The sequence below is a fragment of the Pseudogracilibacillus sp. SO10305 genome, from assembly GCF_037072005.1.
GTDB lineage: Bacteria > Bacillota > Bacilli > Bacillales > Amphibacillaceae > Pseudogracilibacillus > Pseudogracilibacillus intestinigallinarum.
This window is the reverse complement of record NZ_JAXHDE010000010.1, coordinates 1-115343: the sequence shown is the minus strand read 5'-3', so window position 1 is coordinate 115343 and position 115343 is coordinate 1. Positions and strand designations below refer to the sequence as shown.

Sequence of the window (115343 nt, the reverse complement as noted above, 5' to 3'; positions counted from 1 at the left end):
AATATGGAAAGCATTTATCTGTTGATAAGTAGAAATGTAAAGAAAAGGACGATATAATAGAAGCATTATGAATTTTAATGGGAATATGGTGGTTAGACAAAATGTCCAGAAAACAATCACATTATATACAACTTGATTTAATCGTTATGTTGCTAATACTAGTAACAGTTAGTGTGTTAGCTATTTATAATGCACAACAATTAGGGCAATATCCCGATAAAAACTTCGCCTTACAGCAAACCGTTTATTATGGTATGGGGTTAGGTGTATTAATTGTTATGCAATTTTTTGATTTAGAACAATATCGGAAAGTTAGTTTATATGTTTATATATTAGGTGTGTTATCGGTATTTTTACTAGCGATTGCACCGAGTTCTATGGCTTATCCAGTAAACAACGCAAAAAGTTGGTTCAACGGTTCGATGTTTCCATTGACGATACAGCCATCTGAATTTGCCAAAATTGGGCTCATTATGTATTTATCTGCAATTATTGTAAAACATAAGGAGAAAAACGAAGTTGCCACACTAAAAAGCGACTTATGGTTAATTGCTAAATTAATCATTATAACATTGATTCCAGTCATTTTTATTATTGAACAGCCGGATTTAGGAACATCTGTCGTATTTTTCTTTATTACGGGGATGCTCATTATTTTATCTGGGATCGATTGGAAAATTCTCGTCACTTTAATTGTGGGAGGAATTGCAGCACTTGTTTTAGCAGTCTTTTTAATTGTTAATTTGCCAGATATAGCAACAAATGTATTAGGGATTAAACCATACCAAATTGAACGAGTGATGACATGGTTTGAGCCTGGGGAACAATTAGATGATGATCGATTTCAAATTGACCGTTCTTTATTAACAATTGGTTCTGGTCAACTATCTGGAAAAGGAATGAATAGTGCAGAGGTAGCTTTACCAGAGGCACATACGGATTTTATTTTCTCCATTATAGGAGAGAGCTTTGGATTCATCGGTAGTGCGGCAGTCGTATTCGTCTTTTTCTTACTAATTTATCGGTTCGTCACCTTGGGGATGCAAAGTTATGATGAAGACCCGTATGGATCTTTTTTATGTTTTGGGTTTATGGCATTAGTATTAATCCATACATTCCAAAATATCGGGATGACAATTGGAATTATGCCGATAACGGGGATTCCGCTTTTATTCGTCAGTTACGGTGGTAGTACGACCTTATCAACGATGATTGGATTTGCGCTTATATATAAAGTAGCGACCGAACATTCAAGACAACAAAGTTTCTTATTTTAATAGAAAAAACTGTTGCGAAGTGGTGCATAACATATGACCACGGTGCAACAGTTTTTTGTCTTTAAAACTAATCTTGCAAACTTGCCCATTGTTCCATTTTTTCATCTAATTGTACTTTCATTTGTTCACATTCTTCTGCTAGTTCAAGTAATCTTTCATGATCATCTAATACTTCTGGTAATGTCATTTCCAATTCCTTTTCTTCTAATGACTGTTCTAATACTTCTATTTCTTCCTCTAACTTTTCAAGTTTACGCGCCATCTTACGTTGCTCACTTTGTAATCGTTTTTGTTCTTGAAATGATAGATTTTGTTTCGGTGCAACTTTTTCTAATACTTCCACTGTATTTTTTTGTTCTAACTTCGCAATTTCTTCTTGCTCTAATTTTTTCTCTAAATAGTAATCATAATCACCGAGGTATGTCGTTACACCGTCTTTTTCTAAATGTAAAACTTTATCGGCAATTTTGTTCATGAAATATCTGTCATGTGAAACGAATAAAATGGTTCCAGCAAAATGTTCCAATGCTGTTTCAAGGACTTCTTTACTCGCTAAATCTAAATGGTTCGTCGGTTCATCTAGTATTAAAAAGTTCGCCTTTTGCATCATTAATTTCGCTAATGCAACACGGGCTTTTTCGCCCCCGCTTAAGGTGTGGATATGTTTGAGGACATCTTCCCCAGAAAAAAGAAAAGTACCGAGTACTGTGCGGATTTCTTGTTCTGTTTTATTCGGAAAATCATCCCATAATTCGTTTAATACCGTCTTCGTTTCCGTTAGTTTCTCTTGTTCCTGTGCATAATAACCAACTTGAACATTGGAACCGAGCTGAATTTCTTCTACTTTGTTCTCCACAATCATTTTTAGAAGAGTCGTTTTACCAACACCGTTATCCCCAATTAATGCCACTCTTTCCCCACGATGAATATGGAATGTAACATTTTCAAAAACAGGTTCTGCTTCATTCTCATACGTATATTGCACATCACGCATGTAAAGAACATCATTTCCACTCGTTTTATTCACTTCGAATGAAAAAGAGGCGGTCGATTCATTGCCTAAGGGACGTTCTAGACGAACCATTTTTTCTAGCTGTGTTCGTCTACTTTGGGCACGTTTTGTCGTTGAAGCACGAGCAATATTTCGCTGAATAAAGTCTTCTGCTTCCTTGATTTCTTGTTGTTGTTTTTCATATAATTTTACATCACGTTCATAGTTTGCAGCTTTCATTGTTAAAAACTGTGAATAATTTCCGTGGTATTTAAATGCTTGTTGATAAGTCACTTCATAGACGGTCGAGACAATTTTATCTAAAAAGTATCTATCGTGTGAAACAATGACGATAGCGCCATCGTAATTCAGTAAATAGTTCTCCAACCAAGTTAATGTACGAATGTCTAAATGGTTTGTCGGCTCGTCCAATATTAAAAGTTCTGGTTTTTTTAATAAAAGTTTTCCAAGGGCGAGTCTTGTTTTTTGCCCACCACTTAATTCATTAATTGTTAAAGAGAATTGTTCTTCAGGGAAGCCTAATCCGATGAGAACACCTCTTATATCACTTTTAAAACGATATCCTCCATCTGATTCAAACGCTTCCTGGCGTCGACTATATTCATTGATCATTTTTTCATCATAATCACCACGCGAACTGACGGATTCAATTTTTTCTGCAAGGGCGATTAATTCATTTTCTTCATCTATTAAATGTTGAAAAACTGTTAATAATTCTTCCCATAATGTACGTTCCGAGTGTAGGTCATTATGTTGTGCTAAATAACCGATTTCGACATCACGGTGAATAAAAAGTTCCCCTTCATCATACGGTAATTCGCCAGTCATAATTTTTAATAATGTCGATTTACCAGCACCATTTCTTCCGACAATGGCGATTTTATCCTCACTTTTAACTTCTAAATATATATTGTTTAATATGATATTATCTCCGAGAAAAGATTTTACGATATTTCTTAATTGCATAATAATCATCATTGTTCACCTCATCTTCTATGATTGTACAGTATTCTAGGTTAGAAAGGCAACGACTGGGATAGAAAATAAGGAGTCATATCAGACAGATACGATTTTTTTTGATACACTAAAAAGAAACGACTGATAGAAAGAGGGAAGCGGGATGTCTCAATTCACTCATTTTAATGAACAAGGCCGAGCAAAGATGGTTGATATTACGAATAAGGAAGTGACACACCGAACAGCAATTGCAAAAACGAGTGTACTTTTACATAAAGAAATTTATGAAAAAATTGCAAATAATGATATGAAAAAAGGCGATGTTTTAGCAGTAGCACAAGTAGCAGGGGTAATGGCTGCAAAAAATACGTCAAATTGGATTCCGATGTGCCATCCATTACAATTAAGTGGTGTGGATATTACATTTGAATGGGAAGAAAAAGAGGAATTCCAATATGAATTACATGTTGAAGTATTAGTGAAAACAAAAGGTTCAACAGGAGTTGAAATGGAGGCGTTAACTGCTGCATCTGCAACAGTGTTAACGATTTATGATATGTGTAAAGCTGTGGATAAAGGCATTATTATAGGACAAACATATTTACTGAAAAAAACAGGTGGTAAATCAGGTGATTTTAAACGATAATTGGTCATTACCGTGAAGGAGAAGGAGATTTGGATGGAGAAGAAAATACCTCAAGCGACAGCAAAACGATTGCCATTATATTATCGCTTTATTTTAAACTTACATAATCAAGGGAAAACACGTGTATCTTCTAAGGAATTGAGTGATGCAGTGAAGGTAGATTCAGCAACAATCCGTAGAGATTTTTCATATTTTGGTGCACTGGGGAAAAAAGGATATGGCTATAATGTGGAGTATTTATTGCAGTTTTTCAAAGATACACTTGAACAAGATTCGATTACAGAAGTTGCGTTAATCGGTGTCGGTAATTTAGGTACTGCATTATTAAATTATAATTTCTCACAAAGCAATAATACGAAAATTGTTATGGCATTTGACCGCTCGAAAAAAACTGCTAAAACGGAGAACGGTAATATTCCAATTTATCCGATTGAACAGTTAGAGGAGAAGTTAAATGGAGTAGAAGTAGCAATTTTGACCGTTCCAGCTGCTGCCGCGCAAGATATCGCGAATCGCTTGATTGACTGCGGTATAAAAGGGATTGTGAATTTTACCCCTGCAAGATTGACGATTCCAGATGATGTACGTATTCACCATATTGATTTGTCTGTGGAATTACAATCTTTTATTTACTTCTTAAAAAATTATCCGATGAACGAATAAAAAACAGCACGAAAGTTGTGCTGTTTTTTTGTTATGCTTGGACTTCGTTTATGGGGAAAATTAATTCACCTTTGATTTGCCCAAGTTAATTTGAAATTTATTCGCCTTTACGATTTGCAATACTCGTTTTGATATAACGGAAACCTACGCCAAAGTCGAGTGCGGCCACAACTAATAATAAAATGGTTGTGATATTCCAAATGGAGTCTGTGATGCTTACAACCGCCATGTACGTAAATAGTGCTCCGAGTACGAGATAAAAAATGCCCATTTTCATGAATGATTACCCTCCAAAAAAGATGAATGATGCTTGTTCTTGTAGTTCTTTCAATAATTCTGGATCAATTGATAATTGTGTTACTACGACAATCGTGTTCATTAACATGTGCACGAGGATTGGCACGATTATCCGTTTCGTTTTAACGTATAAGAACGCGAACACAACACCCATTGCAAAATAAATTAATGTATGAACTAGATCCATATGTAGCACCGCGAAAATAAGTGATGATAAAATGACGGCAACTAAAAAGTTCCATCTTTTATAAAATGTGCCGAATAAAATCTTTCGGAAAACTAGTTCTTCTAATATCGGTCCGACGATAGCAGGTACTAGAATGAATAGTGGACTTTGACGAGCGAAGTCAACGATCATTTCCGTGTTTTCTGATCCTACTTTAATACCGAGTAAATCCGTTTCAATTGTCGCTGCAATAATTTGCGATGCATACGCCATAATTAACCCTAAAAATGTCCAACCAATAATTGTCCCAACTGATATAGGGAATTCCCTTTTTTCTTTTGCTAAAAACTCCCACATTAATAAGAGGACGATTATTAACGCACCAATAAACCCAATCACATTCGCATATACAATGGAACTCGCTCCATCAATTCCTAGACCAAAATGCAAAAGAAGCGGTGCAAATGCGGTAAACACAAACATAAGGAAATATGTTAATAAAACAAACCAATATTTTTTCGGAAACAAAAGACAAAACTCCTTTTTCTTTCTACTATATGTTCATAAAATCATCATATCATAAAAATAGGAAAAAACAGATGTAATAAGTAGTTAAAAAAGTGACGAAATGAAAAATAGGTTGGATGGAGCGTGGGTAGGAGAGAGGTGGTAAAAAATAGATGCAATGATTGCAGAAAGAGATTCAATAAATGAAAATTGGATGCAATGAACGCGAAAACAGATGCAACGAATGAAAATTGGATGCAATGATCGTGAAAACAGATGCAACAAATTAAATTCAGATGCAATGATCGCGGAAACAGATGCAATAAACGAGAATCGGATGCGATGATTGCGAAAACAGATTCAATAAATGAAAATCGGATGCAATGAACGCGAAAACAGATTCAATAAATGAAATTCAGATGCAATGATCGTGAAAACAGATGCAATAAACGAAAATTGGATGCGATGATCGTGAAAACAGATGCAACGAATGAAAATAGGATGCGATGAATGCAAAAACAGATGCAATAAATTAAAATTGGATGCAATGAATGCGAAAACAGATTCAATAAATGAAAATGGGATGCAATGATCGTGAAAACAGATGCAATAAACGAAAATTGGATGCAATGATCGCGAAAACAGATTCAATAAACGAAATTAAGAAGCGATGAAATAGAAATTAGGATGCGATACAACGGAGTGCAGAACGTTTAATCCACTACAACTTAGCCATATAAGGTTTAAATGGAAAAATTAATTACGGTGGCCAGTTTTATATTGAAATTGTATTAAGAATTAGAAAATAGTGATTAAATACTTGCAATTTTTTCTATAATTATTTAATATAAGAATTGGAATTAGCACTCATCGAGTGTGAGTGCTAATAAAATAAAAATTGCTATCGGGTTAAGGAGGTTTTTTTACATGATTAAGCCATTAGGGGATCGTGTAGTTATTGAATTAGTAGAGCAGGAGGCAACAACTGCAAGTGGTATCGTATTACCAGATTCAGCTAAAGAAAAACCACAAGAAGGTAAAGTTGTAGCAGTAGGTTCAGGAGCTATTGTAAATGGTGAAAGAGTTGCTCTTGAAGTGAAAGAGAATGATCAAATTATCTTTTCAAAATTCGCGGGTACAGAAGTATCGTATGAAGGAAAAGAATATTTAATTTTACGTGAAAGCGACATTTTAGCAGTTATTGGCTAAAACATACACATATATTCGGTTGTAAATATTTTAAGGAGGTACTTATTAGTTATGGCTAAAGAAATTAAATTTAATGAAGATGCTCGTAAAGCATTATTAAATGGTGTAGATAAATTAGCAAATGCGGTAAAAGTAACATTAGGACCTAAAGGACGTAATGTTGTATTAGATAAAAAGTTCGGTGCTCCGTTAATTACAAATGACGGTGTTACAATTGCAAAAGAAATTGAATTAGAAGATGCATATGAAAACATGGGTGCACAGTTAGTATCCGAAGTAGCTTCTAAAACAAATGATGTAGCAGGGGATGGAACAACAACTGCGACAGTATTAGCACAAGCAATGATCCGTGAAGGGTTAAAAAACGTAACTGCTGGAGCGAACCCAGTTGGAATCCGCCGTGGTATTGAAAAAGCAGTGAAAGAAGCGGTAACAGGATTAAAAGATATTACAAAAGTTGTAGAAGATAAAGAATCAATCGCTCAAGTTGCAGCAATTTCTTCTGGAGATGAAGAAGTAGGTAAGTTAATTGCAGAAGCGATGGAGCGCGTTGGAAACGACGGTGTAATTACAATTGAAGAATCAAAAGGATTTGAAACAGAATTAGATGTTGTAGAAGGAATGCAATTTGACCGTGGATACTCTTCCCCTTATATGGTTACTGACCAAGATAAGATGGAAGCAGTATTAGAAAATCCATACATCTTAATTACTGATAAAAAGATTACAAATATTCAAGACGTTGTTCCAGTATTAGAACAAGTTGTTCAAGAAGGTAAGCCAATCTTAATTATTGCTGAAGATATTGAAGGGGAAGCATTAGCTACATTAGTGTTAAACAAATTACGTGGTACGTTTAATGCTGTTGCAGTAAAAGCTCCTGGATTTGGTGACCGTCGTAAAGCGATGTTAGAAGATATTGCGATTTTAACAGGTGGTCAAGTAATTACAGAAGATTTAGGATTAGACTTAAAAACAACAGATATTACAATGTTAGGTACAGCTGATAAAGTAGTTGTATCGAAAGAGAACACGACAATCGTTGAAGGTGCTGGAGATACGAATGCAATTGAAGCTCGTGTTGGACAAATTCGTTCAGAAGCGGAAGCATCAACATCTGATTTTGATAAAGAAAAATTACAAGAGCGCTTAGCTAAATTAGCTGGTGGAGTTGCAGTTATCAAGGTTGGTGCGGCAACTGAAACAGAATTAAAAGAGCGTAAATTACGTATGGAAGATGCATTAAACTCTACACGTGCAGCTGTAGAAGAAGGTATCGTTTCTGGTGGGGGAACTGCACTAGTAAACGTATACGAAAAAGTAGCTAGCTTAGAATTAGAAGGTGACGAAGCGACAGGAGCGAAAATCGTTCTTCGTGCGTTAGAGGAGCCTGTACGTCAAATCGCTGAAAACGCTGGTTTAGAAGGTTCTATCATTGTTGAACGTCTAAAAGGAGAAGATGTTGGCGTTGGATTCAACGCTGCTGATGGCGAGTGGGTAAATATGGTTGAAGCTGGAATCGTTGACCCAACGAAAGTAACTCGTTCAGCATTACAACATGCAGCATCTGTTGCAGCTATGTTCTTAACAACAGAAGCAGTAGTAGCAGACATCCCAGAAGAAGGCGGAGCAGGAATGCCTGATATGGGTGGTATGGGCATGGGCGGCGGAATGCCGGGCATGATGTAATAAAGGTTAATAAAGTATTGATATGACGGGGTTTGCGACGTGCAAACCTCGTTTTTCTATGGAAACCAATCATTCTATTCGCCAAATTCGCTTTCCCTCCGATTGCAAGATAAAGTGTCATAGGATAGGTTCATTGTAGAGTTTGCAAAAAAGTATACAAAATATCCGTGAAACATTATAAAGGAATGTACTTAATGACAAAAGTGATCGCTGTAGCTAAGTTGCCGCGGTATAATGTGATAATCATAAAAAGGAACGGGGTTTGCATATTTGCAAATCCCGTTCCTTTTTAACATGATACATAAATCCATATAACTATAAATTCGGTGGCAGAAATTACATAGAAACATCAGCAGTATCTTACAATTTGTTTTCTTTGCTATATTTTTGTTATGGGATTGTTAAAAAGTATATAGTAAAGCTTACTAATCATTCATTACGATACTCCGAATGTAATGTCCTAATTGTTCGTCATTGTAGCCTTTTTGAACTGCCTGCAAAATAAGTTTGCGTAGCGTTTGTTCCTCTGTATCTTGTTTTGTTTTTTGTTGTTCCGTTTGTTGGTGGTTCTTTTTGAGATATTCGATTGTTTGTCGAGCTGTTTTAATTTCCTTTTGAGCCAAATGCTTAGAGAGCGACTGAATATATGACCAGGAAATTTGCTTATTTACATAAAGCATATAATATAAGATGGCATTTACAACAGGATCTGGCACGGCTTGTTGTCTAATTTTTTCAATAATATTAAGATCACTTTTAGTTGCATTCATATCTGTTATTTCATGAATGAGTTGTTCAGGGGTAATCGACTCAAGATGCTGAATAAGTTCGTTTAGTTTTGCTTTTTCTGTCATTTTTTGTGATACCTTCTTTCTGTGATTATTTTGAAATATAAATGTTTTACCTCTTTTTCATCTGTAAAATCAACCGTCTTTGATTATTGCTAGCTTATAATAATCTACAAGTTAATACCCTTTTTGAAGGAAGAATAATCCGAATAAGAAATAAGTTAGTTTTAAATAAGGTTGTTACATTTAATATAGTAATCATACGTACTGTTTTTATTTGTAATTATTTATTCGCAAAATTCTCCTGTCCAATCGCCAAATAAACTGCCGAGTTCGATGAATTATCTTACGGATTCGCCAAAAAAGTGGCATAATTTCGCGCTTTCAACAAATATAATTCTACTTTTTGCGAGAATTTGTTTTGAGGAGTCTTTTTAACGTCACTCTACAAATTAATTACATAATATGTAAATTTAATATTGCATAAATAAATAGCTAATGACATGATTGTAATGAAGAGCATTTCTACCTTTAAAAGGAGGAGAATTATGCAGAATTTATATTGGGTACGAAGATGGTAGAATTATATTTATTCTTTATGACTGTTTTTGTCTCTCTACTTTTAATTTTATTTATCTTGATAGCGCTTATTCGTCATATTAAATTTAAGTCTCCGTTCTTTTTATCGCAAGATCAAAAATTTATTCCCTACGATTATTATAAAGTGAATGGAGAAAGATCTATTGTATTAACAATTATATTTGGCTCTTTTGGGATTCTGTATGCTGATATAAGTTTTGGCTTTTTATTTTTCTTCATTAATTCAATCATGTATTTTTTTGTGTTCGCTAATACTATTTTTGAATCAAATACTCCCTTATTAATAGTAGCATTAATTCCTTTTACGAGAGTGTTGAATATTATAGCCATTATTTTATTTGCTAAAATTCGCTTGAAAACAGCAGAAAATAAATTTAATGCATATGTTGAAAATGATTTATATCAAAAATTGATTCTAGTTCACTTTGAATATGAGAAAAAAATTATCTGAAAACGAACGTCTTCACATGCAACAAGAGCGTTATGAAAAAGCTAAAGCACCATTGTACGAAAATAGAATAAAAAAGTCACATAAATATAGAGAAAATCACGGTAAAAGAGTTGTGTATTCTTTAAATTTCTTTTATTTATAATTTTCTATTCTCGTTGTAGTGTTTTTCGCATTTTTAATATGTTACTTCCAGCAGGTTGACAAGGTAAAAACTTTTGCGTTTATTTCAATGGTTTTACAAATGCATTTAATATGAGGAAAGATTATCTCCTTTTCTAAATCAACTGCATAATTTAAAAAGCATTTTGTTCTAGGTGAACAATACATTGTTTATAATAAACATAAAAGGACAATATTTAATCAGAAAAGTGGATGTAAGGTTGATTATTGATTTTAACAAGCTATGTAGAATGATCATTCATTAGATTCATTTCACTCTAAAATTCCCTAAGTTATAGTTTTTAAAGACACAATTTTAGGAGGATCATCTTGAGAAAATATTTTTTCATTTGTAGTATTGTATGCATTTCATTTCTTCTTACAGCTTGTGTACAGAAAGAAAAGAAGACGGCAGATATGAAAAACTATCTAGAGCAGGCAGGGGACATGATGGAAGAAGAATTAGAAGAATCAGGACTCGAAGATTATGAATCAATCGCTAGGGCGAAAGCGAAAGAAAACGATATAGCTGGAATGTTAGATTTTTTAGGGGAACTTAACCATGTACATAAAGAAGTGAAAAAGGGCTTAGAAAAAATTGACAAAAAGTATCGGGCAACAAGGAAAGTTCATCATCTCCAAATAGAATTATTTGATGAAAATATAGATTTTTATGAATGGCAACTAGATGTATTAAAAAATGAAGAACCAGAGCGAGAACTTAAACAAATAATGTTATACACAAAACCGCTAGATATACCTAAATATGATGAAAGCAGTGAATATTGGAATAGGCTTCAAGAGGTAGAAGAAAAAGGAGAAGAACTTCTAGATAAGATTGATTATTATTGGGATGTATATACGATGGAAGAATATTGGGATGATGTTTGAAGGTAGTCTATTTTCTTTTATAACAATGATTTCACATGAATGTTGTAAGAATAAGAAAATGACTTTTCTGTTCGAAAAGGAGAGAGCAATAGATAATTGTTAGTTTGTTTTCGTTCCACAATTTTATCCGACTACCTTTACCTTATATTCATGAAAATTGAATATATATAATTAAGATTTAGAAATGGTAAGTAATGAAACAAGTAAAAAAGATGTTAGCAATATTGCTAACATCTTCATGATCCATAAATTTAATAGAAGGCATGAGAAAATACAGTTCCGGGTCCAGCTCCACCACCATTTCCTGGCAACGCACCAGCAGTTGGTACTACTAAACTATCATCACTGACTTGACCACTAATGCTTGGAGCGTTATTAACGGGCACGCTTGCAGCACTTGCAGATTTTTCGCTACCCATACTAAAGACAAATGTAAATGTTAAAGTGGCGATTAATCCAATGAAAATTTTCTTCAAAAATTACCCTCCTAAAAATGTTTGGTTAATATCTTAACATAGTAAACTTAAAAGTCAACGAATTTTCAGAAAGTTGGATAAATATTTGTGGATGAAAATGAAATAGTAATTATCTTAAACAACATAATGGAGAGGAAAATCTTAATGTTAGAAAGGTATCCTTATTATTACAGTACTTGGTTTGTTCTGTTGATGTTGGTGTTGGTTTTTCCAGTAGGACTTGTTCTTATGTGGAAAGGTAATAAGTTTGGAAAAGTAAGCCGAACTATTATAACTGTTGCTGGATTATCCTTACTTCAGCCAGCGGTAATGAAGAAAGCTAAACAATTACTTTTAGTAAGTAAGGTAATGGATTAGTCAAAAAAGATTGTATAGCAAGACGAATACCATTCTAGATACCAATAAATTATAAAATTTCGACTAATTAAGCTTATAATGTGAATGGGTATGACTTTCATAATAAGAATATGGGAACATAATAAAATAGATTTTAATGTAAATGATGTTGATGAACAGATTCCATCAACATCATTTTTTCATTCATTCAGATGACCATATGTATAAAGTAAGCGAAATATCTCTATGCCAAAGCATTATATCTAGTGCCTTGTATAATTTTTAAGGTACATATTTTATTTCTCGACATGAATTTTCCTCTTATAATATATTTTCGAGTATAGTATGTTTATTTATATAACTGACAAAAATTAGGAGGACGGCTTATGGGAAAATAACTAAATTAGCTACGATATTTATATTTGCAATAGTGCTAACTGCCTGTGGAAACACCACAGATAATATAAAGCCAATAAGAACAATTCAAACAAAAACGGAAGAAAATATAAATGAAGATTTACTGAATGGAAATAATAATGATGGATTAACTGAAACAGAAAATAATACAACTGAAGTAGATGAAGAACAAGACAACTTTGCCCACAAAAATGAAGGAAATAGTGAACAAGGTGATTATGATATCAACTTATCAGGAGAAATAAAGGAAGCAGATGGGGAGTTCGTTTTTGAAGGGAAGAGTAATTTACTCCCTAACCCGACATTGATTGGAGTAGTTATTGTTGATGATGGAGAAACTGTTTTCTCTGAAACAACGACAAAGATAGAAGAGGATGTAACAAGCAATTACCTTTTACAAGATGGAATGAAATATTTCAGGATCAGGTACTGACAGCCGCATTAACAGATCAATTAACATATAAGTCACATGTTTTAAATATGAATGGTCCATTATTAAGAACGCGTGAAATAGAAGAATGGTTAAAAAACGAATCTACTGAGGAATAAATATTTATTTGAAGGTGGTTCAAAATTCAATTACGAAGTTGGTTCACTTGCGAAATACATCTTGTGTTTGAGAGAAAAAAATTACACCTGTATAGAATATTTAGAATATACAATTAATTTTGGGGGCAATATACTTAATTTATAGTTAAAATAAATTTATCAGGAGGGGTAATAATGCAAAGAAATGGAAAAGTTAGACTACCAGAGGGAAAAAAGGTTGCGGTAAATATTGGATGTGATTTTGATGCTCAATCAATTTGGGATGGTTCATTTAATTTAACATCCCCAGCTTACATGGCAAGAGGTGAGTTTGGAGCAGAAGTAGGAGCTCCACGACTTTTAAAGTTGTTTGAAAAGTATGGTATTAAAACTACATGGTGTATTCCAGGGCACACTGTTGATACATTTACAGATATATGTAAGGAAGTTGTTGAAGCTGGTCATGAAGTAGCGCATCATGGTTACGTTCATGAGAATCCAACTAAAGCTAGTTATGAAGAGGAAGAAAAGGTTATAAAGATGGGTCTTGAATCGCTTGCCAAAATCGGAGTGAAGCCAAGAGGGTATCGTTCACCATATTGGGATTTTAGTCCAAACACACTTGAAATTCTGGAAAAATACGGATTTGAATATGATAGTAGTTTGATGGGAAATGACCTTCATCCATACTACCCTCGTACTGTAGAGGTACATTCAGATAAGGCAAATGTGTTTACAAAGGAATCCAGTATTTTGGAAATACCAGTTTCTTGGTATTTGGATGATTTTCCACAAATGGAATATATAACGGGTGGTCAAGAAGGACAACGACCAGTTGAGGATATTTATAATCGATGGGTCTCTATTTTTGATTATGCATGTAATAATGAAGAAGGGGCTTGTTATGCACTTACAGTACATCCACAGACAATTGGTCGCGCTCATACGATTCAAATGTTAGAAAAATTAATTCAATATATGAGTGATAACGGTGCATGGTTTGCGACCTTAGGAGAAATTTACGACAATTATTATGAAGATTAATACGCAAATTATGAAAGCGATTTCCCACGTTATTATAAAGACATACTTGTATGATTTTGAGGAGGAGGCCCGAAATGGATTTTTACAGACATTCAAAAGAACAAATAGGTAAAGTAGATAATATTTATAATGGCGATATGTTTCCCGATATTGCGATTAATACATTTCGTAATATAGAACGTCATTTTCCGACGCGTACAATTCCAGCATCAGCAACGCCAAGCCCTTTGGAAAAATCTGCTTTATCTTTACAAGCTTTTAAATCTAAAATTAAAGATGAAACTACCCAACTTACGGAACAATATTACGATCTGTATGACTATCTAACTTTAAATTCTATCACTGGTATCGTTGTGCTGAAAGATGGAAAATTAGTTTATGAAAATTACCAGCATGGTAATGGAGCAGATACTCGTTGGATGTCAATGTCAGTGGCAAAGTCGATTACTTCTACGTTAGTGGGACTTGCAATAAAAGATGGCTATATTGATAGTATAGATGATTTGACCATTAAATATGTACCAGCTCTTAAAGGTAGTGCCTATGAAAACACAACTGTACGTCACATTTTAGGAATGAATTCAGGTGTTAAATGGGATGAAACTTATACAAATCCTGAATCAGACCGTCGTGATTTTTTAAAGGCTCAAGTTTCACAAGAGCCTGGATCGTTAATTAATGTGATGGCCAATCTTCCAAGTGTAGGTAAACCAGGTCATGTTCATAATTATTCAACGGGCGAAACTACAATTGCTAGTGAAATAGTTATAGGAGCTACTAAAAAAAGTTTGTCAAAATATTTATATGAAAAGATATGGAATCCCTGTGGGATGGAAGGTAAAGCAGAGTGGTGGCTTGACTCTCCAAATGGCAATGAAATCGGAGGAAGTGGTTTTTCGGCTACCTTAAGGGATTATGCAAGATTTGGCCATTTTTTCCTTGAAGAAGGTAAATTAGAAGGAAAGCCAACACTACCTGATAAATGGGTGGAATTATCTAGTCAACCTACAACTTTGGAAAATGGAGAATCTGTAAATTATGGATTAATGTGGTGGCCAGCATGGACGGAAAAATCAAAACGACATAAAGCATTTCAAGCTTATGGTATTCATGGGCAAGTAATTCATATAGACCCGAAGGAGAAAGTGGTTATTGCCATTTCATCAGCACGCCCAAAACCATTAGGCACACAACCTATTGACGATATGTTATTTTTAGAAGATTTAATCGATAATATTAAATAAGTGTGTCATAGATAGTGTAAACACATAATTTGTAGGATTAAAAATCTATGAATAATAATATGCAAATATATCACTACTAAATTATTCAGTGGGGTAGCACATTCTTATTTGCCTTATATAAGTCTGTTGGTGCCCCACTAATATTAAATTAAATTCTAGGGAACGATTATTATTTACCACAATAATGCTGAGATTAAGGAGGACACCTATATGAAAAGATTGGAAGGGCAAGTGGCATTTGTTACAGGGGCAGCCAGAGGACAAGGGAGGCAATTTGCTCTAGCTCTTGCGAAGGAAGGAGCTGATGTGGTTGTACTAGACTTAGACACTCCGATAAATACTGTAGATTATGAGTTACCAAGGGCTAATACTTTAAAGGATGTTGCAAAGGAAATAGAACAGTTAGGTCAACGTTCTTTAGCGATTGTAGGTGATGTAACAAAGGAAGAAGACATGTCGCGTGCTGTTGAGGTTATTATTGATAAGTTTGGGAAAATAGATATCTTAGTTCCGAATGCTGGGATCGTATCCTATGGAAAAGTATGGGAGCTTGATGGAAAGACATTTGATAAAATGATTGATGTAAACTTGAAAGGTACATGGTTGACTTGCAAATTTGTAGCACCTCATATGATAGAAAGACGGAGTGGTAAAATTGTGTGTATATCATCTATTTATAGTGTTCATGCAGCTCCATTAGTTAGTCACTATACTGCTTCAAAGCATGGAGTTTTAGGTCTAGTACGATCCATGGCGATGGAGTTGGGGGAGTATAATATAAATGTAAATACAATAGGACCAACAGCTATAGACACACCAATGATGAACAATCAGGCTACTTTTGATCGTATGGCTGGTGGTAAAGAAGGCGGAACAAGGGAGCATGCTAATAAGGAGTTTGAAAAACGTCAGCTTTTACCTAATGCTGGTTATCTTCCAGATGATGCTTGCGTCGGAGCCCTACTATTCTTAGCTTCTGACGATTCGAAATTTGTTACAGGTAGTTATATACCAGTCGATGCTGGTTTCCTTACATTTTAAAATAGGAATTTTACCAAAATGAGCTAGTGATAGTAAGTTACTAAAAATTATCTATCACTATTCTATAAATATTGTAAAAGATAAGTTTATTATAACGCACATATTTTAAATATAATAAAGTCAGCAAAATAGTAACAATAATATGTGAGGAGGGGATTTAATGAATCCAAAGGTCATTAAAATAGGAGATCCAGAACCGGCTCTGACTTTTATATTTACAATGCTGACAATGTGTATATGGGGAGTATATGCAGGTATATTTACAGGACCTACTAGTCTTGCCCTCGGACTTGTGCAAATATCGACATTTATTCCTTATTTGATTTGTTCAATATTATTTTATTTACGTGGAGAAACTATGATGGGGACGATATGTCTAATCTTTGCAACTTTATTTGGTGGCATAGGTGGCGTTTTAAGTGTTGCAGAGGGTCTTTCTTATATACTGGGATTTGAGATGAGTACCCAATTAGGCTCCATACCATTCCTTTGGGGGGCGATTTCATTAATTCCACTTTTAATATCGGTTCGAAAAACAGCCTCAGCATTAGCATTTTTGTGCTTTACTTGTGTAGTGTTTTTTTTGACACTTATAACACTAGTCTCATTTGGACTTATCCCAGAATCAGCGAATTTACTGATTAAATGGACATGTTTATTTGTTGCTACTAGTGGGATATACACATTTGTGAATTCCTTATTACGAGCTAGTGGTTGTAAGTGTATGCCTGAGGGAAAGCCATTGTTTAAATAAAAGTGGAAATATACTCAATAACTGCTGTAGAAAGTGATAGAGATGTTTTATTTATGATTATTTATTATATGTTTAGCAATGGAGGTATGAAATGTGAGTAGATTATCAGGGAAAGTAGTCGTAATAACAGGTGCGGCTAATGGTATGGGAGAAACACATGCTAGATTATTTGTTCAAGAAGGGGCAAAAGTGGTATTAACTGATATAGATGTGGAAAAGGGAGAGAAATTAGCAAAGGAACTTGGTGAAAATGCACTGTTTATTAAACATGATGTCACTGATAAAGACGATTGGCAAGTTGTTGTTGAAAAAACAGAGGTTGCGTTTGGGTCTATTACAGGTCTTGTAAATAACGCTGGGATAGTTGGACCGAATGATATTCCTTTAGAAAAATTAAAAGATGAAGATTTCGAGAATGTTATATCTGTTAATTTGTACAGTGTTTTTAAAGGTATGCAGGCTGTGGTAAAATCTATGAAAAAGGCTAAGGAAGGATCCATTGTAAATGTTTCTTCAACATCTGGTTTAGTTGGATCCGTGAATGTTACTGCTTATGTTACGACAAAATTTGCGGTAACTGGGATAACTAAAGTTGCTGCACTTGAGTTTGCTGATTATAACATTAGAGTAAACTCTGTACATCCAGGTGGAGTAAAGACAAATATAGAAGTGTTTGATGCAGTTAAAAAGGCAACTCCTATGGGAAGAATTGCAGATCCGGAGGAAGTTTCATATATAATTCTTTATTTAATTTCAAATGAATCAACGTTTTCTACCGGAGCAGAATTTGTTATAGATGGAGGATTTACAGCTCAATAAAGATTTAATCCGATGTGTAAGAAAGGATTGGAATAAGGGAAATGAAATGATAGTTTTTAAGATTATATATAACCTAAAAAGTGGGTTCGCTTTGATAAAGTAATCAATCAAAACGAACTCACTTTTTATATAGGGTATATGTTTTAAAGTTGTTTTTTGTTATAATTTAAATGCGAATAATAAAGGGGATGGTTCATTTGTTTATCAGTATAAAGTATAAATATATGATTCTTTATTTTACTATGACAATCATCCCTATCATAATAATTATTATATTGATTTTTCAATTAGGAAACATGAGATCATATGAAAATTTCATTGACTCAAATACGCATTTACTGCAGTTAATTAGCAACGTAAATTCTAGTTCAAATTTAAATGATACTTCCGAACAGGGAACGTTATATGAAGATATTTTGAGTGATTTTGAAATAGGGAATCAAGTAATTTATATTGTGGATAGCAAAGGTGAGTTATTATACTCCTCAGGAGAAAAGAAAACAGATCTAACCAAATTGTTAAGCAAAATTAAAGAAGATATTCCTGACACGAAAAATAAAGGTGGATTTCAGCAAAATGTTAGTAATGAAGATATGATTATATCTTACTACTACGATGAAAAGCTAGATTGTTATTATATATTAAATACATTAACCAACCATATACAAGAGAAAACACTTTTTATTAGGGAACTAACGATTATCATTATTATGGTAGGGTTTATAAGTGTGTTTTCAATTGTTTTGATATCATTTTACTTAACGAGGCCAATTAGAAGACTTTCAAAAGAAATAAAACATAAGAGCGTATCACTTTCAGAAGGAATAATTGTTAAAGATGAAATATGGGACATATCTATTCAATTAAATGAAGTTTATCAGACATTAAAAGAACAAATTGATAAAAGTTATAATCTTGAAATTAAAACAAACAAGGCTCAGTTTTTAAATTTACAGTCACAAATTAATCCACATTTTCTTTATAATACACTAGGAACGATTAACTCCATTGCAATAATTGAAAAAGTGCCATTAATTGCTGAATTAACACGTTCTTTGTCAGATATGTTCCGTTACAATACAGAACAGAATAACGAGTATGTCCTCTTAAAAGATGAATTAGAACAAATAAAAAGATACTTGCATGTTCAACTTATTAGGTTTGACGGCATGATAAGAAAAGAGATTAAAATTGATTGTGAATTATTAAAGTATAAAACGATTAAATTTATGCTTCAACCAATCGTTGAAAATTGCTTTACACATGCCTTCGAAAATCAAGAAGAACAAGGATTGATACGAATAATAGGGTATAGCAGTAATAATTCAATCATTATTAATGTAGAAGATAATGGATTAATCATGGAACAAGAAGAATTGAATGAAATGAATGAATTGTTCAAGGAAGTCTATCCATCCCAAGAAGCAGTGCAAAATAAAGGGATTGGACTTTTAAATGTTAATACTCGAATTAAACTAGCTTTCGGCAAAGAATATGGATTGTCTTTTCATTCGCGACAACCCAAGGGTTTGTGTGTGAAAATCACTTTACCTTTTAAAAACTAGGATGGAGGGGAATAAATGTTACGAATGATGATTGTTGAAGATGAACGCTGGATGCGAAAGGGTTTAGAAAAAATGCTAGACTGGGGAGATTTAAATATTAAACATGTTGCTAGTGCTAGCAATGGGCAAGAGGCGTTAGAATTGTTACACTCGTGTAAACCGGACATTATAATTACGGATGTTAAAATGCCCCGAATTGATGGATTTGGAATGTTAGATAAAATATCGGAGATTACAGACAGAACACCGAAAATTATCATTGTATCTGGATATAATGACTTTGATTATGCTAAAAAGGCTATACAGCATGGAGTTGCGGATTATATATTGAAACCAGTCGATCCAGAAGAATTAAAAAAAACTATTACTAAAATAATTGATATGATTAGGCTAGAAAAAAAGCAGACTTTAAATTTTACAAACTTAGAGTTAAAGAACGTGATTTATGAAATGCTAGCATTTTCAGCAAATAGTTCAAATATTGACTTTATCCCTAGTAGCTTCAATTACTGTATTGTTTTTTCATCAAATCCCTTTAGTATTGAACTTGTCAATCTTATAAAGGGGAAGTTTTATTATTCTTCCGTATCTATTGGAGGGCATCAGTTAACTATTATTGGTTCTAAATATGGTAATGCCTTTAGCACGGAGCTTCAATTTTATTTGGATGAAATTGAAAGTGAGCAAATTATTGGTTTTAGTCGTATTAAAAATAATATTAACGATAGTTTTTTTTCAGCTTATAGAGAAGCTGTACAAGTATTTCGAACATCGTATAACCAAGGAAATGAAGATAACAAATCTTTTGAATTGAATATTTCTATTTCTATAGAGGAAGAAACAAAGATACTAAAAGCGCTCCAAGGAGAAGATAGTAAAACTGTTAAAGATACTATAGATAATGTCCTGAAAAAATATAGTGCCCCAGGTCAAGCGTGGATTATTCAGTTTCAAATGTATCTTTTTTTATCCCGATATTTAACAACAGAGCAATTACAGTCACATAATCACGTCTTATTATTTCACAAATTCAAGTCTATAAATGAACCGGGAGATAAGTTGAATACAGATCATCCTGAATTTGAATCTATGATAGATGACGTGATTAAAAACTTTAATCCATTAAAAACAAACCATATTGTGAGTGTAAATGAATTTATTGACACACACTATCATGATTCCTCATTATCTTTAGAGCAGGTAGCGGAACATTTGAATTTATCACCAGCATATCTAAGTTTCATTATAAAAAAGGAAACAAAATCAAATTATACATCACACGTCACAAGAAGGCGAATTGAATCCGCTAAAAAACATCTTTTGAGTTCATCTATTCCAATTTATAAAATTAGTATGAAAGTTGGTTACAACGATGTGAAATATTTCCTGAAGGTATTTAAAAAAGAAACGGGTTTTACACCAAATCATTATCGAGAATTGTACAAACAGAAAACGGAGTGAAATTATGAATGAGCCACAAAAATTGCGAAGTTATCATTTGTTTTTAACTTTTATTACCTTTTTAGGTTGGATGATATCGGCAATGGATGCATCATTATTTTTCTTTATAGGCCCCCATTTGATGGAGCAATTTGACTTTGATTTGAAGATATTTGGTTTTATTGTCGGTGGAGGTTTTCTGTTAGCAGTTATTTTTAGTATATTTGTTGGCCCATTAATGGATTTTTGGGGACGGAAATTAGTTTTTCAATGGATTCTTGTGCTTGTAACAATGGGAACGTTTTTAAGTGGCTTAGCTTGGAGCTTTTCATCATTGGTGATTTTTAGATTAATTGCAACTGGTGGTGCATTTGCGGAGTATGCTGTGGGAGCTACTATTTTAATGGAGTCTGTTCCCAAAAAACATCGTGGTTGGTTGATGGGAATAATGGCGGCTGGTTGGCCAGCGGGTACTGCACTTGCAGGTGTAATTACAATATATTCAATTCCATCTTTGGGTTGGAGGAGCGCCTTTTTTATTGCTACAATTCCAGCGTTTATTGTTATAGTGATTAGGTTATTTGTAGAAGAGCCAGAACAGTTTATGAAGGAGCGTAAACTCCGAATTAATTCTACCAATTATCACATGAAGGCAACTTTAAACGAATTAATAAATAGTTATATAGATAAATTTAAATTTGCATATAATATGTTACTAACGGGGAAGAATTTATATAATAGTATACTTGTTTGGATTTATATCAATTCTGCTGTTTTTGCATATAGTATACTAATATGGTTTGCACCATATTGGATGAGTGATGCATTTGGTCTTAATTTGACCCAAACAACTTATGTAACGGTTTTGGGGAGTCTGATTAGTGTTTTGGGATATATTTGTTGCGGTTGGCTTGGTGGACAATTAGGAATTCGTAGAGCAAGTCTTATCTTCATTTCAATAGGTAGTTTGTTAATTATATGGCTAAACTATGCATCTAGTGATTTTTCCTCATTCCTAAAGGGATTTCTATTATGGAATTTTTTTGGAGCTGGTATTTGGGGGATAATACCAAGAATGTTTACGGAAAGGTTCCCTACTAGGGTACGTGGGACGGCTGCATCTGTAAATTCGGCATCTTGTTGGCTAGGTTGGGCAATTGTTAGCTCATCATCACCGTTTGTACTTGAAAATTTTGGTTATGGTATCGTTATTTACGCCTCAGTTATAGTATTTTCTCCATTAGCTCTTATTACAACTTGGATCATGACAAAGGATTAGAATTTATGAAGGATTAAACTTTTTATTCTACTTATTAGAACAACATGTTAAAACAACGAAAAGCAATCTATGAAGCGACACTGGCGACGACTGAGGAGATTATTACTGGTTGTAGATTGTTTGGATAGGTATAGAAAGCCCTCTTTGAAGGAGGCTTTTTTACTATCATCTATTATTTAAATAGTCGGCGAATTCCTTTACTAGAGATACGTCTAGTAAAACGCCGTCCAATCCGTTGCAGGAATTTTCCCCTCTTAATATCATTGATATTGTTTGAGATGCGTAATAATTTGTAAATGGTAGATTTCTTCATAATATCATTTCTCCTTTACAAAAAATGTTAACAATCAGGATCAGGCATTATATCGCATTTGTTACTTATATCATAAACGTTTACGAGTATCCGAGCAAATAAAAAAATGGCGTCATATTAGCCCTTTTAACGTATAATTAACAGAATAATGTGTAAAATTATCAAGTGTACGATACAATCATCTGACAAATACATTCATCGTCGACAATTTTATCCACATCGACATCCAAAAAGATTGAACCAGTATACAATCCGGAAACAGGTGAAAAAGAAGGTGCAAAACTACTCCGTGATGGCCGAAAGGATAAAAGTGTTCAAGCAGGTGGTTATTTTGTCGGGCCAACTATTTTTGATGGTGTCACAAGCGAAATGAAAATTTGGCAAGATGAAATCTTTGCACCAGTATTATCTATCGCATGTGTGAAAAACTTAGACAAAGCCATCGCACTTTCCAACGCATCATCTTTCGCTAATGGTGTTTGTATTTTTACAAATAATGGGGGGAAGTGTACGTAAAGCTTTTCTTGGTACAACTGATTTATCCGTTAGCATGGGTTATCCAAATCAACTGGAAAACAGTGAAGTTCAGAGTGTGATAAAATCATTTTATGAACAAGCTAAAGAGGTGCAGGTGAAAATAGGAACTGTATCTAGTGATCTATCTTCAACTAGAAAGGCTTATGAAACTGGAGCTGATTATGTTGTCTTAGTAGGCTCTTCATTTATTATGAGAGAGTTTACAAAATTTGTGAATGATGTCAAGTAGATTAAGATTAGCTTATTATGAGAACTGAATCTATTGGAGTACTGTTTTTTAAAATATTCTCAAAAAGTTAACTGACATTTTAAGTTGTTTACAAATTTGAAATGAAAATATTTCAGATTTTTAATTGGATCATAATTTTAATTCTTTAAACTATTAATTGATTACTAAATCAGGGTAGATGTTTAAGAAAAGAGCATGATGTTAATGCATCGGGCTGCTTGGACTGGAGGGTGGCCAAATATAGTAACTAAAACTCGATAGGTTGCTGTAAATTTATGAGAAAATGAAAAAAATAATTGTGAAGTGCGCATATTTTCTTTTTTAGAAGTGTACTCGATGCCGTTTTTAAATGTTTGGAAGAACACACATTTGAACCGATAACGGGTGAAGTATAACCTGCTTATAGGCAAATAATTATTGAAAACTTTATAGAGGTACTAGTAGGTTCTGTCTTAGTAAGTTAAATTACTTTAGGTGGGATTGGATTAAATATTCAGGATGCAAACATTGTTGTCCTTTGTGAATCACAATGGAAGCGGTCTACAGAAGTGTAGGCAATTAGTTGGCATATCGAATGGAACAGGCAAGAAATGTTTTTGTGTATCGACTTTATGCGGATAGTGTCGAAATAACGATGGATGAACTGTTTCATAGGGAACAGCAATCTTTGATCAGTATGCGAAGGAATCTTATGTTGGCAACGAATCTTTAAATAGAATAGTATCGAAGGCGACAGAGGAAAAATTGACACAACAAATATTGAAAATAGAGGTAGAACAATTAAAGGAAAAGAGATGATTACATAATAACTAATTTATATAAATTAATTATAATTGAAGTAATTAACGGGAATATATATTATCTCTAAAAAGATTGTGATAAATATGTGTGAAAATAACTAAAAAGAAAGTTCAAAAGGAGAAGATAATATGAGTTATTGCCCAATCGACCATACGTTAGACGATGTACAAAGAAAGTTAGAAGAACAAAAGGCATTTTTACGTGATGATTTATACAAAAAGAGTGTTATTTTTTTACAACAGAAACAAAGTCAATTGGTATTGAATGAGTTATTTCATTTACTGAAGAAATACGATCTTGTAACTGAAACAGAAAGAAAAGTACGTCATCAAGGTTTTGAACAGCTTTTAAAATAGGGGAAATAGAAAAGATCCTTTACAATAATCGAAGGAGAGCAAGTCTCTTTTATGGATAACCGACTTACTAATCCTAAATATGTTATCATATTTTCATACATAAAATATTAGGATAGTTTGTTGTTTGGTGTACTTTTTGTATTAGCTATTATTATACTACTTATAAGGGTAATAGCGTGGATGCATGGACTGGGATATGTCGTTGCAGTTAATATTGATATGGTTGTTTGTCATAACTTATGTTCACAACGAATGTTTCATCCAGATTGCTAGTGGAAAAGTTATTTATTTTTGGGATGTTCTGTTATTTTTTTAGTTTTGTGTTTACGGCATTATTCTTTTCGTAAGAACGAGCGTGTTTACAAGGATTGCATGAATTTTTCATTACATTAGTTAAAAAATCATATTCAAAAAAACTGATAAGTCTGATGTCGAAAAATAGTAAAATTTAATTTTACTAATTAAATCAGACTGTACATTCTTAAACAATCAAAAGTGTACATAATTATCTTGACATTTAAACATCAAGTTTAAAATACCGAGAATAATGTACTCTAGTGTAAAAACCCTCTTTGATTTAAGTATCAAAGAGGGTTTTTGCGTTCCTCTTTATATGACGTCTTACAGTATTACAGAGGCAACTCCATCATTAAAAATGTAAGAAAATATAATTCACTTTAAGCTTTTGATAAATTTTAGCGTATATTTTTTGAAAAGTGTAAAAACTTTTACATATTTATAAAATCTATTGTTTTATAATGAATTATCACAAGAAAGGAAAGCATAGACGAAGAAATGTATGCGCTTTATTTATAAGGAGGGTTTAGATTGGAAAAAAACATTAAAGATAAAACAACAAGATTTGAAAAATTTTTAAATTTTGTGGAAAGGAATGGAAATAGGCTTCCAGATCCAGTTACATTGTTTGTTGCTTTTTCCATTATTATCTTACTCGTTTCAGCAATCGCATCTATGCTTGGTGTAAAAGCTGTTAATCCTGCTGATAATGAAACAGTAGAGGCTGTGAATTTATTGACGTCAGATGGTTTGGTGAAAATTTTAACAGAGTTTGTAGATGTTTTCATTACATTCCCGCCGTTGGGACTTGTCTTAGTAGTAATGTTTGGAATAGGTATTGCAGAATCTACAGGTTTAACAGAGTCGATAATGAAAGTGACAATTATGAAATCTCCAAAAAAGTTAGTCGTTCCGATGATTGTGTTTGTAGGTATTATGGGAAATGTTGCTGGAGATGCGGCATTTATTGTAATTCCCCCTTTAGCAGCGATGGTATTTTATTCACTTAATCGACATCCGTTAGCTGGACTAGCTTTAGGTTATGCTTCTGTTGCAGGTGGATTTACAGCGAATTTATTAATTAATACGACGGATGTTGTTTTGGTAGGATTTACTCAATCGGCTGCGGAGCTTATTGATCCTTCCTATGTTGCGAATCCAGCAATGAATTATTATTTTATTACAGCATCAACAGTGATGTTAATCCCGCTAGCTGTCTGGATAAATAATAAATTAGTAGAGCCACATTTAGGAAATTATAATAATAAAATTGAAGACATCGATTTAACATCAGAAATTACAGCAAAGGAAAAGAAAGCACTTATATGTTCAATGGTTTCAGTTATATTATTTATCATTTTATTACTAATTTCATTATTACCAGAAGGAGCACCATTAAGGAATCCGGAAACGGGTGCAATGATTGATGGCTCTCCGTTTATGGCTTCCATAGTTCCCTTAACGATGTTATTATTTTTTATTCCCTCCGTTATTTATGGTTTATTAGCAGGAAAATTTAAATCAGACAAAGATATCGTACAACATTTGAATAAAGCAATTTCTGGTATGGGAACGTTTATCGTTTTTGCACTCGTTGCTTCACAGATGATTGCATTTTTCAATTGGAGTAATTTAGGATTAATCATTTCGATTAAATGTGCAAATTTTATTGAAGGAATTGGATTGAAAGGATTGCCTTTAATTTTATTATTTATTTTAATTTCTTCACTAATTAACATTTTGATCTCTAGTAATGCAGCTAAGTGGGCTATTTTAAGTCCGATTTTTGTACCAATGTTTATGTTGATGAATATTGACCCTGCTTTAACACAAGTAGCATATCGTATCGGGGACTCTATAACAAACCCTATAACACCTATGATGGCGTACTTTATTATGGTACTAACCTTTGCAAGAAAATATGAATCTAACATTGGTATTGGTAGGTTTATGTCGTTATTAATTCCTTATTCTATCGTATTTGCAATAGGGTGGATTATCTTTATTATTATTTGGTATGTAATAGGTATTCCAATCGGACCAGGATATGGAATCAATTTAAATTAGAAAGGGATATTATATGATAACTAAAATTAATAATGTATCAATTTATGATGGTCGTGGGCAAGTATTATTAAATTCTTCTATTATTTTTAATGAACAGATGATATTAGCGGTTGGAGAGGAAACAATTGATGAGGAAATAGATGTAGTAATAGATGGTAAGGGATTAAGTTGCCTCCCGGGAATGATAGATATGCATGTACATTTAAATATGGATGCAACACCAGACCCAGCTGCCTTAATTAACAAAGACAATGAGGCAATGGCGGCATATCGTTCATTAAATAATGCGCAAAAGCATTTACGTGCTGGGATTACAACTGTACGTAATTGTGGATCTAAATATAATGTCGATATTACATTACGAGAAGCAATACTTGAAGGAATGTTTATTGGTCCACGCATATTTGCGGCTGGGCAGCCGATTGTAATGACTGGTGGACATTGTCATTACTTTGCAATTGAAGCTGATGGCGAAAATGAAGTAAGAAAAGCAGCAAGAACACAAATAAAAAATGGAGCCGATGTTTTAAAGTTAATGGCAACAGGTGGTGGGCTAACTCCAGGTGTAAAACCTGGTGCAAGTCAATTATCAGAAAGTGAAATGCACGCAGCTTGTACTGAAGCATGTCATGCCGGAAAGACAACTGCTGCGCATGCTCAAGGAAATGAAGGTATTAAAAATGCAATTCGAGCAGGTGTTACAACAATAGAGCATGGAGTGTATTTAGATGATGAAGCAATTCGGTTAATGTTAGAGCATGGCACATATTTAGTTGCTACGCTTGCGGCTCCATATAATGTGATAAGGCATGGAGTGGAGGCTGGGATTCCGGCATATGCCGTAGACAAGAATAAAGAGGCTTCTGTTCCACATCAAGAAAGTTTTCAATTAGCTTATACATCTGGTGTAAAAATTGCAACAGGTACAGACGCAGGTACACCGTTTAATTTTCATGGAGATTTTGTAACTGAGTTAGAAATTATGGAAAAGTTAGGAATGTCTGTGCAAGAAATTATTCAGGCCGCTACATTTACTGCTGCTGAAGCCCTAGGATTTGAAGATATGATTGGAAGTCTTGAAGTTGGTAAGTTATCTGACATTGTATTAGTAAAAGGGGAAATATCAGAAAATATTTCAAATTTACGAAATGTGCATTCTGTATTTATGAACGGAAAAAGCATAGATCTTTAAAAGATACACAGTGACAGATAATTTGTGGACAATATTTATAAAATATATATTAATAATTTGTAAAATATAATACAGAAATTATTACAGTGGGTTTATACAATAAATGTAATACAAATAAAGAAAGGTGATACACAATGAATGAAATTACAAATATAAGAAATGAGTTTCCAATATTAGAACATAAAATACAGTTATCAAGTTGTTCACAAAGTGCTTTACACAAAAATGTAAAAAGTAGTATTAATCAATATATAAATTCGTGGGAAAATGATGGAATGGATTGGGAATTGTGGATGGAGGTTTGTGAAGATGCGAGAAAGAAGTTTGCACAATTAATCAATGCTAAGCCTTCTGAAATAGCAATTGTCTCGTCTGTTTCGCATGCAATTTCCTCTGTTGCTGTTAGCTTACAGGTGGAAGGTGAGAAGAATGAGTTTCTTGTTGCGGAAAATGATTTTCCGTGTATTGGACATGTGGCGCTTTCACAAAATGATAAGAATGTAAAATTCGTGGATTATGCTAGAAAGAACAGCTTACAGGAAAACATTAGTGAAAATACATTGTTAGTTTCTGTACCACATGTATCCTTTTATAATGGTGCGATCAATAATATAGCGGATACTGTTAGATTAGCAAAAGAAAACAATAGTTTAGTTTTTGTAGATGCTTATCAATCTGCTGGTCAACTTGATATTGATGTAAAAGAAATGGATGTTGATTTTCTTGCAGCTGGTATGCAAAAGTACTTATTGGGAATCCCAGGTATTGCATTTTTATATGTAAAAGAAGAAGTAGCGGAAAAAATGACACCGAAAATTACAGGATGGTTTGGTCAAGAGAATCCATTTTCATTTGATGGAAAAAATGTTACATATGCAAACGGCGCAATTCGATTCGACTCGGGGACATTTCCAATGATTAACGGCTTTGCTGCTAGTAGTGCTTTGGAAATTTTATTGAAGATTGGTGTGAAAAATATTGAAAAATATTTACAAGAGCTATCATCATTCACACTTGAATATAGTCAACAGCAAAATTTACACATTGCTAGTCCATTAGATCCGAAGAAAAAAGGTTCTAATACAGCGATTTATGTACCTAATGCAAATGAATTAGAGGCAGCATTAAAGAAAGAGAATATTTTATTATCTGCACGAAATGATGTTATTAGGATTGCACCTCATTTTTATAATACAAAAGAAGAGATTATACGAGCAATCGATACAATCGTTCGTTTCACGTAAAACAAGGTGTAACCTATGTTTATTGGGACAATTGTTAATTGTTTAACGATATTGTTTGGTGGAATTATAGGGCTGTTTTTTTCTAAAGTACCAGAAAATTTTAAAAATAGTATTATGATTTCTATTTCATTGGTTGTTATATATATTGGGTTAGATATGGTCTCTGAAGTAGAGTCTATCGTGTTATTAATGATTAGTTTGGTAAGTGGAACTGTTATTGGCGAATTATTAAAGATTGATGATCATTTAAATAAATGTATTGAATGGATAATAAGAAAAATTAATATAGCTAGTCATGATACGAAAGTAAATATAGCATTTATAAATGCTACTTTGTTCTTTGTTGTTGGAGCAATGTCCATTATTGGTGCATTAGATAGTGGTATTCGTGGTAACCATGATGTGTTAATGATAAAAGGGATGATGGATGGCATCATTGCACTCATCTTTGCAACAACGATGGGGATAGGAGTTATATTTTCCATCATTCCTCTATTTCTATTTCAAGGTGCACTAATTTTATTAGCAACACAAATTGATCAATATGTACCAATAGAATTATTAAATGACATTATTGTATCAATTACATCAGTTGGAGGAATTATGATACTAGGTATTGGTTTAAATTTATTGAACGTAACGAATATCAAAATTTCTAACTTATTACCGTCTATTATCACGGGGATACTAATTACATATATCGCTTGGTATATATAATTAAGTTAATTTTTGAGTTCATAATTTGTTTGAAATCGTAAATATATTTTGTAAGGGGGATTTTTATGGAAAATGCTGAAGGAAAAACATTTAAGTTTCCAAATGTTATTATTATATTACTATGTATGATGTTATTAGCAATGGTTGCAACGTGGGTGATTCCCTCAGGGGAGTATGAAAGAGTAGAAAATTCTAACGGACAAATGTTAGTTGTTCCAGATTCATATAGTAAAACAGAGTCAAGTCCTGTCGGTTTATTTACAGTATTTAAAGCAATACCAGAAGGATTAACAGAAGCGGGTATGATTGCTTGGACGATTTTAATAATTGGTGGAACATGGCAAGTACTTAATACAACTGGCTCAATCTCTATGGGAATTGAAAAAATGCTCCATAAATTAGGGAAGAGAGAGTTTATCATCATTCCGATTATGATGTTAATTTTTGCAACGATTGCTTCATTTATTGGTGCATTAGAACTTGCAATTGTATATGTACCAATTATGATTTCATTATGTATTGCACTACGACTAGACTTATTAACAGCTGTAGCAATTTGTTTAGTTTCCGTTGGTGGGGCATTTGCGGCATCTTTAACTAATCCATTTACTGTAGGTTTAGGCCAACAAATTGCCGGATTGCCATTATACTCTGGTATTTTATATCGGTTAGTTGTATTAGTTACTTTTACTGTCGTCGGGATTTTATTTGTATTAAGATATGTGAGTAAAATTAAAAAGAATCCGAAAAATAGCCTTGTGTATAAAGAGAATATAAAATTTATTGAGAGTTATGAAGAAGAAAAACATACGCCTAAAAAATATCATGGATACATTGGCTTTTTATTGATTATTGCATTTGGGATCATTATATATGGTGTATTAAAATTAGGTTGGTTCATGTTTGAAATAGGAGCGATATTTTTTGTTGTAGCTTTTGTAAGCGGTTTAATAGCAAAAATGTCTTTAGATGATATAACAGATAATTTTATTAAAGGAGCTAATTCCGTTTTACTAGCAGCACTCGTCGTTGGGTTAGCAAGAGGGATTTTAATAATTATAGAAAACGGCATGATTATTGATACGATTATATTCGGTTTAGTAAATATAATTGAAGGACTACCAGATGGTATTAGTGCTGTAGGATATTTATTAGCTCAATCTATCTTTAATTTCTTAGTTCCTTCTGGGAGTGGACAAGTATTAATTACAATGCCGATATTATCATCCGTTTCTGAAATTGTAGGAATTACCCAACAAACAACAGTGCTTGCAACGCAACTTGGAGATGGTATTACAAATATTTTATACCCAGTTTCTGGAGCTCTAATGGCGAGCTTAGCAATTGCGAAAGTACCATATATGACTTGGCTACGTTTCATTATGCCATTAATTGTTACATGGACTGTACTAGGCTCAATATTTTTAGTTATTGCCCAGTTCATTCAATGGGGACCATTTTAGATTTGAATATAATTATGTATGTTAGGGGAGTTTCAACGTATGAATACAGTAAAAGTTTTTAAAAATGCCACTATTATTAATGGAATAAACTCAGATGTTGTTAAAGAGGGAATGGTCGTTGTTGACAATGATCGAATAACGTATGTAGGTGAATATAATGCGGAATATTTGAAGCTACACGAAAATGAACAGCTCGAAGTAATAGATGTCCAACATAAGATAATCATGCCTGGTATGATTGATGCACATGTTCATTTGACGTTAGAAGGTGAGGCGCAATATTTAGAAAAATTAATTGTTGAGGATGCAAAGTTTACGATTTTAAAAGGATTGAAAAAGGCAGAAAAAATGTTACGTGCGGGTTTTACAACGGTTCGATGTGTTGGGGAGAAAGGACAAATTGATGTACATTTAAGAAATGCTATTAATGCAGGTATTGTGAATGGTCCAAATATATTGGCAAGTGGTAAAGCGATTACGACTACTGGTGGACATGGTGATATGCTTCCAGATGGTATTAGATTTGATGGAATATCAACTATTGCTGATGGGATGAGTAATGTACAATTAGCAGTTCGTGAACAATTAAAATTGAATGTTGATAATATTAAATTAATGGCGACTGGAGGAGGTATGTCCCCAGGAGATGCGAAAATATCGCAATTAACAGTGGAAGAAATGGCAATCGCGGTAAAAGAAGCGGAAAAATTCGATATTGTAACGGCAGCACATGCAATTGGGCGTGAGGGAATAAATAATGCATTACAAGCGGGGGTACGGACAATCGAACACGGGACATATATTGATCAGGATGGGATCCATTTTATGAAAAATCATGATGTGTTTTTAGTACCAACATTAGCCGCGTTTAAAACGATAAAATATGGTGAAGCAGCTGGCGTACCCAAACATCATTTAGAAAAAGTACAAAGTTTTGAAAGAGCACATATTGATAATTTGAAGCGTGCTTTAGATGCGGGGGTAAAAGTAATAACTGGAACGGATGCGGGTACACCATTTAATTACCACGGAGAAAATGCGTATGAATTGGAAGCCTTAACTAATGTAGGTATGACTCCAATGGATACAATTATTGCTGCGACAAGTCGAGCTGCTGAAGCATTAAAATTAGAAGATCGTGGTGTACTTAAGGAAGGATATATTGCAGATTTAATTATTGTAGATGGGAATCCATTACATGATATTATGTTGTTACAAAAAAAGGTTGAAAAAGTATACAAAAATGGGCAGGAGGTTACTTTTGTAGAGTAAAAAAAGAAGCAAGTGTCGTTTGTACACTTGCTTTTGTTATATGTATTTATATCATACTTTTTAAATTATTGATGTTATTTATAAAATAGTATCCATCTGTTTTTTCAATGAGATTGGAATTGATTAAGTGTTTAATCATATTTGCAACAGTAACACGAGTAGAACCAATTAAAAATGCAATTTCTTGATGGGTAAATTTTATATTAATTTTCACTTTAGTTTCAGTTATAGGTTCGCCATATGTTTCTGCTAAATTGACAAACACTCTAATGACTTTGCTTTGTGAATCATCATACGATGTTTGAAGCAATCTGTTTGCTACTAAATTTAATTTCATCGTTAACATTTCTAATCTTTGTTCTGATAATTTTTTATTTGTTTCAAGTAGTGTTTCAAATTTCCTTTTCGGTATTTTACATAAAATAGTATCAGAAACAGTTTGTGTATATGTAATATACTCGTTATTTTCTTGATTATATTCACCTAACAGACCGTTCTTTCCTATAATGATTAAAGATTTTTCTTTACCTTCTTCATTAATTAGAAATAATTGTACACGGCCTTTCATAATGATATATACAAAATTTATTTGATCATGGGCATTATAGAGAATGTTTCCTTTTTTTATATGAATTTTATTACCTATATCAAAGAGTTCAGACCAATCAAACTTTAAATTTTCAAGCCAAGGTGAATAATTTAATCTATCTAGCATTTTATTCCCACCTTAATAGTTATTTTTTTCAGAAATATAAGTATAATTATAACGGAAATTTTTATATAATGCTTCAATAGGCTGGAGATATTCAGATATTATTTTCTAACATTGTTATAAAATTAAATCCAAACCCTTTCCTTGAAAATAAAGGTATATCATAGATATATAAGTGAGAAAAGGATTGTTCTTCAATACGGAAACCTCAGTATTCTCATTTTCATCAAAAACATATTCCAATAAAATAGTTGCCCCGATCACTTGTGCAATATAATAATAGTGACGCTTCGCTTTATGCATATGCTCCAAATCGGGCACATAAATTTGCCCGGCTATATCTTTTATCTTTTCCAATGCTAAATCAATTGTAAATGGCACATCTAAATGAGTGGGCACTGCATCTTCGTACAACCTACCAATATAAAGAATAACCAAAGTTGTTTCATCATTTTGCCGCAATTTCATCGTATGCTTTATTCTACAGTAAACACCTAAGCTTATATAATCAATCTGTTTCCAAAAATCCTCTCCCTAATACAATGTTTTGATTCAAAATATTGTAAAAATCCATGTAACAATGAGGTCACTTTCATATGTCTTCTTAAAAGAATAATAAAACCTACTTGGAATCTAGTTGACAAAATTTGGAAGTGAATTTAAAGTCGATATAATGGTTAGAGATGAAGAGGCTATAAGTGAGATTGTGCAGCAAATTAAAATTGGAACGGAAAGTGACCAAATGAAAAGCGAATAAAAACAGGTCATAGAACTCGATGCGATTTCCATAATTAGAAAAATAGAACAATTGATAGCACGGGAGAAAGGATGGAAGAAAATGAGGAAAATTACATCGTTATTACTCTTAATTACAGTATCTGTATTACTTGTTTCCTGTGGTGATAAAGAAAAGGAAGCAGAAGATATCATAGCATATTACAATGAGGAATGGATTCATATCAATAATTTTAAAAAGGATCAGTTTGATAAAATGAATCCTGAATTTAGAAAGCTAGAAGGAAAAGGAGACAAAAAGGAAGCTAGTGCATACGTTAAAAATGAAATTATTCCGATTATAGAGGAAGTTATTACAATGCTTGAAAATGTGGAGGTTGACAATAAACAGGCAAAGAAAATGAATAAATTACAATTGAAAGCAGAGAAGTTCGCATTAAAAACATTTGATAATATTAGAAAATACTATGAAGGAGATTATTCAGAACGGAATCTCAGATTTGATAATAAAAAATTAGACTCATTGTACTCCGATGTTATTGACTATCAAAATAAAGTATTCGAAAAGTATAATCTTACAAAGAGTGATAGAAAGATTGGGAATTTTACTATCATAGAAGAGAGTAAAGAGTGATTTTCGCAATTATGTATATGGTTATCTAGAAATGAACCAACATCATATTTAAATACCGAATCACTTCAGCTTCAGCAAAAAATAACTTTAACATGTTTGGTTAAGATGAGAGCTGGAGTGATCAGATTACGATTAAACCAATTTTTCTCCATGTGTTTCTGCAATACGCTCATCTTTTAGTTACAAGGAATAAAGCATATTTTTCTAGTTCGAGTGGTTCGGCTGGCTTATCTAATTCGCTACTAGTAATCACAATGACTACTTCTTGTTCTATCGTTCATTTATAAAAATAATCCCACCAATTGAATTGAAAAAACGGTATTCCATTCCTTCGTCTGATTCCCATAATCGATAGACAAAGTTCTCTTCATAAAAGAAGCTCTTAATTGATAGAGCGAAACCCATCCCAACAAAGCGCGGATATATCGTAACACCACCATTTACTACGTTATCTATCCTTCTATTAAAATCTATTTATCGTTCTTCGCATAATTTTTTGTACCTAAACAGATGAATTTAATAATTGTAAAAATAACGTAAAAAAATAAATCGAAGGGCCTTATTGTGAAAATGTTAGCAAATAGATAGGAATAATCATTTTTGAGAAAATGTTGATATTCATAGGGATTCCAGACTATTCCAACTCTGAAATGAATTGACATTCAATTCAGATATTACTAGGATGTAATGTATTAGGGGACTATAACATATGTAATATGTTTATAGTTTAAATAACTTTAAGGGAGATGAATAGTATGGCAGGACAAATTAGAATGAGTCCAGACGAACTTCATGGAAAGGCACAACGTTATGGTGAAGAAGCTGAACAAATTAGCGATGTATTGAGTAAGCTTCAGGGTCTTCAAGATGAATTACGAGGCGAATGGGAAGGACGTGCGTTTGAGCGTTTTGATGAACAGTTTCAACAATTACGTCCAAAGGTAAATGATTTTGAACAGCTACTTCGTGATATACAAGTTCAACTACAGAAGACTGCACAAGCAGTTCAAGAGCAAGATGAAGCATTATCTCAAAACTTTGGCTTAAGTTAATCCACTTCCTATTATCTAATAGCTCATACTAATGTATGTTAAAACTGCTTATACAGTCTCCACCTATTACATAATGAATAACTATGAAAGTTAAAGAAAAATTCAGGAGTATGATACATATGAAAAAATCCTATTTAAAATTATTCACATTTTTAGCACTTATTTTGATATTAACGGTGGGATTAACTTATTTATCATTCAATCAATTATCAAAGTCAAAAAATTTGGCAAGTAAAACAAAGATGGATGTAGCTTTAGTAAACGAAGACAAGGGGACTTCATTTAACCAGACGGAGTTAGATTTTGGAAATGCCTTTGTTAAGAGTTTAGATAAAGATGAAGAACAGAATTGGCATGTAGTTAATCGTGGAATTGCTGAAAATGGGTTAGAACGGGGTACGTACGATATGATGATCGTTATTCCAAATGACTTTTCAGAAAAAGCATTATCGATTAATGAAGAAAAGCCTGAAAAAGTAGTATTAGATTACAAAATAAATGCATCTGATAATGATAATATCCGTGCGAAGGCAGAGGATACTGCTAGCTCTATTTTGAATGATATGAACCGTAGAATTATCGATGTGTATTTTGCAAGTATTATTGGGAATTTACAAAATGCACAAGATCATATAATAGATATTACGACACTAAAAACTGTCGGAGAAACAATGGTAGAAACAGATGAGGAAATTGCTAATTCAACACATGCACAACCAATTCGACCATAAGGAGTGAGATTAATGGGAAATAAGAAAGTAGATATGGTAGAAATACATGCTTTTTCAGATGACCTCCAACAAATCTCCTTGGATATGCACTCGCAGTTGGAGAAAGTGATTAAAAGCATCGATACAATCCAGGGGATGTCTTCCTTTTCAGGTAAGGCAGCCAAAGATGCGAAACGCTATTTCCATGCGTTACATGTAACCGTCCTTACCGCATTTCAAGGATTATTTGAGGACCTAGAAGCGAACGTCAAACAGCATATTAAAACATTCGAATCCGAAGTAGATGACAGCGAGACCGCCATCATTACAAGCCACTATGTACAAGAAGTAAGGGAAGATATCGAAAAAACTTTTGAAAAGCTGACAAGTGAAGATGAAACGATTCATGATATTATTTCAGAAGTATCCGACCTTACTTCCGCAACATCCCCAGACTTCTCAGATGTGAATGAGTGGAAAAAGAAGGCCGTTAAAGAGACGAAAGAGCTAGAAGCTGACATACATAGTTTCACAAGTACTGGAAATGAGACAGATGTCCAAGCCATTATGCAGCAAATTGAAACGGTGATGAATAAAGCAAAAGGTAGTACAGGGAAGGCGAGCTTTGAAGGGTTTGAGGGTGTTTCGAGTATAGAGGCGCTAAGAAAACTTACTGATTATAATGAGGAGAAAGAGAATGAAAGAAATAAGGAAATAGAAGAAGCAAGAGATATAAGGGATAGTGCACTTCAAGTACAAAATAAACCATCATCAAGAGAGATTATCAAAATGGCTTTTGAAGATTATCGCAAAGGTGAAATAGGATATGAGCAATATGTAGCAATTATAGGTCAGGTTGAACAAACGAATAGTAATATGAATAAGGGAAGATTAGAAGAGCAAACAATTGCGAAATTTTGGGACTATCAAGATAAGCATGACATGCTAGATGATTATGTAGCAGATAAAGCAGGAAATATGTCGATGTTAGAGATTGATAAAATGCATGAAAAGAAGTTGGAACAATTAAATGTTGATGATCAAGATAGGACCATATTAAATCAGATTCTTCAAGAATATAAAAGCGGAAATATTGACCAGAAGAAATATTTCTCTCTGATGGGGAAATATTCAGAGGACAACGGTTTCTCTGAAGAAACATCTGCAGATTTACAAGCTTTAGGTTTAACGGTACTATCGACCAACAACATGGGAATAGCTGAAGGAATAAGCTATTATGCTAAAGAAAGTAAAGCTGTATTCGTAATATTTTAATAGTACAGGGGGATGGAAAATAGTGAAAATAGATCCCGAAACGAGATATGAGGATTTGGCTTTATATGTTAAAGATCATTTGGAATTTATTTATGTTGGTGATGTTAAATGGAGTGTGGCTGTACTAGTTTTGATAATATATGATGCCCCTTTACTTTTAGGATTTTCAATGTTGTTAAAGATAGAACTTTTATGGATCGTTTTACCATTTGTCCTTATTATTCATTTGTGGTGGATAAGACTGATGATAAAAAATCCATATTCGACTCAATTAGAGGTGATATTATTTATGGGTGTTTGGGGAGCGCTTGGAGGAATATCATTATTCATAACCTTTGTGTGGGTGATATTTCATGTGCTTCAAATTACCTCCACGGTATTTTATATTATTATAGCCATAGTGACAATTGTATTGGTCTATATTTTAGTGAAATATCAATTACATAAATATTCCGGTGATCCGATAAAAGAAAGAAAAGAAAGTAATCAGTATAAGTATATGGGATTGGTAACCGCCTCTCCGGGGATAGGATACTTATTTTATGTATTAATAGAAAAAAATACGATGTTAGAAGATATTATTTCAATGGTTAGTATATATTTCTTTGCTATTATTTGTAGCTACACTGCAGCAAAGTTTTTACACCGATATTTTTTTATGAAAGCCAATATGAAATATGTCATCTATCAACCGCATGGAAATAAGAAAAAGGAAAAACTTATCAAACAAGGAGTGGAAATAAAATAATGACAAACATTCCATCTTGAAGTTGAGAAATATCGCTGAATACTTGAATTATACGAGGAACAAATTAGAGTGTAGAAATAAAATAATATATGTAAATTAAGTATTGCCCAAACAAACGGATAATGTCATGATTGTAATACAAGATATTTCTACCTTAAAGGAGGAAAATAATGCGGAATTTAGATTGGATCAGAAGATGTTAGAGTTATTTTTATTGTTTATGGCCGTTTTTATTACTCCGTTTTTAATTCTTTTTGTCGTTCTTGCTCTAATTCGTTATTTTAAATTTAAGCCTCCACTTTTTTCATCACATGATCAAACGTTTATTCCTTACGATTATTATAAAAGGAATGGGAAAAGATCTATTATATTAACAATCATATTTGGTTCGTATGGGATGCTATATGCCCATATAGGTTTTGGATTTTTGTTCTTTTTTATCAACTCATTTATGTACTTTATTGTGTTTATTAATACAATATTTGAATCAAATGCTTCACCAGTAATAGTGTTAATACCTATTACGAGAGTGATGAATATTATTTCTATCATTTTATTTGTTAAAATTCGATTGAAAATGGTAGAAAAACAGTTTCACACGTATATTGAGAATGACTTATATCGAAAACTGAATCTTGCTCACTTTGAGGAGGAGAAAAGGTTGTCTGAGAGCGAACGTCAACGGATTCAACAAGAGCGTTATGAGAAGGTTAAAGCACGGTTGTACGAACAATGGACTAAAAAGGAATCTTAAAAATACCCCCAGAAGTTAAAGCGAGGTACTATCTTCCAGGGGCAGGGTTATCACAGTAAAGTGCTTGCATTTTTAATAAAATTTCCTAATTCCACTCTCTTGATAAGAGGCTATATAAATAACAATCATGGAAATGATTATACAAGTACTCGGCATCTCTCATCGTACCTTCTAATGTAAAGCCAAGGCGTTCTGGAATCCGTTTACTTTTTTCATTTTTCACACCACACATTATTTCAATTCGATTTAATTTGTATTCATTAAAAGCAATGCCAATGAATGCTTTAACAGCTTCAGTTACAATTCCTTTCCCTTGATATCCTTCTGATAGCCAATAACCGATACTCGTTTTCTTATTGGTCCAATCGATACCATGAAATCCAATCATACCTATTAATTTATTGTTATGTAAAATACCAGCTTGAATACCATCGTGCATAGTAAATTGTTTTAACCACATTTCTATGATTGGTTCATAATCAGTGTAATGCTTCATACTATCAACCCATGGTAGCCATTTTCTTAAATAATCTCTTTCATGGTCTACAACGTTAAACAATTCTTTAGCGTCATTTTTCTCAAGTGATTTTAAGTCTATTTGATCATTTATTTTTAGATGAAACAATTTTATTAACCTCCTAAATGTGTAATTTTTTATATAGAGAGCACCAGTTTATCTCACTATTTTATTAACTTAAATAGAACTGTTAAACCTTATATTCCCAGTTAGTTCACCTAATAAAGAGGGTAGTATATTGATATGCTGTTAGGCTTGCGGTGATATGATGCAGTATATTTTGGAAAATTTAATTCAGCAATGAATCGATTAAAGAGGAAAATAATCCTTCAGAAGAAATCACTTCCAGCGTTTGACATAGTAATTTCGCTGTTATTTTTTATAAAAATACCCCCACATTTACTAGAATAAATGAGAGGATATTGATTTTAATTTGTGGTAAGTCCAACTGATAAGACTAAAAACAAGATGATGAGGATCATACCGACATTTAAAGTAACACCGATTAGAATGGTTTCAATTCGTTTCGTTATAATTGCAAAAATGATCCCTAATAAAGATGCAATACTAAATATAGTGATACTAAATGTCGTACTAAACTCTCCACTTTTTACAATGAAGTAAAAAATAATGCTAAATAAAACAGTGAGCAATGATAGTGCTCCAAATATATAGTTACGCTTCAATGTTTATCCTCCTTTTGGATAATGAAGATGATTCATAAAATAGTTTATATTTAAAATTTTATCACATTCAACCGTGGAGTGAAATGTTTATCTCGTTAGTTACATATGGTTGCTAATATTAATTTACTTAATGAAATGATTACATTAGCATTTCTTGGAAATGAAATTTATTAAGATTCTAAAATATACGATGAACAATCGTCTGCAAATGCCGTCATATCAATGTGCAACCCCATGTTGCGCATAGGTGCAACGAGAACTATCTTTACTTCACAACTATACTCCGAACATAATAAGAAGGGAAGGGAGGACATGAAAGTGAACTTTGGTGAACGGTTAAAAAAAGAAAGAGAGAAGCGAGGATGGTCCCAAACTTTTCTTGCGGAAAAAATCCATGTAAGCCGTCAATCCGTTTCCAAATGGGAAACAGGAAAAAATTATCCAAGTATCGAAGTTATTATCGATTTAAGTGATTTATTCGAAATTACGATTGACGAATTATTAAGGAGTGATGAAGCATTGACTGAAAAAGTGATTCAAGATAGTAAGCAGTTGGCATATCCAAAGTGGAAGGACTTTTTTGATGCAGTATTTTTATTAGGGTTATTACTCTTGATTATCAAATTTGTTGTATATGGCATAAACCGTTTTTTCGGTACATCTTATTTAGTGATAGAATCAACATTTTTTGAAATGATTGTAGCGTTTGCTCCAGTAGTATTAATGATTATTGGTGGCGTTATATCTGGCATTTTAAAAGATAAATATATTGAGGAATAAAAGGAAATAATGAAATTTCGTTGTGTGGTCTTTGCTTTTACTTTTACAAGGCAAAGACCTTTCTTACTTTTTATTGTAAAAATAGATGAAGCTATAATATGTCATAAATTTTTGTTATGAATAATCGAATATTGATAAAACAATCCGTATAGCTTAGAATGAAAGTACTCTTAAAATGACTAGAGAATGATAATGAGGTAGATAGCATTGAGAACGAAACAGTTATGGGACAAATATTCAAAGATATGTATCGACATTCATCATACAGTGAAAAAAGCTGGAGAAATCATGTTATCCAACGATGTGCAGTATGTACCGGTCTTAAACGAGGGAGAACCTGTTGGGTATATAACGATGCGTACAATATTAGAAGCGTTGATGAATGAAACAGCGAATGAACAAAAGGTTAGCGAGTGCATGCAAACAGACTTTCTTGCTTTATTCACTACGGCAAACATAGATGAAATGATTGAATTATTAACAGAGTTTATCATCGTAATCCATTCGGATGGAACATATGCTGGAATGATGACACAGAAGGAAATTCAACCATTAGTACTTCAACAGCAAGAAACTACTCGACAAACAGGACATATTACATCTATTTTAGATGTTATTTTAGAAACAGCATACGAAGGTATCGCTGTGGTAGATGAACATGGAATTCTCATAGAATTAAATGAATCTTATGCCCAATTTATCGGTGTTCATCGAGAAGAAGCCATTGGGAAGCACGTAACAGAAGTGATTGATAATACGAAGCTTCATAAAACAGTAAAAAATGCTATTCCAGAACGAAATGTCCTTCAACATATTCAAGGCCAGGATATGATTGTTCATCGTATTCCAATTTGGCAAGGCGATAAAGTGATTGGTGCAATTGGAATGCTTATATTTGAGGGAGTTTCGGAAGTTTATCATATATATCGCAAGTTACAAACAGAGAAAGAAAATATGTTAGAACAAGTTCGAAAAACACCTACTATATCTGAGGAAGAACATATTACGATGGACCAAATCGTCGGAACAAGTGAAGAAGCCGTACATATAAAAAAACAAATACGAAAAGCAGCGCAAACGAAAACGGTAGTATTGCTGACTGGTGAAAAAGGAACAGGGAAAGAAATGTTTGCTCGCACAATCCATCAATTAAGTCCAAATAACGAAACACCATTTTATCGAATAAATTGTAAAACAGAAACAGCGTCCTCTATTGAAAAACGTTTATTTGGTTCAGCAGATGAGGATGGTTTATTCATGATGGAAGCAGGAACTGTTTACCTCGAATATTTTGAATACTTATCGAAAAGTTTACAAGCTACATTGTTTCGTACCCTAAAGAGGAAAATATACAAACATCCAGTTACGAATGAAACAGTAACCTTACGTATTCGCATTGTTGCCTCAGCCATGAAAACATCGACATGGTCGGATAAAAAGTTAGACTTTCCGGTGATACATATTCCAATTTCTCCATTAAGGACACGAAAGAAAGATATGACATTTTTACTTTCACATTATTTACAGGAATACTGCTATATTTATCAAAAGCGACAAAAAACATACAGCTCGGAAGCTGTGCATGTATTATTGCACTATGATTGGCCAGGCAATGTGGAAGAACTAATTCAAGTAGTCGAAAACCTTGTAACAACTGTGCAAACGAATGAAATAGATACGCATCATTTGCCGCAATATATACAAGTGGAAAAGCCTGAAAAACAGCCGACATGGTTGGAGGAAATAAAATACCGTAAAAAGGAAGAAGAGCGAAAGATGATTCTAGCAGCAATAGAAGAAGCTGGTGGCAATAAAACAAAGGCAGCAAATATACTAGGTATGCATCGAACCACTTTATACAAAAAAATAAAAGAACTAGAAATAGAAGGTGTGTAATATTTTAAAAGTCGGATTGCGGACGGAGACAATTCGACTTTTTTATATGAGTGAAAAGAGATTCGTTGAAATTTTCTAAAAACAGAATTGACAACATGTAGTTATATTGCTACACTTTATCTACATTAGTTATACAGAAGTGAGATAAAATGAATGCGTTACCATATTGAGGGATTATAATATTCGTGAGGAGAGGTGAAAGATGAACACGTATGCATCGTTAAAAACACCACAACAAATTTATTATGGCCGTGGTTCTTTTGAAAAAATGGGTGACCTAGTAAATGTTACAGGTACAAAAGTGTTGCTAATAAGCGACAAAACAATGGAACAACTTGGCTATGTAGAGGAGAGTATACAACAATTAGAGGAAAAAGATCTTACCTATGCAATTTATTTGGGTGTAGATTCTGAGCCGAACGACAATTATGTAAGAGAGGCTTTGGCTGTATATGAAGAAAGTGATTGTGATGTCATTGTATCGATTGGCGGAGGTAGTTGTATAGATACAGCAAAGGCAGTAGCAGTATTGGCGACAAATGGTGGGGACATTTCAGATTATCGGAATAATTATAAAATCGCAATACATAAACCAACCGCTCATATTGCGATTCCGACAACTGCTGGGACAGGTTCAGAAGCAACAGATGTCACCGTCATTACGAATGTAGTAAATAAAGAAAAAATGATGATTAAACAGCTCGGATTTTTGCCAAATGTAGCAATTGTTGATCCATTATTAACATTATCAGCACCTAAAAAGGTAACTGCGGCTACAGGGATAGATGCACTTAGTCATGCCATTGAAGCATATATTTCCAAATTAGCGCATCCAATGACAGATATGCTCGCATTATCGGCAATAAAACGTATCGCGAATAATTTGTTAACCGTGTACGAACATGGGAATCACATAAAAGCACGTGAACAACTTTCTCTCGGCTCTTTACAAGCTGGAATGGCTTTTGGAAATGCGTCCGTTTGTTTAGTACATGGTTTATCCCGTCCGATTGGCGCCTTATTTGATGTACCACATGGATTTTCTAATGCAATGTTGCTTCCGGCAGTATTAGAGTTTAGTAAAGATGCTTGTATTGAACGTTTAGCAGATGTCGGAAGAATTTTTACGAATAAAACCCTGTCCGATGAGGAAGCAGCTGATTTTGCGGTATCGTCCATTAAACAATTATGTGCCAAACTACATATTCCGAATTTAAAAGAATGGGGTATCGATGAAGAAACTTTTGAAAGGAACGTTCCAAAGATGGCAGAGGATGCATTAAGATCTGGAAGTCCAGCGAATAATCCTCGTGTTCCAACTATAGATGAAATAAAAGAGCTCTATATAACCTGTTTTCATTATAAATTTGAATAAGGGAGACAAACATAATAGTGGAGGTAATAGTATGGAAAAAGCATTAACAGTGAAGAATTTTATAGGAGGAAAATGGGTGACATCTACATCTGAAAAATTAGAACCCGTTTATAATCCAGCGACAGGTGAAGTGATTGCGGAAGTGCCGATTTCCACGAAAGAGGAATTAAATGAAGCGGTAGCTATCGCAAATGAAGCATTTAAAACATGGCGAAAAGTGCCTGTTCCACAACGAGCGCGTATTTTATTTAAGTACCAACAGTTACTCGTTGAACATTGGGATGAGTTGGCAAAACTTATTACAAAAGAGAATGGGAAAAATTTTAAAGAAGCATATGGCGAAGTCCAACGTGGAATTGAGAATGTGGAATTTGCTGCTGGTGCGCCAAGTTTAATGATGGGCGATTCATTGAGTACAATTTCGTCTGATATTGATTCAAGTAGTTATCGTTATCCAATTGGTGTCATCGGTGGGATTACTCCTTTTAATTTCCCGATGATGGTACCGGCGTGGATGTTTCCAATCGCGATAGCAACTGGAAATACATTCGTTTTAAAACCATCCGAAAGAACACCAATATTAGCGAATCGTTTAGCTGAGCTATTACAAGAAGCTGGATTACCAGACGGTGTATTCAATATTGTGCATGGGGCACATGATGTTGTAAATGGTATTTTAGATAATGATGATATTGCAGCGGTATCCTTCGTTGGTTCCCAACCAGTTGCAGAGTATGTATATAAACGAGGAACAGAAAATTTAAAACGTGTTCAAGCATTAGCAGGAGCAAAAAACCACTCTATTGTTTTAAAAGATGCGGACTTAGATAATGCGACAACACAAATTATGAATGCTGCATTTGGTTCTGCTGGTGAGCGTTGTATGGCGTGTTCGGTCGTTGCGGTAGAGGAATCAGTTGCTGATGCATTTATCAAACAACTCATTGAAAAGGCAAATGATATTAAAATGGGAAACGGACTTGATGAAGGGATCTTCTTAGGCCCTGTCATTCGTGAGTCACATAAACAGCGTACATTACAATATATTGAAACGGGTGAACAAGAAGGTGCAACGCTTGTTCGTGATGGTCGTAATGATAAAAGTGCTCAAGAAGGTGGCTATTATGTTGGACCGACAATTTTTGATGGCGTAACAAGTGAGATGGAAATTTGGCAAGATGAAATTTTTGCTCCAGTTTTATCAATTGCTCGTGTAAAAAATTTAGAAGAAGCAATTAAATTATCTAATAGATCATCCTTTGCTAATGGTTCCTGTATATTCACGACGAATGGTGGAAGCGTTCGGAAATTTCGTGAAGAAATTGATGCTGGAATGTTAGGAGTTAATATAGGTGTTCCTGCACCGATGGCATTTTTCCCATTCTCAGGATGGAAAAATTCATTCTACGGTGATTTACATGCAAACGGAAAAGATGGTGTGAATTTTTATACACGTCAAAAAGTCGTAACTGGAAGATGGACAGAGTAGTTTTTGTAAACATGGAAATTCTAGTTAAATAAAATAAAAAGGAGATGGAAATAATGTATGACTTTTTTATGCCAAATGTAAATTTCTTTGGTCGCGGGTCCGTTAATGTTGTTGGGGAACGCTGTGAAATTTTAGGAGCGAAAAGAGCGCTTATTGTTACAGATACATTCTTAAAAGGATTAGAAGGTGGGCCGGTAGATAAAGTAGTACAATCTTTAGAAGAAAAAGGTATTACGTATGCATTTTACGATGGAGTTGAACCGAATCCGAAAGATACAAATGTACGTGATGGGTTAAAAGTATTTGAAGCGGAAAAATGCGACCTTATTTTAACGGTTGGTGGAGGCAGTGCACATGATTGTGGAAAGGGAATTGGGATTGCTGCGTCACATGAAGGAGATCTGTATGAAAATTATGCAGGAATAGAAAAACTAAGTAATCCACTTCCACCAATTGTATCGGTTAATACGACAGCAGGAACAGGTAGTGAAGTGACGAGACATTGTGTGATTACAAATACGGAAAAGAAAATAAAATTTGTCATTGTAAGTTGGAGAAATACTCCTTTAGTATCTATTAACGATCCAGAACTAATGACTGGGAAACCTGCCGGCCTAACAGCTGCCACAGGTTTAGATGCATTAACACATGCTGTAGAGTCATATTTGTCATTGGGTGCTAATCCGGTAACAGATTCTATGGCTATTCAAGCAATTAAACTAATTTCTACAAACTTACGCCAAGCAGTGGCGAATGGAAGTAATATAGAAGCACGTGAAAACATGGCACATGCATCATTACTTGCGGGGATGGCATTCAACAATGCGGGACTAGGATATGTTCATGCGATGGCACATCAGCTAGGTGGATTATATGATATTCCACACGGTGTAGCAAATGCTGTTTTACTTCCACATGTTGAACGATATAATTTAATTTCAAACCCACAAAAATTTGCTGATATTGCAACGTTTATGGGCGAAAATATTGAAGGATTATCTGTAAGAAATGCAGCGGAAAAAGCGATTAAAGCTATTGAAACATTATCAAAAGATGTCAATATTCCGAGTAATTTACGTGCATTAAATGTGAAAGAAGAAGATTTTGAATTAATGGCAAAACTTGCACTTGAAGATGGCAATGCGATTAGCAACCCTATCCAAGGAACTGAGCAAGATATTATTGATATTTTTCAAGCGGCATACTAAACATAAAGAGAACTGCCTCATTTTAAGAAATAAAATGGGGCGGTTTTTTATGTGAATCTAGATTAATGAGGCTAGGACATAACTAATCTAAAATAATATAGTTATGTTTAGGTGCTACACTTCCAATTTTTTTGGGGGGGTCTCTTAGTGATAAATTGATAGAAAGCTGAAATTAGATTGACTTGTAAAAAGATAATTTGGTTGAATTTTGCATGTTTTTACGTTAAAATGGTTATAGATAAGAAGAGAGGAAGGATTGCAATCCTCCCTCTTGCAGCCTCAGCCGTACAGGCGATGGTTGTCACAAATGTTTATTTATGAAAACCACCCTTTTGCTTGCTACGGCGCCGGGTGGTTTTCTCTTTGTCAAAAAAGTTTTCTGGAATAGATGTGCACTAACTGCACGTACAATTCCTTTAATAACTTCTTTTATCAAATCGAATATATCCATGGTTGTTCACCTCCATTCCTTGAAAAACAAGAAAAGGATTCTAAGTGACAACCGCCACCCGTATAACTTATAGCTACATATTTATTTTATCATAATTGAATAGAATAACCAATGAAAGAGGAACGTGTGATCTGTTGTTGGTTATTTAATATTTTTTTAATCGCTTAAACCCTGTCATTCCACTATTTTATTTTCATCACCATCAGCAATCCCCATTTGGGGTGTTTTTATATGCCTAAATTTTGCAATGATTTGAAATATCTACTGAACTTTTTTGCTGTTTAGAGGTGTTTTGTACCAATCTACGTATGGATTCACTATCATCTCCATAAAAACATAACACATATCGGAAAGAAATGAACTTTAACATATTTTCATTCGAATAAACTTCTTACATATTGACCTAACTGTTCGTTATTATATCCTTTTTCAATTGCTTGTATAATGTTCGCTCTCAATGTTGACTCATCGATGTGAGTTTTAGGGTTATTTTGTCGTTTCATTTGTTCGTGTTGTTTTTGGAAATATTTGATCGCTTCTCTCGCTGTATCTATTTCCTGACGTACGAAATAGTTCGTTAATTTATGAATATAGGGCCAGGAAATATTTCTATTTATTAATAACATATAATGCAAAATTGCATTTACAACTGGATCAGTTACACCTTGTTCCTGAATGCCTGTAATAATATCGAGGTCACTTTTCGTTGGTTTGTTCTGTGTTAATTCCCCGATTAATTCCTCCGGCGTAATCGCTTCTATATATTCGATGAATTGATCCATTTTCTGCTCCTCTATCATAGCAAATACCATCCTTTACTTGTATCATTTTTTAACAACATAATGCTATTCTTTCTTTGAATATTTAATGCCTTTTAAAGTTACTTCGTATGATATCGTAATATGAAACACTTAATTTTTGTCTATGTTTTAGGTTTTTTCAGTTTAATTTGTTTAATCACTTCCATCGTATCATTATAGGATAGTCTTGAAAACAAATTATTGTTTGAATAAAACCTTTCTTATTTCTATATAGAGGTAAACGATCAATAATTATTAAAAATAGGGGAGGAGCGATTGAAGGTAAAGAGGCGGTAGTTCAATAGAAAAAGCATGCTATCTAAGGGGCATGATGTCTTATAATCAGTACCTGACTTTCCAGTTCTAAATATGTTATCATATTTTTATACATAAAATGTAAGGTAGGTTAACACACATGTTTTTTGCAATATTGTTTTCGATAGTTATCATATTGCTTCTCCTTCGATTAGTTACCTGGATGATTGGTTTAGGTTATGTAATGGCAGTCGTTGTTGATGTACTAGTGATAGGTGGATGTTCAATTTATTATGCCCATAATGAATGGTTTGTCCATATTGCCAGTGGAAAAGCCGTATATTTTTGGGATGTTTTATTGTTCGTTCTTATAGGTTTTGTTTATGGAGTAATCGTTGTGCTAGGGACGAGCATGTTTCCGCGGATAGCTGGATTGTTCCATTATATAATAGCTTGGATTACGACGGGATTTCTGTATGTTTTTATTAATTACGCAGTTTTTGGTGTTGTTTTTGGTCTATTGTTAGATAATGAACAAATGAATACAGTTGTGCATATTGTCATTATTTCGGTTCTTGCCTTATTTATTTATAATTCGAGAATGCGTATTTTTAAGCAAAATTTAACGTGACGTCCTTTACGGGGCGTCACGTTTTGTATGAAAAAATGGTTGCAATATATATTCTATGGCATCTTATTCAATACATTTTTCACTGCTTCTTCAATCTCCTTATACCCCGTGCAACGACACATATTGGACTCTAACCACTCTTTCATATCGCTATCAGATGCATTTGGTAGTTGATTGACTAGTGCATGACAATTCATAATAAATCCAGGAGAACAATAACCACATTGAAAGGCAAAATTTTCAACAAATTGTTCTTGAATAGGTGCTTGTTGAAGCCCTTCAATCGTTGTAATCTTTTTTTGATGCCCTTCAATCGCAAGCATAAGGCAAGATTTCATGACCTCCCCATCGATTTCAATTGTACAGGCACCGCAATCCCCGTTTAAACAGCCTGGTTTTGCACCAGTTAAACCAAGTTTTTCTCTTAGAACATAGAGCATCGTGTCAGCATTACGTGCATGAAAGGTTCGTTCCCGGCCATTAATTTGATATGTAATTACTTGTTCTTCCATTTAGCTCATCCCTTTTTTAAAGTGTCGATGACATCTGTTAAGACATTTTTTAAAACAAATTTACGATACGTATCTGATCCATGAATATCATGTAATATTTCTTTATGGAATGCTTGTAGGGCACGTTCTATTCGTTTAGTTTGTTCCGTATTAGGTTTGTTCAGCTGTGCATCCACTTTTTCACAGTGAAATGGATAGGCATATAAACCACTATAAGCTGTGTGGATGTGTGTCTCTTTCAAAATGGCAGCAATGGTAAGTAAAGGATAGCCAACACCCCATTGACGGCGCTTTTTCACTGTGAAGAAAGGGAGGGTAAGGTCTTTTGTCGCTACTTTTATTTGGACAAGAAATTCTTCTTCCCTTAATTGCAATGTTTGATCGAACAACTCATGGAATGGTCGTTCTTTTAAACCGTGTTTTGTTGCTATAACCGCATATGATTCCGTAAGTAAAAATGGAAGAACGGCTTCTCGGTAAATGATGTTCGCACAAATATTACCACCTAATGTAATTTTGTTTCGTGATGTTCGGTCTGCTATTTCAGATACGACTTTTTCTAATAGGGGAAATTTTTTCATCTCTTTTATACTAGTCAATGTTAATGCAGCACCTAATGTAAGCCATGTATCATCTTGTTCTAAACTATGACATGCTGAAATATTATTAATGTCAATGACAGCATCGGTAACTATTTTGTTCATTCTTCCTAACGTAATAACTTCTGTTCCTCCGGCAAAGTAAATAGGTGACTTGTTTTCTTGTAATAAAGATTGGAAAAGGTTTGTCGCTTCTTTAGTTGTGGTCGGTTGATAATATTGAAAATTGTATGGAATCATAAAAATTTGTCACCTACTTTTTTGCGCCAAATCATTTCAGGTGTGAGTGGCAATTGATTTAATTCGACTCCTGCTGCTGTTGATAATGCATTGCCTAATGCGGCAGGCATACCGATTAATGCATGCTCTCCGACACCTCGTGCACCATACGGGCTGTCAAGATGTGCTGTTTCAATGAATTTTGCGATATATTCTGGATGGTCACCATATCGTAATGGGCCATATGTTCTTAACTTTGGTATGTTCATCGTTCCATCTTCTTGGAATTCATATGCTTCGGCACTTGCGTGGCTTAACCCCATACTCATAGAACCCATTACTTGCCCGAGTGCTGCTTTATAGTTTAGTACTTTACCAATATCGATGATAGAAAAAGCTTTTAAAACTTTGTAAGTAAAGTCACGTCGATCGAACTCTATTTCGACACCTTGGGCACCGACAGTCCATTCTGGTCCTGTTTTTCCTTTTCCTGTCTTAGGGTCTAAATGTGATAAGTGACGAATCGTGTAATTTCCTTTACCAATTACTTGTCCACCGATTGAGTGTCCGTTTGAATATTGATAACCGTAACAGACATCTTTTATATAGACGTACGTAGTTGGATCATCACGCACATATACTTTTTCATATCCAACTTCTAAGTCTTCGGGGGAACAGGTGAGGACGCGTGAAGCAATATCACGTAATTGTTCAACTGCATCATCAGCCGCTTTTAATAAAGCACGACCAGCGAGTAGTGTACCTCTACTGGCAACTGTTTTGTAATGTTCGGGAATTGTTTTTGTATCGACACCCATTTGTACGTGGATGTTATTTATATCCATTTTCAATCTCTCGGCTAGTAATTGAGCGAGGATCGTTTTTGTACCCATTCCGATTTCTACAATACCAGATAAAATATTGACGCTTCCATCTGCATTAAAAAGTAAAACAACACCGGAGCTGGCACCAGAGATAGTGGATGTTTTCCAGGAACAGCACATTCCTTTTACACGGATTTTCCTTTCATCAATAGGGATGATGACTCCTTCTTTCCAGTTCATCATGTCTTGTAATTGGTCGATACATTTCGGTAAATTTCCGACAGAACTTTCGTTTAATAATGTTTGTGTAGGGGATGTATTGCCTTTAACGATCGCATTCTTTTTTCGAAATTGTAATGGGTCCATTTCGAGCTTTTTTGCTAATGTTTCCATGGCTCGTTCAAACATAAATAAAATTTCCGAATGGCTAAAGCCACGATATGCAGTAATATATGGATGGTTCGTATAAACACAAATCGCGTCACATCGAATATGGTCTATTTTGTAAGGCCCCGTACATGTTGCTGCGACAGCTTTTGTTAGCAATGTCCCTTTATCAGCATATGCGCCAGTATCGATGAAGTATGTAATTTCAGCGGCAGTTAGTTTGCCATCTGTCGTTGCGCCGAGTTTTACTTTTGCATCTATTCCCATGCGAACGGGTGCTGTGAGCATGTCTTCTTCTCGTGTGTAGGTAAGTTTTACACATTTTCCGTTTACTGCTTTGGATGCGATATAGGCGATTAACTCCAACTGGGTAGTAACTTTTCCACCGAAGGCACCTCCGACAAGTGGAGTCGTCGCAATCACTTTTCCTTCTTCTATTTCGAATGTTTCGCTGAATTCTGATTTGATACCGTAAGGAGCTTGTGTTGTAGATGTAATCATTACTGTGCCATCTGGTTTTATTTCTACAATGGCACTTCTTGTTTCGATTGCAGTATGGTCTGAAGGTGGAATGATGTAATTTTCTTCTATTGTAATATGCGATTGTAGCCACGCTTTTTGAATATCACCTTTACGTACTTTGACACGATTTGCGATATTTGTATTTGCCTCAGGAAATACTTTGTCTGTTTTTTGATAGGTTGCTAAGTTTTCATGTATTAAAGTTGCTTCTTGTTTCATCGCTTCTTCTGACGTGTTAATTACTGGTAGTGGTTCATAAGTTACTTCGATTAATGCAGCCGCTTGTTTGGCAATATATGGATGTTCTGCAACGACAGCTGCGATTGGTTCTCCAAAATAGCGTACTTTTTTATAAGCTAAAATCGGTCTGTCTTTTATATCTGTTCCTGTTAATGGCAATGAGTCTCCGACGATGATGGCATGTACTCCGGTCACTTTTTCAGCTTTTGATGTATCAATTTTCTTTATTTTGGCGTGTGCATGTGTACTAACTTTTAATTTTACGTGTAACATTTGAGCATCTGACTTATCATCTGTATATTTAGCGGATCCGGTTACCTTTTCTTCGGCTTCTTTTCGAGGAATGCTTTTTCCAATCATCCAGTCCATGAATGTTTTCACCTCAACATATAGATTGTCTATATGTTAAAATACACTCTTTTTAAAAAAGTATACGTGTTAATTGGAAAATAGGCAGAAAAAAAAGGATACAGTGGGGTCCTGCATCCTTTCATCATAAGTTAGTTTATGTCCTATCCCAGAACCGTTTTTTAGCAATTGCTACGAGAAATTCTTGTGAAAAATTCGGATTATCTTTTGCGAAAATGACACCATTTAAATTGTTTTGTTTATGAATTTTCAGAAGGGATGTTGCATCAGTTGCGATACCGATTGGTTTAAAATGCTGGTACATGACATCCGTATAATACATCATATCTTGATATGATTGTTTTTCGTTGGCAAAGTCGCCGCCGACGAGATAAAGTGAGTCGAGTAGATATGGGCTTGATGTTAAAAAGGTTTTATCTACCTTTAACGGTGTTCCTTGGTTACCAACAACCGTCCCGAGCGTTTGGCTAATAATATCAACAAATACACCTTGTTTCATTAATTGATTGATCTCCTCTAATACTTCCTCTTCCGCAAAATTATTTCCAATGAGAACTCCAACCCTTTGGGTGTAGGCATAATTTGGTGAATTTGCAATGCTTAAAGATGGATAACGTGTAGAGACGGATACATTATTACCAGGTGGCCGCTCCACACCGACATTGTCCGCGATCGTATAAGCGAGTTCTTTGTCGACATTTACAAGAATGTTCACCGCTTGCTGTCTGACACTTTCACGTATACAACTACCTATTTGAAAACTTAATGCTTCTATTAAATGATGTTTTTCAACGGGCGACATACTGTTCCAAAAAATTCTCGGCTGGGAATAATAATCCATGAAGGATTTACTTCGGGCTCTAATTTTTCTTCCTTCTACTTTTTCTGGATAATGAACATATCCACCTTCTTCTGGGGTGGAAGTGAATGGAGTGTTATTGGCAATAGCGTTTTTATGGTACCAAACTTCGTCTACATCGATTCGATATCGATTGGCACCTCTACGTTGGTTGTTATGAAATGGACAAAGCGATTGGTTAATAGGTAATTCTTGAAAATTTGGACCAAGTCGGTGGTAGTGAGCTGGTAGGTAAGCGGCTAATCTCCCTTGTAAAACTGAATCATTAGAAAAATCAATTCCCGGTACAACGTTTCCAGGGCTAAATGCTACTTGTTCGGATTCAGCAAAATAATTGTCTACATTTTTGTTCAATGTAAGTTTTCCGACAAGTTCTACAGGTATCAATTCTTCAGGCCAAAATTTCGTTGGATCTAGAATATCGAAATCGTATTTAAATTCATCTTCTTGTGGAATTAATTGTACCCCTAATTCGTATTCTGGATAGGCTTCTCTGTCAATCGCTTCTCTCAAATCTCTTCTATGGAAGTCGGGGTCAATGCCACCGATTTTTTGTGCTTCATCCATAAGGAGTGCATGGTCTCCGAGGACAGGTTTCCATACGAAGCGGACAAAGGTTGCCACTTCTTCAGCATTTACGAACAAATATGTGTTGATGGACCAAGCGGACATCATCCGATAACTTCTTATAATTCCGTAATCAGACATAATCCAAAGTACTTGGTGTAGACCTTCTGGATTGTTAGCAACATAGTCCCAAAATGTGTCATGTGCTCCTGAAGCAGTTGGCATATCATCACGAATATTATTAAAATAAGCGTGCATTGCATCAGGGAATTTCATTGCATCTTGGTTAATTAATACAGGATTATTAATTGTTGTTAAATCATAGTTTCCTTCTTCTGTGTAAAATTTTGCTCCCCAACATCGCATATCTCTTGCCGTATCCTTTGAACCACTTCGTCCTTGTACTGTTGAAAAACGGTTGAATACGGGAGTGATTTTTCCAGGTTCTGAAAGGAAGCCCGCTTTTGTCACATGTTTCATCGATTGGTAGCATTCAAATATTCCGTGTGCACCATAGCCTCTTGGATGTACCACTCGTTGAGGTATCTCTTCTTTTACAAAATGAGTCATTTTCTCCAAGTATTGATGGTCTTCTCGTAATGAGGGGCCACGGGGTCCTACTTTTAACTGTTCTTCATCATTTGATATTTTTCTACCGACATTCGTAGTCATTGGTTTATTTTTATTGCTAATCCGATATTTATCTAATTGTTGTTGTTTTTTATTTTGCGGGCTCCTGTTCGGCTTGTTTTTATCACTCACAAAAAATACCTCCTATATGTTCAATTATGCTTCATCATTGATATATATGGAGAGATGCCTATTATTAGAACTTGTCTATGATATTTTGTTGTGGATTAGTTAGTGAAGACGCTTTTTGGGTGGATGCAGGTTACCTTGTGAATATCCGTTTTAATTCCGCAAGTATACGAAGAAATTGTGTTTAACTTGCGAATATAATGGTTAATTCCGCAAGTATACGAGGAAATCACGTTTAACTTGCGGATATAATGGTTAATTCCGCAAGTGTACATGGAAATCGTGTTTAACTTGCGGATATAATGGTTAATTCCGCAAGTGTACATGGAAATCGTGTTTAACTTGCGGATATAATGGTTAATTCCGCAAGTGTACGAGGAAATTGTGTTTAATTTGCGAATATAATGGTTAATTTCGCAAGTGTACGAGGAATTCACGTTTAACTTGCGGATATATTGCATAATTCCGCAAGTGTACATGGAAATCGTGTTTAACTTGCGGATATAATGGTTAATTCCGCAAGTATACGAGGAAATCGTGTTTAACTTGCGGATATATTGCATAATTCCGCAAGTATACAGGAAAACTGCTTACAACTTGCGAAAATAACGCATAACCCCCAAAAAATCACCTCCACAAAAAGGGGAAATTTGGTGAACATCAAGGGTAGATGAATGACGGGGATGAAAAATAATATTACAATGAAAAGGAAGCGTGATAGTCATTTCGTAATAATGAGTATCACGCTTTCTTCTAATGATGAAACGTATATGTGAAAATGAACTTGCATAATTTTGTATTAGCTGTAAACATATATACAAAAAGGAAAATAGCATACATGTTTACTATATCCATATTTGGAAAAGAGAGAGGGGACAGAATGAATAGTAAAATACGTTCCTTGGTCGAATTCATTGTAAATAAAAAAACACGATGGGCGACCATTTTTGTTTGGATTTTGCTTATCGGTATTTTTTCTTTTATTTGGCCACAAGTGAATGAGGAGGAAACGACAGATAATCAGTTGTTACCTGAGGATGCGATGTCCGTCGTTGCAAACGAAATAGACAATGAAGAGTTTTCCGACGGTGCGGGAGTACCTTTGTTATTAGTTTGGCATAGGGAAGATAGTTTAACGGAGGAGGATTTCAAAGAAATACAAGCGTTTTACAAAACGTTAGAGGAATCACCAGTAGATGAACAAAATTTTATTCCGCCGTTTCATGAAGCACCAGTGGAAGCATTAAAAGGTAGTACATCAGAGGATGAAAAAGCACTTATTACGCCTGTCTTTTTTAAGGAAACAGCTTCTACAGATCAACTTCAAACAGCATTGGATGCTCTAGAAGAAAAGATGAAGAGCCAATTTGGTGATGAATTATTTGGGGAGTTAGACGGAAGTGAATTACATGTACGTTTTTCAGGTCCGGTCGGTATTCAAACAGATGCAGTATCGTTATTTAGTAATGCAGATATAACATTATTAATTTCTACAGTCATTTTAGTTTTTGCTTTATTAATTGTATTATATCGTTCACCAATATTAGCGATCGTTCCATTAGTTGCGGTCGGTATTGCTTACGGTGTAATTAGCCCATTGTTAGGTTTCTTTGCACAAAAGGAATGGATTGAAGTAGATGGGCAAGCAATTTCGATTATGACCGTATTATTATTCGGTGCAGGTACAGATTATTGTTTATTTTTAATTTCTCGTTATAGAGATGAATTACGAAAAGAAGCGGATAAGTATGTTGCATTAAGAAGGGCATTAACTGGTACAGGTGGAGCTATTATGATGAGCTCGATGACGACAGTTGTTGGTCTACTGTCGCTTGCTTTAGCATATTATGCTTCTTATGACCGCTTCGCTGTGCCGTTTAGTTTAGCAATTTTTATTATGGGTATTGCTGCTTTAACATTATTACCAGCAATTTTAGCTTTATTAGGGAGATTTGCTTTTATTCCGTTCATCCCTCGCCCTGAGGAAATGATTCAAGAATTGGAACAGAAAAAAGGGAAGAAAATTCGCCGTCCTAAACCAAGTCATCGATTTGGTAAAAAGTTAGGCAATCTCGTTACATCTAAACCGTGGACGATTATCCTTTTATCTTTATTAATTTTAGGGAGTTTAGCGGCATTTGTACCAAAAATGCAATTTACGTATGGATTATTAAACTCTTTTCCAGAGGATATGCCATCACGTGAAGGTTTTACATTAATTGCTGATCATTATCCACCAGGTGAAATTGCTCCAGTCAATATAATAGTGGATACAGAAGGGGAGGATGTTTCCTTACAAGAAAAGTTAGAAGCACATCCTCTAGTAGAAAAGGTGGAAGATGCTGTAGAGGGAACAAACAAAGATTCGTTGAAAAAATGGCAAGTAACACTTTCCATTGACCCTTATGCGACGGAAGCGGTAAATAGTATACCTGAGTTACAGGAGATTGCATTTAATGCATTAGAAGAAGCGAATGTAACGAATGTGGAGGAGAATGTATGGATTGGTGGAGAAACAGCTACTTTATATGATACGGAAGAAATCACAAGTCGAGACCAAGCTGTTATTATTCCTGTTTTACTTCTCGTTATCGCTATATTATTAGTCGTTTATTTGAAATCAATTGTTGCGAAGGTTTATTTATTAGCGACTGTATTGCTGTCCTATTTATCTGCTTTAGGTTTAGGGTGGATTGTATTACACTACTTATTCGGTGTGTCGGAAATTCAAGGGCTAATTCCATTGTATGCATTCGTATTCCTAGTCGTTTTAGGAGAAGATTATAACATATTCCTCGTCTCTAGTATTTGGAGAAAACGTAAAGAAATGCCACTTAAAAAAGCTATTGCAGAAAGTGTCGGAGAAACAGGTAGTGTCATTAGTTCGGCAGGGTTAATTTTAGCAGGAACGTTTTCCGTATTAGCTATATTACCTTTACAAGTATTAGTTCATTTTGGAACGATTACGGCTATAGGAATTTTATTGGATACGTTTATTGTGAGACCTTTATTAGTCCCGGCTATTACGACGGTTCTTGGTCGTTTTGCATTTTGGCCGGGTAAAATGTGGAAAATGCATGAGGACGAATAAGAGGATGTAACTTTTTTGTCAATGATTTTTAGATGAATCCTATCATTGTTCATATTCAGTAATAAAAATAAGAAATAGAAAACACTTTATGATGTTGGCACATAAATATTCGTGCTATCATAAAGTGTTTTTTTTATGGATTATTTATAAAATTTATCTATTTGCGTTCCCTTGTGTCAACCTATAATATAAATGGTTGACACAAAAGGTTTGTTTCCTCTATGATTACGTATATAGAAAGGAGGAGGTAGAAGATAAACAGAAGTGCAAGCGAGCAATTTCTATGTAATTTTCACAAAAAAGGATGTACATGACGTTGGAAAAAAATTAATGATGGAGGGATTATAATGTCAACACATGATGAATTAATACAAAAGAGTAAAGAATACCTTTGGTTACCTTTTACACAAATGAAAGATTATGAGCAAGATCCATTAGTTATTGAAAGTGGAGAAGGCGTTATGTTGAAAGATACAGAAGGAAATGCATACTATGATGGGTTCTCTTCAGTTTGGTTAAATGTGCATGGACATAGAAAAAAAGAACTCGATGATGCGATACGTACGCAATTAGAAAAAATTTCCCATTCGACATTGCTTGGAATGACGAATCGACCAGCGACAGAGTTAGCAGAACGATTAATTAATATAACACCAGAAGGACTTACACGTGTTTTTTATTCCGATAGTGGTGCTACATCAGTCGAAATTGCATTGAAGATGGCATATCAATATTGGAAAAATAAAAATATAGAAGGAAAAGATAAGTTTATTACGATGAAAAATGGGTATCACGGTGATACGATTGGTGCTGTTAGTGTCGGTGCAGTAGATACGTTTCATCGAATTTATGAAAAACTAATGTTTGAAAGTTTTCATGTTCCTTTTCCATATGTATATCGTCACCCAAGTGGAGATCCGGACATTTGTAAGGAAGAGTGTTTAAAAGAATTAAAAAAGACATTAGAAAATCATCATCATGAGATTGCTGCTTTAACAATCGAGGCAATGATGCAAGGAGCAGCTGGGATGATTTTAATGCCGGATGGATTTTTAACGGAAGTTCGTAAATTATGTACGGAATATAATGTATTACTCATAGTTGATGAAGTTGCTACAGGATTTGGCCGAACGGGAGAAATGTTTGCTTGTGATCATGAAGGTGTTGTACCAGACATTATGACGGTCGGTAAAGGATTAACAGGAGGATACTTGCCTATTGCCGCAACAATTTCAACAGAGGAAATATATGAAGCATTTTACGATGATTACATTCATATGAAAACGTTATTTCACGGTCATTCATATACCGGAAATCAACTAGGATGCGCTGTTGCGTTAGCAAACTTAGACTTATTTGAACGGGAAAATATAGTGGCACAAGTGCAACAGAAGTCCAGTTTTATTGAAGCGGAATTAACTTCACTACATGAATTGGATTATGTTGGAGATATTAGACAGCTCGGATTCATGGTCGGTATTGAGTTAGTACAAGAAAAAGAAACAAAAAAACCTTTCCCATGGGAAGAACGTGTAGGATATGCGGTGTCATTGGAAATGCGTCGTCTTGGGATGTTAACTAGACCTTTAGGAGATAATATTGTATTTATGCCGCCCCTTTCTAGTTCAGAGGAAGAAATTCGGGAAATGATTCGCATTATAAAAGAAGCGATTCAAAATGTAACAACGAAACGAGAAACTACAGTCGGTTCGACGAAATAAGAAGAACGAGGAGCGGTTGGATGGAACAGAATGGGTTATTTATTACAGGAACAGATACAGATGTCGGAAAGACTTTTGTCGGTGGCGGTATGGCAGCTCTATTGAAAAAGTATGGAAAAGATGTTGGCGTATTTAAACCAATGTTGAGTGGGGAAAGTCGAGAAAATCCTACAAGTGATACGTCTATCTTGAAAACGATGTCTGGAGATCGTAATACGTTTGAACAAATTACTCCTTTTCAATTTGCAGAGCCGTTAGCACCATATGTTGCAGCGAAAAGGGCAGGACAACATATATCTTTGACTCAGATTATGCAAGCATGGAAAAACATAAAAGAAACGCATGAGTATTTTATTGTAGAGGGTGCAGGGGGACTTGGGGTTCCTTTGGGGAAGGACTATGTAGTTGCAGATGTTGCGAAAGAGATAGGTTTTCCAATATTAATTGTTGCAAGAACGGGACTTGGTACAGTAAATCATATTTGGTTAACGGTAAAAGTGGCCCAAAGTATGGGATTGGATATTGCAGGCATTATCTTGAACGGGGCGGAAGAAGAACAGGGGATAGCAGAACAAACGAATCCTGCATTAATTGAAGAGATGACAAATATTCCTGTGTTAGCTGTATTACCGAAATTTACAACATCTAATCCTACTTATATTGTAGAAAAGATGGATGAACTAATCCCTTTTAATCTTTTCGCAAAATAATAGTGAAACCAAGTTGAACTTTTATAGTAAAAGGAGGATATCATTGAAAAATAACAAACAAATTCGTGTCATTGATATTACTTTAATCGGAATGTTTGTCGCTTTAATGAGTATCGGGGCAAATATTACTGCTTGGGCACCGTTTTTACAAATAGGTGGTGTTCCTATTACATTACAAACATTTTTTTGTTTTTTGGCAGGTGCATTACTTGGTAGTCGCCGTGGAGCGCTTGCAATGGTTGTATACCTTTTCGTTGGATTAATTGGCGTTCCTGTTTTTGCTGGATTTAAAGGAGGATTAGGTGCTGTATTAAGTCCGACATTTGGGTTTATTATTTCTTTTATTTTCACCGCTTATGTTACTGGGAAAGTGATCGAATCTAAAAAACACCCTACTTTAATTACGTTCATATTGGCCTCTATTATCGGGCTTTTCTTTAATTATATGATCGGAACAAATTATATGTATCTCGCTTTATCATTTTTTATGGATACACAAGAAAGTGTCACTTATATTGGAACGTGGCTTGTAATGCTCGTATATTTGCCTGTTGATTTATTAACGATTGTCGCAGCAGCTTTATTTGCACCTAGAGTGTATAAAATTTTACATAAGTCGACTATGATTACACCTTCTAGTAATGTGCAAGAAGACCGTTTAGGAAGTTAAGGAAATTTTATTTTAACGTTCCTATATCTCGCGAATAGAGTGATGTCCGTATGCGAACACTTTTATTTAATCTTACAATATTGTAAGCCTACAACGCTTATTCGTAAGGGAAATCGATGTTACAGCACGGAATTTCATCCTATACTATGTATAGAATGAAACGGAACGAAAAGGATGAGAAAAATGAAACGTTTATTAACGATAAGTATGATGATATTGGTCGTAGGCTTGTTATCGGCTTGTACATCATCTATTCAAACTATTGGTGCAGATACGTATTATGTACTAATTCAAGATGAAGGCGATAGTTATGAAGAACAGGGGAATGTACGTTATGAATATAAATTAGAAGGCTACGATGAAAACGGAGATAGTTTATTATTATCTTTTACAGCGAATCACTCATTAAAAAAGAATGCTTATTTAAAAATTTTCTATAAAAAAGATGAAGTAGTCACATATGAAGAAGTAGAAAAAACAGACATTCCAGAAAAAGCATTGGAACAATTAGAAGTAGGTGAAGAATAAGAAGACCTTTACAATATTAAATAGTATGATAGTATAAAATTGAAAAGTCCATATTTCACTAGGGGAGCTATCGGATGGCTGAGAGGAGCGTTATTGTTCTGACCCTTTGAACCCGATCTAGGTAATACTAGCGTGGGGAAGTGTTGGCCATCAAGATATTTATACTAAAAACAATCGAGGGCTACATTCCGACGTCGGGGTGTGGTCTTTTTTATCGTTATTTTATCGTACAAGGAGGTGTAATAGAAGATGAATCGTACACGACTTATGACGACTATGGCTGTTTTTGTTGCAATAGGTATTATCGGTTCACAATTTTTATGGTTTCCAGCAGGTTTTGCTAAGGCGTATCCTGTCCAACATGCTGTTAACGTTGTTGCGGGGATTTTACTCGGTCCTGGACCAGCTGTAATCATCGCGTTCATCATTGGCTTAATTCGAAATATGCTAGGATTAGGGTCGATTTTAGCTTTTCCTGGCGGGATGATTGGTGCGTTTTTGGCAGGTTATTTATATAAAAAATGGAACCAACATAGTGCGGCAGTTATTGGTGAAATCATCGGGACAGGTATTTTAGGATCATTTGCATCGATTCCTTTAGCAACATTATTTATGGGGACATCGTTTGGAATATTTTTCTTCTTACCGTCATTTTTAGTGAGTAGTGTGTCAGGTGCTTTGATCGGTTGGTTTATCGTCGTTCGTTTAAAACAAAGTGGCCAAGCAAAAGCAATTATCGAAAATAAATAACTTTAAAGATATATTCACTATAAGGATGGAATTTTTAAAATAAAACCTTTCTTCTAATACTAATTAGTATTCATCTTAGGAAAAATACTTATATAATTATAGTATAGATAGCAAAATGAGTATACCGATGACAAACATATCAAGGGTGTGTATGAAAATGATGGTTCATGAAGTAATGCAAATCATTAAAAAGTTTGAAGCAGAGGCAAGGTACGGGAAGAAAGGTTTAAATAAAAAGGTAAAATATATTGAAGTGATGGAGATTCCTCATGTTGATAAATGGAATGTAAAAGAGACGCTTATTTTAACAAGCTTTTACGCGATTAAAGATGATGAACAAGCTCAAATAAACATAGTAAAATCTTTCATCGAATTAAAGGCAAGTGGACTCATCATAAAGCTAGGTAGATTTATTGATGAAATCCCTCCATCCATTGTTCAATTGGCGGAGGAACATCATTTTCCTATTATTACATTACCAAAAGATGTCCCTTATATTGACATTTTAACGCCGTTATATGCAAAATTACAACAATCAACAGATGATCGATTGATCGAAGAAATTGAAGGAAAGTCTTATGAAAATGTCACGACGATTTTGCAAGATATTTATAAATCGTTCGGGTTAGTTATGTATATAGAAAACATGAACGGCGAGTTGTTATATTGTGCACATAAATTAAAAAGCGATAAATGGAGAAATGATTTCACACTATTTTCCCTCCCAACATATGAACAGACAGAGATGTACGTACAAAAATTTAATACCGAATTTGAAACGTATGAAAAACATGCTTGTATATATTCAGAGGCATTAAAAAGAATGGTTGTCACTCTTTTTGCGAAAGGGAAGAAATATGGACTTCTCCATATTGTATATGAAAGGAACAAACAAAAAGAATTGTTAATGGACACCGAGATATTTCGGTTAGTAGATAAAATTCACATTACTATGATGGCTGAAATTGTTAGTCTACAAATGCAAAAAGGGGAATTTATAGAAAGATGGAACTATCTAGAGGACGAAAAGGATCTAAAAATGGTCATTCATTTAGACCAATTAAATATAACAGAAGCCATCGGATATCATACCTTTTTGCGAAAATCGTTAATTTTACTTTCCCATATTGAAAATATGATGAAACATTTAACCGAAGTGAAAGATTATATTGTGATGGAAAGAAATGAAAATGTGTTTGTGCTCGTTTGGATAAATCATCGTGAGGCGACATCCATCGAATTGAAACACCAATGGAAAAAGCAGCAACCTCGAACATTATTAGAGAATGTAAAGATAGGGATAAGTTATCCTTTTATAGATACAACGTCCATTATAGAAAAAGTTGATAATACAGCAAAAGTTATTGAAATCGGGAAAGACTTAGGGTTAAATTCAACTGTATATGACCAAAGTGAATTAGGTATTTCCTCTATCTTATTAAATTTGCAAAAGGATCCACATGTAAATGATTTTGTTCATTACATGATGCTTCCACTTCAACAAATGGAAGCGGATTTGATTGAAACATTAAAAGTTTATTTAGCCGAAAATTGCAATGCTTCAAGAACAGCGAAAGTAATGTATTTAAATAGAAGAACGATCACATATCGTTTAAAACGAATACGAGAAATAATGAATATAGATTTAAATGATGCAAAAACAATCTTTTCCCTTCAGTTTTGTTTTTATATGATGAATGATTGATATTGCTCACAGTGAGAAAAAGGAGGGCTTTGCCTTCCTTTTTTTACGCTCATTTTGCGTATATACATAATAATCTGAATATATTATATTTAGAGAAAGATTCGAAAAGTCGCATTGGATACGAGAGGAAAGGAGTGATATATATGTTAGGAATCATCCGTGTATTAACAAGTGAAGGAAAAGTTTTGTCAGAACATGGAGAATTAATGCGTGATTTTTTATCGATAGATAGTGAAACGAAATGTATCATGGATCAACCGAAAGGAATTTATAATGCTCAGACAGAGCAGGAAGCTATTCCAAAAATTGTTGAGCTGGCGAGAGGAATGGAAAAAAGCGGGAAATATAAAGCATTAACAATTAGTTGTGCGGCAGACCCGGCTTTGCAGGAGGTAAAACAAGCTGTATCAATTCCAGTATATGGTGCGGGAGCAGTAGGAGCGAATATATCGAAGACATTAGGAGATAATGTAGGAGTCATCGGAATTACAGAGGAAGCTCCGCCAAACATCTTAAAAGTATTAGGGAATCATTTTTATTCATATCATTATGAACCAACATTACGAAATACAGTTTCATTATTTTCAGATGATGCAAAAAATAAGTTAGTTATGTTGATGAATCGTATGAAGGAAGAAGGGGCAGATGTTATTTTATTTGCTTGTACAGGCTTTTCTACCATTCATTTAAAACAATTTGCAAAAGATCGAGTCACAATACCGATGGTGGATTTAGTCGAAGCTCAGGCAGTTGCCTATAAGCTTCAATAATAGGAGGAATTACAGTGAAAAATAAGAGAACTTTTGATCTATCATTTATTTTATTCTCGGCTATCGTAGCCATACTTGGTGCGATTATTGGAATGCAGTTAATAACAACATTAGGAATCACACCAAATACATCCATTATTGGTGCATTAATTGCGATGTTAGTAGCTAGAATTCCTTTGCAAATGTTTTATAAATATAAAACATTAGAAAATCAAAACTTAATACAAACGACTATTTCGGCGGCCACATTTGGTGCGGCAAATAGTTTATTAATCCCAATAGGATTACCGTTTGTATTAGGAATGCCAGATTTAATTATACCGATGTTAATTGGTGCGGGGATTGCGTTATGTGTCGATGTATTTATTTTATATCGTGTATTTGACTCAAAATTATTTAGTGCCAATGAAATTTGGGCACCGGGTGTAGCAACGGCTGAGGCATTAAAAGCAGGAGACGAAGGTGGACAAAAAGCGAAGTTTTTAGGATTAGGTATTTTTGGTGGGCTTCTTGGGTCACATTTCGGTATTTCCATGTCAGCTTTCGGGGTTGCTTTTATTGGAAATATCGTTGCATTAACGATGTTTGGTATAGGTTTATTATTACGTGCATATTCTGTTCCATTATTCAATGTAGATTTAGATGCATTATACGTTCCACATGGAATGATGATTGGTGCAGGGATGATTGCTTTAATTCAGTTTATCGTTATTTTACGTAAACCAAAAAATAAGGATGATCAAAGTACGAATTCGAGAACAGATAAAGACGTTAAAAATGGTTTTGCGTTAGGATATTTATTTTATGTTTTAGGTGCCATAGTTGTTGCAGTACTTGCTGGTTTATATGCAGAGATGCCAGTATACCAGTTAATTTTATTCGTATTGTTTGCAGCAGCGGCAGCATTAGTAAGTGAAATTATCGTTGGGATTGCTGCGATGCACTCTGGATGGTTCCCAGCATTTGCGGTTACATTAATATCGTTATTAGTCGGGATGCTACTAGGTTTTCCACCAATTGCTTTAGCGATGTTAACTGGTTACACAGCTGCAACTGGTCCAGCATTTGCGGATCTCGGATATGACTTTAAAACAGGTGCAATTTTACGTTCAGGAAAATCTGTTGAAGAGGAATTATTCGGAAGAAGACTACAATTAAAAAGTGCTGCAATCGGATTCGGGGTTGCGATTGCAATGGTTACATTATTCCATGATAGTTTTTTCCAACAAGATTTAGTACCTCCAGTGAACCATGTATATGCGGCAACGATTGAATCAGGTTTATCAGGAAATGTTGGGTTAATGTTGTTGTTATGGGCGATTCCTGGTGCGCTTATTCAATTAATTGGTGGTTCTAAACGACAAATGGGAATTATGCTGGCGACAGGTTTATTAATTGTCAATCCATTAGCTGGTTGGGCGGTAATCGCTGGTATTATTATTCGTTTAATTATTTTACGAGTTGGTGGCGAATCTGCTGAAAGTGCAATGTTCACTACTGCAGCTGGTTTTATTGCAGGAGACGCATTGTATAGCTTCTTTACATCATTATGGAAAGCAAGATAGAAAGAGGGAATATATATGGCTAGAAAATTAACGAAAGAAGATGGCATTCATGCTATTTATGGTGGTTGTATTTTAGGTGGTGGAGGTGGTGGCATCATCAAGGAGGGTTTAAATAAACTTGATGAGGCATTCAAACGAGGTGCCCCAGTCCTAAAAACGGTAGATGAATTTGCGGATGAGGATGTAGTTGTTTGTGTTTCGTTAGTTGGAGCACCATCTGCCAAAGATATGTTTTTAAGTGATGAGCAAACAATTGATGCAGTAAAAAGAATGCAGGCAGAATTAGATGCTCCTGTTGCGGCAATTATGACGAATGAAAATGGTGCAGCAACGACGACAAATGGTTGGTTACAAGCAGCTGCATTAGGATTACCTATTTTGGATGCACCATCGAATGGACGAGCCCATCCAACAGGATCAATGGGGTCAATGAATTTATCTGAAGACAAAAGTTACCGGTCGATACAAGCATTTGCAGGTGGTAAAAACGAACGTGCTATAGAAGGAATTGTAGCTGGATCTTTAGGGAATGTTTCAGATACAATGCGTGAACTGTCTGTAAAAGCAGGTGGACTAGTCGGGGTTTGTCGTAATCCTGTGTCCATAAAGTATGTAAAAGAAAATGCATCAGCCGGAGCAATTACTCAAGCAATTGAATTAGGAGAAGTATTATTAAGTGCTAATGAAGGAAAAGAAAGAATAGAAGCAGCAGTAAATTATTTAGAAGGAAGTATTTTATACGAGGGAAAAGTAACGTCCTTTACATTGAAAAAAGAAGGTGGATTTGACGTCGGGTTAGTATATGTGGATGATCTGGAGTTAACATTTTGGAATGAATACATGACAGCCGAAATAAATGGCGTACGTCATGGCACTTTTCCAGATTTAATTATGACACTCGATACCAACACGGGTCTTCCAATTGTTAGTGCTGAAATAGAAGAAGGCCAAGATGTAGCAGTTATTGTTGTACCAAAGGAAAAATTAATTTTAAGTACGACGATGTTTAATGAAAAGTTATTACGAGTGGTAGAACCAATTATTCAAAAGAAAATTTTATGAGGTGAAAAACAAATGGCATTAAAACAAGTATTAGAAGTATTAGATATATTAGATAATCCAAGTGTAGAAGGAAAGACAGTACAGGCTTTATTTGAGTCTTACACATATGCTTCATGCAGTGTGGAACGTGTACACGGGGAAAAAGGTTATACAGATTTTGTGAAAATTTTAATTAAAGGAACAGAAGGAAAAGCTGACGGTGGAAATGCGCCTACATTAGGTGTGATTGGTCGCTTAGGTGGTATTGGAGCTAGACCGACAAGAATTGGATTTGTTTCTGATGGCGATGGTGCAGCTGCAGCTGTAGCAACAGCATTAAAATTAGCTGAAATGAGTGAACGTGGGGATCGTTTAGAAGGAGATGTATATGTTACAACTCATATTTGCCCAGATGCTCCAACTTTACCACATGATCCGGTAGAATTTATGGATTCACCTGTGGATATTTTAACGATGAATAAATATGAAGTGCTAGAAGAAATGGAAGCTATTATTTCTATTGATACGACAAAAGGAAATAGAGTATTTAACCATCGCGGTATTTGTTTATCGCAAACAGTAAAGGATGGCTATATTTTAAAGTTCTCGGATGATTTAGTTCGGATAAAAGAAGTGACAACAGGAGAATTAGCGCAAACGTTTGCTGTATCGATTCAAGATATTACTCCTTATGGAAATGGCCTATATCATATTAATAGTATTTTACAACCTTCTGTTGCAACGAGTGCACCTGTTGTTGGACTAGCAATTACGACAAAAACGGCTGTACCAGGAAGTGGAACAGGAGCGAGCCATGAAGTGGATATTGCCCAAGCCGTTAGATTTAGTATTGAAGTGGCGAAAGATTTTGGGCGTTCAAAAATTTCCTTTTATGATGCAGATGAGTTTGACCGTATTCAAGCATTATACGGCTCCATGAAACATATTCAAACATTAGGGAAGCAAAATTAATGAAAAGAGTTGGTGTGCTAACAATTGGTCAGTCGCCTAGAACCGATGTGGCTCCAATTATTCAATCGGTCTTAGGCGAGTCTGTCGAAATGATCCAAAGAGGTGCTTTAGATAGCTTGTCAGATAGTGAAATTAAAGCATTATGGCCGAATGAAGGAGACACAACGTATATTTCTCGCTTACGTAATGGACAATCTACCAAAATTAAGAAAGAGGCGTTATTGCCATTATTACAACGAGAATTAAATCAGTTAGAAGAGGAAGTATCGGTCGTTTTATTACTATGTACTGGTGATTTTCCTACGATTCAATCAGAAAAATTATTATTATTTCCAGATAAAATTTTAGTCAAAGTTATGAGTGCGGTGTTAAGAGAAGGTAAGTTAGGATTGATCGTCCCGTTAGAAGAACAAAAAGATCAATTGATGGAAAAGTGGCATGAAATAAGTGTGCCTATCGTTGTAGAAGCAGCATCACCATATGAGGAAAGTGATATTGAATCTGCAGCGGATTCGTTGAAGGAGCAAGGTGCTACAGTAATTGTACTTGACTGTATGGGGTATGATGAATCACATAAGGAAAGAGCAATGCAAGCGACGAATCTTCCAATCGTTTTATCTATTTCTCTTGCGGCATCCGTTTTAAAGGAATACATTTAATTGAAAAATGAGGCGAAAGACAAAAATTGCCTCATTTTTTTCATATGGGAGGGCATTAATATGAGCGATATAAAAGAAGTTGTTCAAAAAATAATGGAAGTAAATTTTAAATTTGATACGGATGTAAGTGTGTTAGTCGTGACAGATATGTCAACGAAAGATTTAGGGTCAGCATTTCACCAAGCTTTACATGAATTAGGTTGGGAAACTTATATTCATGTGATGGAGGATCGGAATAAATCGGGAGAGGAACCTGATGCTCATATTGCAAAGGAAATGTTAAACCATGGCATTGTTTTTTGTTTAACGAAACATTCGTTAACACATACTGTTGCTCGCCGACATGCGAGTGAACAAGGAATAAGTGTCATTACGATGCCAGGAATTAACGAAGATATTTTTTTACATGGAGCGATTAATGCAGATTATGATCGGGTTGAACAAGAAACGAATGAAATTGTAGCATTATTAACTTCACATGAGAAAGTGACGATTGAATCTGGTGACGGGTTAACGTTACGTATACCTATTGGTGAGCGAAAAGGGGTGCCAAGTACAGGTGTCTTCCATAAGAAAGGTGACTCAGGTAATTTACCATCTGGTGAAGCATATATTGCGCCATTAGAAGGTGAGGCGGAAGGTGAAATCGAAATTAACGGATCTATCGCTGGAATTGGGCTCGTTCATGAACCAGTTATTTTAAAAATTGCCGCAGGTCGTTTAGTACATGCTTCAGGTGAAGTAGGACAAAAATTAATGGATATTTTAGGCGAGGGGGATGGAAGATTGCTTGCTGAGCTTGGAATAGGAACAAACCATGCCGCTAGGGTAACTGGTAATATTTTAGAGGATGAAAAGGCGAAAAATACCATTCATGTTGCATTTGGCTCTAACCATACTTTTGGTGGGGTCATTAAAACAGATGTGCATATCGATTGTGTCACAAAATCACCCGGCGTTATTTGGGAATCATAAAACGAAGGGATGTGGTTTCAATCGAAGCTTTACATGTATTGAATCAAATGAAACAAATTCAAAATGTGCGAACATATGACGATAAAAAATTAGAAGCAAAAGATGAGAAGATGTTGTATGAAGCATTTTTAGCTGGACCAAGTTCCATTAGTAACCAAGCGAGAGAGTTAATTGTTATTGGTGATAGTATATTGAGAAACAAGCTTGCAAATGACCTTTTGAGTCCTTATATGGTGAAAGAATCTATTCCGCAAAAGTGGATAGAAGATGTGCCATTTTTATCAGTTATTGTTATTGAAAAAAGACGAGCAATGTCAAGAATAGGTTCTAAAGGCATATTAATCGCACAAAAGGAAGCGGAAAGCGCGATTCAAAATATGCGACTGTTAGCTACTTGTTTACAAATAAATTCAGCCATTATTCGGGAGTTTGAACCAGAAACGATTAGGGAAACCTTGTCATTACCATGGTATGTTGAACCTGTCGCAATGCTCGCATGTGGATATGCATTAGGAGAATCACCAATGCAATTGAAAAGTTTATCGATGGAAAATATGATTCATAAGGATAGATGGTCATGAAAAAAATAGACGCGATATATAAACGATCGAGTGTAAGACAATTTCAAGATATTCCTATTTCTGATGAACAGTTGTATAGCATTTTAGAGGCTGGCACATTAGCACCTTCAAGTGGTAATATGCAACCTTGGGAATTTATTGTGATAAAGGAACCGCCCTATAAAGAAAAAGTGGTTTCATGTACATTTAGTGGGTTTTATGCGGGTACTTCAAACTATCAGCAATGGATTAAATCGGCGCCAGTAATTTTAATTATTTGTGCGAATAAAAAAAGAACAGCAGCAAGGTATGGTAACTTGGGGTATAAATGGGTGCCTTTAGATGTTGCCAATGCCGTCCAAAATATGATTTTGACGATGACTCAAAATGGTATAAGTTGTTGTTGGGTTGGTGGAATTGATGAAAATAAAATTAGAGAATCCTTTCGTTTGCCCGAATATGTTCAGCCAATTGGTTTATTACCTTTAGGATATGCAACAGAAGAAGGACAGACGAAATATAAAATGCCACCAGAATTTGTCACTCATTCCCATCGATACAATGAACCTTATTTTAAAAGTTAAATTACTTTTTATTAGAAAATGGTACCGGACACCGCGTGTGGTTGTAGGGGGATAGTGATTAGTGCTGTGAGTAGTTAGGGGTTTTCCTGTTTTTCTTGCGGATGTATGGTTTAATTTCGCAAGTTGTCTCCGTTTTTTCGTTTTACTTGCGGAAATATGAGTTAATTTCGCAAGTTTACGCGTATTTCCCGTTTCACTTGCGGAAATATGAGTTAATTTCGCAAGTTGTCTCCGTTTTCCCGTTCCACTTGCGGATATAGTTGTTAATTTCGCAAGTTTACGCGTATTTCCCGTTCGACTTGCGGAAATATGGTTTAATTTCGCAAGTTTACGCGTATTTCCCGTTTCACTTGCGTAAATATGAGTTAATTTCGCAAGTTGTCTCCGTTTTTCCGTTCCACTTGCGGAAATATGAGTTAATTCCGCAAGTTTTCTCTGTTTTTCCGTTTCACTTGCGGAAATATGAGTTAATTTCGCAAGTTGTCTCCGTTTTTCCGTTTTACTTGCGGAAATATGAGTTAATTTCGCAAGTTGTCACCATTTTTCCGTTTCACTTGCGTAAATATGAGTTAATTTCGCAAGTTGTCACCATTTTTCCGTTTCACTTGCGGATATCCATCTGTCACAACCATACCAAATCCAGCGAATCTCATTCACCAAACATATCCCATGTAAACTCCAGCGAACCCCATTTACGATACTTTTACCTTCACATGATTGAAGGATTTATATGTACGAAAATTGAGGAATATTATATAATGATTGTCTACTGAATGATGTGTGAGAGGTTAGGAGGATTCCGATGGTGAAAATCGAACGCTTTAAAGAGATGTTTCGGCAAATAAATGAATACGGTTATACGGGTGAAGGCATGAATCGATTGGCTTATTCGAAGGAAGAGGCACAGGCATTGCAGTATATAAAACGGCTTTGTGAAGCGGAAGGATTACTATACCGTCAAGATGAGATTGGAAATGTCATAATTCGTAGAGAAGGAACAGATCCATCTTTACCGGCAGTTGCGGTCGGCTCACATATTGATACTGTATATAATAGTGGAATGTATGATGGAACAGTCGGTGTACTAGCTGGACTGGAAGTGTTATTTGCACTTAATGAAGAAAAGGTTAGAACGACGCATCCATTAGAAGTTATTATTTTTGCGTGTGAAGAATCAGCACGCTTTGGTCTGGCAACAGTGGGAAGTAAAGCGATGGTCGGGACGTTAGATCTCGAAGAAGTGATGAGGTTACACGATAAAAGTGACCAAACTTTTACAGAGGTAATTGCACAGAAGGGCTTTTCGCTGGAATATATTTCAATGGCTGAACGAAACGAAGATGAATTGAAGGCATTTCTTGAGTTACATATTGAACAGGGGCCAGTTTTAGAGGAAATTGGTAAAGATATTGGACTTGTTACAGGAATTGCAGCACCGACGAGGTATCATGTGACAATTCATGGACGTCAATCTCACTCAGGGTCGACACCGATGCGCTCACGGCAAGATGCATTGCTCGCGGCTTCAGAATTCGCATTATATTTGGAACAACTTGCTCTAGAAGAAGAGGATGCAAAAACAGTTGCAACGGTTGGGGCATGTAAAGTAAAATCTGGCGCGATGAATATTGTGCCGGGAGAAGTAAAGTTACACGTTGATATTCGTAGCATTTATATGGAGTCAAAAGAACGCCTTATCGAGAAATTGCATGTCTTTGTTAAACAATTGGAAAAGAAACGAGGTGTCCAAGTAACGTTTAGAAAAATTACAAATGAAACACCGGTATTATTAAATGAAAAGTTACTAGAATTGGCAAAATCTGGTTGTGAAAAACGTAACTTTACATATGAGGAAATGCCAAGTGGAGCAGGGCATGATGCGATGAATATGGCATTGAAATATCCGACGGGAGTCATTTTCATTCCTTCTAAAGATGGGCTAAGTCATCATCCAGATGAATATACATCATTTAAACAAATCGAAAAGGGAATACATCTACTAAAAGATATATTATGTGAACTCGCTATATTTCCCGAGTTATACAAATTGTAAGTTAAATTTTCCATTCGGTAATCGATCTGAAAAATTATGATAAGTATAAAAAATATATACTAAAGTATATGCACATATCTTCTATAAATTATAATGATAAAATAAAGGCGTATAAATATAATTTATAACGGTCGTTTACTATCGTTATAGTATACCGCTTCGAAGCCAAAGAACGTACTGGCCTAAGTAAGAGTAAAGAATTCTAACTTAGGCCAGTACCGTACACATTAGGATATTCTATTATTTACTGTGTCACTTTTTCAGTTTTTGATTCGTGTTTGTAGAAATCGTAATGTAAAGGATCTAATGGCTTACGTTCTAAAATTAAATCAGCAGCTTTTTCCGCTAACATAATAATCGGAGCGTGGATATTCCCATTCGTTACGTATGGCATGGCAGAAGCATCTACTACACTGACGTTTTCTAATCCATGTACTTTCATCGTGTTTGGATCCACAACGGCCATCGGGTCTGAAGCGTCACCCATTTTTGCTGTACCACAAGGATGCAAGGCTGTTTCTGCATCATTACGTACCCACTCTAAAATTTCTTCATCTGTTTGTACGCTAGGTCCCGGTGAAATTTCACCCGTATTAAACGGTGCCATCGATGCTTGTGATGTTATTTCACGTGTTCTTCTAACTGCCTCTACCCACTCTCTACGATCTTGGTCTGTAGATAAGTAGTTGTAAATCATACTAGGATGTTCCGCTGGATCTGTTGATTTAATTTTAATCGATCCACGTGCATCTGAATACATCGGGCCAACATGTACTTGGAAACCATGTTTTACATCTGCTTTTTGGCCATCATATCTAACTGCAAGTGGCAAGAAATGATACATTAAGTTAGGATATTTTACATCATCGTTCGAACGAATAAAACCTCCACCTTCAAAATGACTACTTGCAACAGGGCCAGTACGGTTTAAAATCCATTGTAATCCTATGAAAGGCATTTTAAATTTGTTTAAGCTAGGCATTTCTGAAACTGGTTGTGGACATTCATATTGAATATACACTTCTAAATGGTCTTGTAAATTTTCACCAACACCAGGTAAATCGATTACCGGCTTAATACCTAATGACTTTAAGTGTTCCGCCTCACCAACCCCTGATAATTGTAAAATTTGCGGTGTATTGATTGCCCCACCTGCAAGAATTATTTCATTTCCATATACCTTTTTCATTTTGCTTCCACGTCGATAAGATACACTCGTCGCCTTTGTACCTTCAAAATTAATTTTCGTGACAAAAGCTAATGTTTCAATATCTAGGTTTTCACGATTTTTTGCAGGATCTAAATAAGCATGTGATGTTGATAGCCTTTTACCTTTATAAATATGACGATCAAAAGGTCCAAATCCTTCTTGTTGATAACTATTCACGTCGTCTGTACGTAAATGTCCTGCTTCTTCTGCTGCTTCGAAAAACGCATTAAATAATGGGTTTGTTGCTGGACCTCTCGTTAATTTAATCGGTCCACTTTGACCACGATATTTGTCTCCTGGCGAGTCAATCGCATGTTCTAATTTTTTAAAGTAAGGAAGTACGTGTGCATAATCCCAACCTTCCATCCCTTTGTCTGCACCCCAACGTTCATAGTCCATTGGATTTCCGCGTTGATAAATCATACCATTAATAGAACTAGAACCTCCGAGCACTTTTCCACGTGCATGTGCAATTCTTCTTCCGTTCATATGTGGTTCCGGATCTGACTTATATCCCCAGTCATATAATGGATTACCTGATGGAAACATTAATGCTGCGGGCATTTGAATGAATGGATCCCATGGATAATCGCTTCGACCTGCTTCTAAAATTAATACACTTTTCGTGCCATCTTCACTTAGTCGATTACCTAAAACAGAACCAGCACTTCCACCACCGACAACGATAAAGTCATAATGTTTTTTCATTGTATTCCCTCCAAATAAGTATCGATTGATTTTATTTATATAAATCTTGGTTCATTTTCCAATCTGTAATGACATTTTTAAATTCTACTAGCTTATCTATAGAATCTTCGTTAAATGTATTAGCAACAGATTTTCGTGCACGTGGCGAAAAGATAAATAAAGATAAGATAGCGAAAAGTCCACCTAACATAATATTCCTTTTCATGAAATCACTCCTCTAACCTTTTTAGTTGTTAACATAGTACATCCAATAGACCTGTTTCATTGAAAATGAATGCATGCTCTACACTAAATGCCGTCTATTTTGCACGCACTTTCATCATGTAATTGTACCAAATGCCGTTAAGTTTGTTAAGAAAAAATTTAATATTAAGAACAAATTAAAACTATCATTTTCAGATATAAAAGTCAAAGAGAATCTATAAACGTTTCCTTTCGTTATAGAAAATAAAAGCCGAAATAACAATGATTTAATAAAAATAAGACAAATTAACAAAAAAATTACAAAGGAAAAAATACATCGTTTTTTGAGAAAAACACGTATATTTTGATGTATAAATGGCTTATCGAAGAAAACGACATAAAAATATAGCTATAACGTCTTTATAGTCGTTTTAGCTTCATAATGCTCCAAGAAAAGGTGAGAAAACTAGAGATAAGAAGAAAAAGGCAGCTTGACATACAGATTAGTCTTAGCTAGTGTAAGTATATAAAAATTATTTAAAAAATTTATTTAATTAAATTTATATTTAACAAAATAAATTAAGTAATTGCAAAAAAAGTGGGGGTTGTTTTATTGGTTCGAATACGTATAGATGAACAGATCTATGATATTGATGGCATTTTATTCGATAAAGATGGGACTTTACTAGATTTCCATACTTTGTGGATGGGATGGTCTAAAGATATTATTGACGCTATTTGTTTGAAAATGAATTTACAACAGGTTCATCAAAAAGAAATGGCAACATCAATAGGAGTAGATTGGCAAGAAGATAGTTGGGATGTAGAAGGTCCACTTGCAATTGGTACGACTCAAGATTTAATCACTCTTTTGGCACATCAATTATATGTACTAAACATCCCGTGGAATACTGCGTTTAAATTGGTAACGGATACATTTATCGAAGTGAATCGGTTAGATAATTGGAAAAAGCGTGTAAAAGAAATGCCAGGGTTGAAACGTTTTGTTAAAAAATGTTATGAACGTAATCTTCACTTAGGTGTTGTTACATCAGATGATCATGATCATGCAGTGAAACATCTGAAACAATTAGGAATCCATTCTTATTTTCAAGCATTTATCGGTGGAGACCAAGTAACACATGGCAAACCTTTTCCAGAATCTGCCGAATTGGCTTGTGCACAGATGAATGTGAATCCTAGTCGTATGTTAGTGATTGGAGATTCTGATGGGGACATGGTATTTGGCAATAACATTAGTGCAATGGCGAATATAGGTGTTGTATCGAACACGAACGAAACAAAACATTTTCATCATGCAGACCATTTGATTCGTTCTTATGATGAAATTACATTTGATGAAAAATAAAAAAGCATTTTATTTTAGCTGACTTAACATTAATGAAGAGAAAGGCGGTTTTTTATTTGTCTAAAATTAAAATGAAGCATATAAAGAAGCGTTATGATGATAAAAATGATTACGTAATTCATGATTTTAATTTAAATATTGAAGAAAATGAATTTATCGTGTTTGTAGGCCCGTCAGGATGCGGGAAGTCAACGACATTACGAATGATTGCAGGGCTTGAAAGTATAACGAGTGGTGAACTATGGATGGATGACAAACTTGTCAATGATGTAGAACCGAAAGATCGAGATATTGCTATGGTATTTCAAAACTACGCACTATTCCCTCACTATAATGTATTCGATAATATTGCCTTCGGTTTAAAGATGCAAAAGCATAAAAAACAATTCATTAAAAAGCGTGTAGAAGAAGCTGCAGAAATATTAGGATTGACAGATTATTTAAAGCGAAAACCGAAAGATCTTTCTGGTGGACAGCGACAAAGAGTAGCGTTAGGAAGAGCAATTGTTAGAGATGCACATATTTTTTTAATGGATGAACCATTATCAAACTTAGATGCAAAATTACGGATTCAAATGCGAAAGGAAATTATTAATTTACATCGACGCTTAGGTACGACGACTATTTATGTAACACATGATCAAACAGAAGCAATGACAATGGCTTCTAGAATTGTCGTGTTGAATGGAGGTTATATAGAACAAATTGGTACACCGGAAGAAGTGTATAACACTCCAGCAACTAAGTTTGTCGCAGAGTTTATGGGATCGCCTCCGATGAACTTTTTAGAAGGTTCGATAAAAAATAATCAATTGATTTTACATACTGGAGAAGTTCTAGGAAACTTACCAACGACATTCAATGATTTAGAAAAAGTGGACATCGGTATTCGCGCAGAAAATTTAACTGTCACAGAAGAAAAGCAAGGGTTAATGATGACCGTGAATCATGTTGAATTAATGGGGGCAGACTTACATATTCATGGTGTTGTAAACGGGAAAGAAATAACTGTTCGGGAGGATCCGAAGAACAAAGTGAGTGTTAACGATACATTGTTTTTAAAAACAAATGTTGAAAATGTACATTTATTCGATGTACAGAGTGGAAAATCGTTATTTGAAAGAGAGAAGGTGGAAGTATGAGGCGCCTAAAAAAATCGATGAAAATTTTTATCTTTTTAGGTATTCCACTTATACCGCTGATTGTATTTTGGTTTATTCCAATGATCGTGTCACTTTGGTTAAGTTTAACGGATTGGGATTATATAAGTCCAACATTTAATTATGTGGCGATGGATAATTATACATATGCATTTACGAGCGATGATTTTTATCAAGCATTGAAAAATACTGTTATTTTTGGTGTATTTACAGTTATTCCAACGATTATTATCGGCCTATGTTTAGCGTTGCTTTTGCGTGAAGGATTGAAAGGGATAACCTTTTTCAGGTCGTTAATGTTTTCTCCTTGGATTACACCAATGGTAGCGATGTCAATTGTGTGGGCGTGGATTTATGAACCAGATGTAGGGTTATTGAATCAAGTGTTAGGGTTTTTCCATTTACCTCAACCAGATTGGTTACATAGTTCAAAGAGTGCTTTATGGTCCATCATTATCGTTACTGTATGGAAAAATGCAGGATGGGCAATGTTGTTCTATTCAGATGCTTTGCAGAAGATTCCACGTGATTTATATGAAGTAAGTGAATTGGAAGGTGCATCAGCATGGCAGCGTTTACGTACAATTGTCATTCCTTTAGTGTCTCCAACGACATTGTTTTTAGGAATTATGTTGGCGATTGAATCCATTCAAGCATATGACCAAATTCAAGTAATGACTCAAGGTGGTCCATCTGGTAGTACGAGAACATTATTATATATGTATTATCAAATGGCGTTCGAACAGTTTAATATGGGACAAGCAACAGCCATTTCGACAATTATCGTTGTTATTACAGGTATCTTAGCGTTGACGATGTTTTATGTGTCAAAACGTTGGGTGCATTACTAAGGGGGGAGTAATAGGTTGAAAAACAATACAGAATCTAAAGGTTTTAAGATGAGCCTTTATATAGCATTGACTGTACTTGGCATCCTAATGGTATTCCCTTTAATTTGGATGTTATTAAGTGCCTTGAAGTCACCAGATGAAATTTTTTCTGTACCGATAAAATGGTTTCCAGAAGTTGCGCAATGGGGCAACTTCCAGAAAACATTAGATTTAGCTCCATTTGGGTTGTACATATTTAATAGTGCATTTACAGCACTTGTTATCGTTATTTTTCAATTTATTTTATCTTGTATGATTGCTTATGCTCTAACACAAATGCAATTTAAAGGAAGAGCATTAGTGTTTAATCTCATTTTAATTACATATATGCTTCCAGCTGAAGCGACATATGTACCGAGTTATACAATCATTGCAAAAATGGGCCTTTTAGACACATTAACCGGTGTGATTATATCGAATATCGCCAGTGTCTTTACTATATTTTTATTGCGTCAAGCGTTTATGCAAGTACCGAAAGATACAATCGAAGCTGCAAGAGCGTATGGTGCAAATGACTTTACGATATTATGGCGTGTGATGATCCCGATGAGTAAATCTACTATATTTGTCGTTAGCCTCATTAGTTTCGTCAAAATGTATAATAACTATTTATGGCCGTCTTTAATTGTGAAAAGCGAAGAAAACTATTTAATTACTGTAGGACTAAATAAGTTTTTCACATCACAAGGATCTTTCGCAGATAAATGGCCATTAATCATGACGGCGAATGTGTTATCTGTCATTCCATTACTTATTTTATTTATCGTTTTACATAAATGGTTCATAAAAGGTATTGGGGATACAGGATTAAAAGGATAAAAAATAATTTATATGGAGGAATATTCATGAGAAAGTATTTATTAGGTCTTAGTTTATTACTTGCTTTTGGATTGATTCTAGGAGCATGTTCATCAAGTGATAGTGCATCAAGTGATGGGAAAGTAGAAATTGAATTTTGGTATGGATTAGGTAGTGAAGCAGACAAAAAAATGAAAGAAATTATTAGTGATTTTAATGCGGAACACGAAGATATTGAAGTGATTCCAGTACCTCAAGCAGACTATACAGAAACATATGAAAAATTACAGGCTGCTATTGCTTCGAATACAGCACCGGGAATTTTCATTGCGGAAGTTACACCAATGACAGATTTAGCGAGTAAAGAAGCACTTGAACCGTTAGATAAGTTTTTAGATGAAGATGATAGTTTTGACGAAGAAGATTTCTTAGCTTCATTAATTTCACCTGGTAAAATGGACGGTTCCATGTATATGCTACCTGGATATGGTTCTGCACAAGTAATGTATTATAGAAAAGATATTTTCGAAAATGCTGGTGTAGATCCTGAGGAAGCTTTTGCTTCATGGGAAAATCTTGCTGAAGCTTCACGAACGTTGATTGATAGTGGAGAAGTAAATGTTGGTCATATGCCAATGTGGGGATATGAAAATTTAGTAGATATTGCATTAAGTAATGGTGGTTCTATTTTAAATGATGATGGTACAGAAGTGTTAATTGATAGTCCAGAATGGATAGAATCATGGGAGTTTATTCGTGAACAGATCCATGATAAAGAAAATATGAAAATTAACTCTGGCGGACAAGGATGGGAATATTGGTATAAAACGATTGACCAAGTGATGAACGGTTCCGCAGCAAGTTATACCGGTTCATCTGGTGATAAAGGAGATTTAGATTTTGACAAAATTGATTCACATATCCAACCAGGATTAAATGGAAAAGATCCGGCACCAGAAGTAACAGGGTTATATTTAGGAATTCCATCTAGTATTTCTGAAGAAGAAAAAGAAGCAGCATATGAATGGATGAGCTATTTTACTAGTAGTGAAGTAAACGCTGACTGGTCAAAAACAATTGGATATGTTCCTACACGTAATTCTACGACAGAAGAGCCAGTATATGCTGATTTCGTAGCAGAAAATCCTTATGCAAATGTACCTTATGAACAGGCGCAAATATCGACACCTGAATTTATTGATCCTACAGGCGGAAAAATTATTGACGCTTTATCAATCGCTACAGATAAAGTACAAATAGAAAACATACCTGTAGAAGAAGCATTGAAAAAGGCGAAAGAAGATGCACAAGCTGCCTTAGATGAAGTAAATAATAAATAAGTTAGGATGAAGTTATTGTATGTCAGGTATATTGCTATCCGAACAAGTAAAAAGTGAAAAAACTGGCACGTATTTAGACCGTGATTATGTCATTAACGTGCAAAATGAAATTGAATCATTATACATTGATGTTCATGTAAGTAAAGGTGTTTGGGCAACATGTATGATATACGATCCAAATAACTATTTACGTGGTCAACTATTGTTGACGGGTGATGCAAGGTCAATTTTGATCCATAAACAAGCACATAAAAGTAATCCATATACTGTTCCGGGAGAGATATACGAAGGAGAATGGCGTATAAATGTATCGTTTTTATGTAATGAAAACATAGAAGCAGGCGGTATTTGGGGAGAGTGTGCAGTATATGCAAATGAACTCGTCCCTGGTACAGTCAAACTAGATAAATGGAACTGGACAGATGAAAAGAAATCATCCTTTCAATTGACGCTTTATCAATCCGAGGAAGTGTATCAACATGAAAAACGATGGTATAAAGGTGACTTTCATACACATACGACTTTTACAGATGGTGAAATGAGTCGTGAAGAAAATGTTGAAATGGCAAAAAAACAACAATTAGATTTTTTTGTTGCGACAGACCATAATATTGTGCCCACGTCTTGGTATGATAAAACAGATATGCTCGTCATACCTGGGACAGAAGTTACTTCTCCTTTAGGACATTTTAATATTATAAATCCAAATACTTCTCCGTTTGCGAAATGTAAAGTATCGGATATGTATGAAGAAAAAGGGACGAATAAAATTATAAATCAAAACTATGGGGATGCACTCGTATCTATTAACCATCCTTTTTTAAAAGGGTGTCCTTGGATATATGAGGAGACAGTAATCGAACATATTGATACTTTAGAAATTATCAACGATCCAACATATCCAGATAATAGAGTAGCAACAGAAAAGGCACTAATCGCATGGAATGTTCTATTAAATGATGGGCATCAGATAACTGGAATAGGTGGTTCTGACTCCCATCTTCGTCCGACTGACACATATGAAGGTAGTACAGAACCGTCGTTAATGGGGGATCCTGGAACATATGTATATTGTGCACAACTTTCTACCAAACAGCTAATGGATAGTGTTCGAAAAGGGAATGTAATTGTATCAAGAGGTGGATTTATTCATTTTACAGATGGACATTGTTTGCCTGGGGAAGAAAGTGTATTGTTTAAGGGAATTTTATCTGTTGAAGTCGAAACAGAAGATGCTATTTATATTGAATGGATAGTAGATGGGGAAATAAAGAAAAGAGCATATACAAATGTTCACACGTATCCATTTCATTTTTCGGAAACGGAATATCACTGGATTCGGGTTGATATAAGGAATACAGATGGTACGCTGTATGGATTTTCAAACCCGATTTATTTCGGGAAAAAAGAACCGAAAATTCACAAATGGAAAGAAGTATTAGAAAAAATGCCTAAGTAATGTTTTTGTACAAGTGTTGTATGTTCCGTAAAGGTTCATATAACACTTTTTTTATCGAATCAACTATAACATGGTATAATTTGAGAAAGTATAGTTGCTATGAAAAACGTTTCATAAAGGTGAGAAAGGAAAGGGGTATTTTTTTGAAGATGAATGATGAGCAAGCATTAGAAAAATTAGAAAATGCAAAGCATCAAGTAATAGATGCAATCGCAGAAACAATGGATTTATATGCTGTGCCACCAGCTGCCGGAAGATTATATGCGATTATGCAATTTGAAGAACAAATGAATTTAGATGAAATGCAAGATGTCATGGGCATGAGTAAGCCTAGTATGAGTACAAGTGTACGGAAATTGCAAGAAATTGATATGATGAAAAAGACATTCCAACGTGGATCGAGAAAGCATTCATATATTGCTGAAAAAAATTATTTTAATACATTTATTAGTTATTTTTGCCATATGTGGGATCGTGAAGCAAAAATGAATTTAACTGCGATAAGAGAAGCAGAGTTTGAATTAGATCAAATTTTTGAAGAAGGGGATGTATCGGAAGAAACCCTAGCAAAAACGCGGGAGTTATATACACAAATAGAAGCTTCGAAAAAATATTATCGTTGGTTAGAACGCTTATCTGCCTCTGTTCGCTCAAGAGAAATTTTTAAATATGTGCCACATGAATTAGAAGATACGGATAATTGAAATTCTTGTTCGAGGCTGGTAGGAAGCAGGAACGAATAAAGGACATGGAAATGTTTATTGAAATGGCTAAAAGGAAATAGTATACATAGGAGGGATTCTCTTGGTATATGAAAACAAACAAGATTGGCCAGAAAAGTTTCCAATCGAAAAACTGATTTCCATAGAAAAGGATATGGATAAATTAATTGAAGGAAAAAAGATTTCAGTTAGACGGAATGACCGTTATGCAGATGTTGGCGATACAATTATGTTGAAAGGGCATCTGTTTGAAGTAGAGGATGTGTATCCCCAATTTTTAAAAAATATGAGTGCGAAAAATGCTCGTGAAGAAGGATTTGAAAGTATCGAGTCATATAAAACAGCATTGACAAGCATTCATGATGGAGCAGTGTGGAACCCAGAGCAACTCGTCTGGGCTCATTATTTAAAAGAAAAATAACAAAAGGCGTAAACTTTCGTTTTACGCCTTTTGTTGGCTTTATAGATCCAGTTCTTTTTTCAAATCTTTCGGTATATCAATCTTAGTATCATTAAAATCTTTAAATTCATTCCAAATATCAAATTTAATTTTACCTGCGTCTGCATCGGCAGATATATTAATTAATAATTCCTCCATGAATAATGTGTCTTTTTGGAATATAGCTTCGACTTCAACTGTTGTTTCTGTTTCTAAATCAGCCCCGGTGAGTGATAAGTTATAAACATCTTGGAAAATATAAAAAATATCTTTTGCCGGACCACTATATGTTGCGATATATTTATTATCTTTTTCTTCCACTTCTGCAAGTTCTCCAAAATCTCTTACCGCTTCAATAATATTATAGTATGTTGTACCACTTGATTTTAGTGAACCTGCAGGTAAAGGAGTGCCATTATCTTGCCATATTTCTCCATCTGATACATACTGTGCGCCATCATAAAATACGGCATGTTGGAATGTTTCACCGTTAGCGTTTTTTTCAATAAGTTCTATATTTCCTTCATCATTTTTTTCATCAATTTTTCCGATAACAGCCAAAGAGGAGGTATCTCTTCCACCTGGTGAATTAATTAAAATATCCATTCCCATATCCATATCATAAATTTCTACATTGTCGCGGCTTTCAAAGATTTGTTGGAATAGGGCCGCTGTATCGTCATTTGTATTTGTCTCTTCGTTATCATTGTTACTATCGTTGTTAACATCGTTATTTTCATTGTTTTCCTTTTCGTTCTTATTTTCATCCACTTCATTCTGTTCGTTATTGTTTTCGTTGTTCTTGTCGTTGACTTCTTCATTACCAGATTGACAAGCTACTAGAAAAATAATGAGAAATAAAGACATGAAAATCGTAACCAAGTTTCTTCGCATAAAATCAGTCTCTCCATTTCTATATAATGTAATAGTTATTTTGTTCAGTATAAGGTTACGTGTAAAAGTTTTCCAATGAACTTATACAAAAAAGCGAGAAATAGTTCTCGCTAATCATGTAATATATTATAAAGTCGTTCGAATTTCCCATAACTCTGGAAAGAAATATTGATCGAGTACTTTCTTTAAATAAGAGACTCCACCGGAGCCGCCAGTTCCTTTCTTAAACCCAATAATTCTTTCAACGGTCTTCATATGTCGGAAGCGCCATTGTTGGAATAAATCTTCTACATCAACAAGTTCTTCCGCCAACTCGTACAATTCCCAATATTTATCAACGTTTCGGTAAACAGTAAGCCAAGCCTGCCTCACACTATCATTGGAACGATGGGATAAACTAACATCACGGTTTAATACATCTTCATCAATTGGAAGCCCAGCCCTATTTAATGCTTGAATCGATACGTCATAAATGCTTGGTGCATCATGTGCTGCTTGCAATACTTCTAATAGTTTTGGATCTTTTTCATAAATGTTTAACACATGTTCTGTTTTATAGCCGAGAGAGAATTCGATGATACGGTTTTGGAAAGACTGGAAACCTGATGCATTTCCAAGTTTGTCACGGAATTCCATATATTCGGATGGTGTCAAGGTGGATAGAACATCCCACACATTTTTTAATTGGACTTGTATTTTTGATACTCTTGCTAATTTTTTAAATGCTTCTTGTAAACGATCTTGTTCAATATCTTTCGTGGCGGATTGTATTTCATGAATAATTTGCTTCATCCATATTTCACTAACATGGTGTACGGAAATAAATAACATTTCATCATGGTGATCACTTAATGGATGATGGCTATTTAATAATGTATCCAGTCCTAAATATTCACTGTACGTCATTTTTTCTTTAAAGTCTGTTTCAATTGTTTCTTCATTTTTAAAAGCTTCGTGTTCATTTAACATAACAGTTCCTCCTCTTAAACGAAAAGTTGTATGCGCTAACATTTTATTTTTAAAAATACACAGAAATTATTCTGCGCAATATTTTTTACTGTAATAGAAACTTGCATTCATAACCTATTTTATTATACATTAAAATTATAATTTAATGTAGAAACTGTGTCAATTTGGCATTTGGAAAGGCATTTCAATAGATGAATTTTGAAAAAAGGGGTAGATATAAATGGAAGCGAATTCATTTGAAGTAACAGAATCATTTGCAAAACAATTGGATGAAAAAGATTCCCTAGCAGCTTACAAAGAGGAGTTTTATGTGAAAGAAAAAGAATATTATATGAATGGAAACTCTTTAGGTTTGTTATCAAAGCGAAGTGAAACAGCATTATTAGATGCATTAGAAGATTGGAAAGAATTTGCGATTGATGGTTGGTTGCAAGCTGAACCAGCATGGTTTTATATGTCAGAACAGCTAGGGAAAATGACAGGGTCACTTATTGGTGCAAAAAAAGGGGAGACGATTGTGACAGGTTCGATTACGACGAATATTCATCAATTAGTGGCGACGTTTTTTCAGCCGACAGAGACGAAAAATAAAATTTTAGCAGATGAATTAACGTTTTCTTCAGATATTTATGCATTACAAAGCCAGTTACTTTTACGAGGTTTACAGCCGGAAACACATTTAATTCGCGTATCGAGTGAAGATGGATCGACATTGTCAGAAGAAAAAATTATCGAGATGATGACAGATGATGTCGCACTTATCTTATTGCCTTCTGTACTTTACCGAAGCGGACAAATTTTAAACATGGAAAAATTAGCATTTGAAGCGAAGCGTCGTAATATTATGATCGGTTTTGATTTAGCACATTCCATTGGTGCACTCCCACATCAATTACATGATTGGGGAGTCGATTTTGCGATGTGGTGTAACTATAAATATTTAAATAGTGGGCCTGGAGGTGTCGGTGGCTTATTCGTTCATGAGAAACATTTAGGGACGACACCTGGATTACGTGGTTGGTTCAGTTCAGATAAGGAGAAACAATTTGATTTAGATCATGATTTTGTTCCCGCACAAACAGCAAGTGCATTCCAATTAGGGACTCCTCATGTTTTATCTCTGGCACCATTAAAAGGTTCGTTGGAGATTTTTAATGAAATAGGAATTGAAAATGTACGTGCAAAATCACTTCGTCTAACAGCGTATATGATGTATTTAATCGATCATGAATTGGCTGGATTTGAATTTGAAATTACAAATCCACGGGAAGCAGATAGACGCGGTGGACATATTAGCTTAGCACATAAAGAAGCTGCAAGAATTTGTAAAGCGTTAAAAGATGCTGGAGTTATTCCAGATTTTAGAGCACCGAATGTAATTCGTTTATCACCAATTGCATTGTACACGTCTTATCATGACGTATGGATGGTCGTGCAAATTTTAAAAACGATTATGGAAGAAGAGGCTTATAAGAAATATGAAAACAAACGTGATGTCGTTGCATAAGGAAGTGTTTCGATGAAGGACAATTTCAAAAAAATTTTTTATGGAAATGGTGAAGAACAATTCGGGGAACTACGGTTGCCTGAAAAGGGGGATGGTCCTTTTCCAATTATAGTTATCATTCATGGGGGGTTTTGGAAAAAGGCATATGATTTAAAACATATCCGTCCATTAGCAAATGCATTTACATCGCATGGTTTTGTGACATGGAATATTGAATATCGTCGTGTCGGCCATGTAGGAGGTGGTTGGCCGGGAACGTTTGCAGATGTGAGTGCAGCATTACAATACGTCGAAAAGCTAGCAAACCTATATCCGATTGATTTGGAAAGAGTCGTTACATTAGGTCATTCTGCTGGAGGACATTTGGCCTTATGGGTGGCAGCTCAAGAAAACTTACATGAAAATAGCCCAATCCGTTTTGAAAAAAATCCACTGCCAGTAAAAGGAGTGCTTAGTCTAGCTGGGATTGGTCATTTGGAAACGATGTATCAAATCCATCATTGGGAAGAAAAGTTGTTTGATTCAGATGTGAACCCGACACGTGATCTACTTGGTGGAACACCAGCACAATATAAAGAAAGATATGAGCACGGATCACCGAGTACATTATTACCGATTTCGTCTAATATCGTGCTTATCCACGGTGAATTAGATATTGCAGTTCCATTTGCGATGAGTAAAATGTTTGATGAACGAGCACGTGCATCGGGGACAAAGGTGGAGCTTATACCTTTTAGAGACTTAGAACACTATGCTATCATTCAGCCGGATACAAAATCTTGGCCGGTATTGTTAGAGAAAGTGCAGGAAATTATTAGAGAGTAGTAAACATTCTTAGTTTTGTATGAAAGTTAAAAGTAAAGGTCTTGTATTTTACACTATTTTTGATAATATGGAAGTAACTCAATATACGTATCACAGGGGGAGCAATTTTTGCTGAGAGTGGACAATGTCCAGACCCTTCGAACCTGTTTAGTTAATACTAACGTAGGGATGTGGTGACACGAGGATGGGCTACCCATTCTTATATACCTCTATGGATACGCGTTGAACAATATCATAGGGGGTTTTTTATGTGAAGAAATTTTTACCATTACAGGCGATGCTCGAAGTAGCAATTTTTGCCGCATTAGCCATGTTAATCGATTTATTACCAGGAATTAAGCCGATTCCATCCATTTCTATTTCATTAGCGATGGTGCCAATTTTTATTGTAGCATTTCGTTGGGGTGTGAAAGCGAGTTTTATTTCCGGATTTATTTGGGGGATTTTGCAAATCGTTACTGGGGATGCATGGATTTTAACGCCATTACAAGCGTTTATCGAGTATTTTGTTGCCTTTAGTTTTATCGGTTTTGCAGGATTAATGATGGGCGTCGTGCAAAATGCAGTTCGTTTACAAAACCGTCCCAAGTTAATTACATCTGTTTCAGTTGGAGTGCTTATTGGAAGTATTGGCCGTTACTTCTGGCATTTTATTGCCGGCGTTGTTTTCTTTGCAAACTATGCAGAAGAAGCGGGTCAAACACCGATTTATTTCTCATTTGTTACGAATAGCATTACGATGATATCAAACTTTATTGGTTGTTCGATTGTAATTATTTTAATTTTAATGGTTCGTCCAACATTTTTAACGATGAACAAACCATTGGAAGCAAATAGAAAAGTTTCGTAAATGTTTTAACGAAAAAGACCTCGGTAAAAAGCATTTCATTCATTAAAGTTAAATAGTGGAGCTATCGTCTATATTTTATGGACGGTAGCTTTTTTATATGTTGTATACATTTTTGTCCATTTTATTACTGATGTAATTTTATGTAAAAAATGTAAAATAATATATTCAATTTACATGTTTACTGTTATACTTAATGCAACGTTTTTTTTCATCTGTTTATCTGCTTCTCATATTTTGATTCCTTCCGTTTGAAAAATCTGGTACTTTACGGCACATAGAATAAAATGCTACATTTTACTTATTACTAAATAAATGTAAGCGCTTTACAAAGAAAGGGAGCGATCATAAATGGATATTAAACATACACACAAATTTAAAGCATTAAGTGCACAACAGGTGTGGGACACAATCCAAAACCCGGAAGTATTAAAAGCAGTATTGCCAGGTTGTAAAACATTTGATGAAGTAGGCGATGAGCAATATAAAGCGGTACTCGGAATTAATATGGGGCCAATTAAGGGAGAATTTACGGCAGATGTGGAACAAGTCGATAAAAATGAACCAACATCTTATCGTCTCCTTGTAAAGGCGAGTGGAAAACCAGGTGAAATTGATGCAAATGCGTTAATGGAACTGGAGGAGGTAGATGGAAATACGGAGTTAACATGTACAGCAGATGTTGCGGCAACAGGATTAATGGCGACGATTGGTCAAAGAATGATTGGTGGCGTAGCAAAAGTAGTTTTAAAGCAATTTTTTAAAGATATAGAGAAAAAAGCAAAACAATAAAATTTATGTGGAGGTGCATGTATGTCAAATCTTGTGAATGTTACTGTGACGATTAATGGAGAAGAACGTTCAGCAGAAGTGGAACCACGTATGTTATTAGTTCATTTTATTCGTGATGTATTAGGGATTACAGGTTCACATATCGGTTGTGATACGAGCCAGTGTGGGAATTGTACGATTTTAGTAGATGGACGAGCAGCAAAGTCTTGTACTTTATTAGCAGTCCATGTGGATGGATCTGAACTTATTACGGTAGAAGGTTTAGGTACAGTTGAAAACTTACACCCTGTGCAACGAGGGTTCTGGGAAGAACATGGATTGCAATGTGGATATTGTACACCGGGGGCAATGATTGCAAGTATTGAATTATTAGCACAAAATCCAACACCGACAGATGAGGAAATTAGAGAAGGATTAGAAGGGGTAATTTGCCGTTGTACGGGATATGAATTTATCGTAAATGCGGTTAGAAGGGCATCGGAAATTATGAGAGAAGAAAATGCAGTGAAAGGAGTGAAATAATCGATGAGTAAACTAGTTGGACAACGAATGAAACGTAAAGAGGATCCAAAACTTATTACAGGGAACGCCACATACTTAGATGATTTGAAAATTCCTAATTTATTACATGCATATATCTTAAGAAGTCCACATCCACATGCTAATATTAAAAGCATTCATAAAGATAAGGCGCTTGCACATCCAGGAGTAGTGGCGGTATATACAGGAAAAGATTTAGAAGGGAAAATCAATCCCGTACCAACTTCGTGGAAAGTTCCTGGAATGAACTTAATTGAAACGGCACAATATCCTTTAGCAATTGATACTGCAAGATATGTCGGAGATGGTGTTGCAATGGTTATCGCAAGTGACCGTTATGCGGCAGAAGATGCTGCAGAATTAGTGGAAGTAGAATATGAAGTATTGCCATCTATTTCCAACCAAAAAGAAGCGCGCAAAGAAGGGGCTCCACAAATTTATGATGAAGTACCAAATAATACGGCTTTTACGTATATTGCAGGTGAAGTAACGGACGCCGATATCGATGGGGCGGAAGTAGTTATTCGTGGAAACTATAGTACACAGAGAGTTGCGCCAAGCCCGATGGAAACACGTAATTCTTTAGCACAATATAATCCGGGTAATGGTGAGTTGAAGTTATATGTCGGTTCACAAAACCCACATATTCATCGTATGGTCCTTTCAGAAGTGTTAGATTTTCCAGAACATCGATTACAAGTAAAAGTAGCTGATATGGGTGGAGGCTTTGGTGGGAAAATTGGTGTATATCCTGACGAAGCACTTGTATCGTATGCGGCCATCGATCTAAAGCGTCCGGTGAAATGGGTAGAGACACGAAATGAGCATTTCCAATCTGCGAATGCTGGACGAGATATGATGGTAGATGTAGAACTTGCTGGAACGAAAGATGGGAAAATTACAGCAATAAGAGTAGTAAATCATGCTAATATCGGTGCGTATTTAGCAACATTCGGACCTGGTAACCCGACAATTGATTTTGGGTTAATGGTGTCTGGTCCATACAAAATACCGAAAGCACAAGTTACAACATATGGAATGTATACAAACACTATGTCTGTAGATTCTTATCGTGGCGCTGGAAAGCCTGAAGTAACATTTATGCTAGAACGTGCTGTAAGTGATTTTGCTAAAGAGATCGGCATGGACCCTGTAGAAGTGCGTAAATTGAACTTTGCTCAAAAAGAAGAGTTTCCTTTTACAAATGCACAGGGGTTAGTATATGACAGTGGTGATTATGATAAAGCACTAGATAGAGCAGTCGAAATTGCTGATTATGAGAAGTTACGCCAAGAGCAAAAAATGGCCTTAGGAGAAGGGCGTTATATCGGTATCGGAATTTCTTCATATGTTGAATTGTCCGGTTTTGGACCTTCAGCAGTAGCAGGTGGCATCGGGTTCCAAGGTGGGATTTGGGAGAATTCGACGGTTCGCGTACACCCGACAGGAAAAGTAACGGTATTTACTGGTACTTCCCCACATGGACAAGGTCATGATACGACGTTTACGCAAATTGTTGCAGATAAGCTCGGTATCCCATATGAAGATATTAATTTTGTTTTTAATGATACGAAAGCGGTTTCGATGGGTTGGGGAACATATGGATCAAGGTCTTTAGCAGTTGGAGGAAATGCAGTTGCCCTGTCGACTGACAAAGTGATAGAAAAAGGACGTATCGTCGCAGCTCACCTATTACAATCAGAAGTAGAAAATGTTGCATTCGAAAAAGGTGTCTATTTTGTCAAATCTGACCCGACTATGCGAAAAACATTCCAAGAAATTGCGAAAGCAGCAAACTTTGCTTGGGATATGCCAAAAGGAATTGAGCCGGGATTAGAAGAAAAAACATTTTTTGATCCTTCGAACTTCACGTATCCATTCGGTACACATATTGTCGTTGTAGAAGTTGATCCAGAAACAGGACATGTAGAGATTTTACGTTATATTTCTGTCGATGACTCTGGTAAAATTGTCAATCCACTCGTTGCAGAAGGGCAAATTTTAGGAGCGGTTGCTCAAGGTGTAGGACAAGCATTGTGGGAAGAAATTAAATATGATGAAAAAGGTCAATTACAAACAGGTTCATTTATGGACTATACAATGCCAAAAGCGAGATTTTTCCCGAAAATTGAAATGGATTTTACAGAAACATTATCACCTGTAAACCAACTAGGATCTAAAGGGGTTGCGGAATCTGGTGTAACTGGTTCTATTGCAGCTACAGCGAATGCAGTGATGGATGCACTTGCACCATTTAATGTGGAAAATATTAGTATTCCATTAACACCTGAGAAAGTTTGGAGAGCGATACAGAAAGGGGAGGGTAAACAATGATTCCTGCAAAGTTCGATTATAAAAGAGCGAAAACAGTAGAGGAAGCTGTTCAATTGTTAAAGGATAGTGATGGAGAAGGAACAATTCTTGCAGGTGGACATAGTTTACTTCCTTTATTAAAATTTCGAATTACAGAGCCTGGATTATTAGTTGATATTAGTAAAATAGAGGGACTAAAAGGTGCACGTATCGAAGAGGATCGTTTAGTCGTTGGTGCATTAACGACACATTATGATGTATCAAAAGATGAACTTATTTTAGACAAAATCCCAGCGCTTGCAAAGGCAGCAAGTGTCATTGGAGATTTGCAAATTCGTAATCGAGGTACGATTGGTGGTAATCTTGCTCACGGGGATCCTGTTGCAGACTATCCAGCGGTAGCGATTGCATTAGATGCATCTTTAAAAGTTGTTAGTGAAGATGGTGAAGAAGATATACCGCTCGAAGGTTTTGTATTAGGACCATTAATTACATCGATTCCAGAGACGGGGATGGTAACGGAAGTTAGTTTTGAATTACCACCAGCTCATGCAAAACAAACTTATGTTAAATTTTTCCACCCTGCTACAGCATATCCTGTAGTTGGAGTGGCGGTTATTGCAGGGGTCGATGAGAACAATGAAATCGATTTTATAAGAGTCGGTATTACAGGAGTTGGAGATGTAGCATATCGTGCTGAAGAAGTAGAAGATGCGCTAGAAGGACAGACTCCATCAGCCGAATTAATCGATGAAGCTGCACAATTAGCTGCTGAAGATGGAGATATGGGTGAAGACTTATTTGCATCAGAGGAGTATCGTGAACATTTAACGAAAGTGTTTGTGAAACGAGCATTAAAAGAAGTACTATTATAAGAAGTAGCATAATGGTAAAGAATAAGAAAACGAATTGTTCTTTACCATTATTTTTACAAAGTTGTATCTGGAGGTAGGTACACGATGAGAGAAAACGAAAAAGTGTATGATGCAATTCAACAAGCAAAAAACAATGGTGTGAAAGCCGTTGTTGCAACAGTTGTTAAGGTGTATGGATCGAGCTATCGCCGAGAAGGAGCCAAAATGTACGTAGATGAAACAGAACATCATGTCGGCTTAATATCTGGAGGTTGTTTGGAATCAGATGTAAGGGAAGTAGCAAAAACAGTATTAGCATCTGGTACACCATTATTGAAATTATATGACATGGATGAAGATTTGGTTTGGGGATTAGGATTAGGTTGTCCTGGAAAGGTGCAAGTATATATTGAACCAGTCTCATAGTAGAAGAAAGGGAGGTGAGCAAATGATGGAAGATAAAGCGTATGCTTTTTGGTTGGCAGCAAATAAAGGAGAAGAAAAATGTTGTTTAGCAACGATTATCCAGTTAGAAACGGAAGGGAAATATGAGCCATTACGTTTATGTATGACTGAAAGTGGGAAAATAGAAACAACGATTGATCAAACAGATATCATTCATGCAATACGTCCTATCTTAATGGAAAAAATGCAAGCACATCTCGGTCAATCAGAAATGCAAGAGGTTATATTAAAAAGTGGCGATACATTACAAGTTTTCGTAGATATTTACATTCCTAAATCAAAAATCATTATTTTTGGTGCAGGGCATGATGCGATTCCAGTAGCACATTTTAGTCAAAAATTGGGATTTGAAACGACAGTAGTAGATGCTCGTGAAACGTTTAATTCTGCCGAAAACTTTCCAAATTGTGAGCGCATTATTGCACATCCTTCATCATTTACGGAAAAAGTTCCGGTCTCACCTTTTACATATGTGATTATTATGAATCACCATATTGAAAAAGACCGTGAAACGTTGCAATTTGCATTACAATCACCTTCCCCTTATGTTGGTGTCTTAGGTCCTCGTTCAAGAAGAGAAAAGATGTTGACTCAATTAAAAGAAGATGATGTTATATTTTCAGGTGAAGTTCTCGAAAAAATGTATAATCCAATTGGATTAGATATAGGTGCGGAAACACCAGAAGAGATTGCAATCAGTATTTTAAGTGAGATCATTGCTATACAAAAAGGACATCAAGGTGGCTTTTTACATGATCAACATCAAATTCACCGCCATACTTCTAAATATGAGGAAGTAGGAAAAGGAATATCTTATGTGCAAGGAACCAATTAATGCTTGTATTCTTGCAGCAGGCATAGGAAGCAGAATGGGAAGAACGAAACAACTACTCCCATTTTCTGAAAAGCCTATGTTACAACATGTAATCGATAAGGTGCTTACATTTCCTTTTCATCATGTTTATGGAGTGATAGGACATGAATACGAAGAAATAATGAAGAACGTTCAAGTACGTGATGAACGTTTTTCTTGGCTTATAAATCACGCATATAAAGAAGGGCAAAGTACCTCTTTAAAAAAGGTGTTTCAAGTATCATCTCAGCCGTTCGTCATTTTTTTAGGAGATGTATTATTTATCCAAGATAACACGATTAATCGGATTTTAGAGGATAGTCAACAATATGCATGTAATGATACGCCAATTTTTATACGTCCGATCCATGAAGGGATTGTTGGTCACCCAGTATATGTTAAAAATATTCCTCCACAGATTGTAGATCAATTACATGGTGATGAAGGATTACGGGCGATTCAAACAGAGCAGATGAAACGTGCTTTCATCGAGGTGGATGATCCGTTTATACATGATGATATTGATACGTTTGAACAATATAAAGTAGCACTTGCGAAATGGCATAATGGGGAATATGATTGAAAATGGCCGCATAAAGTTTGGTACCATTCATTTGCTTTTTTGGTCCTTTGATAAAAGTGAACAAAGTGTTAATTTTATTGTAAGAACATTTTGAAAAGATGTTTTTTTAATATAGTTCCATTGGAAACGATTACATAATAAGGAGTGGAATATGTATGATTCGTTATGAATATGGTGGCGATGAATTTATTTTCGTTGAGTTGTCGGAAGAGATGAGTTTAGAAGCAAACTTTAAAGCGATGGCCATTACGAATAAATTAAAAGAGGAAAATTTAAATAGTATTATCGATATTTGTCCCGGAAACGCTTCATTCATGATTCGTTTTGTTCCGGAAGAAATCCATCCGAATGAAGTGATTGAGAAATTAAAGAAGTTAGAAGCTGAAGTGTCTTGGGAGGACATGACAATTAATTCACGTATTGTTGATGTTCCGATCTTTTTTGAAGACCCTTGGACACATGAAGTGTTAATGCGATTCAGAGATCGACATCAAGATCCGGAAAGTACGGATTTAGAATATGCTGCACGCATTAATGGGTATGATTCCAAAGAGGATTTAATTAAAGCAATGACAGATTCTCCTTATCTCGTATCGATGATTGGTTTTGTACCAGGACTTCCTTGGTGTTATCAAATGGTGCCACAAGAAAAGCAGATTGAAGTACCAAAATATGTAAGACCTCGTACGTTTACACCGGAAAGAGCGTTTGGATTTGGTGGAGCATTTGCAGTTATTTATCCTGTAGAAGGGGCTGGAGGATACCAATTATTCGGTACAGCTGCAGCACCAATTTATGAAAAGGAACAGCGAAATAAAGATTTCAAAGATGACATGACGTTCCCAAGACAAGGCGATATTTTTAGATATCGAAGTGTTACATTGGATGAATACAATGCGATACGTAAAGAAGTAGAAGAAGGAACATTTGAATATTTAACGAAAGACTTCTCGTATAAACCACAAGATGTATTGAAAGATCCGAAAGCATTTTCTGAAGATGTGATAAGGAGGTTATATGCATGATTAAAGTATTGCAACCTGGTTTACAAACGACTGTACAAGACATTGGAAGAATTGGCCATTATGAAGTAGGAATGCCACCATCAGGAGCGATGGATAAATATGCATTTACGACGAGTAATTTACTTGTTGGAAATGATGAAAATAGTGCGGTTCTAGAAATTACGTATATGGGACCGAAACTACAATTTGAAGAAGATGCGGTCATCGCTATTACAGGTGGGGAAATTCCACCAAAAATTAATGATGAACCTGTTGCTATGTGGGAAACTTTAGAAATAAAGGGTGGAGATGTTTTATCTTTTGACTTTGTAAAAGGTGGAGCACGTGTTTATTTAGCAGTCCGTGGTGGGATTGATGTACCAGTTATTATGGAATCACGTTCGACATACACATTATGTGGTATTGGTGGTTTGGATGGTCGTCAATTACAAGAGGGAGATACTTTAGCGATAGGAAATGAAGCAAAAGTGGACGTGCAAATTGGTCAAGCAATCGATGCATCTCTCATTCCTACATATGGAAAGAGCCATGAAATTAGAGTGATTATGGGCTTATGTAGTTACCGACTAACAGAAGAAAGTAAACAAAAATTCTTTGATTTAGAATGGCAAGTAACACCTGAAGCAAATCGAGTCGGATACCGTTTCAAAGGGGAAAGATTGAACTTTGTAGAAAGAGAACAACCATTTGGTGCAGGTAGTAACCCTTCTAACGTGGTTGATTTAGGGTATCCAATTGGTTCTATTCAAGTACCTGATGGAGTTGAGCCGATTGCATTATTAAATGATGCTGTAACAGGTGGCGGATATGTAACAATTGCAACAATTATTAGTACGGATTTAGATAAAATGGCACAAATTAAATCAGGCGAGAAAGTAAAGTTTATTTCTCTAACGATTGAAGAAGCGCTAGAGGCTAGAAAAGAAGTAAAAGAAAAATTAGATCAAATTAGAAAACAACTAACATAGTTATTGGAGGAATATGAAATGAGTAGTCAAAATGTTGTATCACCAATTCCAGGAGTGTTTTATCGTAAACCAGCACCAGATCAAGATGTGTATGTAAATGAAGGAGATGCGGTAAAAACCGGGGATGTGATCGGTTTAGTAGAAGTAATGAAAAATTTCTATGAAGTAAAAGCAGAGGTGGATGGAGTATTAAAAGAATTTTTAGTAGAAGACCAGACAATGTTAGAAGCAGGTCAAGATATAGCAGTAATTGAATAATTATAGTTTTGGGAAGAGGCAGAGGTGAAAGGATTTGGCTTTATTTGAAAAAGTATTAATTGCTAATCGTGGTGAAATAGCGAGACGTATTATTCGTACTTGTGACAGACTTGGGATTAAAACGGTAGCTATTTATTCTGATGCAGATGCAGAAGCTCCATTTGTGAAGGAAGCAACGGAAGCGATAAGTATAGGTGGAACTTTAGCGAAGGACAGCTATTTAAATATAGATAAAGTAATAACGATTGCAAAGGAACAAGGGGTGGATGCGATTCACCCGGGCTATGGATTTTTATCGGAAAATGCCAATTTTGTCGAGCGTTGTGAGGAAGCGGGTATTACGTTTATCGGTCCAGATAAGGAAACGATGGAGGTAATGGGAAGTAAATTACTGTCTCGAAATAAAATGATCGAAGCAGGTGTCCCAGTCGTACCTGGAACAGATGGAAGGCTTGAATCCTTAGAGGAAGCAAAACAAGTGGCAACAGAGCTTGGTTATCCACTCATGCTAAAAGCAAGTGCTGGTGGTGGAGGAATCGGGATGAAGCTAGTACAAAATGAAGAAGAACTAGTATCAGCTTATGAAACGACTAAAACACAAGCGAAAAATTTCTTTTCAGATGATCAAATCTTTTTAGAAAAATGGATCGATGAGCCACGCCATATTGAAGTACAAATAGCAGCAGATACGAAAGGGAATGTGATTCATTTATTCGAAAGAGAATGTTCTGTTCAACGTAGACATCAAAAAGTAATTGAAGAATCTCCTTCCCCTTTTTTAACGGATTCCTTGCGTGAACAATTGCTAGAGGCAGCAGTACAAGGTGTAAAACATATCGGATATTCCAATTTAGGTACGATGGAATTTATCTTTGATAGAGATGGGAACTTTTACTTTTTAGAGATGAATACGAGATTACAAGTAGAACATCCAGTAACAGAGGAAGTAACAGGTCTTGATTTAATAGAATGGCAATTACGGATTGCGGCAAACGAAGTTTTACCATTAGCCCAAGAGGAAATAAAGTTTGAAGGGCATGCAATTGAAAGTCGTCTATATGCAGAGGACCCGAAAACATATTTTCCATCACCTGGAAAAATTTCGAAGTTAGTTTTACCTGAAGGTATTGGACGATTTGACTTTGGAATTGAAGAAGGAACAGATGTGATCCCTTTTTATGATCCGATGGTTGGAAAAATTATTGTCCATGGAACAGATCGTAATGAGGCGATTGCTAAAAAGCGAAAAGTGTTAGAACAAATGGAAGTAGAAGGAATTACTTGTAATTTACCATTATTGCAAAGAATTATGGATGCAGAAGCATTCACTACTGGAAATTATACGACGAAATTTTTAGATGAGTTTAATAAATAATGAACGGATTGTGTGGTGGACAAAATGAAAGTAGATTTAAATTGTGATATGGGCGAAAGTTTTGGCTTATATACACAGGGCAATGATGAAGCGATGATGCAATATATAACGTCAGCGAACATTGCATGTGGATACCATGCAGGAGATCCTCACGTTATGAGAGAAACAGTTCGTCTTGCAAAGGAACATAGTGTTGCTATCGGTGCCCATCCAGGATTGCCCGACCTTGTAGGTTTTGGGCGCCGGAAGATGGATTGTACGACGGCTGAGATGAAAGATTTTATCACTTATCAAATGGGTGCTTTACGTGAATTTGCGCGTGCTACAGGTGTTGGGATAGATCATTGTAAACCGCATGGAGCTTTTTATATGCAAGCGATGGAAAATAAGGAAGTAGCACGAGCAATTTTAGAGGCTATCCATGATGTCGATAAAAACACGATTGTATTTGCAGTAAATAATTCTGCAATGTTAGAAGAAGCGATAAAAATGGGAATTCCTGTAGCGAAAGAAGGATATGCCGATAGAGAACATACAGAGGATGGCAATCTCGTTTTAACACGTAAAGGTTCTGCCATAGATGATTATGAAAAAATGGCTCAGCGTGTCGTTCGAATGGTGAAAGAAAAGAAAGTAATAACATTTGACGATAAAGATGCGGCGATTGAAGTGGAAACGGTTTGTATCCACGGTGATACTCCAGGGGCAGTCGATTTAGCAAAAGCGATTGTCCATGCATTAAAAGCAGAAAATATCGAAATTGCACCAGTAAGAGAAATAATCGGATAATATGAGGAAAAAGAGTGGACAAAGTCATGTGTAAACCCCTTTGTTCACTCTTTTTTTAGGATGTTTTTATATATTACAATTCATGGCGAATGATTGTTGATACTATGCCGTAAAAATTTGCTGTAGTCGGTTAATTGCTTCTTTTATTTCATCGGTTTTCGTATTGGCAAATCCAATAATGAGCTCAATATTTTTGGATTGTTTATATTCATCATTTAACGAAAAGCGTTTTAAAGTGTAGATTTCTAATTTGACTTCTTCAGCTAGTCGCTCGATTTCTTCATATGATTTATCTGTAACAAAACGTGCTGTGAAATGCAATCCAGCAGGAATATCATTAATAGTACATGTATCTTTAAATGTATTTTTTAATGTTTGTATTAGAAGGTTTCGCTTCTTTTCATAATGTTGCGTCATTTTTTTTATATGTCGTTCATACATGCCAGATTGGATGAAGTGATGAAGAGTGTACAGTGACAATGTATTCGTATAATTAATTAGATCTGAAAATTTTTCACGATAAATTTTTAATAAATTGATTGGCAAAACCATGTAACTAATGCGTAACGTCGGTAAAAGTGATTTAGAAAATGATCCAAAGTAAATGACACGTTGATGGTGGTCCAAACTTTGTAAGGAAGGAATATTATCTGTTTGATATTTAAACTCACTATCATAGTCATCTTCAATAATATAACGATTTTCCTTTTTTAATGCCCAATTTAATAATTCAATTCTTCTAGAAATAGGCATAATTTTTCCAGATGGAAATTGATGGGAAGGCGTAACGAATAAAAAGTCTGCTTTAGATTGATCCACAGCTTCTATGTTTGCACCATGTTCATCTAATGGAATTAATTTTGTGTCTAATTGTATATGATTTGTGAGCATCGAGTAGATTCTAGGGTATCCTGGCGACTCCATTGCAACCGTTGTTGTATCAACTGTCAGTGACATTAATTGTTTGACGAGTGGTTGTGTACCTGAGCTTATGACGATTTGTTCCGGTTCACATTTTACTCCACGGGAAAGAGCGATAAACTTTGCAATCGTTTTTCGAACTTCATACGGCCCTTGTGGATGCCCAATTTCTGATAACTCTTCGCTAAATTGTTTGATTGCTTCCTTTTCACATTTCAACCAATCTTGAAAAGGAAATTCATCAATATCTGCTGTCATATGTGATAAAGAAACAGAACCACTTCTATTTTTACCTTTTTCTCGTAAATAGGAGGGGAAATCATCGTTGGCATTTTTGGTCGTAGAAAATTGCGCGATTTCTTCGACATAATACCCACTGCGTTCAATAGTATAGATATATCCCTCCGCTAAAAGCTGTTCGTATGCGTTCGTTACTGTATTAATGCTTATTCCGAGTTGTTCTGATAAAGTGCGTTTTGTCGGTAGTTTCTCATGCGCTTTATATGTGCGGTCTAAAATTTTATTTTTAAACTCTTTATATATTTGTTGGTATAAATAGCTCGCTGATTGACTTTTATCAATATTAATTAAAATCATCTTATTTCACATCCTTTTGGTTCTAATGAAAAGATAAAACTGGTTCTTTTAACAATACCAAATCATTCCTATAATAATCAATAGATAACAGAAAATCTTTACAAATTCCAATGTTTTTTGTTGGCATGTATTTGAATTGTTAGCGTTCACATATGTATAGGAGGGTATAAGATGATGAAAACAAACGATATACAAAAAGATTTACAAGAAAAGAGAGCAAAATTTGTACCAAGAGGGGTAAGTAATGGGAATTTAGCTATTGCAGATCATGGGAAAAATGCAACATTAGTTGATAAGGCAGGAAATGAATGGATTGATTTTGCAGGAGCAATTGGCACATTAAATGTTGGCCACACACACCCTAAAGTAACAGAAGCAATTAAAAATCAAGTAGATAAATTTTTACATCCAGGATTTAACTGTATGATGTATGAGGGATATATTCGTGTAGCGGAAAAACTAGTAGAGTTAACACCAGGAGAGTTCGATAAACAGGCAATTTTATTTAACTCTGGAGCAGAAGCGGTGGAAAATGCAGTGAAAATTGCACGAATGTATACGAATCGACAAGCAGTTGTGACTTTTCAACGTGGTTTCCATGGACGAACGAATTTAACGATGGGAATGACGAGTAAAGTAAAACCATATAAATTCGGATTTGGACCATTTACACCAGAAATTTATCAAGCACCATTCCCATATATGTATCAAAAACCTGCTGAAATGTCTGAAGAAGGCTTTATAGAGGAAGCAATTAAACAGTTCGAAGCATTCTTTGTTGAAATTGTTGCCCCTGAAATGGTTGCTTGTATTGTAATGGAACCGATTCAAGGTGAGGGTGGATTTATCATTCCTCCAAAAGCATTTGTACAGCACGTACGTGAATTTTGTACGAAACATGGCATTCTGTTTGTAGCAGATGAAATTCAAACAGGATTTGGACGTACTGGGAAAATGTTTGCTATTGAGTCCCATTTTGGGGTCGTTCCTGATTTAATGACAATTTCTAAATCACTTGCAGCAGGTATGCCTTTAAGTGCGGTCGTTGGAAGAACAGACGTTATGGAAGTACCAGGGCCTGGACAACTAGGAGGAACTTTTGCCGGAAATCCAGTTGCTTGTGAAGCGGCACTTGCAGTAATGGATGTGATGGAAGAAGAAAATCTTTGTGACAGAGCAGAAGGAATTGGGGAAAAAATCGAAAAGCAATTGTCTGTTTATGCAGGGGAATATAATTTTGTTGGAGAAATTCGCCGTTTAGGTGCGATGGTTGCAGTGGAAATTATTTCAGAAGATGGTAACCCAGATCCGACTCGTACATCAAAAATTGCGAAATATGCAAATGAGCATGGACTTTTATTGTTAACAGCAGGAATTAATGGAAATGTTATTCGCTTTTTACCACCATTAGTAACGACAGATGATGAACTTAAAAAAGGTTTTGCTATTTTAACAGATGCATTTGCATCCGTAAAATAAGATACAAAGATGAATTAAGTAAAAATTGGTTTTTACTTTCTGTATAGAGGGAACAGAAAGATAGAATACCGAACGGAAATTAACTTTATATGTGAAAGGATGTTTGACATGTCGGTAATTAAAGTAACTAACCCTGCTACAGGTGAATTAGTAAAAGAAATTAACATGAATACAACCGAAGAAATTAGCGATATGATTCAAAAAGGTCATGATTATTTTTACACGTGGAAAGAATTGAATGCTCATGCACGTGCAAAATTACTATTAAAATGGTCTGCATTAATTAAAGAGCATCAAGCTGAAATTGCAGAACTAATGACGCGAGAGAATGGGAAACCTTTAAGTGAATCAATGGGAGAAGTAATTTATGCTACAGACTATATTGATTGGTATGCGGAAGAAGCGAAAAGAATTTATGGCAGAACGATTCCTGCAAATAATGATCAAAAACGCATAGTCGTTAGCAAACACCCAATCGGACTCGTTGCAGCGATTACTCCGTGGAATTTCCCGGCAGCGATGATGACGAGAAAAGCTGCTCCAGCACTTGCGGCAGGTTGTACATTTATCGTAAAACCTGCAGTAGAAACGCCATTAACGACGATTCGATTAGTAGAACTTGCTCATGAAGCTGGAATTCCTGAAGCGGCGATCCAATGTGTCAATGGTCGTGGACGGGATGTTGGAGATATTTTTACAGAAAGTCCATTAATCCGAAAAATTACTTTTACAGGATCGACACCGGTCGGAAAGTCCATTATTAAAAATAGTGCAGACACAGTGAAGAGCGTTACGATGGAATTAGGTGGTCATGCACCTGTCATTATTGCAAAAGATGCAGATATTGATTTAGCTGTCGCTCAAACGATTATCTCTAAATATCGAAACGCTGGGCAAACTTGTGTTTGTGCAAATCGTATCATTGTGCATGAAAGTATTGTAGATGAATTTTCTGAGAAATTAGCTGAAAAAGTAAAAGAACTAAGAGTAGGGAATGGGATGGATCAAGGAACAGATATTGGTCCTGTCATTAATCGTGGCGCATATGAAAAAATTGCAGCTCAAGTACAAGATGCAATCGATAAAGGTGCAGAAGTGTTAGTAGGAAATAAATATGATGTAAGCGATGAAAGTAGCTATTACTTCGTCCATCCAACTGTGTTAAAAAATGTAAATGTAGACATGGATATTATGTACGAAGAAACATTTGGACCGATTGCTCCGATTATTTCATTTAATACAATAGAGGAAGCAGTAAAAATTGCCAACGATACACCGTTTGGTCTTGCGGCGTATTTCTTTACGAATGATTACCGTACAGGTATTCAATTACATGAAAAATTGGAATACGGCATTATTGGTTGGAATGATGGTGGACCATCTGCTGCCCATGCTCCATTTGGTGGAATGAAAGAAAGTGGATTAGGGCGTGAAGGTGGAATTGAAGGAATTGAACCATATTTAGAAACGAAATATTTATCGATTGGTAATGTATAACGATTGTAAATGTTTTGTAAATGGTAAGGATAAGAAGTTGACATGTTTTCGTAAATAAAATATACTGAAAAAGTAATTTATTAAATAACGAAATAATTATATATTTCGGGTAGAGAATAAGGATGAGAAACCCCGACATAGAAAGGACACATACACTGTTTGTATGGCGTCTTTTCTTGTCGGGTTTTTTGTGCGCAAAAAATCTGACGAGGAGGCGGATCAACGTATAAAATCAGTAATTTAACAAAAGATGAATAAATAACGTAGCGAATTTTAGAGAATAGGGAGAGAAAAAATGAGTATTGATTATTTAGATCATCCGAAAGATGAGAAAAAGTTAAGAAGGTTTCAACGTAAAGTAACAATTGTATCCGCTGGTGGAACATTTTTGGATGGATTTGACTTAACGATTATCGCAGTTGCGATGCCGTTAATTATTCAACAATGGGGTATTAACGCTTTAGAACAAAGTATTTTGGTTGCTTCAGCAATTATCGGTTCATTTATAGGAGCGGCTTGGTTAGGAAAGTTAACTGATACATTCGGTCGTAAGAAAATGATAACGATTGATTTATTCGCGTTCGTTGTTTTTGCTATTTTAACTGCAGTTGCACCGAATGTCATTTGGTTAATTGTATTTAGATTTTTACTCGGAATAGGAATTGGTGCCGATTATCCGATATCCGCAACCTTAGTAGCAGAGTTTAGTTCAACGAAAAACCGTGGTCGTCAAGGTACATTCCTTGCAATGATGTGGTTTGTTGGAGCTGTTACGGCATATATTTCAGGGGTATTATTATTACCGCTTGGTGAAACTGCATGGCGCTGGATGTTCTTATTAGGAGCACTTTTTGCATTAATTATCTTTATTTTCCGTATTGGTTTACCAGAATCACCTAGATGGTTAGCATCACATGGAAGACAAGAAGAAGCACAACAAATTATTTATGATTTAACTGGAAATCGAGTAGAAATTAAACCAGAACCACAAAGAAAAGTTAAAATTAGTTATTTATTTTCACCAAAATTAAGAAGACGTACAATTTTTGTAACTGGTTTCTGGTTCTGTTATGCGACAGCATATTATGGAATTTCAATGTATACTCCGACAATTTTATCGGCGTTTACAGAAGGTTCACAACAGGCAACATATATTGCCTCATCTATCGTTAGTATTATCGGTTTAGTCGGTGCATTCATCGGTATGAACTTAGTAGAAAATTGGGGAAGACGTCCATTATTGATTACATCTTTTGCAGGTTTAACGACAGCATTAGTTATTTTGACGATTAACTCTCACCCAACTTTAACTTTCTTAGTTATTTTATTTAGTATTGCAGTATTATTCTCTAACATGGGTGGAGGAATTTTAAACTTCGTATATCCGACAGAGTTATTCCCTACGAATATTCGTGCAGGGGCATCAGGATTTGCGACATCGATTAGTAGAATTGGATCTATTTTAGGGGTATTAGTATTCCCGAATTTAGTTGCAGCTTGGGGTAACAGTGCTGCTCTAGGATTCTTTGCGTTTATCGGATTTTCAGGATTAATGATTACAATCATTTTAGCACCTGAAACAAAAGGACAAAGATTAGAAGACATTAACGACGAATCATTTGTAGAGGGGAAATAAAAATGAACAAATGGCTTAGTATATGGGGTATTGGACAAGATGTTACTGCGGAAGATTTTACGAAAATAAAAGAAGCAGGTTTTGTTGGTGTTGAAGTTTGGGCAGAACATAAACATGCGGTACAACATTTTGAATATGCACAGCAAAATGGCTTAGAAATTGGCCTTCATTTACCGTTTCATGATTTAAACTTAGCTTCGCCTTTTCAAGCGGTAGAAGATTTAATTTTTGAAGAAAATTTAAAGTGGTTTAAATTATTGCAAAAATATAATGGAGGACATGCAGTTATCCATGGTGGTTCAGCTATGGCTTCTGAATATCGTGAAGAAGCAGAAGCTTTATTAATCAAACGTTTAAGTGTACAACGTGCGATTGCACGCGAACACGGTGTGGAATTATTGTTTGAAAACCAAATACCAGATGGATTAAATTACATGCATATTTTCCCATCATCTGTGGAAGAATGGTTATCTATTTTACATGAAACGAATACGAAAGCTTGTTTAGATACAGGACATTTAGCTGTTCTAGGCGCTGATTTACGTGAAACAATTGAAAAATTAGGCGATAAATTAGTATCCGTTCATTTATCAGATAATGATGCAAAAAGTGACTTACACTTAATGCCAGGTGAAGGAAACAATACATCAGAAGGATTAGAAGATATTTTACAAGCGAATGGTTATACAGGACCTGTCGTGTTTGAAATTAATCCGTATAAATATACGTTAGAAGAAATCTTACAACATCCTTCTGTTAAAGCATAATATCGTCGTACAATATATGATGCATATATAAAAACCATTCCCCATATACTATATGGAAAATAGGGGGATTGAGCATGGAACTATTGTCAATAGATGTAGAATTAATTGTAAAACTAATTATATCAGCCCTTTTTGGTTTAATTATTGGGATTGAACGAGAATTGAAGAAAAAACCACTCGGTTTAAAAACGAGTCTCGTTATTTCCATTATTAGTTGCTTAATAACAATTGTATCCATTGAATCTGCATATGTATTTCCTGGTAATGATGCGACAGAAATTAGAATGGACCCACTGCGTCTAGCTGCCCAAATTGTATCTGGAATTGGGTTTCTAGGTGCGGGGGTCATTTTAAGAAGAGATAATGATCGTATTTCAGGTTTAACGACTGCCGCAATGATTTGGGGGGCAGCAGGAATTGGAATTGCAGTTGGAGCAGGATTTTATATAGAGGCAACAGTCGGTGTACTGTTACTAATGATTAGTGTAGAAATTATTCCATTAATTATGACGAAAATTGGCCCGAAAAAATTGTGGAAAAAAGATGTGAAAATAAAAGTTGTTGTTAATGAATTGGAAAGTGTCGAAAAAACGGTAAAAACATTAAAAGACAAACAATTCTTCATTTCACATTTACGCGTAAAAGAGTTATTAGATGAAAAAGCACATTTAATCGAAGTACGTGTGAAAATCCAAGCGCAAATGGATGTCACAAAAGTATATACATCTCTGAAAGAAATGGACGATGTAAAAAAGGTAGAAATTATTAGTTAATGTGGACTTGGGGGAGAATTTTTTGAGTAGAGGTTTTATTTTTGATTTGGATGGAACGATTTACTTAGATGATGCGATGATCGAAGGAGCAAATGAAGCAATTGCGACATTAAAGCAACGAGGAGACCGTGTCATTTTTTTAACGAATAAATCGATTTCAACACGTCATGAATATGTAGAAAAATTAAATCGTATGGGAATTGATGCAGTATTAGATGAAGTCATTAATTCTAATTTTATTACTGCAAAATATTTATTAACAAAATTAGGTAAAAATGAACGTGCCTATGTGATCGGTGAACAACCATTATTTGATGAATTAAGCGAAGCGAATGTACCGATGACAGATAATGCATTAGAAGCAGCTTATGTTGTCATTGGATGGGATCGCCAATTTACATATGCAAAAATTAATGATGCATTTCAAGCATGGAAAAACGGTGCAAAAATTATTGCGACAAATCCTGATAAAACTTGCCCTGTTGTTGGCGGCGAATTACCAGATTGTGCCGCAATGATTGGAGCATTAGAGGCTGTTACGGGAGAACCAATCGAGCTTGTTGTCGGAAAACCGTCTGCATTTATGGCAAATTACGTTGTATCTGACGTACTTCAAATGACTCCTAATAATTGTTATATGGTCGGGGACCGACTAGAAACAGATATTAAAATGGCAAATGATGCAAAGATTAATTCTGTTCTAGTAATGACAGGTATTACAACAGAAGAGATGTTGCAACAAACTTCGAATAAACCTAATTTCGTATTACAAAGTGTAAAGGATATTGGGACCTTATAAGTCTAATTCCCACATTTTTGGATTACCAGATGAGATAGCTAGAGCCCCAGATTGTAATGCTTCGAGCACTTCAGATTCACTGTTGATTAGCCCGCCGGAAATAATTGGATAAGGCAATTTTCTCGCTAATTTATCAATTACTTTAGGAATCACTCCAGGCATTACTTCCACTGCATCAGGGGAACTAGAATTTACCATTTCTATTCCTTTTGATACGGCATTACCATCTAATAAAAATATACGTTGGACTGTCATTAAACCTAAGTCTTTCGCATGTTTTATTAGGTGGTTTTTTGTTGTAATGATACCTGTCGGTTTCCATTGTTTTGCAACGAACTCTAAGGCACTTTTTGAATTCGATAATCCATCAATGAATTCTAAGTGGATAAATATTTCCTTATTTGCTGCGCGAAGTTTTTCAATATATTGTTCCATCGTCGTTAAATTCCCAGTAATTAAAAAAACGATGTTCGGTTTGCTATGAATCGCAGTTTCTAAGTCCTTTTCCTTTTGAACAGATGCAATGATTTGTGAGTCAACCATGTCTACAAAATTCATATTGAATGTTCTCCTAACTTTATGTTAACGTTGCTATAAGATATATTTTTCCTGCTTAATTATAGCATACACTTAGTGGAAATTAAATAATCAGTCATGAAAAAAATAGCGGAGATGATTGATTCATCGCAGTTTTGTCTTAAGTGGGAAATAAAGGAAGTGGTTCGAACATAGAAAGGTAGTTTTGATGTGATACGTTTCATAAGTCGTGTAAGAAAGACATAAAATTGTATAGTAGTCGCTTATGAGTTTATTAAGTGCAATCAGCCTCATGTTTATGTTGTAAGGACTTTCATATGAAATGTGTATAATGTTTAAAAGCCCTATTTTCACCAAGTTTTGGAAACGTTTCAGATAAAAAGTATTTATTGGAAGATTCACAAAATTGGAACATATATAAACGTTGATTTAACAACGTTTATAGGCGTTTTTTAAAAGGATAATTAATTGCAATAATAGATAGAAATTTCTTATAATGGAAGAGTTATATATTTTAAATCTCTTAGGAGGGTTTATATTGAAGAAAAAAGGATTGCTACAACGGTCCTTAGATAGAGTAGAGTTTATTGGAAACAAATTACCACATCCAGTTACTCTTTTTGCTATATTGGCGTTGTTAGTAGTAGTATTATCTGCTATCATTTCTCAGTTCGGAATTAGCGTAGAGCACCCTGGTGAAGCAGGAGAAATGGTAGAAGTTACGAATCTATTGAGTCGAGAAGGTATACAACATATTTTCTTATCAATAACTGATAATTTCATCAACTTCGCACCACTAGGAATCGTGTTAGTTACGATGCTAGGAATTGGAATTGCGGAAAGTACGGGATTAATTAGTGCGTTATTACGCGGTTTTGTATTATCAGTACCGAAACAATTAATCACTGCGGCTTTAGTGTTTGCAGGGGTTATGTCGAGTGTAGCATCAGATGCAGGGTATGTTGTATTACCACCACTTGGGGCGGTAATTTTTGCTGGATTAGGCCGACACCCATTAGCGGGACTTGCCGCGGCATTTGCAGGGGTTTCAGGAGGATTCAGTGCGAATTTAATTTTAACATCACTTGATCCATTATTAGCAGGAATGACAATGGATGCAGTTATGATGGTGGACCCGGCATATGCTGAAACAATGAACGTTGCAATGAACTTATACTTTATTATCGTTTCTGTATTCTTATTAACATTAGTCGGTTGGTTCGTTACAGAAAAAATTGTGGAACCACGTTTAGGCACATATTCTGGAGAATATCGTGAAAAATTAGAAGGGTTAAAGCCAATTGAGAAAAAAGGTTTAACTTGGGCAGGAGTTTCCGTGGCGATAGTTTTAATTGGGGTTGCATTACTCGTTATTCCGGAAAACGCGCCACTTCGAGCGATAGATGATGGTTCTGGTGAGTTTACGTTAATGGACTCACTTGCGCCGTTTATGAATGCGTTAGTACCAATTATTGCCTTATTATTCTTTGTACCAGGTTTAGTTTATGGTATGGCTACGAAGGAAATAAAAAATGATAAAGATGTTGCAGATTCTTTAGCGAAAACGATGGCAACAATGGGAACATTTATTGTTCTATCCTTCACTGCGGGACAATTCGTCGCATTTTTCGCAGATAGTAATATGGGATTAATAGTAGGAGTATTTGGGGCGAACTTTTTAGAAAGTATTAAATTAACCGGTATTCCATTATTACTCGTATTTATTATCATTTGTGCTGTGATCAACTTATTCATCGGAAGTGCTTCAGCGAAATGGGCAATGATGGCGCCGATTTTCGTGCCGATTATGATGCAATTAGGTTATTCACCAGAGGTAACTCAAATGGCCTACCGTATCGCTGACTCATCAACGAATATGATTACACCATTAATGACATATTTTGCTCTAATTATCGCATTTGCTCAAAAATACGATAAGAAAATGGGAATTGGTACGATGATATCTGTTATGATTCCTTATTCGATGTTCTTCTTAATATTCTGGACGATTTTACTTGTTGGCTGGATTTTATTAGGAATTGATTTAGGGCCAGGTTCACCAATTTTATATCCTTAATAAGCAAATAGGATTTGATTAAAAACGAAAGAAAACAGAAAAAGGAGTTTCAGTAAATTTTTTTTACTGAGACTCTTTTTTGTCGTATACGTTAAACACTGTTGATCAATCGTTATATTTTCACAAGCATTCAGACATTGGAAAAATAGTTACCATATATCAAGCACAGACTGACACTAACGATCGTAGCGAGGGGATAAATAACAAAATAAAGGTATTGAATTATCGAAACTTTTATCACTTCAAAAATAGAATTATTCTACACTTTAAATGGAGCTCAATCATACAAAGTAAAAAATCCTCCTCCCTTAGAGCATAGGCTACAAAGGAAGAGGAAACTAGCATGTAAACAACCAGATGAAACGTAGGAAATGTACGTAGACTCCTGCGTGAGGAAAGATAGATAAGACAAGGGAAGGAAAAGCCTGAGCTTTGCTTAGCAGCCGCACGCGGAAAGCGGAGTATGATATATTCACGCTGCTCTGATTGGCTTTTTATTGGCCCAACACAATTAAATATTAAATGACTTTAAGAGGGTCACTAAAACTATTTGATAAAGAGCCTAAAAAACCATCCACTTTTATAGGTATTGCCATAAAAATGGATGGTTTTTTTCATTGTTTTTAAATATATAATTTATATCGGAAACTATTTGACTAAATAAATATTAAACGCTATTAAGAACCTTTTACTAATTTTCCGCGAATTTTATTGGAAGCAAATTCGATAATTAACACTAAAACGACTAATCCTATTAAAATTGCTCCAACTTGGTCCCATTTGTATGAACGCATTGCGAATATTAAAGGGGCACCAATACCACCAGCTCCAACTAAACCTAATGTTGCAGCATCACGTAAATTAATATCGAAACGATAAATTGTTACCGATAAAAATATCGCAAATAATTGCGGTAAAATACCATAACGGATTTTTTCAAATGTTGTACACCCAATCGATGTCATCGATTCTAATACTTTCACATCTAATTCTTCAATTGCATCTACGAATAACTTGGATAACATACCGATGGATGTTAAACCAACCGTTAGTACACCCGCAAATGGCCCAGGTCCTGTCACACGAATAAACATCAGACCATATACTAATGCAGGAATCGTACGGATAATAATTAAAATTAATCTCGTTAACCATGCAACTGGTTTTGGTACAAGGTTAGATGCAGATAAAAAAGCGAATGGAACAGATAAAAATGCACCAATAATCGTTCCTAGAAAAGCAATTGCTAATGTTTCAACGAGTAAGTATGGGACACTTTCCTTTGAAAAATTAAATAAGCTTAAATCTGGATTAAATAAACCAGAAATAATACCTTTTGCAACTTGTATTCCTTTTTGGTCCACATTTTCAAATGTAATAGATGTGACAGACCAAACAAACAATGCAATAACGATAAATGTAATCGTAAAGATATATCCGGTATGGCGTGGTGCTTGTTTTAATTGTTTTTCTAATGTAGACATATGGTAAACTCCTTTAAATTAACTTTTTCCTGAAGTGTTCACTAATTCTTTCAATAATGAAGACTGTAATAACGAGCGCGAAAATAATCATTCCAACACTTGGATAGTCGCGCCATCCTAGTCCTTCATTAATGAGTAATCCTACACCACCAGCACCAACATACCCTAAAATAGCTGCATATCGAACATTTCCCTCAAAACAGAATAATGACTGTGAGAGATAACTAGGTAAAACTTGTGAAAATACTGCATATCTAAATGCTTGAATACGTGTCATTCCTAATGCTTCCATTGCTTCAAAAGCGCCCATATCCACATTTTCTATTGCTTCATATAATAACTTCCCGACATACGAGATTGTAAATAACATTATTGCAATAGTACCAGCTGTAGGCCCTAAGCCAAAAATGAATGTTGCAATTAAAGCAGATACTAATGTTGGTAATGTACGTAACAAGCTTAAAATGAATTTCGTAGTTGTGACAATGAATTTATTATTAATGATATTTGCGGATGCGAGAATTGCAGCAGGTAATGCGATGATCGCACCGATAAATGAACCTAGAAAACTCATCTTTAATGTATCAAATAAAGGCTTCCAAACTTTTGGCATAAAGCTCCAATCAGGTGGAATCATATCTCCGACAATAAAAAAGAATTCTCCAATACGCGTAAATAATACTGTGAAATTAAAATTTGTAAATTTATACGAAAAAATCGCAGCAATGATGATTAATAAAGTAATAAGCGGTGCTTTAGATCTTTTTTGTGATACGACTTTTCCATTTGGCAAGGCAATTTCTCTAGGAGGAAAAATTTTATCATACATATTATTCAGTCTCCTCTAATGCAGCTTGTATTTCTTCTGTTTTCCCACCATAAATTTCATCTAATACGTCTTGGGTAACTTCTTTCGTAGGACCATCATAAACGATTTCCCCTTTACGAATCCCGATAATTCTGTCTGCATATTCTAAAGCGACTTCAACATGGTGGATGTTTAATAAAACGGAAATGTTTGTTTCTTTATTAATACGTTTAAAGTCATCCATGACGACCTTTGCTGTGACTGGGTCTAATGATGCAATAGGCTCGTCCGCTAAAATGATGTCAGGGTTTTGTGCTAATGTTCTTGCTAATGCAACACGTTGTTGTTGTCCACCAGATAATTGATCACAACGGACAAATGCTTTATCTAAAATACCGACTTTATCTAATGCTTCTAGTGCTTTTATTTTATGTTCCTTTTTGACAATACCTGTTATTTTACGCCAATAAGGTAAGTCTGGAACGAATGATACGATAACGTTTTTTAATACAGTCGTTCTCGTTACTAAGTTAAAAGATTGGAAGATCATCCCGATTCGTCTTCTAAAGCGACGTACTTCCTTTCCCCTTAATTTAGATACGTCTGTGCCATCTACTAATAATTGTCCATCTGTAATATTATGCATTAAATTGATGCATCGAAGTAAAGTAGATTTACCTGCACCTGAAAGCCCGATAATTGCAACGAACTCCCCTTGATCAATGGTTAAATTGACATTTGATAATCCTTTTGTGCCATTATCGTATTGCTTTTCGACATTTATAAACTCAATCATAGTTATTCTCCAATCATTTCGAAGTCATTTTTTTGGCCATCATGAATATGATGATAGATAAGAATAGATAATTAAAGACGATATCGACCCAGTATTGGGTCAATAACGTCTTTTTGTTTTTATTTCATGTCACGGATTAATTGCTGAGCTTCTCTTTCTGTCTCATAATCTTCGCTAGTAGCTTCTTGGTATCCTTCGTGACTATAAATAGAAATTACTTCTTTACCTTCTTCTGTTTCAGCAATGTTGATGAATGCTTTTTGTAAAGCAGCTTTTAACTCATCATCCATAATGTCAGAGTTTTTACTTACACTAATTGTATCGTTGTAAATTCCATCTGTAACTCCAATAACATTTGTATCTTCCCAAATATCATTTTTACCATCGAATTTACTTTCCCAATCTTCTGCATAGTCTCTTCTAGCGTCTGCGAATGCAACTAATACGTCTGTTTGTTCAGCAGCTAAACGTGCGAAAGAACTTCCGTATGAATCTGATTGTACAACACTATCTAAATCAGTAATTGATTTGTCGTAGTTTTCTAATAACCATAAAACTGGGTAAATATATCCTGCAGATGAAGAAGATCCCATTACAGACCAGTTGGCACTATTTAAATCTTCCCATGTTAGCTCTTCGCCTTTATTTACTTTTTCAGCTAATTCTTGTCCTTTTTCAGATGGACCAGCGATGAATAAAGAACGGTAGTATGTAGCTTGTTCATCTGTTCCTTCTGTCGGTTTGTTATCGTTCCAGTCTTTTGCATCTTCTGAATCATTGTTTAATCCTGCACGTGTAGAAGTTAAGATAACTTCTGCTCCATCATCATAAAGTACGAATGTACCTCCAGGAACTAATCCAACATCAGTCGTACCAGCTGATAAAGCTTCCCCAACTGCTTCATATGTAGTCCCTACAGAAATATCTACATTATTTACTGTAATACCTTCTTTTTCAAGCTCTTCTTTTAATAAATCTTTTAATGGTTCTGTTGCTGTAATAATTTCGTCAGGGTCTTTTGATGGTACGAAACCAATTTTTAATTCATCGATTTCCTTCCCTCCACCATTTCCATTGCTGTTACTTGCATCATCGTTATTCGATCCACAAGCAGCTAAAATACCAATTGATAAAATCATTACGGCAAACAACATAAAACGTTTTAACATATGTGTATCTCCTTTTTGTAAATTATTATGCTCGAACTTCTATTATAAATTAAAATAAGTTTAATGAATACCCCTTTTCTATAAGTCTTTTTAAATATTAAAATAAGATAACTTATTCGTGTTAGTGAGGCTGGGACAAAACTAGCCTCGGATAAATAAAAATGCTTGTGTTTATCATAAAAAGATAAGCACAAGCATTTTTTCCG

At 35.0% G+C, this 115343-nt stretch carries 107 protein-coding genes, 1 pseudogene and 2 riboswitches; of the genes and pseudogenes, 84 read left to right on the top strand and 24 right to left on the bottom strand.

The annotated features are described in order from the left end of the window. Window positions 1–101 precede the first annotated feature (101 nt). Window positions 102–1277: an FtsW/RodA/SpoVE family cell cycle protein gene (locus tag SPD45_RS09510; RefSeq protein ID WP_336267500.1), complete on the top strand. Its 1176-nt coding sequence runs from the start codon at window positions 102–104 to the stop codon at window positions 1275–1277. Between the two features lie 67 nt (window positions 1278–1344). Here SPD45_RS09510 and abc-f read toward each other — a convergent pair whose 3' ends face one another. Further along, window positions 1345–3267, bottom strand: a complete 1923-nt coding sequence (abc-f, locus tag SPD45_RS09505) for a ribosomal protection-like ABC-F family protein (protein ID WP_442962010.1) — start codon at window positions 3265–3267, stop codon at window positions 1345–1347. Window positions 3268–3409: 142 nt separating this feature from the next. Here abc-f and moaC point away from each other — a divergent pair, with 142 nt between their 5' ends. Together moaC and SPD45_RS09495 are read left to right on the top strand one after the other, a co-directional pair. Then, window positions 3410–3892: a cyclic pyranopterin monophosphate synthase MoaC gene (moaC, locus tag SPD45_RS09500; protein WP_336267499.1), complete on the top strand. Its 483-nt coding sequence runs from the start codon at window positions 3410–3412 to the stop codon at window positions 3890–3892. A 33-nt stretch (window positions 3893–3925) separates the two neighbouring features. Next, a complete protein-coding gene (locus tag SPD45_RS09495) occupies window positions 3926–4555 on the top strand; it encodes a redox-sensing transcriptional repressor Rex (protein ID WP_336267498.1) in 630 nt (209 codons plus the stop codon). Window positions 4556–4652: 97 nt separating this feature from the next. Here SPD45_RS09495 and SPD45_RS09490 read toward each other — a convergent pair whose 3' ends face one another. Further along, window positions 4653–4832 carry a YdiK family protein gene (locus tag SPD45_RS09490; RefSeq protein ID WP_336267497.1) on the bottom strand — a complete coding sequence of 60 codons (180 nt, stop codon included), beginning with the start codon at window positions 4830–4832 and terminating at the stop codon, window positions 4653–4655. 6 nt (window positions 4833–4838) lie between these two features. Then, entirely contained in the window at window positions 4839–5546 is a 708-nt protein-coding gene (locus SPD45_RS09485) for a CPBP family intramembrane glutamic endopeptidase (RefSeq protein ID WP_336267496.1), read from the bottom strand. A 906-nt stretch (window positions 5547–6452) separates the two neighbouring features. On the opposite strand from SPD45_RS09485, the gene groES reads away from it, so the two are divergent. Together groES and groL are read left to right on the top strand one after the other, a co-directional pair. Then, the gene (gene groES / locus SPD45_RS09480) at window positions 6453–6734 is read left to right on the top strand and encodes a co-chaperone GroES (RefSeq protein WP_336267495.1); all 282 of its coding nucleotides are present in this window, start codon (window positions 6453–6455) and stop codon (window positions 6732–6734) included. A 51-nt stretch (window positions 6735–6785) separates the two neighbouring features. Continuing rightward, the gene (gene groL, locus SPD45_RS09475) at window positions 6786–8423 is read left to right on the top strand and encodes a chaperonin GroEL (protein ID WP_336267494.1); all 1638 of its coding nucleotides are present in this window, start codon (window positions 6786–6788) and stop codon (window positions 8421–8423) included. Between the two features lie 425 nt (window positions 8424–8848). Here groL and SPD45_RS09470 read toward each other — a convergent pair whose 3' ends face one another. Next, on the bottom strand, window positions 8849–9277 hold the full coding sequence (locus tag SPD45_RS09470; RefSeq protein WP_336267493.1) for a DnaD domain protein: 429 nt from the start codon (window positions 9275–9277) through the stop codon (window positions 8849–8851). A 508-nt stretch (window positions 9278–9785) separates the two neighbouring features. Between SPD45_RS09470 and SPD45_RS09465 the strand changes: the two genes are divergently transcribed. Together SPD45_RS09465 and SPD45_RS09460 are read left to right on the top strand one after the other, a co-directional pair. Next, window positions 9786–10262 carry a hypothetical protein gene (locus SPD45_RS09465; protein ID WP_336267492.1) on the top strand — a complete coding sequence of 159 codons (477 nt, stop codon included), beginning with the start codon at window positions 9786–9788 and terminating at the stop codon, window positions 10260–10262. A gap of 489 nt (window positions 10263–10751) precedes the next feature. Continuing rightward, window positions 10752–11312, top strand: a complete 561-nt coding sequence (locus SPD45_RS09460) for a hypothetical protein (protein WP_336267491.1) — start codon at window positions 10752–10754, stop codon at window positions 11310–11312. 251 nt (window positions 11313–11563) lie between these two features. Here the strand turns inward: SPD45_RS09460 and SPD45_RS09455 are convergent, their stop codons facing one another. Beyond that, the gene (locus tag SPD45_RS09455) at window positions 11564–11788 is read right to left on the bottom strand and encodes a hypothetical protein (RefSeq protein ID WP_336267490.1); all 225 of its coding nucleotides are present in this window, start codon (window positions 11786–11788) and stop codon (window positions 11564–11566) included. 228 nt (window positions 11789–12016) lie between these two features. Between SPD45_RS09455 and SPD45_RS09450 the strand changes: the two genes are divergently transcribed. From SPD45_RS09450 to SPD45_RS09360, 19 genes and pseudogenes are all read left to right on the top strand, one after another. After that, complete coding sequence (locus SPD45_RS09450; RefSeq protein WP_336267489.1) at window positions 12017–12145, top strand: hypothetical protein; 129 nt, start codon at window positions 12017–12019, stop codon at window positions 12143–12145. 409 nt (window positions 12146–12554) lie between these two features. After that, window positions 12555–12974: a hypothetical protein gene (locus SPD45_RS09445; protein ID WP_336267488.1), complete on the top strand. Its 420-nt coding sequence runs from the start codon at window positions 12555–12557 to the stop codon at window positions 12972–12974. After that, entirely contained in the window at window positions 12953–13090 is a 138-nt protein-coding gene (locus SPD45_RS14420) for a hypothetical protein (protein WP_442962011.1), read from the top strand. The genes SPD45_RS09445 and SPD45_RS14420 overlap by 22 nt, the downstream gene beginning before the upstream one ends. A 174-nt stretch (window positions 13091–13264) precedes the next feature. Next, complete coding sequence (locus SPD45_RS09440; protein WP_336267487.1) at window positions 13265–14113, top strand: polysaccharide deacetylase family protein; 849 nt, start codon at window positions 13265–13267, stop codon at window positions 14111–14113. A 74-nt stretch (window positions 14114–14187) separates the two neighbouring features. Continuing rightward, window positions 14188–15357 carry a serine hydrolase domain-containing protein gene (locus tag SPD45_RS09435; protein WP_336267486.1) on the top strand — a complete coding sequence of 390 codons (1170 nt, stop codon included), beginning with the start codon at window positions 14188–14190 and terminating at the stop codon, window positions 15355–15357. 210 nt (window positions 15358–15567) lie between these two features. After that, window positions 15568–16398, top strand: coding sequence for a mycofactocin-coupled SDR family oxidoreductase (locus SPD45_RS09430; protein ID WP_336267485.1), 831 nt, complete (start codon window positions 15568–15570; stop codon window positions 16396–16398). A gap of 160 nt (window positions 16399–16558) precedes the next feature. Further along, entirely contained in the window at window positions 16559–17152 is a 594-nt protein-coding gene (locus SPD45_RS09425) for a hypothetical protein (RefSeq protein WP_336267484.1), read from the top strand. Between the two features lie 93 nt (window positions 17153–17245). Next, the gene (locus SPD45_RS09420; RefSeq protein ID WP_336267483.1) at window positions 17246–17971 is read left to right on the top strand and encodes a glucose 1-dehydrogenase; all 726 of its coding nucleotides are present in this window, start codon (window positions 17246–17248) and stop codon (window positions 17969–17971) included. Between the two features lie 197 nt (window positions 17972–18168). Beyond that, window positions 18169–19536, top strand: a complete 1368-nt coding sequence (locus SPD45_RS09415; RefSeq protein ID WP_336267482.1) for a sensor histidine kinase — start codon at window positions 18169–18171, stop codon at window positions 19534–19536. A gap of 15 nt (window positions 19537–19551) precedes the next feature. Continuing rightward, window positions 19552–20997 carry a response regulator transcription factor gene (locus SPD45_RS09410; RefSeq protein ID WP_336267481.1) on the top strand — a complete coding sequence of 482 codons (1446 nt, stop codon included), beginning with the start codon at window positions 19552–19554 and terminating at the stop codon, window positions 20995–20997. 4 nt (window positions 20998–21001) lie between these two features. Next, complete coding sequence (locus tag SPD45_RS09405) at window positions 21002–22255, top strand: MFS transporter (protein ID WP_336267480.1); 1254 nt, start codon at window positions 21002–21004, stop codon at window positions 22253–22255. 568 nt (window positions 22256–22823) lie between these two features. Beyond that, window positions 22824–23334 (top strand): annotated as a pseudogene (locus SPD45_RS14415) (aldehyde dehydrogenase family protein); the annotation flags it as partial. 929 nt (window positions 23335–24263) lie between these two features. Beyond that, a complete protein-coding gene (locus tag SPD45_RS09390) occupies window positions 24264–24491 on the top strand; it encodes a hypothetical protein (RefSeq protein ID WP_336267479.1) in 228 nt (75 codons plus the stop codon). 828 nt (window positions 24492–25319) lie between these two features. After that, window positions 25320–26855, top strand: coding sequence for an AbgT family transporter (locus SPD45_RS09385; protein WP_336267478.1), 1536 nt, complete (start codon window positions 25320–25322; stop codon window positions 26853–26855). Between the two features lie 13 nt (window positions 26856–26868). Beyond that, a complete protein-coding gene (locus SPD45_RS09380; protein WP_336267477.1) occupies window positions 26869–28047 on the top strand; it encodes a metal-dependent hydrolase family protein in 1179 nt (392 codons plus the stop codon). 134 nt (window positions 28048–28181) lie between these two features. After that, on the top strand, window positions 28182–29291 hold the full coding sequence (locus SPD45_RS09375; RefSeq protein ID WP_336267476.1) for an aminotransferase class V-fold PLP-dependent enzyme: 1110 nt from the start codon (window positions 28182–28184) through the stop codon (window positions 29289–29291). A 15-nt stretch (window positions 29292–29306) separates the two neighbouring features. Then, window positions 29307–30008 (top strand): DUF554 domain-containing protein, encoded by a 702-nt coding sequence (locus SPD45_RS09370; protein ID WP_336267475.1) that lies wholly within the window; start codon window positions 29307–29309, stop codon window positions 30006–30008. Between the two features lie 65 nt (window positions 30009–30073). Then, window positions 30074–31471: a YfcC family protein gene (locus SPD45_RS09365; RefSeq protein ID WP_336267474.1), complete on the top strand. Its 1398-nt coding sequence runs from the start codon at window positions 30074–30076 to the stop codon at window positions 31469–31471. A 39-nt stretch (window positions 31472–31510) separates the two neighbouring features. Continuing rightward, on the top strand, window positions 31511–32743 hold the full coding sequence (locus SPD45_RS09360; RefSeq protein ID WP_324233961.1) for a metal-dependent hydrolase family protein: 1233 nt from the start codon (window positions 31511–31513) through the stop codon (window positions 32741–32743). A gap of 46 nt (window positions 32744–32789) precedes the next feature. On the opposite strand, the gene SPD45_RS09355 is transcribed toward SPD45_RS09360, so the two are convergent. Together SPD45_RS09355 and SPD45_RS09350 are read right to left on the bottom strand one after the other, a co-directional pair. Next, window positions 32790–33458 carry a Crp/Fnr family transcriptional regulator gene (locus SPD45_RS09355; RefSeq protein ID WP_324233962.1) on the bottom strand — a complete coding sequence of 223 codons (669 nt, stop codon included), beginning with the start codon at window positions 33456–33458 and terminating at the stop codon, window positions 32790–32792. A 114-nt stretch (window positions 33459–33572) separates the two neighbouring features. Continuing rightward, a complete protein-coding gene (locus SPD45_RS09350) occupies window positions 33573–33923 on the bottom strand; it encodes a hypothetical protein (protein ID WP_336267473.1) in 351 nt (116 codons plus the stop codon). Between the two features lie 370 nt (window positions 33924–34293). Between SPD45_RS09350 and SPD45_RS09345 the strand changes: the two genes are divergently transcribed. The 6 genes from SPD45_RS09345 to SPD45_RS09320 all read left to right on the top strand — a co-directional run bounded on the left by SPD45_RS09345 (window position 34294) and on the right by SPD45_RS09320 (window position 39363). Then, the gene (locus SPD45_RS09345; protein ID WP_324233964.1) at window positions 34294–34824 is read left to right on the top strand and encodes a hypothetical protein; all 531 of its coding nucleotides are present in this window, start codon (window positions 34294–34296) and stop codon (window positions 34822–34824) included. A gap of 755 nt (window positions 34825–35579) precedes the next feature. Beyond that, the gene (locus SPD45_RS09340) at window positions 35580–35876 is read left to right on the top strand and encodes a WXG100 family type VII secretion target (RefSeq protein WP_324233965.1); all 297 of its coding nucleotides are present in this window, start codon (window positions 35580–35582) and stop codon (window positions 35874–35876) included. 119 nt (window positions 35877–35995) lie between these two features. Continuing rightward, window positions 35996–36607, top strand: a complete 612-nt coding sequence (esaA, locus tag SPD45_RS09335) for a type VII secretion protein EsaA (RefSeq protein WP_336267472.1) — start codon at window positions 35996–35998, stop codon at window positions 36605–36607. Between the two features lie 12 nt (window positions 36608–36619). Beyond that, the gene (locus tag SPD45_RS09330; RefSeq protein WP_336267471.1) at window positions 36620–37861 is read left to right on the top strand and encodes a T7SS effector LXG polymorphic toxin; all 1242 of its coding nucleotides are present in this window, start codon (window positions 36620–36622) and stop codon (window positions 37859–37861) included. A 22-nt stretch (window positions 37862–37883) separates the two neighbouring features. After that, the gene (locus tag SPD45_RS09325; RefSeq protein ID WP_235763031.1) at window positions 37884–38609 is read left to right on the top strand and encodes a hypothetical protein; all 726 of its coding nucleotides are present in this window, start codon (window positions 37884–37886) and stop codon (window positions 38607–38609) included. Window positions 38610–38736: 127 nt separating this feature from the next. Next, entirely contained in the window at window positions 38737–39363 is a 627-nt protein-coding gene (locus SPD45_RS09320) for a hypothetical protein (protein WP_336267470.1), read from the top strand. A gap of 85 nt (window positions 39364–39448) precedes the next feature. Here SPD45_RS09320 and SPD45_RS09315 read toward each other — a convergent pair whose 3' ends face one another. Both SPD45_RS09315 and SPD45_RS09310 read right to left on the bottom strand, forming a co-directional pair. Next, complete coding sequence (locus SPD45_RS09315) at window positions 39449–39988, bottom strand: GNAT family N-acetyltransferase (protein WP_336267469.1); 540 nt, start codon at window positions 39986–39988, stop codon at window positions 39449–39451. 320 nt (window positions 39989–40308) lie between these two features. Continuing rightward, window positions 40309–40566 carry a hypothetical protein gene (locus tag SPD45_RS09310; RefSeq protein WP_336267468.1) on the bottom strand — a complete coding sequence of 86 codons (258 nt, stop codon included), beginning with the start codon at window positions 40564–40566 and terminating at the stop codon, window positions 40309–40311. Window positions 40567–40878: 312 nt separating this feature from the next. Here SPD45_RS09310 and SPD45_RS09305 point away from each other — a divergent pair, with 312 nt between their 5' ends. The 5 genes from SPD45_RS09305 to SPD45_RS09285 all read left to right on the top strand — a co-directional run bounded on the left by SPD45_RS09305 (window position 40879) and on the right by SPD45_RS09285 (window position 47314). After that, entirely contained in the window at window positions 40879–41346 is a 468-nt protein-coding gene (locus SPD45_RS09305) for a helix-turn-helix domain-containing protein (protein ID WP_442962009.1), read from the top strand. Window positions 41347–41553: 207 nt separating this feature from the next. Then, entirely contained in the window at window positions 41554–43242 is a 1689-nt protein-coding gene (locus SPD45_RS09300) for a sigma 54-interacting transcriptional regulator (protein WP_336267467.1), read from the top strand. A gap of 202 nt (window positions 43243–43444) precedes the next feature. Next, the gene (locus tag SPD45_RS09295; RefSeq protein WP_336267466.1) at window positions 43445–44617 is read left to right on the top strand and encodes an iron-containing alcohol dehydrogenase; all 1173 of its coding nucleotides are present in this window, start codon (window positions 43445–43447) and stop codon (window positions 44615–44617) included. A 31-nt stretch (window positions 44618–44648) separates the two neighbouring features. Continuing rightward, complete coding sequence (locus SPD45_RS09290) at window positions 44649–46106, top strand: CoA-acylating methylmalonate-semialdehyde dehydrogenase (protein ID WP_336267465.1); 1458 nt, start codon at window positions 44649–44651, stop codon at window positions 46104–46106. 53 nt (window positions 46107–46159) lie between these two features. Beyond that, window positions 46160–47314 (top strand): iron-containing alcohol dehydrogenase, encoded by a 1155-nt coding sequence (locus tag SPD45_RS09285; RefSeq protein ID WP_336267464.1) that lies wholly within the window; start codon window positions 46160–46162, stop codon window positions 47312–47314. Window positions 47315–48139: 825 nt separating this feature from the next. Here the strand turns inward: SPD45_RS09285 and SPD45_RS09280 are convergent. Further along, on the bottom strand, window positions 48140–48565 hold the full coding sequence (locus SPD45_RS09280; RefSeq protein WP_336267463.1) for a DnaD domain protein: 426 nt from the start codon (window positions 48563–48565) through the stop codon (window positions 48140–48142). 415 nt (window positions 48566–48980) lie between these two features. Here SPD45_RS09280 and SPD45_RS09275 point away from each other — a divergent pair, with 415 nt between their 5' ends. Then, entirely contained in the window at window positions 48981–49451 is a 471-nt protein-coding gene (locus tag SPD45_RS09275; RefSeq protein ID WP_336267462.1) for a hypothetical protein, read from the top strand. Between the two features lie 53 nt (window positions 49452–49504). Here SPD45_RS09275 and SPD45_RS09270 read toward each other — a convergent pair whose 3' ends face one another. The 4 genes from SPD45_RS09270 to SPD45_RS09255 form a co-directional block, all read right to left on the bottom strand. Further along, a complete protein-coding gene (locus tag SPD45_RS09270; protein WP_336267461.1) occupies window positions 49505–49963 on the bottom strand; it encodes a (2Fe-2S)-binding protein in 459 nt (152 codons plus the stop codon). Between the two features lie 5 nt (window positions 49964–49968). After that, window positions 49969–50802, bottom strand: a complete 834-nt coding sequence (locus tag SPD45_RS09265) for an FAD binding domain-containing protein (RefSeq protein WP_336267460.1) — start codon at window positions 50800–50802, stop codon at window positions 49969–49971. Next, the gene (locus SPD45_RS09260; RefSeq protein ID WP_336267459.1) at window positions 50799–53123 is read right to left on the bottom strand and encodes a xanthine dehydrogenase family protein molybdopterin-binding subunit; all 2325 of its coding nucleotides are present in this window, start codon (window positions 53121–53123) and stop codon (window positions 50799–50801) included. Before SPD45_RS09260 ends, SPD45_RS09265 begins: the two co-directional genes overlap by 4 nt. Window positions 53124–53259: 136 nt before the next feature. After that, on the bottom strand, window positions 53260–55311 hold the full coding sequence (locus SPD45_RS09255) for a catalase (RefSeq protein WP_336267458.1): 2052 nt from the start codon (window positions 55309–55311) through the stop codon (window positions 53260–53262). Window positions 55312–56188: 877 nt separating this feature from the next. Here SPD45_RS09255 and SPD45_RS09250 point away from each other — a divergent pair. The 16 genes from SPD45_RS09250 to SPD45_RS09175 all read left to right on the top strand — a co-directional run bounded on the left by SPD45_RS09250 (window position 56189) and on the right by SPD45_RS09175 (window position 73662). Continuing rightward, the gene (locus SPD45_RS09250) at window positions 56189–58399 is read left to right on the top strand and encodes an MMPL family transporter (RefSeq protein ID WP_336267457.1); all 2211 of its coding nucleotides are present in this window, start codon (window positions 56189–56191) and stop codon (window positions 58397–58399) included. A gap of 347 nt (window positions 58400–58746) precedes the next feature. Beyond that, complete coding sequence (bioA, locus tag SPD45_RS09245; RefSeq protein ID WP_336267456.1) at window positions 58747–60120, top strand: adenosylmethionine--8-amino-7-oxononanoate transaminase; 1374 nt, start codon at window positions 58747–58749, stop codon at window positions 60118–60120. 20 nt (window positions 60121–60140) lie between these two features. Beyond that, window positions 60141–60830 carry a dethiobiotin synthase gene (bioD, locus tag SPD45_RS09240; protein WP_336267455.1) on the top strand — a complete coding sequence of 230 codons (690 nt, stop codon included), beginning with the start codon at window positions 60141–60143 and terminating at the stop codon, window positions 60828–60830. 43 nt (window positions 60831–60873) lie between these two features. Continuing rightward, window positions 60874–61500 carry a biotin transporter BioY gene (locus SPD45_RS09235; RefSeq protein ID WP_336267454.1) on the top strand — a complete coding sequence of 209 codons (627 nt, stop codon included), beginning with the start codon at window positions 60874–60876 and terminating at the stop codon, window positions 61498–61500. Window positions 61501–61683: 183 nt separating this feature from the next. Continuing rightward, window positions 61684–62028 carry a YxeA family protein gene (locus SPD45_RS09230; RefSeq protein ID WP_336267453.1) on the top strand — a complete coding sequence of 115 codons (345 nt, stop codon included), beginning with the start codon at window positions 61684–61686 and terminating at the stop codon, window positions 62026–62028. A gap of 50 nt (window positions 62029–62078) precedes the next feature. After that, a riboswitch (TPP riboswitch) is annotated at window positions 62079–62184 on the top strand. Between the two features lie 93 nt (window positions 62185–62277). After that, a complete protein-coding gene (thiW, locus tag SPD45_RS09225) occupies window positions 62278–62778 on the top strand; it encodes an energy coupling factor transporter S component ThiW (RefSeq protein WP_336267452.1) in 501 nt (166 codons plus the stop codon). 157 nt (window positions 62779–62935) lie between these two features. Then, window positions 62936–64483 (top strand): PucR family transcriptional regulator, encoded by a 1548-nt coding sequence (locus SPD45_RS09220; protein WP_336267451.1) that lies wholly within the window; start codon window positions 62936–62938, stop codon window positions 64481–64483. A 143-nt stretch (window positions 64484–64626) separates the two neighbouring features. Continuing rightward, a complete protein-coding gene (locus SPD45_RS09215) occupies window positions 64627–65253 on the top strand; it encodes an aspartate/glutamate racemase family protein (protein WP_336267450.1) in 627 nt (208 codons plus the stop codon). 14 nt (window positions 65254–65267) lie between these two features. Further along, window positions 65268–66818 carry an OPT/YSL family transporter gene (locus SPD45_RS09210; protein WP_336267449.1) on the top strand — a complete coding sequence of 517 codons (1551 nt, stop codon included), beginning with the start codon at window positions 65268–65270 and terminating at the stop codon, window positions 66816–66818. Between the two features lie 15 nt (window positions 66819–66833). After that, window positions 66834–67880 carry a DUF917 domain-containing protein gene (locus tag SPD45_RS09205; RefSeq protein ID WP_336267448.1) on the top strand — a complete coding sequence of 349 codons (1047 nt, stop codon included), beginning with the start codon at window positions 66834–66836 and terminating at the stop codon, window positions 67878–67880. A gap of 12 nt (window positions 67881–67892) precedes the next feature. Then, window positions 67893–68831 (top strand): DUF1177 domain-containing protein, encoded by a 939-nt coding sequence (locus tag SPD45_RS09200; RefSeq protein WP_336267447.1) that lies wholly within the window; start codon window positions 67893–67895, stop codon window positions 68829–68831. Then, window positions 68831–69490, top strand: coding sequence for an AroM family protein (locus SPD45_RS09195; protein ID WP_336267446.1), 660 nt, complete (start codon window positions 68831–68833; stop codon window positions 69488–69490). Before SPD45_RS09200 ends, SPD45_RS09195 begins: the two co-directional genes overlap by 1 nt. Before the next feature lie 60 nt (window positions 69491–69550). Next, window positions 69551–70465 (top strand): aminopeptidase, encoded by a 915-nt coding sequence (locus SPD45_RS09190; RefSeq protein WP_336267445.1) that lies wholly within the window; start codon window positions 69551–69553, stop codon window positions 70463–70465. Between the two features lie 47 nt (window positions 70466–70512). Then, complete coding sequence (locus SPD45_RS09185; RefSeq protein ID WP_336267444.1) at window positions 70513–71046, top strand: nitroreductase family protein; 534 nt, start codon at window positions 70513–70515, stop codon at window positions 71044–71046. Further along, on the top strand, window positions 71043–71609 hold the full coding sequence (locus tag SPD45_RS09180) for a nitroreductase family protein (protein ID WP_336267443.1): 567 nt from the start codon (window positions 71043–71045) through the stop codon (window positions 71607–71609). The genes SPD45_RS09185 and SPD45_RS09180 overlap by 4 nt, the downstream gene beginning before the upstream one ends. An 802-nt stretch (window positions 71610–72411) precedes the next feature. Beyond that, window positions 72412–73662 (top strand): M20 family metallo-hydrolase, encoded by a 1251-nt coding sequence (locus SPD45_RS09175; RefSeq protein ID WP_336267442.1) that lies wholly within the window; start codon window positions 72412–72414, stop codon window positions 73660–73662. 244 nt (window positions 73663–73906) lie between these two features. Here the strand turns inward: SPD45_RS09175 and betA are convergent, their stop codons facing one another. Beyond that, window positions 73907–75580: a choline dehydrogenase gene (betA, locus tag SPD45_RS09170; protein WP_336267441.1), complete on the bottom strand. Its 1674-nt coding sequence runs from the start codon at window positions 75578–75580 to the stop codon at window positions 73907–73909. Window positions 75581–75611: 31 nt separating this feature from the next. After that, a complete protein-coding gene (locus tag SPD45_RS09165; protein ID WP_336267440.1) occupies window positions 75612–75785 on the bottom strand; it encodes a hypothetical protein in 174 nt (57 codons plus the stop codon). Window positions 75786–76376: 591 nt separating this feature from the next. Here SPD45_RS09165 and SPD45_RS09160 point away from each other — a divergent pair. The 8 genes from SPD45_RS09160 to SPD45_RS09125 all read left to right on the top strand — a co-directional run bounded on the left by SPD45_RS09160 (window position 76377) and on the right by SPD45_RS09125 (window position 83922). Further along, a complete protein-coding gene (locus SPD45_RS09160) occupies window positions 76377–77132 on the top strand; it encodes an HAD family hydrolase (RefSeq protein WP_336267439.1) in 756 nt (251 codons plus the stop codon). 56 nt (window positions 77133–77188) lie between these two features. Next, window positions 77189–78274 (top strand): ABC transporter ATP-binding protein, encoded by a 1086-nt coding sequence (locus tag SPD45_RS09155; protein WP_336267438.1) that lies wholly within the window; start codon window positions 77189–77191, stop codon window positions 78272–78274. After that, window positions 78271–79143: a carbohydrate ABC transporter permease gene (locus tag SPD45_RS09150; RefSeq protein WP_336267437.1), complete on the top strand. Its 873-nt coding sequence runs from the start codon at window positions 78271–78273 to the stop codon at window positions 79141–79143. The genes SPD45_RS09155 and SPD45_RS09150 overlap by 4 nt, the downstream gene beginning before the upstream one ends. A 15-nt stretch (window positions 79144–79158) precedes the next feature. Next, entirely contained in the window at window positions 79159–80001 is an 843-nt protein-coding gene (locus SPD45_RS09145) for a carbohydrate ABC transporter permease (protein ID WP_336267436.1), read from the top strand. A gap of 26 nt (window positions 80002–80027) precedes the next feature. Continuing rightward, the gene (locus tag SPD45_RS09140) at window positions 80028–81320 is read left to right on the top strand and encodes an ABC transporter substrate-binding protein (protein ID WP_336267435.1); all 1293 of its coding nucleotides are present in this window, start codon (window positions 80028–80030) and stop codon (window positions 81318–81320) included. A gap of 19 nt (window positions 81321–81339) precedes the next feature. Continuing rightward, complete coding sequence (locus SPD45_RS09135; protein WP_336267434.1) at window positions 81340–82779, top strand: CehA/McbA family metallohydrolase; 1440 nt, start codon at window positions 81340–81342, stop codon at window positions 82777–82779. A gap of 149 nt (window positions 82780–82928) precedes the next feature. Next, window positions 82929–83483, top strand: a complete 555-nt coding sequence (gene cudC, locus SPD45_RS09130) for a choline uptake/conversion transcriptional regulator CudC (protein ID WP_336267506.1) — start codon at window positions 82929–82931, stop codon at window positions 83481–83483. A gap of 100 nt (window positions 83484–83583) precedes the next feature. Further along, window positions 83584–83922, top strand: coding sequence for an ASCH domain-containing protein (locus SPD45_RS09125; protein ID WP_336267433.1), 339 nt, complete (start codon window positions 83584–83586; stop codon window positions 83920–83922). Between the two features lie 39 nt (window positions 83923–83961). Here the strand turns inward: SPD45_RS09125 and SPD45_RS09120 are convergent, their stop codons facing one another. Then, a complete protein-coding gene (locus SPD45_RS09120) occupies window positions 83962–84834 on the bottom strand; it encodes a hypothetical protein (RefSeq protein WP_336267432.1) in 873 nt (290 codons plus the stop codon). 126 nt (window positions 84835–84960) lie between these two features. Continuing rightward, a complete protein-coding gene (gene kynA / locus SPD45_RS09115) occupies window positions 84961–85803 on the bottom strand; it encodes a tryptophan 2,3-dioxygenase (protein ID WP_336267431.1) in 843 nt (280 codons plus the stop codon). 220 nt (window positions 85804–86023) lie between these two features. On the opposite strand from kynA, the gene kynU reads away from it, so the two are divergent. From kynU to SPD45_RS09040, 15 genes are all read left to right on the top strand, one after another. Beyond that, window positions 86024–87310 (top strand): kynureninase, encoded by a 1287-nt coding sequence (gene kynU, locus SPD45_RS09110; RefSeq protein WP_336267430.1) that lies wholly within the window; start codon window positions 86024–86026, stop codon window positions 87308–87310. A gap of 12 nt (window positions 87311–87322) precedes the next feature. Further along, complete coding sequence (locus SPD45_RS09105; protein WP_336267429.1) at window positions 87323–88135, top strand: alpha/beta hydrolase family protein; 813 nt, start codon at window positions 87323–87325, stop codon at window positions 88133–88135. Between the two features lie 85 nt (window positions 88136–88220). After that, a riboswitch (TPP riboswitch) is annotated at window positions 88221–88321 on the top strand. 64 nt (window positions 88322–88385) lie between these two features. Beyond that, window positions 88386–88985: an energy-coupled thiamine transporter ThiT gene (thiT, locus tag SPD45_RS09100; protein ID WP_336267428.1), complete on the top strand. Its 600-nt coding sequence runs from the start codon at window positions 88386–88388 to the stop codon at window positions 88983–88985. Window positions 88986–89333: 348 nt separating this feature from the next. Continuing rightward, complete coding sequence (locus tag SPD45_RS09095; RefSeq protein ID WP_336267427.1) at window positions 89334–89774, top strand: CoxG family protein; 441 nt, start codon at window positions 89334–89336, stop codon at window positions 89772–89774. A 21-nt stretch (window positions 89775–89795) separates the two neighbouring features. Continuing rightward, window positions 89796–90296 (top strand): (2Fe-2S)-binding protein, encoded by a 501-nt coding sequence (locus SPD45_RS09090; RefSeq protein ID WP_336267426.1) that lies wholly within the window; start codon window positions 89796–89798, stop codon window positions 90294–90296. Between the two features lie 3 nt (window positions 90297–90299). Then, complete coding sequence (locus SPD45_RS09085; protein WP_336267425.1) at window positions 90300–92648, top strand: xanthine dehydrogenase family protein molybdopterin-binding subunit; 2349 nt, start codon at window positions 90300–90302, stop codon at window positions 92646–92648. Continuing rightward, window positions 92645–93502 carry an FAD binding domain-containing protein gene (locus SPD45_RS09080; protein WP_336267424.1) on the top strand — a complete coding sequence of 286 codons (858 nt, stop codon included), beginning with the start codon at window positions 92645–92647 and terminating at the stop codon, window positions 93500–93502. Before SPD45_RS09085 ends, SPD45_RS09080 begins: the two co-directional genes overlap by 4 nt. Window positions 93503–93586: 84 nt before the next feature. Beyond that, entirely contained in the window at window positions 93587–93907 is a 321-nt protein-coding gene (locus SPD45_RS09075) for an XdhC family protein (RefSeq protein ID WP_336267423.1), read from the top strand. Between the two features lie 22 nt (window positions 93908–93929). Further along, the gene (locus tag SPD45_RS09070) at window positions 93930–94781 is read left to right on the top strand and encodes an XdhC family protein (protein WP_336267422.1); all 852 of its coding nucleotides are present in this window, start codon (window positions 93930–93932) and stop codon (window positions 94779–94781) included. Then, window positions 94762–95382 carry a nucleotidyltransferase family protein gene (locus SPD45_RS09065; protein WP_336267421.1) on the top strand — a complete coding sequence of 207 codons (621 nt, stop codon included), beginning with the start codon at window positions 94762–94764 and terminating at the stop codon, window positions 95380–95382. Before SPD45_RS09070 ends, SPD45_RS09065 begins: the two co-directional genes overlap by 20 nt. Window positions 95383–95537: 155 nt before the next feature. Then, window positions 95538–96407, top strand: a complete 870-nt coding sequence (locus tag SPD45_RS09060; protein ID WP_336267420.1) for a 5-oxoprolinase subunit B family protein — start codon at window positions 95538–95540, stop codon at window positions 96405–96407. Continuing rightward, the gene (locus tag SPD45_RS09055; protein ID WP_336267419.1) at window positions 96404–97375 is read left to right on the top strand and encodes a biotin-dependent carboxyltransferase family protein; all 972 of its coding nucleotides are present in this window, start codon (window positions 96404–96406) and stop codon (window positions 97373–97375) included. The genes SPD45_RS09060 and SPD45_RS09055 overlap by 4 nt, the downstream gene beginning before the upstream one ends. Window positions 97376–97393: 18 nt before the next feature. Further along, window positions 97394–97633: an acetyl-CoA carboxylase gene (locus tag SPD45_RS09050; protein ID WP_336267418.1), complete on the top strand. Its 240-nt coding sequence runs from the start codon at window positions 97394–97396 to the stop codon at window positions 97631–97633. Window positions 97634–97667: 34 nt separating this feature from the next. Further along, window positions 97668–99008: an acetyl-CoA carboxylase biotin carboxylase subunit gene (locus tag SPD45_RS09045; protein WP_336267417.1), complete on the top strand. Its 1341-nt coding sequence runs from the start codon at window positions 97668–97670 to the stop codon at window positions 99006–99008. Window positions 99009–99032: 24 nt separating this feature from the next. After that, window positions 99033–99797: a LamB/YcsF family protein gene (locus tag SPD45_RS09040; protein WP_336267416.1), complete on the top strand. Its 765-nt coding sequence runs from the start codon at window positions 99033–99035 to the stop codon at window positions 99795–99797. Between the two features lie 102 nt (window positions 99798–99899). On the opposite strand, the gene gabR is transcribed toward SPD45_RS09040, so the two are convergent. Next, window positions 99900–101315 (bottom strand): MocR-like transcriptional regulator GabR, encoded by a 1416-nt coding sequence (gene gabR, locus SPD45_RS09035; protein WP_336267415.1) that lies wholly within the window; start codon window positions 101313–101315, stop codon window positions 99900–99902. Window positions 101316–101486: 171 nt separating this feature from the next. On the opposite strand from gabR, the gene gabT reads away from it, so the two are divergent. The 6 genes from gabT to SPD45_RS09005 all read left to right on the top strand — a co-directional run bounded on the left by gabT (window position 101487) and on the right by SPD45_RS09005 (window position 108266). After that, window positions 101487–102794, top strand: coding sequence for a 4-aminobutyrate--2-oxoglutarate transaminase (gene gabT / locus SPD45_RS09030; protein WP_336267414.1), 1308 nt, complete (start codon window positions 101487–101489; stop codon window positions 102792–102794). Between the two features lie 99 nt (window positions 102795–102893). Next, window positions 102894–104291 carry an NAD-dependent succinate-semialdehyde dehydrogenase gene (locus tag SPD45_RS09025; protein WP_336267413.1) on the top strand — a complete coding sequence of 466 codons (1398 nt, stop codon included), beginning with the start codon at window positions 102894–102896 and terminating at the stop codon, window positions 104289–104291. A 295-nt stretch (window positions 104292–104586) separates the two neighbouring features. Continuing rightward, window positions 104587–105927 (top strand): MFS transporter, encoded by a 1341-nt coding sequence (locus tag SPD45_RS09020; protein WP_336267412.1) that lies wholly within the window; start codon window positions 104587–104589, stop codon window positions 105925–105927. 2 nt (window positions 105928–105929) lie between these two features. After that, entirely contained in the window at window positions 105930–106694 is a 765-nt protein-coding gene (locus SPD45_RS09015) for a sugar phosphate isomerase/epimerase family protein (protein ID WP_336267411.1), read from the top strand. Between the two features lie 74 nt (window positions 106695–106768). After that, window positions 106769–107467, top strand: a complete 699-nt coding sequence (locus tag SPD45_RS09010; protein ID WP_336267410.1) for an MgtC/SapB family protein — start codon at window positions 106769–106771, stop codon at window positions 107465–107467. A gap of 22 nt (window positions 107468–107489) precedes the next feature. After that, window positions 107490–108266 carry an HAD-IIA family hydrolase gene (locus SPD45_RS09005; RefSeq protein ID WP_336267409.1) on the top strand — a complete coding sequence of 259 codons (777 nt, stop codon included), beginning with the start codon at window positions 107490–107492 and terminating at the stop codon, window positions 108264–108266. Here SPD45_RS09005 and SPD45_RS09000 read toward each other — a convergent pair. Further along, complete coding sequence (locus SPD45_RS09000; protein WP_336267408.1) at window positions 108261–108824, bottom strand: glycerol-3-phosphate responsive antiterminator; 564 nt, start codon at window positions 108822–108824, stop codon at window positions 108261–108263. The two genes, SPD45_RS09005 and SPD45_RS09000, sit on opposite strands and share 6 nt — an antisense overlap. A 475-nt stretch (window positions 108825–109299) precedes the next feature. On the opposite strand from SPD45_RS09000, the gene SPD45_RS08995 reads away from it, so the two are divergent. Beyond that, on the top strand, window positions 109300–110880 hold the full coding sequence (locus tag SPD45_RS08995; protein ID WP_336267407.1) for an AbgT family transporter: 1581 nt from the start codon (window positions 109300–109302) through the stop codon (window positions 110878–110880). A gap of 677 nt (window positions 110881–111557) precedes the next feature. Here the strand turns inward: SPD45_RS08995 and phnE (SPD45_RS08990) are convergent. From phnE (SPD45_RS08990) to SPD45_RS08975, 4 genes are all read right to left on the bottom strand, one after another. Continuing rightward, window positions 111558–112364 carry a phosphonate ABC transporter, permease protein PhnE gene (gene phnE, locus SPD45_RS08990; RefSeq protein WP_336267406.1) on the bottom strand — a complete coding sequence of 269 codons (807 nt, stop codon included), beginning with the start codon at window positions 112362–112364 and terminating at the stop codon, window positions 111558–111560. Window positions 112365–112377: 13 nt separating this feature from the next. Continuing rightward, window positions 112378–113193, bottom strand: a complete 816-nt coding sequence (gene phnE / locus SPD45_RS08985; protein WP_336267405.1) for a phosphonate ABC transporter, permease protein PhnE — start codon at window positions 113191–113193, stop codon at window positions 112378–112380. Between the two features lies 1 nt (window position 113194). Beyond that, a complete protein-coding gene (gene phnC / locus SPD45_RS08980) occupies window positions 113195–113968 on the bottom strand; it encodes a phosphonate ABC transporter ATP-binding protein (protein ID WP_336267404.1) in 774 nt (257 codons plus the stop codon). Between the two features lie 119 nt (window positions 113969–114087). Further along, entirely contained in the window at window positions 114088–115137 is a 1050-nt protein-coding gene (locus tag SPD45_RS08975) for a phosphate/phosphite/phosphonate ABC transporter substrate-binding protein (RefSeq protein WP_336267403.1), read from the bottom strand. Between the last annotated feature and the right edge of the window lie 206 nt (window positions 115138–115343).

Bases quoted from the DNA above. Each gene is read 5' to 3' on its own strand.
- SPD45_RS09060 (WP_336267420.1), top strand. From the start codon at position 95,538: ATGATTCGTTATGAATATGGTGGCGATGAATTTATTTTCGTTGAGTTG.
- SPD45_RS09080 (WP_336267424.1), top strand. From the start codon at position 92,645: ATGATTCCTGCAAAGTTCGATTATAAAAGAGCGAAAACAGTAGAGGAA.
- SPD45_RS09470 (WP_336267493.1), bottom strand. From the start codon at position 9,277: ATGACAGAAAAAGCAAAACTAAACGAACTTATTCAGCATCTTGAGTCG.
- SPD45_RS09450 (WP_336267489.1), top strand. From the start codon at position 12,017: ATGTGGAAAGGTAATAAGTTTGGAAAAGTAAGCCGAACTATTATAACT.
- SPD45_RS09000 (WP_336267408.1), bottom strand. From the start codon at position 108,824: ATGAATTTTGTAGACATGGTTGACTCACAAATCATTGCATCTGTTCAA.
- SPD45_RS09510 (WP_336267500.1), top strand. From the start codon at position 102: ATGTCCAGAAAACAATCACATTATATACAACTTGATTTAATCGTTATG.
- SPD45_RS09040 (WP_336267416.1), top strand. From the start codon at position 99,033: ATGAAAGTAGATTTAAATTGTGATATGGGCGAAAGTTTTGGCTTATAT.
- cudC (WP_336267506.1), top strand. From the start codon at position 82,929: ATGAATGATGAGCAAGCATTAGAAAAATTAGAAAATGCAAAGCATCAA.
- SPD45_RS09215 (WP_336267450.1), top strand. From the start codon at position 64,627: ATGTTAGGAATCATCCGTGTATTAACAAGTGAAGGAAAAGTTTTGTCA.
- SPD45_RS09330 (WP_336267471.1), top strand. From the start codon at position 36,620: ATGGGAAATAAGAAAGTAGATATGGTAGAAATACATGCTTTTTCAGAT.
- SPD45_RS09075 (WP_336267423.1), top strand. From the start codon at position 93,587: ATGAGAGAAAACGAAAAAGTGTATGATGCAATTCAACAAGCAAAAAAC.
- SPD45_RS09085 (WP_336267425.1), top strand. From the start codon at position 90,300: ATGAGTAAACTAGTTGGACAACGAATGAAACGTAAAGAGGATCCAAAA.
- gabR (WP_336267415.1), bottom strand. From the start codon at position 101,315: ATGATTTTAATTAATATTGATAAAAGTCAATCAGCGAGCTATTTATAC.
- bioD (WP_336267455.1), top strand. From the start codon at position 60,141: ATGGAACAGAATGGGTTATTTATTACAGGAACAGATACAGATGTCGGA.
- SPD45_RS09050 (WP_336267418.1), top strand. From the start codon at position 97,394: ATGAGTAGTCAAAATGTTGTATCACCAATTCCAGGAGTGTTTTATCGT.
- SPD45_RS08995 (WP_336267407.1), top strand. From the start codon at position 109,300: ATGGAAGAGTTATATATTTTAAATCTCTTAGGAGGGTTTATATTGAAG.
- SPD45_RS09190 (WP_336267445.1), top strand. From the start codon at position 69,551: ATGAGCGATATAAAAGAAGTTGTTCAAAAAATAATGGAAGTAAATTTT.
- SPD45_RS09345 (WP_324233964.1), top strand. From the start codon at position 34,294: ATGAGGAAAATTACATCGTTATTACTCTTAATTACAGTATCTGTATTA.
- SPD45_RS09435 (WP_336267486.1), top strand. From the start codon at position 14,188: ATGGATTTTTACAGACATTCAAAAGAACAAATAGGTAAAGTAGATAAT.
- phnE (WP_336267406.1), bottom strand. From the start codon at position 112,364: ATGTCTACATTAGAAAAACAATTAAAACAAGCACCACGCCATACCGGA.
- SPD45_RS08975 (WP_336267403.1), bottom strand. From the start codon at position 115,137: ATGTTAAAACGTTTTATGTTGTTTGCCGTAATGATTTTATCAATTGGT.
- SPD45_RS09065 (WP_336267421.1), top strand. From the start codon at position 94,762: ATGTGCAAGGAACCAATTAATGCTTGTATTCTTGCAGCAGGCATAGGA.
- SPD45_RS09495 (WP_336267498.1), top strand. From the start codon at position 3,926: ATGGAGAAGAAAATACCTCAAGCGACAGCAAAACGATTGCCATTATAT.
- SPD45_RS09425 (WP_336267484.1), top strand. From the start codon at position 16,559: ATGAATCCAAAGGTCATTAAAATAGGAGATCCAGAACCGGCTCTGACT.
- SPD45_RS09260 (WP_336267459.1), bottom strand. From the start codon at position 53,123: ATGGACTGGATGATTGGAAAAAGCATTCCTCGAAAAGAAGCCGAAGAA.
- SPD45_RS09150 (WP_336267437.1), top strand. From the start codon at position 78,271: ATGAGGCGCCTAAAAAAATCGATGAAAATTTTTATCTTTTTAGGTATT.
- SPD45_RS09465 (WP_336267492.1), top strand. From the start codon at position 9,786: ATGGTAGAATTATATTTATTCTTTATGACTGTTTTTGTCTCTCTACTT.
- SPD45_RS09230 (WP_336267453.1), top strand. From the start codon at position 61,684: ATGAAACGTTTATTAACGATAAGTATGATGATATTGGTCGTAGGCTTG.
- SPD45_RS09365 (WP_336267474.1), top strand. From the start codon at position 30,074: ATGGAAAATGCTGAAGGAAAAACATTTAAGTTTCCAAATGTTATTATT.
- betA (WP_336267441.1), bottom strand. From the start codon at position 75,580: ATGAAAAAACATTATGACTTTATCGTTGTCGGTGGTGGAAGTGCTGGT.
- kynA (WP_336267431.1), bottom strand. From the start codon at position 85,803: ATGTTAAATGAACACGAAGCTTTTAAAAATGAAGAAACAATTGAAACA.
- SPD45_RS09380 (WP_336267477.1), top strand. From the start codon at position 26,869: ATGATAACTAAAATTAATAATGTATCAATTTATGATGGTCGTGGGCAA.
- SPD45_RS09360 (WP_324233961.1), top strand. From the start codon at position 31,511: ATGAATACAGTAAAAGTTTTTAAAAATGCCACTATTATTAATGGAATA.
- SPD45_RS09205 (WP_336267448.1), top strand. From the start codon at position 66,834: ATGGCTAGAAAATTAACGAAAGAAGATGGCATTCATGCTATTTATGGT.
- SPD45_RS09370 (WP_336267475.1), top strand. From the start codon at position 29,307: ATGTTTATTGGGACAATTGTTAATTGTTTAACGATATTGTTTGGTGGA.
- SPD45_RS09095 (WP_336267427.1), top strand. From the start codon at position 89,334: ATGGATATTAAACATACACACAAATTTAAAGCATTAAGTGCACAACAG.
- SPD45_RS09275 (WP_336267462.1), top strand. From the start codon at position 48,981: ATGTTTTTTGCAATATTGTTTTCGATAGTTATCATATTGCTTCTCCTT.
- esaA (WP_336267472.1), top strand. From the start codon at position 35,996: ATGAAAAAATCCTATTTAAAATTATTCACATTTTTAGCACTTATTTTG.
- SPD45_RS09175 (WP_336267442.1), top strand. From the start codon at position 72,412: ATGGTGAAAATCGAACGCTTTAAAGAGATGTTTCGGCAAATAAATGAA.
- SPD45_RS09135 (WP_336267434.1), top strand. From the start codon at position 81,340: ATGTCAGGTATATTGCTATCCGAACAAGTAAAAAGTGAAAAAACTGGC.
- SPD45_RS09195 (WP_336267446.1), top strand. From the start codon at position 68,831: ATGAAAAGAGTTGGTGTGCTAACAATTGGTCAGTCGCCTAGAACCGAT.
- SPD45_RS09305 (WP_442962009.1), top strand. From the start codon at position 40,879: ATGAAAGTGAACTTTGGTGAACGGTTAAAAAAAGAAAGAGAGAAGCGA.
- SPD45_RS09105 (WP_336267429.1), top strand. From the start codon at position 87,323: ATGAAGGACAATTTCAAAAAAATTTTTTATGGAAATGGTGAAGAACAA.
- phnC (WP_336267404.1), bottom strand. From the start codon at position 113,968: ATGATTGAGTTTATAAATGTCGAAAAGCAATACGATAATGGCACAAAA.
- SPD45_RS09320 (WP_336267470.1), top strand. From the start codon at position 38,737: ATGATTGTAATACAAGATATTTCTACCTTAAAGGAGGAAAATAATGCG.
- moaC (WP_336267499.1), top strand. From the start codon at position 3,410: ATGTCTCAATTCACTCATTTTAATGAACAAGGCCGAGCAAAGATGGTT.
- SPD45_RS09340 (WP_324233965.1), top strand. From the start codon at position 35,580: ATGGCAGGACAAATTAGAATGAGTCCAGACGAACTTCATGGAAAGGCA.
- SPD45_RS09410 (WP_336267481.1), top strand. From the start codon at position 19,552: ATGTTACGAATGATGATTGTTGAAGATGAACGCTGGATGCGAAAGGGT.
- SPD45_RS09375 (WP_336267476.1), top strand. From the start codon at position 28,182: ATGAATGAAATTACAAATATAAGAAATGAGTTTCCAATATTAGAACAT.
- groES (WP_336267495.1), top strand. From the start codon at position 6,453: ATGATTAAGCCATTAGGGGATCGTGTAGTTATTGAATTAGTAGAGCAG.
- SPD45_RS09090 (WP_336267426.1), top strand. From the start codon at position 89,796: ATGTCAAATCTTGTGAATGTTACTGTGACGATTAATGGAGAAGAACGT.
- SPD45_RS09165 (WP_336267440.1), bottom strand. From the start codon at position 75,785: ATGAAAAGGAATATTATGTTAGGTGGACTTTTCGCTATCTTATCTTTA.
- SPD45_RS09025 (WP_336267413.1), top strand. From the start codon at position 102,894: ATGTTTGACATGTCGGTAATTAAAGTAACTAACCCTGCTACAGGTGAA.
- SPD45_RS09430 (WP_336267485.1), top strand. From the start codon at position 15,568: ATGAAAAGATTGGAAGGGCAAGTGGCATTTGTTACAGGGGCAGCCAGA.
- SPD45_RS09055 (WP_336267419.1), top strand. From the start codon at position 96,404: ATGATTAAAGTATTGCAACCTGGTTTACAAACGACTGTACAAGACATT.
- SPD45_RS09120 (WP_336267432.1), bottom strand. From the start codon at position 84,834: ATGCGAAGAAACTTGGTTACGATTTTCATGTCTTTATTTCTCATTATT.
- SPD45_RS09270 (WP_336267461.1), bottom strand. From the start codon at position 49,963: ATGGAAGAACAAGTAATTACATATCAAATTAATGGCCGGGAACGAACC.
- SPD45_RS09285 (WP_336267464.1), top strand. From the start codon at position 46,160: ATGTATGACTTTTTTATGCCAAATGTAAATTTCTTTGGTCGCGGGTCC.
- phnE (WP_336267405.1), bottom strand. From the start codon at position 113,193: ATGTATGATAAAATTTTTCCTCCTAGAGAAATTGCCTTGCCAAATGGA.
- abc-f (WP_442962010.1), bottom strand. From the start codon at position 3,267: ATGATGATTATTATGCAATTAAGAAATATCGTAAAATCTTTTCTCGGA.
- SPD45_RS09350 (WP_336267473.1), bottom strand. From the start codon at position 33,923: ATGAAATTGCGGCAAAATGATGAAACAACTTTGGTTATTCTTTATATT.
- SPD45_RS09250 (WP_336267457.1), top strand. From the start codon at position 56,189: ATGAATAGTAAAATACGTTCCTTGGTCGAATTCATTGTAAATAAAAAA.
- SPD45_RS09290 (WP_336267465.1), top strand. From the start codon at position 44,649: ATGGAAAAAGCATTAACAGTGAAGAATTTTATAGGAGGAAAATGGGTG.
- bioA (WP_336267456.1), top strand. From the start codon at position 58,747: ATGTCAACACATGATGAATTAATACAAAAGAGTAAAGAATACCTTTGG.
- SPD45_RS09180 (WP_336267443.1), top strand. From the start codon at position 71,043: ATGAAAAAAATAGACGCGATATATAAACGATCGAGTGTAAGACAATTT.
- SPD45_RS09020 (WP_336267412.1), top strand. From the start codon at position 104,587: ATGAGTATTGATTATTTAGATCATCCGAAAGATGAGAAAAAGTTAAGA.
- gabT (WP_336267414.1), top strand. From the start codon at position 101,487: ATGATGAAAACAAACGATATACAAAAAGATTTACAAGAAAAGAGAGCA.
- SPD45_RS09280 (WP_336267463.1), bottom strand. From the start codon at position 48,565: ATGATAGAGGAGCAGAAAATGGATCAATTCATCGAATATATAGAAGCG.
- SPD45_RS09490 (WP_336267497.1), bottom strand. From the start codon at position 4,832: ATGAAAATGGGCATTTTTTATCTCGTACTCGGAGCACTATTTACGTAC.
- SPD45_RS09220 (WP_336267451.1), top strand. From the start codon at position 62,936: ATGATGGTTCATGAAGTAATGCAAATCATTAAAAAGTTTGAAGCAGAG.
- kynU (WP_336267430.1), top strand. From the start codon at position 86,024: ATGGAAGCGAATTCATTTGAAGTAACAGAATCATTTGCAAAACAATTG.
- SPD45_RS09185 (WP_336267444.1), top strand. From the start codon at position 70,513: ATGAAACAAATTCAAAATGTGCGAACATATGACGATAAAAAATTAGAA.
- SPD45_RS09010 (WP_336267410.1), top strand. From the start codon at position 106,769: ATGGAACTATTGTCAATAGATGTAGAATTAATTGTAAAACTAATTATA.
- groL (WP_336267494.1), top strand. From the start codon at position 6,786: ATGGCTAAAGAAATTAAATTTAATGAAGATGCTCGTAAAGCATTATTA.
- SPD45_RS09015 (WP_336267411.1), top strand. From the start codon at position 105,930: ATGAACAAATGGCTTAGTATATGGGGTATTGGACAAGATGTTACTGCG.
- SPD45_RS09405 (WP_336267480.1), top strand. From the start codon at position 21,002: ATGAATGAGCCACAAAAATTGCGAAGTTATCATTTGTTTTTAACTTTT.
- SPD45_RS09295 (WP_336267466.1), top strand. From the start codon at position 43,445: ATGAACACGTATGCATCGTTAAAAACACCACAACAAATTTATTATGGC.
- SPD45_RS09140 (WP_336267435.1), top strand. From the start codon at position 80,028: ATGAGAAAGTATTTATTAGGTCTTAGTTTATTACTTGCTTTTGGATTG.
- SPD45_RS09355 (WP_324233962.1), bottom strand. From the start codon at position 33,458: ATGCTAGATAGATTAAATTATTCACCTTGGCTTGAAAATTTAAAGTTT.
- thiW (WP_336267452.1), top strand. From the start codon at position 62,278: ATGAATCGTACACGACTTATGACGACTATGGCTGTTTTTGTTGCAATA.
- SPD45_RS09265 (WP_336267460.1), bottom strand. From the start codon at position 50,802: ATGATTCCATACAATTTTCAATATTATCAACCGACCACAACTAAAGAA.
- SPD45_RS09070 (WP_336267422.1), top strand. From the start codon at position 93,930: ATGATGGAAGATAAAGCGTATGCTTTTTGGTTGGCAGCAAATAAAGGA.
- SPD45_RS09440 (WP_336267487.1), top strand. From the start codon at position 13,265: ATGCAAAGAAATGGAAAAGTTAGACTACCAGAGGGAAAAAAGGTTGCG.
- SPD45_RS09200 (WP_336267447.1), top strand. From the start codon at position 67,893: ATGGCATTAAAACAAGTATTAGAAGTATTAGATATATTAGATAATCCA.
- SPD45_RS09390 (WP_336267479.1), top strand. From the start codon at position 24,264: ATGAGTTATTGCCCAATCGACCATACGTTAGACGATGTACAAAGAAAG.